Raw genomic sequence first — 110,343 nt, 5'->3', positions numbered from 1 at the left:
GCATGGCGTCCGCCGACCGTACCGGCAGCTCCTCGCGCAGAGGCGTGTACGGGATGTAGTCGCCGGCGGGCGCCGACATGCGCAGCGGAACCCCGTCGAGCTGCTCGCCGACCAGCCGGGCCGTCTCCTCGGCGCGGGCCAGCGGCCCGTGGTGGATCGCCGTGAGCGGCGCCTTCCGGAGCCGCTCGCCGAGCAGGGCCGCCTGGCGGCGGCCGCCGTCCGTCAACGCGCTCTCGTCCTCGGTCGCTTCACCGTGCCGCGCCAGGTACAGGTAGCGGGCGGCTGTCTCCGTCATGCTCGATCACTCCGACCAGGTTCATGATCTTGTGGACGGGGGGAGGGACGTGGTTCGGCGCCCCGTGGTTCCGCTGATCGTGACGGGTCAGAGGCGGAGGAGGATCAGGGCCGTGTCATCGGTGATGCCGGTGGGCGGGGTGAGCTCGTCGAGGAGGGTGTCGGCCAGGGCCTCGGGAGGGGCGGCCCGATGGCGGGCCAGGGCGTCGGCGAGCCGGTGCAGACCGGTGTCGATGTCCTCGCGGCGGCGTTCCACGAGGCCGTCGGTGAAGAGGGCGAGGACGGCCCCGTCGGTGAAGGCGAGCCGGGCCTGCGGCCGGGACGCCGGTTCGGGGCTGGCGCCGAGCGGGGGATCGGTGGCCTGGTCGAGGAACTCCACGGTCCCGTCGGCGTGGCAGAGCACGGGCGGGGGATGGCCGGCGCTGCTGTAGGTGAGGACGTGACCGTCCCAGTCGACCACGACGGACACGGCGGTGGTGGACTCGGCGCCGGCGACGTCGCGCGAGTACAGGTCGAGGACTTCGAGGGCCCGGGCGGGACCGTCGGCGACGCGCGAGGCGGCCGACAGGGCGCTGCGGAGCAGCCCCATGACACCGGCGGCGCGCAGGCCGTGGCCGACGACGTCGCCGACGGCGACCGCGGTACGGCCGGGCAGGTCGACGAGGTCGTACCAGTCTCCGCATACGTTGAGCGCCCCGGTGGCGGGCCGGTAGCGCACGGCGGCGTGATGGTGTCCGAGGGGACGCGGCGCGGGCAGCATCGCCTCCTGGAGGTGAAGGGCCACCTCGCGCTCGCGGGCGTGGGCCAGACGGAGCCGTTCGTTGACCTCCTGCAGCTCCCTGGCGCGGGTGTAGAGCTCGGACTCCAGGGCCCGGGCGCGGTCCGTGTTGCTGTGGGCGCCACGGGCGTGGATCAGTTCGGTGACCTCCTCGACGCGGTGCAGCAGGAGGGCCACGGTGCCGTCGGGGGCCGGGACGGGGGCGTTGACCGGGCTCCAGTACCGCTCCTGCCACTGTCCGGGACGGTCGGCGTACTCGACGTCGTACCGCTGAATGGCCATGGTGTCGGGCTCGCCGGTGGCCACGACCCGTTCCAGGGAGAGGCGCAGGTTGCGCGTGCCGGTGGCGGACGGGTCGTGGGGGTTGTCGGGGAAGACGTCGAAGAGATACCGGCCGATGAGCTGCTCGCGCGTCCGGCCGGACAACGACAGGTAGGCCTCGTTGACGTCGGCGTAGACCAGACTCGGGGTGAGCAGGGCGACGGCACCCGGCAGGGCCTGGAACACCGCGCGGTAGTCGATCCCGGGTCCGTTCACGCCTCACCTGCCCGTGCGCCGCGGTTCCAGCCGTGACACTGCCCTCACGATACGCGGGCCCTGCCGCGACGGCCTGCGGGCGGCGCCCGGCAACCACGGTCACGGGGATCTTGTCGGCACCGGCCGTCGCAGCAGGTACAGGGCGGCCGAGGTGACCAGGACCAGCATGCAGCCGGTGAACACCAGGCCGGCCTGCTCGAGCCCGAGCGGCCCGGACAGCAGGCCGACTCCGATGACCGGGATCGAGATGCCCGTGTACGCGACCACGAACAGGGTCGAGATCACCGCCGCTCGCCGGTCCACCGGCGCGGCCTCGGCGACGGCGGACAGCGCCGCACGGAAGGAGAGGCCCTGGCCGACGCCGCCCACGACGGCCGCGAGGACCACGAGCGCGAGCAGCTCCACGGAGAGCGCCCCCGCGAGGAAGGCCAGCCCGGCGAAGAGGACGGCACAGCCGAGCGGCAGGGACCGGGACACGCCGAAACGGCCGACGGCGAGCTGTCCGGCGGTGGAGGCGAAGAAGGCCAGCGAGACGATCAGTCCGCTCACGGCGTGATTGTCCACGTGCAGGTACCGGGCGAGGAACGCGGGACTGACCGAGGTGAACACGCCGAACAGGGCGAACCCCGCGAAGGACGCGATCGCCGCCGGAACGAACACCGGACGCACCTGCGTGGGCAGGGCGGGCCGTTGCGGCCGTACGGAGCTCAGCGGCCGCGGATCCCGCACGGTCTCGGGCAGCCGCAGGAGAACGAGGGCCGACACGGCGACCAGGGCGAGGTGTACGGCGAACGGCAGCAGCAGCGGCTCGGGCGCGTACTCCGCGAGCAGGCCGGCGAGCAGGGGCCCGCAGCCGAGTCCGCCCATGTTGGCGGCCGTCGCCACCAGCGTCGCCCGGGACTGGCCACCGGGCGGGGCGAGGTCCATGACGTACGCCGTGGCGGCCCCGGTGAACAGGCCCGCCGACAGTCCGGAGAGCAGCCGGCCCGCGTAGAGCCAGTCCAGTCCGTCGGCGGACAGGAAGCAGACGGCGCTCGCCGCCGCGAACCCGAGCCCCCAGAACAGCGTCGGCCGTCTGCCGATCCTGTCCGAGGCGTTGCCCGCGAGGAGCAGCGCGCCGATGACGCCGAAGGCGTACACCGCGTACACGACGGTCACCGTCAGCTCGGAGAACCCGAACTTCTCCTGGTAGAGCGGGTAGAGCGGGGTCGGCAGCGTGGTGCCGGTCATCCCCACGACGAACACGGCCCCGGCGAGCAGACACCGGAGCCACCCCTGACGATCACCGACCATGCCGCCGACCGTAACCCCGGGGACCGTCCCCGCCCGGCAACGCGACGCCCGCGACCTGATCGACGACCGTGGTGGCCCAAGGGGGCGACGGGGAGACCAGTGCAGACTGTGCGCATGGACGGATGGACCCGATCGGGCAGTGAACCCGGCCCCGCACTCTACGGACGCCTGCGCGTCGAGACCCAGGACCTCGCGCCGGCGCGCCGGCTCACCGAGCGGCACCCCGGTCACGGCGATTTCGGCACCGTCGCCGGCGTCGCCGCGCCCGGCTTCCCGGCGTACGCACGGGTGCTGCACCCCGCCGGTCTCGACGAGCGCCCCGTCCGCTGGGAGACCGTCGCCGCCGCCTACGACCGGAAGACCGGGCCGCTCACGAACTGGCACGAGGTGATCGGCGCGGAGCCGTTCTACCAGAACATCGCCGAGTACGGCCTGCCCGGCGTGTGGGACGAGCACCCCGCCGAAGGCCCCACGCCCGGCGGAGTGGCGCGTGCCCTGATCCCCGTCCTCGCGCGCCACACGAGCACGCCGGAACGCTGCTGGTACGGCCTGTGGGACGGGTACGGACGATGGGACTGGGACGGGATCCCCACCTTCCCGACCCCGGAACGGGACGAGGTCCTGCTCTCCGGAACGCTGGCCGACGCCGTCTCTCCCGAACTCCTGGACCCGTTCGCCGAACTCCCCGACCTGTGGTGGCCGCAGGACCGCGCCTGGTGCGTGGGCGGTGACGTCGACCTGGTCAGCACGTACGTGGGCGGATCAGAGGAACTGATCGCCGAGCTGCTCGCCGCGCCCGGCCTGGAGGCCCACCCGGTCCGGGCGTCGGACCGAGTCGGCTGACCCCGCGGCCCGCCTCCGGGCGCCGGGGTGGGGCTGTCCACACCCCGAGGACTCCTGCCTGCCCCGCTGACCGTGCGGCGCCGGTGCGAGAGCGTGGTCGGCATGACAGCAGCATCACATCGGACGGGCCACGCGGGCCCGTCGCGATCGGCAACCGTCCGGGGGCGGGCCCTCGCTCTGCTCGCCACCGCCGCTCTGGCCCTGGTCGCGGCCTTCGTCGTCGTGCCGCGCACACTGGCGGCGAGTGCGTCGGGAGCCGACGTCGGAGGGGAGGGCGGCCTCGCCCGCGCGTTCCGCGAGGCGTTCGTCGCGTACTGGAGCTCCGGCGAACGCGGTTTCCCACCGGACGTGGACAGGCTCGTCGCGTACTGGTCCCGCTACCACGTCGCCAAGGGCGTGATCGCCGCGCTGCTGCTGATCGTGCTGGTCGCACTCGGCGCCCGGCTCTGGAGGGCCTTCGTGCGGGCCGGCGGCCTCGGGGCGGGACGGCGGTTCGCGCTCGCGGCGACCTGTGTCCTCACCACGACGCTCGCGCTGCTGTCGCTGGCGGCGGTGATGGCCAACATCCAGGGTGCGACGGCACCTTTCGCCTCCCTCCTGCCGATGCTGCCGACCGGCGGGACCGACGGCGAGGTCGGCGCCGCGATCGCCCAGGTGAGAGAGCGCCTGGCCGCCGGTGACCACGTCTCGCCCGCCCTCGACGTGATGCTCGGCGACTTCGCCCGCTACCACGAGGCGATGGCCTGGATCGCCGCCGCCGTGGCGGTCGTCCTCGTCGTGCTGGGCGTGGCGGCGTGGAAGTGCTTCAGGCGGACCCTGTCGGCCGACCGGCGGGCGAGGCGCACGCTCGGGTCGTTCGCCGCCCTCTCCGTGCTCTCGTCGCTGTTCCTGATCGTCGTCGCCGTGGCGAACACGACCACGGCCGCCGACCCCCGGCCGGCGCTCCTGGCCTTCTTCCACGGCGGATGGTGACGGGCGCCCGGGTGCCTCAGCCCAGGTCGTCGGCGCGCAGGGTGAGGTCGAGCAGGCCGGGGAAACGGGCGTCGAACTCCTCGCGACGGAGCCGGTTGAGGCGCTTCGGCCCCTGATCGCGCTGCTCGACGAGACCCGCGCCGCGCAGGACGGTGAAGTGGTGGCTCTTGGCGGCCCTGCCGACGGGCACGTCGAAGTTGCTACAGCTGAGCGTCCAGTCGGGCTGGGAGGCCAGTTCGCGGATCAGCTGGATGCGGACGGGGTCGGCGAGCGCGGAGAGCGCGGTGAGGAGGGCGACGTCGTCGGGGTGCGTGTGCACGGGTGCGGGGCGGTGACCCGTGGCCTCAGGTTGCTCCGGCATCCCGCTCACTCCTTCGTGTCGGCCGATTCGCTTGCCCAATGTTCGATGGCCATCATACAGTCCGAGTGTTCGCTTCTCGTTGAACACTCCGTCTGCGCTCCCTCTCCGAGCGCTTCCTGAAGGGTGGTTCGTCCATGCGCGCGATCGAGTTCCACGAGTACGGCGGTCCCGAGGTCCTGCGACCCGTCCAGGCCGCGACTCCCGAGCCGGGACCGGGACAGGTGGCCATCGACGTCGCCTGGGCGGGAGTCAACTTCGCCGACGTCAAGGCCCGCGCGGAGGGATACCGCGTCGACGAACTGCCCTACCGCCCGGGCCTGGAGGTCTCCGGGCACGTCCGGGCGGTCGGCGAGGGAGTCGACGGCATCGAGGCCGGCCAGGAGGTCGCGGCCCTCGTCGGAGGGGGCGGATACGCCGATGTGGTCCTCGCCCGGGCCGACTCCGTGTTCGCGCTCCCCGAGGGGCTGGACCTGAGGACCGCAGCGACGCTCCCCACGGTCCTGCCGACCGCGCACGCCCTCATCCACGAGGTGGGCAGGCTGCGTACGGGCGAGAGCGTGCTCGTGCACGGCGCGGCGGGCGGCATCGGCACGGCCGTCGGCCAACTGGCCCGGGCGGCGGGCGCGGGCGCGGTGTACGGCGTGGCCTCCACCGAGGCGAAGGCCGCGTACGCCCTGAAGTACGGCTACGACGAGGTCTTCCGCCCGGACACCTTCGCCGAGGACGTCCGGAAGGCCACCGGCGGCAGGGGAGTCGACCTCGTCCTCGACCCGGTCGGCGGCGAGACCCTGCGCCGCGGCCTGGACGCCCTGGCCCCCTTCGGGCGCCTGGTGTCCTTCGGCAACGCCGGCGGCGGCGCGCCGTGGCAGGTCGGCCAGCCCGAACTGTACGGCCAGGGCCACGCCGTCGCGGGCTTCTCCGTACTGACACTCGCCCAGACGGCCCCCGCCGCCGCGCGCGCCCTGACCGAGCGCGCCCTGCGCGCGGTCTCCGAGGGGGAGGTGACGCTTCCCGTCACCGCAGAGTTCCCCCTGGCCGACGCGGCCGAGGCCCACCGCCTGCTGGGCGGCCGCGGCTCCACGGGCAAGCTGCTGCTGCGCGTGAAGGACTGACCGCGCTGGACCGGACCCGGGTTCACAGCTGGTGGACCCAGGCGATGACGAACACGACGCCCGCGGCCGACGAGACCAGCAGGGCGAGCACGGGGCCCACGCCCACCTTGCGGCCCCACATCCAGCCCGCGATCCGGGAGTGGAGTCGGCCGAGCAGCGCGAGGGCTCCCAGGCCGGCTGCCGCGAACGGCACGCCGACGAGGAAGTGCACGACCCACGCCCCGAGCATGCTCGGGCCGCCCCAGGAGTGGTCGTACGGGCCGTGGTCGACGAGGGGGTAGAGCACACCGCGCAGGACGAACAGGAGCTCGATGCCCACGGGGATCAGGGCCAGAAGCCCGAGCGGCACGCACAGCAGCGTGTGAGCCGTCAGCCGCCACGCGCCCGGCCTCCGGGGCGACGACCGCTCCGCCGCTTCCTGCTCGGCGGCCCGGGCCCACCACGCCCGCGCCTTGTCCGTACGCCCGGCCGCCACAGCGCCGAGCGTCACCAACGCGGCGGGCAGCAGGACCGCGGCGTACTCGACCCGGCTCGCGAAGCGCGCGGAGACGAACCGTGAACCGGCCGCCGGCGGCTCGTTGCGGGTGCGTCGCGAAGCAAGGAATGACATGACCTGTCCCCGATCTCGTGGTCGTCGACCGCTGCCGACGACCGGAACCGTAGGGAGGCGTCACCGTCCACCACGTCACACCACGGTGCCAAGCGGGGCTCGTACCCCGGTAGGGGGTGAGGCGGTGCGATCGGGCTCGATCATCGGGCCTCTCGCCCCGCGCTACTCCCAGTCCACCAGGTAGCCCTCGTGCCGTACGCAGCCTCCGTCGGCGGTGAGGGTCGGTTCGCCGTCGTACCAGCCGGGGCGCAGCGACAGTTCGATGCCTCGGTCGTCCGTCGTCCGGACCCCCGGCATTCCGGCTCCCGGCCTGCCCGGTGCCGGGGCGGGGATGTCCTCCACCGTCAGGCCCTGTGCGGACCACTCCTTCCGGAGGGTGCCGACCGCCGCCGTGTACGCGGCGTCGCTCGCGAAATCGGGTGTCCAGGCGACGGACGGCTGGTCACGGCTGACTCCGTCGCCGTCCATGCCCAGGTCGTCCTTGCAGGACGCGTCGGACATCTCCTTGTGGTCGGCCACGGAGTCCGGGTCGATGCCCAGCAGCCGCACCGCGTTCTCGCCCGCCTCCTGGGTGTGCCGCAGATGCTCCCGGAACTCCGTCTCCGACAGCACGGGACCGCCCGCCAGCGACTGACAGCCCTGCGCGAGTGCCGCGAGCAGGAGGACCAGCACCGCACCGCCCGCGATCAGGGCCACGATCCGGCCCCGACGGCGCGGAGCGGGGTCGGAGGGGTACGGGGCGGGAGCGGGCGTCGTCGTCATGCGGCATATTCCATCAGCCGGCCCCGAAGGGACGACACCGCTCCGATACTCAGAAACGGGGTGAGTACGTCGCCGCCCCGCCTCGTACGGCCGTGACCTCGGCCCCGTCAGCCCTTTCGGCGGAAGTCCAGCATGCAGAAGACCTTGTCGTAGCGGTGTTCGCCGACGGCGACGAAGTCGGGCAGGCGGCCGTACTCGGTGAAGCCCAGCGACCGGTAGAGGTGCAGGGCGTTGGCGTTGTCGCCGCGGGCGTCGAGGGTGAGGACCTCGATCCCGGCCTGGCGGGCGTCTTCGACGAGGGCGGCGGTCAGCGCCCGGCCGACGCCGAGGCCCTGGGCCCCGGCGTCCACCGCGATCTTCTCCAGGTCGGCGTGCGGCCGATGGGTCGGCCGGGCGTAGCGGACCCAGTACCCCAGACCGACGATCCGGCCGTCGAGACAGGCGACCCGGAGGGCCGCGTCGCCCGCCCGCACGGCGGAGAGGACGTGGCCCACGAGCTCCGTCACCTCGTCCGGCGTCGGAGGGTCGACCCAGCCCAGGGCCGCCCCGCCACGGACCAGGTCCGACAGGATCCCGTGGGCCGATTCCGCGAACCGCTCCCGCAGAGCCGGGTCGGCCGTCAGCTCCAGGGCGTCGAGGACGACGGGCTGTGTGGTCACACCACGGGGTGCGGCAGGCGTCATGATCGCCGGCCTAACCACCCCGGAGACCGGAGCGCGCCCGGGCGCCGTCCGCCCCGACGACGGCGGGGCCGTCCCTTGCCCCTGGATCAACTCTTCCGTCGACGCCTGCGGTGGGGGCGGCGCGGCCGGACGAGGGTGTCGAGCCCGCCCACGGCCGCACGGACATGAGCCGGTTCGCCCGGTCCCCTCCCACCCGCGCACCACCAGGACAACCGCCCGTCCGCCTCACGCGGATGCATGCCGAGGTCGTGCTCTCCACACAGCGGCCAGGCCTGCCACAGAAGCTCGGTGACCGTCTCCTGCGCGGCGTCGGTGACGGCCCACAGGGCGTGAGCCGGGTCGCCCGCCGAGTCCGGATCCAGGCTGCTTCCCTGCGATTCGCCGTTGGCCAGGGCGACGTGGACGTACTCGGCCTCGTCCTCGGTGCAGCCGGGATGTCCCGCCAGGCACAGGGGCTCCTGGTCCGGCAGGGTCGCCGCGAGATCCCGGTTGACGAGGACGAGAGCCTCGTCCCAGAGCGGGTACGCGCCGAGCGGGATCCGATGGGCCCCGGGCAGATGGAAGAAAGCACTCATGGAGACATCCTGCACGGCGGACAGGCCCGGCCCGGAACGCTTTTCGTCCGGGTGTCAGTGCCCTCCCGTACGGTCGGCACCATGGGAATGATCGGGATGTACGCGCGTCTGAGTCCGGCTCAACTGCAGCGGACCCTCGACGATCCGGCCTTCGGCCTCCGCCTCGTCGAGGGCATGGGCGACGCCGAGGAGGACGGCCGTCGGCTGGACGTCGACAAGACGTGGCACGCGATGTCGTTCCTCCTCGACCGGCTCGACTTCGCGGTCGACGTGGTGTTCGGCGAGCAGGAGGTGGCGGGCTCCCCGGACTGGGGATACGCCCCGCCGCGTTATCTCTCGCCGGCACGGGTACGGACCGCGGCCGAAGGACTGGCGGGGATAGCCGCCACGGCCCTGACCGGTGCGGCGACCCGCCAGGAGCTGTTCGAGGCGGGGGTCTACCCGGACGTGATCTGGACACGGGACGAGGACGCCCTCGCGTACGTGGAGGCGCACTACGACGGCCTGGTGACGTTCGTGACCTCGGCGGCCCTGGCCGGAGACGCCGTCGTCATGTGGATCTCCTGACGAGGCGGACCGGACGGGCGTCAACTCGGACGGGCTCCCAGGGAGATGCCCTCGGCCGTCTCGATCCACTGGACCTCGTGGCGGTTGTGGGTGATCTCCCTGAACGTGTGGGCGGCCACCACGGCCGTCGGCCGGCGCCTGGACCTCGGCGCGGTGCCCAGCAGGACGGACACGGCCGAGGCGAGGGACTTGAACGCCACGTACGGCTGGATCTCCGAGGACCACCAGTCGAGCGGCTCGCCCCGCTGGATCGCCCGCCGCACGGCCTTGAACGCCTGGCGGACGCCTCCGAGCACGTCGACCTCCTCCCCGGTCAGCACGCGCTCGGCGGCCAGTTTCGCCAGGAGGGCCTCGATCGCTCCTTCCGCCGCGGTGGCCCGCTCCAGGCAGGCCCATCCGGGGTGTTCGGGCGAGGTGACCGGTGTGTGACCGCTCGTCAGGGCGTTCCAGGTCTTCCAGACCGCGACGAACTCCCCGTAGAGCCGCTGGAATTCCCCCGCCGCGGTCAGATCCATGTCGCGGTTCTTCTTGATCCGGTCCCAGTGGTCCGTGACGCGGGTGGTCACGAGCCATCCGCCGCCCAGGGTGACCGCGACCGTGAGCAGCGGGACGCCTAACGACTCGAAGATCGACACGGGGCTCCTGACGACGGGCCATCGGGGCCGTCCCATTGTGCGCCGCAGCGACACGGCACCGGGCCTGTTCATGACACTGGGCCGGTTCCTGACACGACGGCGGCCCCGGGCCGGCCGACCCTCACCGGGGTCGGGGCACGGGGCCGCGGTCGTCAGGCCGCAGTCCGGGATCGGACCGTCGGATCACTCACCCGAGTCGATGGTGGGCCGGCGCAGCTGCACCTCGGCGCCCGTCTGCTTGAAGGACTCCGCCGACACCGGGACGAGCACCGCGTCGCGGTGGAAGTCCCGCAGGTTCGTCGACCCGCAGCTGATCATCGTCGACGTGAGCTTCGCGCGGGTCCGCTCCACGTTGTCGTACAGGCTGCCCGCGTACGGCACGTAGCCGTCGACGCCCTCCTCGAAGGCCATCTGGCCGCGCTGGCCGTAGCGGGCCTCGTTCTGCGCGCGCCGCGAGCCCTCGCCCCAGTACTCCTTGTACCACTGGCCGCCGATCTGCAGCTTCCGCGACGGGCTCTCGTCGAGGCGGGCGAAGTAGCGGCCGAGCATGATGAAGTCCGCGCCCATGGCCAGCGCCATCGCCATGTGCGAGTCGTTGAGGAGACCGCCGTCGCAGCACAGCGGCACGTACACCCCGGTCTCCTCGGCGTACGCGTCACGCGCCTCGACCACGTCGAGCAGCGCGGAGGCCTGCCCGCGGCCGATGCCCTTCTGCGCCCGGGTGGTGCAGATCGCGCCGCCGCCGATCCCGACCTTCACGAACGCCGCGCCCGCGTCGGCCAGGTAGCGGAAGGCCCGCCCGTCGACCACGTTCCCCGCGCCGACGTGGACGTCGTCGCCGTACGTCTCCCGCGCGAACTCGACGGTCTTCGCCTGGTAGACGGAGTAGCCGTCCGAGGAGTCCAGACACAGCACGTCCGCACCGGCCTCCACCAGGGCGGGAATGCGGTCCTTGAAGTCCCGGGAGTTGATGCCGGCGCCCACGCGCAGACGCTTCTCCCCGTCCACCGTCGCCCGGTGGTACGTCTTGTGGGCCTGGTAGTCCCGCTTGAGGACCAGCGAGACGGCCCGGTCGTCCTCGAGGACCGGAAGAACGTCCAGGTGGTGCTGCCAGATCAGCTCGTTCGCCTCGGAAAGCGAGACCGAGGCCGGCGCGGTGACCAGACCGGCACGGCCCCGCATCCGGTTGCCGGCGGTCTCCGAGGCCCCGTGACGCTCCAGGTGGAAGTCGTCGAGGCTGATGATCCCGAGAAACGTTCCGTCCGGTTCCCCGTTCTCCGTGACCACGGCGACGCCCTGCTCGGTGTCGGCAAGCAGCCGGGAGACCTCACCCAGCGGCGTCGTCGGCGCCACGGTGACCTCGCTGGTCCGGAAGCCGGCCTTGTGCCGCTTCACCGCGAGGACGTCCGCGGCCTGCTCCTCGATCCGCTGGTTCTGGTGGATGAACGACAGCCCGCCGACCTGCGCGAGGGCCACCGCGAGCGTCGGCGACGACACGGCCTGCATGATGGCGCTCACCATCGGGGTCGCGACGCGGATTCCCGGCTCCTCGCCGACCCGATGCCGCACCAGCGGCGCCCCGAGATCCACATTGTCCGGTGTGCAGTCTTCTGTGGTCAGGCCGGGGATGAGGAGGTACTCGCTCAGCGTACGAGAGATCTCGGGAAGGATTTTCACAACGTCTCCAGCAAGGAGCCTGTGTGCCGGTCGATGAGGGAACGGCGAGGCTCGTTCGGGCAGTGCGGATCGTTGCCGGCCGGGAGCGCGCTGTCGGAAGTGGGCGCTCTGGAATCCTGAGAGCGGGCGCGCCCGGCGGGGCAGTGCGCACGCGCGTGAACCCCGCTGTGCCGCACAGGCGTTGACTTCCGTGACGCCATGCGTGATCTTATCGCACTCCCCGTGTGCGTCCGTCGGCGTACGGTCAGGGGACGTCCTCCCGGCCTGCGGGCCGGTCGACCGCGACACGCTGGGCGAGGACGCGCAGGGCGTCGGCGGTCGGGGCTGTCGGGCTGGAGCCAGACCTGGTACGTCACGCTCAGGGCGCCGAGTGCGGGGTGCCGCAGGCGGAGGTCGCCGACCGCGCAGCCGGAGACCTCGCCGCCCGCCCACAGCGTGGTGAACCGGTCGCTTCGCATGGTCAGATCACCGATGAGGTTCGCCAGGCGCGCGTCGGTCGGGAAGCGTCCGGTCGTGAGCCGCAGGGAGGCGACGTGGACGCGGGGGTGCGGGTGCTCCCGCGGTGGTTCGGCCAGGCCCTGTTCGAGCCGGGCGTAGTAGCCGGCGCTGCCCCTGCCGGGTGGGCGAGCTCCTCCCGGCGCACCTACGGGACCCGCAGGGTGGTCCCGTAGGTGCGCAGCCCGATGCGGTCGGCCGGGGCAGTACCTGTCGGGTGTACCCACAGCAGGTGCCTGGCTGCCGGAGGCGCCCGCCCCGACGGCGGAACCGCTCATCGCCGCACGCGCCGTCGTGGGGATCGCGGGAGCCACTCTGCTTCCGTCCGCCCTGGCCGTGCTCGGCGAACTGGTCGACGACCCGAAACGGCGGGCACGGGCCATCGGCATCTTCGCGGCGGGTTTCGCGATCGGACCGGTCCTCGGCGGTGTGCTCATCGAGCGCTTCTGGTGGGGATCGGTGTTCCTCGTCGACCTTCCCGTCATCGCCCTGTTCCTGGTCGTACCCCGGCTGCTCCTGCTCCTGCCCACGGCCGCCACCGGAGGCATCGACTGGTACGTCGCCTCCACCGCGATCGCCGGTGCCGGCTACGCATCTCCTTCGCCGTCGTCGCGGACACGGCCGTCGGCGCGGTCCCGCTTGAGCGGGCGGGTGTGGCGGACGCGACGGCCGGCCACACCAGGTCCGCCTTCCTCACCGGCCTGCACGCGGCCGTGGCCACAGCGGCCCTGCTGCATCTCGCCCTCGGCCTGATCGCCCTCCGCGTCCTGCCCCACGTGGGGGCGACCGTCAGCGTCGGACGAGAACCGCCGCGTCGTAGCGTTGGCTGCGAACGACGTACGGACGCAACTCGGTGCTCTCCGGCGCGGAGATACAGGAAGGCTCGGACGAATGGTTTCGGTACTGCAGAACGTGGCGGTCGACTGCGCGGACGCCTATGAGCTGGCCCGCTTCTGGAGCGGGGTGACAGGCCGTCCGCTGCATCCGGACGACAGACCGGGTTCGCGGGAGACGCAAGTGCTCCTCGCGGACGGTCCGGTGCTGTACTTCAACCAGGTGCCCGAGCCGAAGACGGTCAAGAACCGGCTCCATCTGTGTCTGCGCCCCGAGACCTCGCGCGACCAGGAGGTGGAGCGGCTGCTCGGCCTCGGCGCCGCCTTCGTCGCCGACCACCGGAACCCGGACGGTACGGGCTGGGCGGTCCTCGCCGATCCCGAGGGCAACGAGTTCTGCGTGCTGCGCAGCGAGTCCGACCGGGCGGCCGGGAGTCCCTGACGTTCACGCGCCGTGTCCGGCCCGGGGCGCGGGCCGGACGGGTGGGGACGGGGTGCGGGTCACTTGGCGCGTCCCTTGCCGGGTTCCTCGGGCAGGACGACGGTGTCGTCGGCCTCGACCTCGATGCGTTCCTTGCCCACCTGGCCGGTGACCGTCTTCTCCTCGGTGACCTCCTCCGTGCGGAGACCGACCCGCTCCACGGGGGACGGCCCGGGTCTCGACGACGGGACGTTCCTCGTGGAGGGTCACCTCGCGTCCGGTCTCGAACCGCTCGGTGCCCACGTGCATCTGTTCCTCGGACCGCGTCATCGCGACGTCGTCGGCCGAAGCGTCCGTACGGGATGTCCCCGAGACCCTGCCCTTGAGGCCGGCTCGCCGGGTTCGTTGGCCCGCTGCCACGCTTCGTCCCACGCGATGCCGTAGTACGAGTAGAGGCGCTGCTCCTCGCGCGCGTCGAGATGGCCTCCGCGGTCGACGTCGACGTGCGGAGCGTCCTTCACCCGGTCCTTCGGGTAGGGGGCCTTCAAGTGGTCGTCGACCATGGCGGCGTCCTTGATCGGCAGGAAGGACTCCCTGGTGCCGAACAGCCCGGTCTTGACGGTGACCCATTCGGGGCGGCCCGTGACGTCGTCGACGAACACGTGCTTGGCATCGCCGATCTTCTTGCCCTCCGTGTCGTACACGGGGTGATCTATGACGGTGGCGATCTGCTCCTGGGCGATCACGTTCACCCTCCTGATGTCGTCGTTCGTATGGCGACCAGCCAGGGGAATCGGGTGTAACCGCCCCGAACATCATTGATTTTGTCGAGAATTGTCCAGTTGGTCGTTTAATTGAAAGGTTCTGGAACCCGGTTCGTCGGCCCGCCCTCCTCAGCCGGTGTGGAGGACGCGCAGGCGGTCCGGGTCCGCCGGGTCACGGTCGACGACTTGAACGGGTGCCCACGTCCACTGCCACACGCCGATGCCCGGCGTACGGGAGAACCGGATCGGCCCGCGCGTGCCCTCCGCCTCGACGCGCGGCCACGCCCCGGCGACGGCCGCCCGCTCCGTACCGTGTGCACGGAGCGCCGCGGCGAGGACGGTGACGGTGTCCCAGCCCTCGAAGGCGACGAAGGAGGGCGCTTCGCCCAGCCGCTCGCCGAGTTCCTTCCCGACGCGCTCGCCGAGCGGGCCGAAATGCTCGGGCAGGTAGCGCAGGAACGGGATCCCGGCGCCGTCCTCACCCAGCGCCTCGGCCCATCCGGCGAACTCCGGCTGTCCGGCCGGAGCGCCGATCAGCAGCTCCGCGAGCCGCCGGTCGCCCCGCACGGCCCGGACGATCGGAACCGCCGGTTCCGGACTGCCGACCAGCAGGAGGAGCGCCGTGGCCCCGTGGTCGACGAGCGCGTCGCACAGCGCCTCCGGAGTGAGCGCGGTCGTGTCCAGTTCGACGACGGTGCCGCCCCGGGAGGCGAGGCGCTCCCGCAGGATGCGGGTGCCCGTCGCCCAGTAGACGCTCGGCTGGGTCGCCACCGCGATCCGGCTCCGGCCCGCGGCGAGGAGGCGGTCCGCGTAGATCCGCCAGCCGCGGGACTGGGCCGGGGCCAGCCGTGCGACCCACTCCGTCGGCTCCTCGGTGAGGGCGTCGAGCACGGCGGACGAGCAGAGGAACGGCACGCCGACGGCGTCGGCCCGGGCGGCGGCGGCGCGGGCGACGACGCTGTGGTACTCGCCCACCACGGCGGCCACGCCCAGGCCGGCCAGTTCCTCCACGGCAGCCGCGGCCCGCTCAGGATCGGCCGCGGTGTCGCGGACCAGCAGCTCCAGCGGTCTGCCGCCGATCCCGCCCGCGTCGTTGACCTCACGCACGGCCAGGTCGAGTCCCGCGAGGAGATGCCGGCCCGCCTCGACCCAACCGGGCCGCGTCAGCGGGACGAGGGCACCCAGGCGGACAGGTGACCCGTCCACGGGCTCGGCGGCGGACGGAGAAGGCGGCGTGTTCATCGGGCGGTGTCTCCTGGGGCGATGCGGTCGCGGTCCGCCCGGGCGCGCCGACCGGGGACGGCAGGTTCGGGCATGCCCGGGTGATCATGCCGAGGGTTCAGCCGAAGAGAAAGGGTCGGGGAGGGGAACTTCCCGGACCCTTCGCACGTTCCGGAGGGCGACCTGATCGTTTTCTGTATGTGACGCGGCGGCGGCGAGCCGCCGTCGGGGGAAGTGAGCAACCCGTGACCATGGTGGGCCTGTTCTGGATCGCCGAGGGCGATGTGTACGTGGGCGCGAAGCCGTCCGGTGCGGCGCCCGGGGTGCGTCTGACCAGCGACGGCGTGCTCGCGCTCGGCGACGGGCAGGCCGGCCTCCATCTGTGGGAGGACGTACGCGCCCTGACGGTGGACGACGTCCCGGTGAAGTCCCTGAAGCGGCAGGTCGGAGTGGTCACGGACGTGGCCCTCGACATGGTCATGAACCTGGCCCTGACCCTGGGCCCCGGCCGGCTCGGCGAGGCCCCGCCGTTGATGACGATCGACCTGGAGACGGACGACGGCGAGTACGAGCTGAAGGCCTACGTGGCCGCGGCCGTCGGCTACACCCCGGCCGAGGCAGAGCTCTCCCGCGCCCTCCTGTCCCGCCTCACGGAGGGCGCGGCGACCATGGCCACGACCCTGGCCGCGATGTCGGAGTGGGGCCGCACGTGGGAGGGCGGCACGCCCCGTACGGCCCAGCGGGAGGAGCTGCTGCGGGAGTGGGCGGGCTAGAAGGCCGTCACGGCGGGGGTCTCTTGTCGCGCCGGACACATCGGGTTGCGCTTGCCCCGGAGGCGGGGACGATGGAATGGAGAACAGGGATTCGACGCCTGTCGAAGGCCCCGCACCAGGAATGTGCGACCCGGACTGACGTGAGGTGCCGCCGGGCGGGGGCTGCGCTCGCCTCGTGCCGCCGGTGCGCGGTACCAGGACGGTACGGGGCCGCCGGTCCCCGCCTTGATCGGCCACACACCCGAAACGGCCGGCATCGACCGCACTCCCCTCAGGAGGCGTCATGACCGAACCCGACGATCCACTCGGAGTCTGGACAAGTCGGCTGCTCCGGCTCGGCGTCGGCATCTCGCCCGACGAAGCCCGGAGGTTCGTGCACGACCTGTACGCGCAGGCCCAGTCCGACCTCGACGAGGAGCGGGCGGAGGCCGACTTCAAGCGAGAGGAGTGACCCCAGGCGCGAGCCGTCGTCCCGCTGGAGGAACGGAGTTCCACATGACCGAGCCGGAAGCGTGGGGTGATGACGTCTACCAGCCCGACGGCAGCGAGGTCCAGGAGGACACCGGTGTCCTGGACTACGAGGACACCCTCGAAGGGCCGCCGATGGGCGACCCGCTCGACGAGGGGTACTCACCACCGGAACGGCCCCGAGGGGTCCAGCACACGGGGGTGACCGCGGCCGAACGGCAGCGCGGCGAATCCCTCGACGAGCGCCTGGCCGAGGAGGAGCCCGAGCCGCCCCTGCCCGACGGCGACGGCCTCGGCGACACGACGGACACCGACGGGGAGCTCCTGGACGACCAGGTCGGCGGTCGGCGCGCGGGCCGCCTCATGTCCGAGGACGAGGGCACGCACTCCATCAGGTCGGAGCTGAACGCCCGGGACCTCGGCCTCGCCGGCGGCGCGGCCTCCGCGGAGGAAGCCGCGATGCACATCATCGACGAGGAATGACTCCGCGGGGACTGACACCGCGAGGAACGACTCCGGACAGGTAGGGCCAAGCGCGAGCAACGGCTCAGCGCGCCCCCGGATTCCGTACCGCGAGGAGCGCCGCGCCGAAGTCCGCCGCCGCTCGCGGATCCGAGAGGGAGCGGCCCGTCAGCTCCTCCACGCGGCGCAGGCGGTAGCGGACGGTGTTGGGGTGGACGAACAGGCTCCCCGCGGCGCCACTCGCCGAGCCCGCTGCGGCGAACCAGTGCTCCAGGGTGCGCAGGAGCCGGGACCGCTCCGCGGCCGGAAGGTCGAGCACCGGCCGGAGGACCACCTCCATCAGGTGTGCTGCCTCGGCCGGGGCAGCGGCGACGACCATGGCCAGCGGATCGTCGTCGAAGCGGGCCACGCCGGGGCCCGTGCCCTCGAGCCCGGCCAGCGCGAGACGCGCGAAGCGCAGTGCCTGAGGCGTGTCCTTCAAGGAGTCGAAGCGCGGGCTGAAGCCCACACGGGCGCGCGTCCGGCGCAGGATGCGCAGACACGTGGTCTCCGCCGTCTCCGTGGGCAGGGCGATCAGGGCGAGCTGCTCGTCCGGCAGGAGCCTCCACGCCGAGGGCAGGTTCGCCTGCCGCAGCGCCGTCTCCGCTCCGGTGAGCGGTTCCTCGCCGGGAGCGCCGGCCTTCGCCGCGGCGACCGCGTAGGGCCCGTGCTCGGGCAGCTCCAGTTCGCGGGCGGCCTCCCAGAGCGTGCGGTCCGTGACGACGCCGGTGAACACCGCCGCCACCAGGGCCGAACGCCGCGCCTGCCCCTGTGACGTGAGCTCCGCTGCCGCCTCCCGGTAGGCCACGGCCACCGCCTCCGCGTACAGGCCGGACAGCTCCCAGAACTCCGTCGACTCCGAGAGCAGCAGGTCGCCGGAGACCTCGGGGCGCGTGCGGGCCTCGGCGAGGATCTCCGTCCACAGGAGTTGCGAGCCGATCCGGTACGCGTGGAGCGTGTCCGCGAGCGGAACCCCCTGCTCGGCGCGGAGCCGGCCCGTCTCGCGGGCCGAACTCGCGTCGGGAGGGCCGCCGAGGCGGAGGTGGCTGAGGATGAGGTCCGCGTTGGCCGTGCAGGAGCGGCGCAGGGATTCCAGGGGGATCAGCGATTCGTCCCTGTACGCCTCGACGTCCGCGCGGATCCGGAGCGCCATGCGCTCTCCCAGCTCCGGAAGCCCTGCCAGAAGCGTCGCCGCCACACCTGAAAGGATCATCTCCGCAGCTTAACGCCCTTGTATTGTGCTCTGGAACAATCCGGGAGGGCGTGCGTTGTCGCGTCGGCCATAGGTCGCGACCGTGGGCGCCTGCAAGATGTCGACGATGTAAACAGTCGGTGGTTGCGGGTAACGGAGGCGGGTCATGGCCAATCTGGCAGGGTTCCTCGTGGAGACGGCCGGGCGGCAGCCCGAGCGCCCGGCGCTGCGCCTGGGGGAGCAGGTCATCACCTACGGGGAGCTGGACGAGCGCAGTGCCCGCGCCGCCGCCCTGCTCCGGTCCGAGGGCGTACGGCCCGGGGACCGGGTCGCCCTGATGCTGCCGAACGTCCCCGAGTTCGTCGTGCTGTACTACGGCATCCTGCGCGCCGGGGCGGTCGTCGTTCCGATGAACCCGCTGTTGAAGACCCGGGAGACGGAGTTCCACCTCGCGGACTCCGGCGCGGTGCGGCTCTTCGAGTGGCACCAGGCGCCGGGCGAGGGCGCCCAGGGAGCGGCCGCCGCCGGAGTGGCGCACACCGCCGTCGAACCCGCCGCGTTCGCCGCGACGCTGGACCTGCACGAGCCGCTCGCCGAGGTCGCCGACACGGGCGACGAGGACATGGCCGTCCTGCTCTACACCTCCGGCACCACCGGCCGTCCCAAGGGCGCCGTCCTCTCCCACGCCGGGCTGCGGCACAACACCGAGGTCAACACAGTCCACATCCAGCAGATGACGCCGGAGGACGTGGTGGTGGGCTGCCTGCCGCTGTTCCACATCTTCGGGCAGATCTGCACGATGAGCGCGGCCGTGCGCAGCGGCGCCTCGCTCGTCCTGATCCCGCGCTTCGACCCCGCGGCCGTCCTGGCGGCCATCGCCCGCGAGCGCGCCACCGTCTTCGAGGGCGTGCCGACGATGTACGCGGCGCTGCTCCAGCACCCCTCGGACGCGGACGTCTCGACGCTGCGGATGTGCATCTCCGGCGGCGCGTCGCTGCCGGTCGAGATCCTGCACGGCTTCGAGCGGCGCTTCGGCTGTCCGGTCCTCGAAGGCTTCGGCATGTCCGAGACCAGCCCCGTCGTCACCTTCAACCACCCCGACCGGCCCCGCAAGGCCGGCTCCATCGGCACCCCCATCCGGGACGTCGAGGTACGGCTCCTCGACGAGAAGGGCCAGGACGTGGCCCCCGGCGAGATCGGTGAACTCGCCGTCCGGGGGCCGAACGTGATGAAGGGGTACTGGAACCGTCCGGAGGAGACCGAGGCGGCCCTCCCGGACGGCTGGCTGCGCACCGGCGACCTCGCCCGCTCGGACGAGGACGGCTACCTCTACATCGTCGACCGCAAGAAGGACATGATCATCCGCGGCGGCTACAACGTCTACCCGCGCGAGATCGAGGAGGTCCTCCACGAGCACCCGGCCGTCGCCCTCGCCGCCGTGATCGGCGTCCCGCACGCGGAGCTCGGCGAGGAGGTCGCGGCCGCGATCGTGCTGCGCCCCGGCGTCCAGGCGCTCCCCGACGAGCTGCGGGAGTACGTCAAGGACCGCGTGGCGGCCTACAAGTACCCGCGCAGGGTGTGGCTCGTGGACGCGCTGCCGCTCGGGCCCAGCGGAAAGATCCTCAAGCGGGAGATCACCGTACCCGTGGGGTGAGGACCTTCGGCCGTGCCGCGCGGGCCTCTCGCCGACGCGGCACGCGCCTCACTCCCGGGCCGGTTCCTGTTTGTTGCTCAGGGTCCAGTTCGCGAAGCGCTCGACGGCCTCGACGACGTAGTGGGTGCGCAGGGACTGGAACATGTCGAAGTTGTGCTGCGTTCCCGGGAGTTCGGCGTAGGCCACGGGCTGGGCGGAGTGCCGTCCGAGCTCGTTCGCGAAGTGCCGGGCGTCCTCGGCGAGGACGAGGGTGTCCAGTGCCCCGTGGACGATGAGGAACGGCGGGGCGTCGGCGTGGAGATGGGCGAGCGGTGAGGCGGTGACACGGCCGTCGTCGTCGGCGGTGCCGTAGTAGCCGTAGAAGGCGACGACCGCGTCCACGGAGGTGTCCGCGTCCGGGAGGCCCGGCTGGAGGTGCGGGTCGTTGGCCGTCAGCGCCGCCGTCGCCGCGAGGTGGGCGCCCGAGGAACTGCCGGCCAGGAGCAGGGTGGAGGCGTCCGCCCCGTACGCGGCACCGTGCGTGCGGACCCAGTGGATGACCCGCTTGACGTCGAGGAGCTGATCGGCGTACCGGGCGTGGCGGCGCAAGCGATAGTCGGCGCTGACGCACACCCAGCCCTCGGCGGCCATCCGGTGGAGCAGGGCACGGGCTCCGAGCATCTTGCCGCCCGTCCGGAAGGCGCCTCCGTGCAGGTAGATCAGCACGGGGGCGCCCTCCGGCGCGGACCGCCCGACGTAGACGTCCAGGAGCTGGCCGCGCCCGGCGTCGCCGTAGCGGATGTTGCGGACGCGGCGCACGTCGGGGCGGAAGGAGAGGAACGGCAGGAGCAGGATCCGTACGAGCGGCGGGCGGAAGCGCCGGTGCCGAGGCTGCCCGGGCCCGATGGCGTCCCGCAGCGCCGCGTCCAGTACGGGGCGTGCCGTGCGGGCCCTCACCGCGAGGGCGGTCAGTACGGCGGCGGGGACGGCGACGACCCCCGTCGCGATCCACCAGCCGGGCGTCCACGCCGTGGTGCCGACGAGGGTCGGCAGGGTCCCGGCGGCCAGCCAGTAGAAGGCCAGGAACGGCTGCTCGTTGATCAGGTGGCCCAGCGCGAAGCTCAGATTCCACGGGCTCGAGTGCCGCGGCCGGGGCGGGCGCAGCGCGAGGAGGCCGAAGAGCGTGACCATGGCGCTGGTGGTGACGAACGTGGCGGACATGGGCGGGGCCGTCCCTTCCGGTGATCCGGTGCGGTCAGTAGGGCGTTGCCGCGTTCTGCCGTGCCCACTGCCGTTCGGTGTCCGAGCCGCCCGGCGGAGGCACGAGACCGTTGATCATCCAGAGTTCCTCGCTGGTCTCGTCGACGTGGAACTCCCAGTGGAGACCGGCGTGCCGTTCCAGGTGGGGGTGGAGCATCTCCCTGATCCAGCGGGCGGTCCTGCGCCTGCTGTCCTGGTCGGGATTGTGCCGGGCGATGTGGTCGATGGTGACGCGGACCCCGACGGGGGCGGGTTCCCCGCCGACGTAGAAGTCCTCGGGCCGCGTCTCGTGGAACAGCGTGACCACGTAGAAGCGGGGCAGGCCCGCCTTCTCGTAGTGGTCCGCGATCGTCGACGCGAGCCGGTGCTTCTCCTCGACGGTGAAGATCCCGGGGGTGTGGTGAACGGTCCACAGGGGCATGGCGGTTCTTCGCTCCTTCGTGAGGGGGTCAGCCGGCGGCCGGGATGACCAGGTGGTCCACGGGCCCGGAGAGCGCGGACTTGACGGCGACGCTGACCTCGTCGGCGAGCACCTCCGTGTCCCCGGCCTCCAGGCCGTCGACGATCCGCGCGGCCACGTCGGCCGGCTTGGCCTTGCTCCGCTCGATGGCGGAGACCATGTCCGTGTCGATGAATCCGGCGTGCACGCCGACGACGTGCGTGTGCTGCGGGGCGAGTTCGAGCCGGAGCGAGTTCGTCAGGGACCACGCCGCAGCCTTGGAGGCGCCGTACGCTCCGCTGCCCGCCAGCCAGGACAGTACGGAGTGCATGTTGACCAGCGCCCCGCCGCCGTTCGCCGCGAGGACCGGCGCGAACGCCCGGGCCACCCGCAGCGGCCCGAAGACGTTGACGTCGAACGTCTCGGTCACCTGCGCGAAGTCGCCCGTGAGCAGGGGCGCGGGGTGCAGGACCCCCGCGTTGTTGAACACGATCTCGGCGTCGGCTGCGAGCTCCGCGAGGGCCGCCACCGACTCGGCCGAGCGGACCTCGAGCGCGACGGGCACCACCCGGGGGCGCTCGTCCACGTACGCCGAGCGCGCGGTGGAGTACACCTTGGCCGCCCCGCGCGCCAGCACCTCGTCCACCAGCGCGGCGCCGAGCCCACGCCGCCCGCCGGTCACCACGACCACCTTGCCCGCCACCGTCACCACGGCACACTTCCCATCTGAATAACGACCTCGTTAGTCAGATGCAAGCACGCCATGGCTGGGTAACGCAAGCATTAGTTACAATGCATGGGTGGCGATGAGGTTCGAGAAGCGATTGAGCGACCGGGACGCGTGGGCGATCGGCGACGGGTGCTCGGCCGGCCGGGTGCTCGACCTGCTGAGCACCCGGACGGTCTTCATGGTCGTACGGGAGTGCTTCTACGGCACGACCCGCTTCGAGGACTTCGTGACCAGGATCGGCACCTCCGCGCCCTCGGTCTCCCGCGCGCTCAAGCAGCTGGAGGCGGCCGGGGTCGTGGCGCGCACGCCCTACCAGGAGCCGGGGCAGCGGGCGCGCGACGAGTACCGGCTGACCCGGGCCGGTGAGGACCTGCTGCCGGTCTTCCTCTCGCTGATCCGTTGGGGTGACACGTACCTCCAGGACGGCCACCCCCCGCTGGCCTTCGTCGACGCCGACAGCGGCCGTCCGCTGAGCGTGCGCGTGACCGCGGACCCGGCACCCGATCCGTCCTCCGACGACATCGAGATCCGCGTCCACCCCGACTGGCGTCGCGACTGACACCCACCCTTTGCCACGGGGAGGCGTACGCGGATCAGTCCGGCTGCTTCCTGCCGTGCAGGTAGAGCGAGCGCAGGGCCGCTTCGAGGGCGAACCGGTGATCGGGATCGAGGAGCCGGTCGCCGAAGTGGTTGTCCAGGTTCCGCAGCCGGTAGCGCACCGTCTGGGCGTGTACGCCGAGCAGCTCGCCGACCTGTTCGGCGGGGGCCCGCGTGGAGACGTGGACGCGCAGGGTCTCGATCAGCCGCTCGCGCCGGGTGCCGGACAGTCCGTCGAGCGGGGCCAGTTCGCGCGCGGCGAGATGGGCCGTGAGCGCCGGGTCGGACAGCAGCCACAACGTTGTCAGATGCTCCTCGCAGTGCACGAGGGGGGCGTCCGCGACGACGCCGTCGTCGATGAGGGCCAGGACGCGCCGGGCCCAGCGGATGGAGTGCGCCGCCTGCACCGGCGGCACGGTCAGGCCGACGACGGCGGCGGTGCCGGCCAGGGCGGAGTCGAGCATCGCGAGGCGCTGCGCGGTGAGCGGGCCGGGGATGAGCAGGTGCGGCTCGGGGAGGGTGAGGTCGGCCAGGACGTCCCGGTCGAGGCCCGCCTGGACGAGCTCCGCGACCGGGGGCCGTAACGCCACCATCGTGCACTCGGAGGGGAGCTCCCAGGAGGCCTCCTGGCACAGCTCGGCGATGGTCGCCCGGGGCAGCGGCGGGCCCGCGACGACGAGGTGGAGCAGCTGTCTTCGCAGCGCCGCGACATCGGACACGGCCCGGGCCTGGACCATGAGGTACCCCTCGCGGGAGAGGGCCTCCAGCTCGTCGACGTAGGCGAAGAGGGCGTCCGCGAAGGCCAGGATCAGCGTGGGGGAGAGGTTGTACGTGCGCCCGATGCTCTTGGCCCTGCGTAACGCGATGCGCGCGCCGAGGCGGTAGGCGCCCTGCAGGGTGTCGAGGTCCCGGCCCTCGTAGGCCTCCACCCGGCCGAACTTCCGCAGCAGTTCGTCCCGCAGGGCCGAGTTCCGCCCGGGGTCCGCGACCCGCTCGACGAAGGCCGCCAGGGCCTGCTCGACACCCTGGCGGATCGCGTCCGAGTGGGGCCCCTTGAAGAGGTGGGCGTACACGGGGTACGCCCGCTGGACCTCCACGCCGATCTCCTTGATGAGGCCCGGGATCTCCGGTCTCATCAGGGCGGCGAACTCCCTGGGAAGCGGATCGAGCGGCTCGCCGACGTTCGGTGACTGTGCGATTGCGGGCATGGACCGATCCCTTGCTCTCCTGCGCGACCGGTGGGGAGCGGCGGGGCGGCGCCCCCCTCGTGGGGTGGGCGCCGCCATGGCCGTCAGGTGCGTACCAACGGGGACTGCTGAAGCTAAATCAACTGCTGTGTGCTGTACACAACTTGCGCAAGAGTTGGTGGCCCGGGAGCCCGCAGCGCACCGGAGTAGGCCGGGAATCGCCCCTGGGTGGCCGTTACTTGACGGCCGAGTGCCAGTTCCGCGAGAAGATCGTGCCGGCGTCGGGGGCGACGACCCCGGGGGCGAAGAGGCCGGTCAGGTAGGTCTGGGTGTTGTCGAGGGTGATGCTGTTCCTGCCGGCGGCGGAGGGCAGTCCGGTCTTGAGGTTGACCGCGCCGTTGACCAGGCCGAGGCCGAGGCCGCAGCCGCTGGCTCCCGGGACGGCGAAGGTCTTGTCGACCTGGGTGGAGCCGAGGATGTTCAGGCGGCTCATGTCGCCCTCCTCGTTCGCGGTGCCGTCGCCGTCGAAGCGCTCGACGGAGAACTCCGGGGCGGTGAGGTTGCTCGGGCGCAGCACGATCGGGTTCGACTTCGTGCCGATGTAGCAGTTGCTGCCGAGGAACGGGTTCTGGAGGTGGAGGCGGACCGGGATCCGCACGATCGGCATGTCGGTGAGGACGCCGGCGATCTGGTCGAACTCCGAGGGCGTGCCGACCGATTCCACGGTGGCGGTGATCTTGTTGAGGTTGGCGTCCGACAGCTGGCGGCAGATGTCGGTGATGAACGGGATGTCGCTCGGACACATCAGGCCGAGCAGGCCGCCGGGGACGGTGGCGGAGTCCGCGATGAGCGAGCCGGCGGGCGGGGGGACGACCGTGTTGGTGCCGTCGGCGTTCTGGATCACGCCGATCTGGAGGTTCGTCCGCCCGGTGAGGACGGTCGTGTTGCCGAGCTTGATGGAGCCGCTCGCGGACGAGGAAGACACGCACTGCGGCGACTTGTCGAGACCGTCGGTGGCGAGCATCGCGGGGGCGTCGACGGCGCAGCGGTCGAACGGCGCCCAACCGCCGTTCAGCTGAGGAGCGGCCGCGGTCGCCGTGCCGATGGAGACGAAGGCACCGAGCGCGGTCAGCGCGGAGAGGGTGGCGAGTCTCGTGCGGGAGGAGACGAGGGACATGGCGGATGCCTTCCGTCGGGGGGTGGGGGACAGGGTGGGTCGGTTCAGCGTTCGGGCTTGGGGACCACGTACGGCTGATGGTCTTCGGTGCATTGGCCCTCGGTGGGCACCTCGACGCCCACGGCGCAGGTCTGGCCCTGGATCTGCTTGATGTAGTTGCCGGGGCCCGAGATGGACGCGGTGAGGAGCCGGTCGAGGTTCTCGCCGCCGGCGCCGCAGCCCTTGAAGGCGGGGATGGTCACCTCGCCGGTGAGCGGGCCGCCGCCGGTGAGGACGTAGCCGGTGGCGTCGGTGCCGTTGATGAGCTGCCCCTTGCCCAGGAGAACGAGGTGGTCCCCGGGGTGCTTCGCGGGGTCGGGCTCCGGGGAGGTGAGGGACTTCTCGGTGCGGCAGGAAGGACCGACGTCGAGCCGGGTGCCGTTGACCCGGACGTCGAGCACGCGCAGGACGAGGCGGGCGCGGACGTAGGTTTCCGAGATGTTGTCGGGGAAGGCCAGGAGGACGTCCGAGTCGACGGTCAGGGGCCCCGTCTGCTCCAGGACCATGGTGGCCGTGGCGGGCGCGAAGCCGAACGTCAGGAAGGTGGCCTTGAACGGCGGGGTCTGCTTGCGCCCCTGGTAGGAGAGGTTCCCCGTCGACGGAGTGAGGAGGTGGAAGCTTCCGTCCGGCCGGGGATCGAACTGCGGCTCGCCCTGCTCGATCAGGACGCAGGACACCGGGATGACGTTGGCGCCGTTCAGCTTCCGCACGTTGGAGTAGCCGGTGATGTACGCCGACAGGGACAGGGGGGTCGGCTTCTCGGTCACGCAGGGCGGTGCGGTCGGCCGGGCCGCCGGCGTGCCGGGCGTGTTCTCGTCGGTCACCGTCAGGCCCTTGTCCCCCCGCTGCCCGGTCCGCGGGCCCTTCGGGGCGAGGCCCCTCCCGTCCGCCGTTCCCGGCCTCATCGGGACCGTCCGTCCCGCCGGGGAGGACGGCACGGAGGACGGGGCGGAGGAGGACGGCGCCGAAGGGGCGGACGGTGACGCGGGTGGTGTGCCGGGTTCCCCGCTGCCGGTGTCGGCGCCGACCGGGACGGTGGCGAACGGCGTCCGGTCCTCAGGAGGCCGGCCGGGGACGCAGTTGACCGAGAGGGACGCGGGGACGGTGGGCGTGGCCTCGGCCGTGCCCGGGGCGAGATCGAGGGCGAGGCCCTCGGCGGAGAGGGTCAGATCCCCTGTGGTGCCCGTCGTCAGGGTCGGCACGTCGCCGGTCGTGGTGAGCACGAGAGGCCCGTCGGCGGGGACGTCGAGCGACTGCGCCGTTCCGCTCCATGTGGCCTGCGCGCGCTGCTCGTTCTGGGCCACGCCGACGGTGAGCCGGGTCTCCGCCCGTACGGTGGGGCCCAGGGACGCAGTGAGGTCGGCCGGGGCGGGGAGTTCCACCGTCGTGGTGACGTCTGTGGGCCTGATCTCCTCGCCCGGGGCCGCCCGGTCGGGGAAGGCCGCCGTGATCCGCACCGTCGCGGGCTGCGGTCCCGAGGGCAGGGTGCAGACGTAGGGCAGCGCGGCGTCGACCTTCAGCGTCCCGACGGCGACGGCCGCCGCCGGAAGCAGGGGGGCGAGCGCCACGAACGCGGCGATCGTCGCGCCGCGTGCACGGACACGGGAAGGGCGGGGGGTGGGCCCGGGGCCTCTCATCTGCTGCTCCGCTCGGGTCGTTCGTGCGCCGGCGGGGGAAGGGGGCCGGCGGAGGGTACGCACAGGCCCGCGTCCGCCCGGCCGGGGTTGCCGACCGGACGGACGCGGGTTCCTGCGTCCTTACGGGTTGGAGCCGACGATCGTCGGGATCGCGGTGCCCGCCTTGAAGAGGTACGTGCCCTTGAAGGTGGGCTTGGCGCCGACCGGGACGGCCGAACCGCAGCCGGTCGACGAGACGACGGTGAGCTCGCCCGCCAGGCTGTTGACGGCGAGCGCGCCCGTCGAGTTGGTGTACGTGCCGGACGCCTTGCCCGTCACGCGGAAGACACAGGCGCCGACGGTCACCTTGGCGTCGACGTTGCCGACGTAGCCCTTGGTGACGCCGGTCGCGGCCGTGTAGTCCTGCGCCACGATCGTCCAGGGAGTGGTCGCGACGGTGGTCACGGGGCCCAGCACGCTGGTGCAGGGCGCCCCGCTGGCGCCGAAGGCGATGGAGTTGATGGTGCCGACGGTCGCCGGGTTGCCGGTGGTGCTCTGACCCGTGCCCGCACCGTTCGACTTCGTACACGTCATGGCGATGCCGTTGACGCTGAGGACGATGTTCCCGCTGTTGACGGCGGTGATGCTGGCAGGGGACGGGCTGACGGTCCAGACCGTGGAGGCCACCGCGGACGCGGGGCTCATGGTCAGGGCGAACGCTGCCGAGGCGGCGCCGGCGACGACGGCGAGGTTTCTGATCGGCTTCTTCATGGCTCTGGGACTCTCCTTGGGGATTGACCGGCAGAGGGTGGCCGCGGTGGGGGTCGAGCGGCCGGCGGCCCGGCATTTCTCGGCCGCGAAACCAGACGTTACTTGCGGGAAACTTAGCTGAACAATGGCGCAGCCCAAGATTCTTTGAAGATCTCGAATTGCCTGTCAAGTGGGTGAGCGGTGGCGTGAATCCCCTTGGTTCCGGGGTGCGTAATGTCGACATTTATGATCGATCAGACAAGGCCGGGCGGCGGATTCGCGCCTGCTGGCGGCTCGGGAGTCAGGTGGATCGCGCTCTTACTCTCGCCGGTGACAGGTCGACGCGTGGAATTGTCTCTCGGCTGACAAAAGACCCGCTGTTTGATTTCGGCCCGCTAAATCTCCGGATCCGGTATTGCTGCGAGAGGTTACTCAGCCGTAACGTTCCCCAGGTCGACGCTCGGTCGCAGGTCGGCGCGGCACTCTGTCTCCGCGGAGACAAGAACCGACCCCGACTTTGTCTGCGCGGTGACAAATACCGGATCGGATCAAGGATTTTGCGCCACACCTATTGTCCGGGTGATCGACACCGGCTTAACGTGCGCCCGCAGCGCACGCCCGACGCACGCTTGCTGGAGGTGGGATGGGAATCGAAGTAGTCGTTGAGGGTCTGACCATGTCCTTCGGCAAGCAGAACATCTGGCAGGACGTGTCGCTGACCCTGCCGGCCGGAGAGGTCAGCGTCATGCTCGGCCCTTCCGGCACCGGGAAGACCGTCTTCCTGAAATCGCTCATCGGGCTCCTCAAGCCCCAGCAGGGCCGTGTCCTCATCAACGGGGTCGACATGGTCAGCAGCCCCGAACGGGACATCTACGAGACCCGGAAACTCTTCGGCCTCATGTTCCAGGACGGCGCCCTCTTCGGCTCCATGAGCCTCTTCGACAACATCGCCTTCCCGCTGCGCGAGCACACCCGCAAGCGGGAGTCCGAGATCCGCCGCATCGTCATGGAGCGCATCGAACTCGTCGGTCTCCTCGGAGCGGAGGACAAGCTGCCCGGCGAGATCAGCGGCGGCATGCGCAAGCGCGCCGGACTGGCCAGGGCGCTCGTCCTCGATCCCCAGATCGTGCTGTGCGACGAACCGGACTCCGGTCTCGACCCCGTCCGCACCGCCTATCTGTCCCAGCTCCTCATCGACCTCAACGCGCGGATCGACGCGACGATGCTGATCGTCACCCACAACCTCGACATCGCCGCCACCGTCCCCGACAACATGGGGATGTTCTTCCGCCGCAGGCTCGTCACCTTCGGCCCCCGCGAGGTCCTCCTCACCAGCGACGAACCGGTGGTGACCCAGTTCCTCGCCGGCCGCCGCGAAGGCCCCATCGGCATGTCCGAGGAGAAGGACGCCGCCCTGCTCGCCGCCGAGGCGGCCGGCCCCGCCGCCCACCCGTCGGCGCCCCGCGTCATCGTCCCGCAGCTGGAGCCCTCACCCGGCCTCCCGCCCCGCGCGGCCGTCACCCGGCGGCGCGAGCGCGTCCTCGGCATGCTCGACCAGCTCCCGCCCGCCGCCCGCGCCGCCATCCGCGACACCTACGCGCACCACGCGGCAGCGCCCACCCTCACCCTGCCGGCCCCGGGGAGCGGCTCGTGATCACCGGCGCGCTGCGGCAGACCGGCCGTCTCTTCGCCCTCGCCGTCGAGGTGAGCCGGGCCGTCTTCCGGCGGCCCTTCCAACTCCGGGAGTTCGTCGAACAGTTCTGGTTCGTCGCCAGCGTCACCATCCTGCCCGCCGCGCTCGTCTCCATCCCGTTCGGCGCCGTCATCGCCCTCCAGGTCGGCTCGCTCACCCAGCAGCTGGGAGCCCAGTCGTTCACCGGCGGCGCCAGCGTCCTCGCCGTCATCCAGCAGGCCAGCCCCCTCATCGTGGCCCTCCTGATCGCCGGCGCCGGCGGCTCCGCCATCTGCGCCGACCTCGGCTCCCGCAAGATCAGGGAGGAGCTCGACGCGATGGAGGTCATGGGCGTCTCGCCCGTCCAGCGACTCGTCGTGCCCCGCGTCCTCGCCACCATGGCCGTCGCCGTGCTCCTCAACGGCATGGTCTCCGTCGTCGGCACACTGGGCGGCTACTTCTTCAACATCGTCCTCCAGGGCGGCACCCCCGGCGCGTACCTCTCCAGCTTCTCCGCCCTCGCCCAGCTCCCCGACCTCTACATCAGCGAACTCAAGGCCCTGGTCTTCGGGTTCATCGCCGGCATCGTCGCCGCCTACCGCGGGCTCAACCCGCGCGGCGGACCGAAGGGCGTCGGCGACGCCGTCAACCAGTCCGTCGTCATCACCTTCATGCTGCTGTTCTTCGTGAACATGGTGCTCACGGGCATCTACCTGCAGATCGTCCCGCCGAAGGGAGGCTGAGACCGATGGCCTCCCCGTTCGTCTGGCTCGACCGGTCCGGCGACCAGCTCCTGTTCTACCTCAGGGCCCTGCTCTGGATCCCGCGCACGCTGCGCCGCTACCTCAGGGAGGTGCAACGGCTGCTCGCCGAGGTCGCGTTCGGCTCAGGCGGCCTCGGCGTCATCGGCGGCACCATCGGCGTCATGATCGCGATGACGCTGTTCACCGGAACCGTCGTCGGCCTCCAGGGCTACGCGGCCCTCGAACAGATCGGCACCGCAGCCTTCACCGGCTTCGTGTCCGCCTACTTCAACACCCGCGAGATCGCCCCGCTCGTCGCCGGACTCGCCCTCTCCGCGACCGTCGGCGCCGGCTTCACCGCCCAGCTCGGCGCCATGCGCATCAACGAAGAGGTCGACGCCCTCGAAGGCATGGGCATCCGCTCCATGCCGTACCTGGTCACCACCCGCATCATCGCCGGCGTCGTCGCCATCGTCCCGCTCTACGCGGTCGGCCTGCTCTCCTCCTACCTGGCCTCCCGCTACGTCACGGTCCTCTTCAACGGCCAGTCCCAGGGCACGTACGACCACTACTTCAACCTCTTCCTGTCACCGACGGACGTCCTCCTCTCGGTGCTCAAAGTGCTGATCTTCAGCGTGATGGTGATCATCGCCCACTGCTACTACGGCTTCCGCGCCTCCGGCGGCCCCGCCGGCGTCGGCATCGCCGTCGGCCGCTCCGTACGCAACGCGATCGTCCTGATCAGCGTCACCGACTTCTTCCTGTCGCTGGCCCTCTGGGGCGCGACCACGACCGTGAAGGTGGCGGGGTGAGATGAGCGACTCACGTGCCGAGACCCTGCGCCGCCGGTTCGCCGGCGTCGTCTTCCTGCTCGTACCCGTCCTGCTCGCCTCGCTGGCGGTCGCCGTCTACGACAAGAGCTTCACCGACTCCGACCCGATCACCGTCGAGACCGGCAGCGTCGGCAACGAGATGCACCTCGGCGCCGAGGTGAAACTGCGCGGCGTCGTCGTCGGAGAGGTCCGCGCCATCGACGCCGTCGACGGAGGAGCCCGCCTCACCCTCGCCATGCGGCCCGGCACCCTCCGCCACGTCCCCTCCGACGTCCGCGCGCAGATGCTGCCCACGACCCTCTTCGGCGAGCGGTTCGTCGCCCTCGTACCGCCCGCGGACCCCTCCTCGCGGCCGCTCGGTCCCGGAGACGTCATCCCGGAGGACAGGTCGAGCAACGCCGTGGAACTCCAGCAGGTCCTCGACAACGTCCTGCCCCTGCTCACCGCCGTCCAGCCGCAGAAGCTGTCGGCGACCCTGTCCGCCGTCTCCCGCGCCCTGGAGGGACGCGGCGACAAGCTCGGCGAGACCCTCGCCCGACTCGACGCCCACCTGCGCGAGTTCAACCCCCACCTGCCCGCCCTCACCCGCGACCTGAAAGAACTCGTGAAGGTCAGCCACCTCTACGCGGACGCGGCCCCGGACATCGTCACGGCGCTCACCGACTTCACCACCACCAGCGGCACCCTCGCCGAGAAGGAGGGCGAGTTGGCCGGCACCTTCGGCGCCACCACCCGCACGGCCCAGGACGTGACCTCCTTCCTGCGGCAGAACAGGAACAACATCATCCGGCTCAGCGCCACCAGCTGGCCCACCCTGGACCTGCTCGCCGAGTACTCCCCGTCCTTCCCCTGCACCCTGCGCACCCTCGCCCAGTTCGTACCCGCGATGGACAAGGCCCTCGGCAAGGGCACGAACCGGCCCGGACTGCACGTCGAGGTGACCACCGTCCCCTCGCGCGGCGCCTACGTCCCCGGCCGTGACACGCCCTCGTACGGCTCCGGCGGCGGCCCGCACTGCTACCCCGTGCCCTACCTCGGCATCCCGGCCGCCCCCGCCGCACAGGCGTCCGCCGCCGCCGACCAGCAGCTCGGGCCCGCCAACTCCCCGCAGGAGAACGACCTCGTCAACGAACTGCTCGCGCCCGCGGCCGGGAAGCGGCCCGGCGACCTGCCGGACTGGAGCAGCCTGCTCGCCGGCCCGGCGTTCCGCGGCGCGGAGGTGACCCTCCGATGACGACACGGCCCGCACACACGCGACGACGCGGCCTGACCGGGACCGTCCTGAAGTCCCTCGCGTTCGTCCTGGTCACCGCCCTCGCCACCACCGTCCTCGGCTTCAGCATCGCCAACACCGGCGTCGGCTCCGAAACGCGCTCGTACAAGGCGCTGTTCACCGACGTCACCGGGCTCGTCACGGGCGACTCCGTGCGCATCGCCGGAGTGAAGGTGGGCGAGGTGACCGACGTACGCGTCGTCGAGCGGCGCACCGCCCAGGTCACCTTCACCGTCCGCGAGGACCGCTCCCTGCCCCGGTCGGCCACCGCCGCCGTGAAGTACCTCAACATGGTCGGGCAGCGGTACGTCTCCCTCGGCCAGGGCACCGGCGACCTCAGCGGCACCCTGGGCGCCGGGGACACCATCCCGCTCGACCGCACCACCCCCGCACTCGACCTGACCCTGCTGTTCAACGGATTCAAGCCGCTGTTCGAAGGACTCTCGCCCGCCGACGTCAACGACCTCGCCGGCTCCCTCGTGCAGGTCCTCCAGGGCGAGAGCGGCACCGTCGACAGCCTCCTGCGGCACATCGGCTCCCTGACCAGGACCGTCGCCGCCAAGGACAAGGTCATCGGCGAGGTCGTCACCCACCTCGACACCGTCCTGAGCACCCTCAACAACCGCGAGGCCGCCTTCGGGGACCTCGTCGTCACCCTCCAGAAGCTCGTCACCGGCTTCAACACCGACCGCAAACCCCTCGGCGAGGCGGTCAAGGCCATCGGCGACCTCACGACGACGACCGCCGGACTCCTCCAGGAGGGGCGCGCACCCCTCAAGAAGGACATCCGCGAACTCGGCCGGCTCTCGGGCACCCTCGGCGACCACACCCCCGCCATCGAGGCCTTCCTCGCGAACACCCCCGGCAAGATGTCTGCCCTCGCCCGGCTCTCCTCGTACGGATCGTGGTTCAACCTCTACCTCTGCGAGGCGCGCGTGAGCGGCGTGGGAACGTCCGACGGCTCCAAGCCGCCCACCGGCATCGCCGTGACCGAGACGAGGTGCCGCGGATGAGCCCGCGCGGCCGGATCAAGCCGGTCAAGGAACGCAACCCCGTCTCCGTCGCCGTCGTCGGCCTGATCGTCCTCGCCCTCCTGGCCGCCCTCGCGTACAACGTGGAACGGCTCCCGCTCGTCGGCGGCGACACCGCCTACAGCGCCGACTTCACCGAGGCCGCCGGGCTCGACGCCGGCGACGAGGTCCGCATCGCCGGGGTCAAGGTCGGCAAGGTCACCGAGGTCGCCCTCGACGGGCCCAGGGTCAAGGTGACCTTCGAGGTCGGCGACGCCTGGATCGGCGACCGCTCCACCGCGGCCATCGCCATCAAGACCCTCCTCGGCGAGAAGTACCTGGCGGTCGACCCGCTGGGCTCCGCGCCCCAGGACCCCGGCACCCGCATCCCGCAGTCCCGGACCACGTCCCCGTACGACGTCACACAGGCCTTCCAGGACCTCAGCGGCACCGTCGACGCCATCGACACCGAGAAGCTCGCGGAGAGCTTCGAGACGATCTCCGCCACCTTCAAGAACTCGCCGCCGCACGTACGCAACGCCGCCACCGGCCTGTCCGAGCTGTCGAAGTCCGTCTCCAAGCGCGACACCGAGCTCGCCCGGCTCCTGGAGAACAGCAGGAAGTTCACCAAGACCCTCCAGGACAAGAAGTCCAGCTTCGAGATCCTCCTGGAGGACGGCGGCTCGCTCCTCGGCGAACTCAGGAAGCGCCGCGAGGCCATCCGCGCCCTGCTCAAGGGAAGCAGGGAGCTGGGCACCGAGCTCAGCGGCGTCGTCGGCGACAACGACCGGCAGCTCGGCCCCACCCTGAAGGCCCTCAGCCGCGTCACCGGCGTCCTGGAGAAGAACAGCGGCCAGCTCGACAAGACGCTCGCGCTCCTCGGCCCGTACTACCGGCTCGTCGGCAACACCCTCGGCAGCGGCCGCTGGTTCGACGCCTACCTGTGCGGCGTGGTGCCCCGCACCTATCTGCCCGAGGCCTCGCAGCCCAAGACCGGATGCCTCCCGCCGAAACAGACGGCGACGGCCCAGGGGAGCGGTGAACGATGACCAAGCCCAGAAAGCCCCTCGTCGCCGGGCTCGCCCTGACGGTGCTCGCGGCCTGCGGTCTCGTCGCCGTCCGCGTCCTCGACGACGACGGCATCCGCGTCACCGCCTGGTTCGACCGGGCCGTCGGCATCTACGCCGGATCCGATCTGCGCGTCCTCGGCGTCCGGGTGGGGGAGGTGGCGTCCGTGGAACCGCAGGGCACCCGCGTACGTGTCGAACTCCGCCTCGACGAAGGCGTACGCGTCCCCGCCGACGCGCGGGCCCTCGTCGTCGCCCCGAGCATCGTGGCCGACCGGTACGTCCAGCTCACCCCGGCCTACAGCAGCGGCCCCACGCTCGCCGACGGCGCCCAGCTGCCCGCCTCCCGCAACCGCACCCCCGTCGAGATCGACCAGCTCTACGACTCGATCACCGAGCTGAGCAAGGCGCTCGGCCCCGACGGCGCCAACTCCGCCGGAGCCCTCTCCGCACTCCTGGACACCGGAGCGAAGAACCTCAAGGGCAACGGCACGGCCATCGGCACCTCCATCGAACAGTTCGGCAAGGCCGCCAAGACCCTCGACGGCAGCAGCGAGAACCTCTTCACCACCCTCGGGCAGCTCCAGACCTTCACCACGATGCTCAAGAACAAGGACGGCGACGTCCGCACCGCGCAGGAACGCCTGGACGAGGTCGTCGGCTACTTCGCCGAGAACAAGGACGACCTCGCCGGCGCCCTCAAGGAACTCGGCAAGGCCCTCGCCCAGGTCAAGACCTTCATCAAGGACAACCGCGGCGAGCTGAAGAAGAACGTCGACCGGCTCGTGCCCCTCACCCAGACCCTCGTGGACCAGCGTGCCTCCCTCGCGGAGGCGCTCGACGTCGCCCCGCTCGCCGCCGGCAACGTCGTCAACGCGTACAACAAGGACACCCGCACCCTCGACGGCCGCGCGAACCTCAACGAGATCAGCATGGGCGGACCGCTGCTCCCGCTGCCGGTGACCGGCGGCTCCTCCTCCTCGGCGCGCACCGGAGAGGGGGAGCGGTGACCACCCTGCCCTCCCGCAAGGCCCTCGGCGCCGGAGCCGTCGGAGCGGTCGCCCTCGGCCTCGGGATCGCCGTCGTCCTCGGCGCGGTCCCCGCGAACCCCGTCCGCTTCGACGGCATCGAGGACCTCCCGCTGCCCGGCGGCGCCGACCTCGGCTCCCACCCCTACACGGTCACCGCCGAACTCGACGACGTCCTCAGCCTCGTGCCGCAGTCCGCGGTCAAGGTCAACGACGTCGCCGTCGGTCGTGTCACCGCCATCGAGCTGGGCACCGGCACCGGCACCTGGACCGCCCGCGTCACCCTGAAGATCAACGGCGACGTCCGGCTGCCCGCCGACGCCGGTGCCCGCCTCGAACAGTCCAGCCTCCTGGGCGAGAAGTACATCCAGCTCGTCGCACCGCAGAAGGACGGCGGCGGACGCCTCACCGACGGCAGCGTCATCCCCCTCGCGCGCACCAACCGCAACACGGAGGTCGAGGAGGTGTTCGGCGCGCTGTCCCTGCTGCTCAACGGCGGCGGCGTCAACCAGCTCAAGACCATCACCCGGGAACTCAACGCGGCGCTCGGCGGCCGCGAACCCGAGGTCCGCTCGATGCTGAACCGCGTGAACACCCTGGTCACCAACCTGGACGCGCACCGCGGCGACATCACCCGTGCCCTCGACGGACTCAACCGCCTCTCCGCCACCCTCGCCGGCCGCAAGAAGGACGTCGACACGGTCCTCACCGGCCTCTCGCCCGGCCTGAAGACCCTGGAGAACCAGCGAGGCTCCCTGCTGACCATGCTCCGCGCCCTCGACACCCTGTCCGGAGTCGCCGTCAGCACCATCGACGCGAGCAAGAAGGACATGGTCGCCGACCTCAAGGCCCTCGCCCCGACCCTCACGGCCCTCGCCGACGCCGGTGCCGACCTGCCCGAATCACTGCAGGTACTCCTCACGTATCCGTTCACCGACGAGGTGATGCGCGGCATCAAGGGCGACTACCTCAACACCTATCTGCACCTCGCGGCCGCCCCGGGGACCGAGGTCATCCCGCCCCTCATCCCCAGGACCGACCCCACCCCGACCCCGACCCCGTCGAACCCCGACCCGGAACCGCAACCGGACCCGGCCTCGCGCGGCGGAGCCGGAACGCACCGCGACACCCAGAGCCCGCGGTCGGCGCTGCCGCTGCCCCCGGTCACCACGAGCACCCCCCAGGACGGAGGCGAGAAGCGGTGATCACCCGCACCGTACGGCTGAAGAACCTCGCGTTCCTCGTCATCGCCGTACTCGTCCTCGGCTTCGTCGGCGTCCGCTACGCCGACCTCGGCCGCTACGCCGGAGTCGCCGACCACTACACCGTTCGCGTCCACCTCGCCCGTACGGGAGGGCTGTTCACCCACTCCGACGTCACCTACCGCGGCGTCTCCGTCGGCCGCGTCGGAGCCATCGACCTCACCGCCGACGGAGTCGTCGCCGAACTCCGCATCAAGAACTCGGCACCCCGCATCCCCGCCGACGCGCGCGCCGTCGTCGCCGGACTCTCCGCCGTCGGCGAGCAGTACATCGACCTGCGCCCCGAGAGCGACGGCGGCCCCTTCCTCGCCGACGGCGCCCGCATCGAGCAGGCCGACACCGAGGTGCCCGCACCCGTCACCGACGTCCTGGCGAGCATCGACGACCTCAGCCGCTCCGTACCCCTAGACTCCCTGCGCGCGGTCGTCGACGAACTCGGCAAGACCTTCGAGGGACACGGCGACGACCTCCAGGTCCTCCTCGACAACAGCAGCCGATTCGTCCAGGCCGCCGACCGCTCCCTGCCGGCCACGACCCGGCTCATCGACGACGGCGAGGTCGTCCTGCGCACCCAGGCCGACGAGAGCCGCGCCATCCGGGACTTCGCCACCGGCGCCCGCGACCTCGCCGCCACCCTCAAGGGCTCCGACGCCGACCTGCGCCGCCTCCTGGCCGTCACACCCGACGCGACCGGCCAGGTCAGCGGCCTCCTGCGCGACCTCGACCCGAGCCTCGGCGTCGTCCTCGCCAACCTCCTCACCACCTCCGAGATCGCCGTCACCCGGCAGCGCGGCACCGAGGAACTCCTCGTGAAGTTCCCGGCAGCCGTCTCGGCGGGAGCCACCACCGTCGACGGAGGACACGTGAACTTCGGCATGGCCGTCACCTTCTTCAAGCCGCTGCCCTGCACCTCCGGGTACGGTGCCACGCGCTACCGCAACGGCCTCGACCTGGGGACCGCGCCCGCCCTCAACACCGGCGCCTCCTGCACCGCCGCGGCCTCCACCGGCGTCAACGTGCGCGGCTCGGCCCACGCCCCCGAGAGCGGCGCCGTGCCCACCCCGGCCCGGCCCGGCTCCCTGCCCTCCGGCAGCACCCGCACCACGGGCACGCGGACCGCCCTGCCCGGCGCGCTCGCCCTGCCCGGCCAGAGCGGCGGCCCGACGGACATGGCAGGCCTCCTCGGCCTCGGCACGGGGAGTGCGCGATGAGGCGGGCCAGAGTCCTGAGCATCGGCGCCCTCGTCGTCGCCCTCGGCTTCTGCGGCACCGGCGCCTGGACCTACGCCCAGGCCCGCACGGACGAGGAGCTCGCCTTCGGCCGGGAACGCGACACCGCGCTCGCCGAGGGCCGCAGCCGCGTCACCGTCCTCACCACGCTCGACGCCTCGACCCGCGAGCGTGCCGAAGCCGGCATCCGGGCCTGGCGCGACGCCTCCACCGGACCCCTCCGCACCGAACTGGGCCGCACCGAGCCCACGGTGGGCGCCTCGGCCCGCGCCACGGTCACGGAGGCGGCGCTCACGGCGCTCGACGCGAGGGCCGGTACGGCGAAACTCATCGCGACCGTACGCGTCGACGTCACCCCCCGCGGAGCCGCCACCGCGACCACCGACCGCAAGCGCCTGGAGGCCGTCCTGACCCGCACGGACGAGAACACGTGGAGAGTGGCGGCACTGAGCGCGGTCCCGGTCGCGGGGGCGGAGCAGGGCGAGACGGGCAAGGAGGGCGGGGACGAGTGACGCGACTGCTGCGCAGGACGAGGGGCGGAGACGCCGGGCCGGACGGGGGAGAGACGAGGGAGGTCGTCGGGGACGACCGGCAGGAAGCGGAGGCGAAGGCCACCGGGACCGCGGACGCGACGCAGCCCACGGAGCCGGACGTGGCGGAGGCTGCGGAGGCGCGCACAGCGGAGACCACGGAGCCGGGCGCAGCGGGGCCCACCGCCGTGGAGACCCCCGATCCGGGCCCGGAGTCGGCGACGGACCAGGACGACCCGGGCCCGGGCAAGGCCACCGGCCGTCGTTCCGCCGTCCCCTGGCGCAAGGCCGCCCTCGCCGTCGCCCTCACCGGCCTCCTCCTCGGCGGGAGCTGGTTCTTCTACGCCGCCCACCAGCTCCGCTCGACTCCGGCGGCGCGCAACCACGCGCTCACCGACACCGCGACGACCGACCGCGTCAGTGGCGAGGTGGCCGAAGGGCTCGCCCGGGTCTTCTCCTACACGCCCGCCGACACCGACGCCGCGGAGCGGTCCTCCCGCACCGTGCTCGCGGGGCGCGCCGCACGCCAGTACGGCGACCTGCTCGCCCAGGTCCGCACGAAGCTGGTCGGCCAGCGCATCACCCTCTCCACCCAGGCCGTCCGCACCGGGGTCGTCGAACTCGACGGGGACAGCGCGCGCCTCCTCGTGTTCCTCGACCAGACCTCGCGCCGCGACAAGGGCGCCCCCACCTCCGCCGCCGCGCAGCTCACCGTCACCGCGAAGCACGAGGGAGACCGGTGGCTGATCGTCGACATCAAGGCCCGCTGACGATGCGCGGGAGACGGGAGAACCCCATGACACACCGGCCGGCCCTGGCCGTGGCCCTCGTGCTCACCCTGGTCGCGGGCGGCTTCGCGGCCTGGGAGGGCCGGAGCTGGTACGCGGCGGCGCACGACGACTCCGCGGCGTACGCCGCTCAGCGCGACCGGGTGCTCGCGGCGGGGGAGCAGGCCGTGCAGAACCTCAACACGCTCGACCACCGCCGCGTGGACCAGGGCCTCGACCTCTGGGAGACCTCGACGACCGGCGAACTGCACCAGCAACTCGTCGACGGCCGCAAGGAGTTCACCAGTCAGGTGAAGACGGCGAAGACGGTGACCACGGCCCGGGTGCTGTCCGGCGCCGTCACCGAACTCGACGACCGGGCGGGGCGGGCCCGGCTGCTCGTCGCGCTGCGCGTCACCGTCACGACGCCCGACAGCAAGAGCACGGAGAAGGACAGCCGCATGCTGGGCGAACTCACCCGCGCCGACGGCCAGTGGAAGCTCAGTGGTCTGGGGCAGGCCCCCGTGGGCGGCACGGCGACGGGTTGACCGGACCGTCCCGTACGCGAGAGCCGCCAGCACCCGAAAGGACACGCACGATGCCGACGCCCCGTCACCACCTCAACCGCCAGCGCCGCCGCCAGGCCCTCGCCGACCAGCCGACCGCCGCGTCCAGGGCCCATGCGTCGGTCGGCCTCCTGACCGGGCCCGACTCGGGTCCCCGGCGGCGACCGGCGGCGAAGCCCGTACGACAAACGACGGAAGCGCCGAGGGAAGAAGCTGTCACCGCGAAGGACGAGGCCCCGGCCTCGAAGGGCGGGGCGCGTCGCCGCACCCCGCTGGTCGTCCTCTGTCTCCTGACCCTCCTCCTCGGAGGTTTCGCGGGGTGGGCGCACAGCAGGGCCGGAGCCCTGCGGGACGACCCCGCGCGCGGCAACACGGCTCTCACCGACCTCGCCCGAACCAGCGAGATCAAGGGACAGGCCGCCGCGGCCGTCGCCGCGCTCTTCTCGTACGACCACGCCGACACGGCTCCCTTCGAACGCGCCGCGAAGACCCTCCTCACCGGCAAGGCCGTGGCCCAGCACCGGACGCTGTTCGCCGGGGTGCTCGCCCGGGCGGCACAGCAGAAGACGGTGATCACCACGACGGTCACCGACAGCGCCGTCGAACGGATCGACGGCGACCGGGCCCGGATCCTGGTCTACGCCGACCAGAGCAGCGTGAGCACGGCCGGTGCCGGCAGGACGGGCGCGGGGAAGCAGAAGCCGAAGGCGCAGGACCAGGGCGTCTACGCGGGCGCGATGTTCGCCCTGGACGTCGTGCGCCGCGACGACCACTGGCTCGTGGAGAACATCGACACCTTCGGCCGCTGAGACCGCCGTGGGCCCTTCCCGCAGGGGGAAGCGCCCACGCTGCTCACTTCCCCGCCGCGCGCAGCCGTGCCTCCGCCCTGCCCAGCAGCGTGTCCAGGACGACGGGATAGGCGCTGTGGTTCATCCGGTCCGCGAGCAGGTGCGCGGTGGCGGCGATGTGGGGATGGGTCTCGGCGGGCAGCCGGGCGTAGGTGGAGGTCCACATCTCCTCGTCCGCCTCCCTGACCTCGTCCTTGATGGCCAGTGCCCCCGCGTCCAGAGCGGCGAAGGCCAGCGCCAGGTCGATGAAGGCGTGGTACACGCCCACCGCGTCCCTGTCGGCGAAGCCCGCGCCGCGCAGAATGCCGAGGATCGTCTCGTCCACCTGGATCTCCCGGGGGCGGCCGGTGACGCGGCTCGCGGTCAGCAGGGCGGCCTGCGGGTGGGCGAGGTACGAGGCGTGGATCGCAAGGCCCAGGGCGCGCAGGTCGGCACGCCAGCTCCCGGTGGCCGTCCAGCTGTCCAGTGCCCGCCCCATCAGCTCCTCGCCGATGGCCCGGGTCAGCCCGTCCAGGCCGGCGAAGTACCGGTACACGGTGCTCGGGTCGGCGCCGAGCGCGGCACCGAGGCGGCGCGCGGTCAGTCCGGCGATCCCGTGCTCGTGCAGCATCCGCAGCGCCGTCCCCACGATCAGCCGCTCCGACAGGACGGTGCCCTGCCGGGTCGGCCGCCGCCTGCGCCGCTCCGCCTCCGGAACCACCTTCTTCGGCATCGCGCCACCGCCTCGTCGCCCTCGTGGCCCTTATGCCAACGCCGTAGACCTTAACCGTCGCGGGCGTGTTCCATCGAGGTGTCCCCGGGCGTTCGCCGGGACGGACTCGACGAAATGGTGTGTGACATGCGTGTACTTCTCGTGGGTGCGGGCGGCGTCGGAACCGCCGTCACCCGTATCGCGGCCCGCCGTGACTTTCTGACCCACATGGTCGTCGCCGACTACGATCCCGCTCGTGCGGAGGCCGCCGTCGCCGCCCTCGACGACCGGGAGGACCGGTTCAGTGCGCGCAGCCTGGACGCCTCCGACGAGGCCGCGGTCCGTGCCCTCCTCGTAGAGGAGGACTGCGACGTGCTTCTCAACGCGACCGACCCCAGGTTCGTGATGCCGCTCTTCGACGCCGCGCTCGCCGCGGGCGCGCACTACGTCGACATGGCGATGTCGCTGTCCGTGCCGCATCCGACCGCCCCCTACGAACAGTGTGGGGTCAAGCTCGGCGACGAGCAGTTCGCCCGGGCCGGGGCCTGGGAGAAGGCCGGCCGCCTCGCCCTGGTCGGCATGGGCGTGGAGCCGGGCCTCTCGGACGTCTTCGCCCGCTACGCGGCCGACGAACTCTTCGACGAGATCGAGGAGATCGGCGTCCGCGACGGCGCGAACCTCACCGTCGAGGGCTACGACTTCGCCCCCTCCTTCAGCATCTGGACCACCATCGAGGAGTGCCTCAACCCGCCCGTCGTCTACGAGAAGGACCGCGGCTGGTTCACCACGGCACCCTTCAGCGAGCCGGAGGTCTTCGACTTCCCCGAGGGCATCGGCCCGGTGGAGTGCGTGAACGTCGAGCACGAGGAGGTGCTCCTGATGCCCCGCTGGGTGGACGCGCGCCGGGTCACGTTCAAGTACGGCCTCGGCGACGACTTCATCGCCAAGCTGAAGACCCTCCGCGACCTGGGGCTCGACTCGACGGCGAGGGTCACCGTCCCCGGCGCGGACGGGCCGGTCCAGGTCTCCCCGCGCGACGTGGTCGCCGCCTGCCTGCCCGACCCGGCCGGCCTGGGCGACCGCATGAAGGGCAAGACCTGCGCGGGCACCTGGGTCAAGGGGACCAAGGACGGAAAGGCGCGCGAGGTGTACCTGTACCACGTCGTCGACAACGAGTGGACGATGCGCGAGTACGCGTCCCAGGCCGTGGTCTGGCAGACCGCCCTCAACCCGGTGATCGCCCTGGAGCTCATCGCCCGGGGAGACTGGAAGGCGAGCGGCGTCCTCGGCCCCGAGGCACTGCCGCCCCGCCCGTTCCTCGACCTGCTCGGCGCGTACGGATCTCCGTGGGGGCTCCGCGAGCACCGCTGATCGCCCCGCCCGACGCTCAGGGCCGGTGCCGGACGAAGGTGAGGTAGGCGTAGCCCTCGTCGGCGCCCGGTGCGCGCGTCCAGGACCGGGTGGTGAAGGTGTGGAGCCTGCCCCGGGTCAGGGCCAAGCGGGGGAGGGAGAGCCCGAGGGTGGTGTGGAGGGCCTGGAGGGCCCGCCGTTCGCCGTCCGTCCCGCGGTCCTCCGGGCGGAACAGCCGGTCCGGGTCCAGGGCCCCGGGCAGGGCGCCGGAGCGCTGGATCTCCGTACCCCGGACGGTGAAGGAGTACAGCTCCTCGCCGTGTTCGGCCACCGACAGGTGGAACGCGACCGGGTGTTCGTCCGGGGCCGGGCGGCGGGGATCGCACCACACCACCACGGCGCGCCCGGACGCGGAAGCGTCCACGGCCGGAGACCGGAACAGCGTGCTCAGCGAATGGTGGGAGTAGCCGTCGAAGGCGAAGGCCCATCCCTCCTCGGTGCGGCCGACTGCGACGACCGCCCGGTCCTCCCAGAGTTCGACGCCTTCCCGCTCGTGGGGCTTGGGCGCCCGCCAGGAAGCCCTGAGCGGATCCGTGGGCTCGCTCGGTTCGGCGCCGACCTCGCCGATCAGCGAGGGAAGGCGGGCCGGGTCGGTCCCTTCGACCCAGACGCAGCGGTACCCGTCGAACGGCTCCCGGTTCCCGGGCCGGTCCGTCAGCCAGGCCAGGCCCGGCGGATCGAGGTCCGGGACCGGTTCGGGAGCGGATCCCGACTCCCCGGCCCGTGGAGTCGCGAGGATCTCCCGCCCCCGCTCCGGGGTGATCATGGGCCCCAGGAGAGGATCGGCGAGCAGACCGACCGGGGCGATCAGCCAGGGTCCGGGCGCCTCCCACCGCGGCAGGGCGTCCCGCAGCACCCGCCACGCGGCGTCGTTCGGCCCCCACCGAGCGGCTTCCCGGGCCTCGGCGACGGCCCGGTCCCAGTGCTCTCCCCCGCTCTGCGCCCCAGCTCCGCCGGCCGGCGCCAAGGCCTGCGCGGCGAGACCCTCGCTGCCCGGAGCCAGCAGGTGCCGCACCTGGTCGAGGAGGACGCCGCTCCACGGCCGTCCGAAGGACCGTGCCTCGTCGAGCAGGGGCAGGGCCTCCTCGTACCGTCCGCGCAGGGAGAGCCGGCGGGCCTCTTCGACCCGGGCGTCCTGGGCGCGTGTGGTCGCGTTCACGAAGTCGGGTCGCTCCGCCCGGTCGGCGTGGAAGGCGCGGTACACGGCCTCCATGTACGCGCGGAACGACGGGTGGCGGTCCGGCGTCTCACCGCTCCAGCCCTTGTACACATACAGCGCCCACTCGCCGTCCGCATCGCTGTCGCCCGGGTCGAGGAGGGCGTACGACGCGTCGGACTCCGTGTCGAGCCGCAGGGCGCGCCGCCACATCCCGGCCAGCAGGACGTCCTCCTCGCGCGGATCGTCGTCCAGACCCTCCTCGTACAGCGACGCCATGTCGTGCGGGTCCCCGAACCAGTCGACGTCCGCCACCCCACCGAGCCGGTAGATCGCGGCCAACTGGTCCACCTGCCATCCGTCGCTCGCGGCCAGGAACTCCCGGTACGAGGGCGGCAGCCGCCGTCCGAGCCGCTCCTCGGCCGCGACGATCGCGATCTCGTCGGCCCCGGGCGCGCCCAGGGGGACGGCGGCCTCCCCGCCGTCCTCGTCGGCGCGCGGGACCCACTCGTCCTGCCAACGCCCCAGGAATTCCCGCCAGTCGAAGGATGCGTCACTCATACAACGCAGGGTGTCATCCGACACTGACAACGCGGCCGGCGGACCGCCCGCACAGGCCCCGATCCGGCCAAACTCCCTTGACGGCAGGGCCCGTTCGGGCGCGCTCTGCGACGATGGCACGCGACAGGGCCTGTCGAGGAGCGGAGCGCAGCGTGACCGATCGACACGTGAGTTCGGCCGTCATGACCCACCCCGTCCGCCTCGGTCAGGCACAGGACCTCGTCGACCGGCTCCGGCTGGACCGCCTGGCCATGGACCCCGATCCGGACGGCCCGCCCTCCGCTCTCCGCACCGCCCTCGTCGCCTGGTCGGCCGCGGCTCCGGGGGCCGGCCACCACCTCGTCGTCCAGGACGACGTCGACGCCCCCGCCGAGCTCCTGGAGATCGTCGCCCGGGCGGCCGACCGCTTCCCCGACGAGGCACTGGTCTTCTACACCAACTGGCACGCCCGCAACGGCGCCGCCGCCCGCCTCGCCGCCCTCGCCGGCGCCTCCTGGGTGCGGGCCGTCCCCGACGAGTTCACGCCCTCCCTGGCCGTCTGCCTGCCGACCGCGACCGCCGCCGCCTTCCGCGCCTTCGCCCGCGACAGCGAGGAACGCCACGACGACGAGCTGTTCACCGTCTTCTTCCGTGGCCGCGGGCGGATGAGCCTCCTCGCCGTACCGAACATCGTCGAGCACATCGGCACCAGCAGCATCAACGGTCACGCCGCCCAGGGCATCCGCCTCGCCGCGTGCCCCACCCCGGCCGCCGACGCCGCGCCCCTGCTCGCCAGGGGCCGCGTCCTGGAGGAGCCGGGCTGGGTCCCGTACATGCGGTACGGCGAGGGCTACATCCGGCTCGTCGGCCAGGAGAACGGCCCCGACGGAGGGCGAGGCCACCACCGGTGGACCGAGGCCCTGCCGGCGACCGGACTCACCGAGGAGACGGTCCGCGCCGCCCGGGACGCGCACCTGCCGGAACGGCTCACAGGGGAGGTGGCCCGCACCTTCGGCAGGCCCTTCGCCGAGGAGCTGTGGACCCACTGCCTGCTCCTCGGCCGGCAGGCCGCCCACGCGGCCCGCCGCCTCGGCCCCGCCGCCGACGTGCCCGCCGACGCCCTCGACCGGATGCGGCACTCCGCCGTCGCCACCGCGGGCCCCGCCGGACTCCCGCCCGAGCGCCGCCCGGAGGCGGGACCGGACGAGGTCCGCGCGATGACGGCCCTGGCCTGGAGCGCCGTCCGGACGGGAGAAGGACTCGGATGACTAGGCCCGGTGGGTGATCCACACCCCCGGCTCCCAGTACGCGCCACGGTCCAGCTCCCGGTCCACCACGAGCGGGGCGAGGCCGCCGGGGAACACGTACTCCCCGTCCTCCGGGAACGCGAGGCCCGTCCAGGCCTCCCACTCGGCGACCGTCCCGGTGATCCGTGAGGAGTACGCGGAAGCCGCCGCGATCGTGCCGCCCGCGCCCACCTGCGTCCGGATCCACGGGTCGAACGGGGTCCCGTCGTCCCGCGTCCAGGTCGCGTACCGCTCGATCGGCACCAGCGGATACCGCTCCTTCCAGGTGGGCCGCACCGGCACCAGGACCGTCCCGAGCCCGGCGCGCCGGGCGGTGTCCGCCATCGCGTCGAGCAGCACCTTCGACAGGCCCCGGCCCTGGTGGTCCTCGGCCACCTCGATCCCCAGCGCGCACAGCGCGCCCGGGGGCCGGCCGGCGTCGCGGTCCGCGAAGGCCCGGGCGATCGTGTCGTCCAGGCCCGGGCCCAGGTCCTCCGCCGTGCCGTCCCACGTGCGGGGCAGCGAGCGGCCCGCGCCCGCGATCACGTCGAGCTCGTCGTCGTACAGGACGAACTGGAACTCGGGGAAGTCCGTGAACAGCCGGTCCCAGTAGTCGCCGTTGATGTCGCCGTGCAGGTTGTACTCGGGCACCACGCCGGCGAACCGCTCCGGGATGCGGTCCCACAGCTCGGGCCGTTCGCTGTGCCGGACCAGGATCAGCGCCATCAGTTCTCCCCGGCCCGCGCGGGCACCTCGACGTCCCAGACGACGACGATCGGCAGACCGTCCCAGGCGGCGCGGGCCGCGTCGCCGACGGCCTCCTCGTAACCGCCGGGCGCGAGACGCCCGTTGAACAGCGGCTCGTGGCAGGCGCGCACCCGAAGGCCCGCCGCCCCGAACGCCTCCAGGTAGTGGCTCAAGAGGTGGACGTGGTTGCGGACGAAGGCCAGCTCCTCGGAGCCGCGCACGAAGAGACACTGCCCCTGGAGGGCGATCACGAACGGATGCATGTCCGTGACGACGATCCGTCCGCCCGGCCGCACCACGCGCGCCAGCTCCGCGACACCCGGGGCGAGGTCCCGCAGGTGGGTCATCGCGAGCGAGCAGACCGCGAGGTCGACGGAGTCGTCGTCGAGCGGCAGCTTCTCCAGGTGCCCGACGCGGAGATCGGCCTCCGGGGAGTGCGCCCGGGCCTTGTCCAGCATGTGCGGCGACTGGTCCACGCCGATGACCCGGTGGCCGCGCGCGAGGAGCGTCCGGGTCTGCCGGCCGGTGCCGCAGGCCGCGTCGAGCGCGAAGCCCGGCGCGAGGTCGTCGAGGATCTTCCCGACGACCGGTTCCTCCACCTCGATGTACGAGCTGGGCAGCGAGTCGTACACCGCCGACCAGGCCGCGTACCCCTCCGCCGCGTCGAGTTCGCTGACGGTGGCGCCACCGTCGGGCAGCTTCTCCCCGACGGGCTCGGCGGACGCGAAGCGGCGGATGTCCTCCACCCGCTCGCGGAGGAAGGTCTCGTCGCCGTCCACGGCGTTGCGCAGCAGCGCGAGCCCCTGGATTCCCAGCACCAGTTCCCGTACGCGGAATTCACCGCTCATGCGAGCCCCTCACCGATCGGTGGACGATCACGTCGTCACTGTCGGATTCCGCCCTACCCCGCCCGGCGTGCCGGAATACGACATCACGTCCGCGTGGCCGAAAAGCGGGTCCGAATGGCCGATTGGAGGCACCGTTGTCGCACGTGTGCACGGCTGCCTAGCATGACCGGCGTGATCGAAGGATATGTGGGACGAGAAAGTGTCACCCTCGGCGGGGAGATGACCTTGCACATCTCCACCGACGCCCCCCGATTCCGCCTCCGCTTCTACCGGCTCGGCGACACCCTGGCCTTCGTCGGAGAATCCGGAGAATTCCCGGGAGGGGTTCATCCGGCCCCCGACCATCCCGACGGATTACCCGGGCGCGCCTCGCCCGCCGACGACTGGGAATGGCCGCCGCTCACCCTTCCCGTACCCGAGGACTGGAACCAGGGAATCCATCTCGTGGAATTCGTGGAGTGCGGGGCACCGGGCGGGAGGGGAAACCCGCCGCTCCTCGACCCGGGGCACCTCGAAGGGTACGCGCGGGAGTTCTTCGTCGTCCGTCCCCGCGTCCCCGGCAGCCGGTCCCGCATCCTCTACAAGAAGTCCACCTTCACCCGGCACGCCTACAACCGCTCCGACCGACCCGGACTCGATCGGGCCGTCAGCCTCTACGACCACCCCGTCCACCGGCCGGGCGGGGCCGGTGAACCCCGAGGTCACAAGGTCAGCCTCCACCGCCCCGGCGGAGTGATCGACCTCGCCTACTGGGACGCCCCCTTCATCGGCTGGCTGGAGCGCCACGGCTACCACGTCGAGTACGCCACCGATCTCGACCTGCACGAGGACCCCGGTCTCCTCGCCTCCTACGACCTCCTCCTCAGCGTCGGCCACGACGAATACTGGAGCGGGCGGATGCGCGCGCACGCGGAGGCCTTCGTCCGCGACGGCGGGAACATCGCGTTCCTCAGCGCGAACACCTGCTGGTGGCGGGTCCACCCGACAGACGGGAACACCGCGTTCGTCTCCGACACCGACCACCACGTCGGCGAGGAATACCCGCACCTGCCCGCCACCGACCAATGGTGGACCCCTTCCCCCGACGGCGTCGGGGATCCCGAGAACTCCCTCACCGGCGTGAGTTTCCGCAACGGGGGAATGTGGGCCGCCGCGGATTGGCCGGGCGACCGCCCCCGTTCCGGATACACCGTGCAGCACGCCGGCCACTGGATCTACGAAGGAACAGGATTACGCGACGGAAGCGACGGAGGAACCCCCGACCGGCTCGGCGCCGGCACGTCCCTGATCGGATACGAGGTCGACGGCGCCGCCTACGCCTACGACGACTCCGGAATCGCCCGAGCCACCGGTGAGGACGGAACCCCGGAATCCTTCCTCATCCTCGGAATTCACGTCCTCGAACCGGTGCACGACGACTTCCACCACTTCAAGTGGGGCCACTGGAACACCGTCGTCCGCGAGGAGACCATCACCAGCCCCCACGCCGCCACCATGGGCCTGTACACGGCACCGGGCCCCACCGGCGGCACCGTCTTCACCGCCGGCACCACCGACTGGCCCGTGGTCTGCGGTCACGAACAGGACCCGGCCGTCGTCCGCGTCACCCGGAACCTCCTCGACCGGCTGCGCCATCGCCTTCGATGAGCTCCCGCAGCCCGGCGATCCGCGCCGCCCCCTCGGGAAGGGGCGGCGCGATCCCGTCGACCGCCCTGTCCGGCCGCCACAGATGGACCGCCCGCATCCCCGCCGCCAGCGGACCGAGCACGTCGGGCACCCACATGTCCCCGACGAACAGCACCCGGTCCGCCGGCAGACCGCACCGGTCGAGCACCGCACGGTAGATCAGCGGATGCGGCTTGCGGGCCCCCGCACGCGCGGAACCCACCACCACGTCGACCGCGTCGCCGAGCCCCACCTCGGCGACGCGGTCCTCCAGGTCCCAGAACCAGTTGGAGCACACCCCGACGAGCAGCCCGCGCCCGCGCAGCGCCGCCAGTGACTCCCGTACGTCCGCGAACAGCGCGAGCCGGAGCGACTTCATCGCCCGGTCGAGCTCCTCGACGAGGCCGTCGAGCGCCTCCTCCGGCACGCCGCAGGACCGCGCCCGGCACCGCAGCCGGTCGCGCTCCCACGTCACGTACGCCGTCTCGTCGGCCGAGTGCGCCGCGTGCTCCTCGCCCTCGGCGGGTCCCACCGACCACTGGTCGCCCCACAGCTCGCCCTCGGCCGCCAGACCCCGGCGCGCGAAGACGCCCCGGTGGTCCGGCGGCAGCGGCTCCACCATGCGGACCAGCGTCCCGTAGAAGTCGAGGACGACCGCGCCGATCCCGGCCGGCACCACCACAGGACCCTCCTAGAACCGGCCGTACCTGCGCGGGAAGTAGTCCTCCAGGCCGCCGTCCCGCTCGATGTCGACGGTCGCGCAGTGCAGCCCGCCGCCGAACGGCCCCACCGCACGGAACGGCACCGGCACGATCTCGAAGCCGTACGAGGAGAGCTGCTCCGCGAGCCGCACCTCGTTCTCCTCGACGCACAGCGTGTTCGCGTCGAGGTTCAGCATGTTCCCGGCGAGCCACGGGCTGCAGAACGACAGCTTCGGCGGATGGTCCCAGCTCGCCGGCTGCACCGCCTCGACGATCTCCCAGTCGTTCAGCTTGAAGAACTCCATCAGCTCCGCGTCCGCGAGCCGCTCCCCGCAGTGCAGCACCAGGCCCGGACGCAGCGGCACCCACGTGGCGTCGATGTGCAGCGGATGGGTGTTCGTCGAGGTCACCGCGTGCACCCGGTGGTCGGGGAAGTGGCGCCGCAGCCAGTCGTATCCGCTCCGGTTCGTCACGAACGACAGCTGCACGAACAGGTCCTTGCCGAACCGCGCCACGTCCGCCGCGTCGAACAGCGGCTCCGCCTCGGTGAGCACCAGGTCGTAGTCACGGACCCTGGCCAGCTGCACGTCGGTCGGCAGCTCGTTGTACGTGTCCCAGAACCCCGTCTTGTACGAGGCGTCCGTGAGCCTCGGCTTCGGCGCGGCCTCCCAGCGCATCCGCGGGTCGGCGTCGAAGAGGTCCTGGAGCACCGGCCGGTAGCAGAGGTACTCGAACCAGCGGCTGCGGTACGACATGGTCGCTTCGAGGACCTCGTTGCCGACGGTGAGCAGCAGGTCCCGGGGCGGCATGCAGCCGAACATCGACTCGTGCGTCCACTCCGGCGTGGACACCTCCTTCGTGAAGTCGACCGGCGTCGGCCGGTCCACCCGGATGCCGCGCCGCCGCAGCATGTCCGCGAAGTCGTCGAGCTGCTGGTCGGCCTCGGCCACCATGTCCGCCGGCATAGGGCCGTACGTCCCCAGCGGGAAGCCGTCGTCGGGATAGTCCCGGCGCACCGCGTGCTCGGGCGCCTGCACCACCGTGCCCTCGGCCCGGCCGACGATCACATGCCGCAGCGGGTCCCAGCCGTTCCACGCGTTGACCCGCACGGGACGCTCGGAGGCGCCGGGGGAGTCGGGAGCGGAGCCGTCCTGAGCGGGGGTCGTCCTCTGCTCGGTCACGTACAAACCCTTCGATGGGGGACGTGGAGTGCCGCAGGGGACAAACTGCGGGCAGTGGGCCGTCACCGTCAAGAGCCACTCGGCTACCCGCCGTGCCGTTCGCGCCAGCGTGGCCTGAGGACGGCTCCGCCGCTGCCGCCCGCTCCGACAACGGCGCAGCGCAGCAGGGGAGGACTCGGCCCTTCGGGGGACGCGCACCGCCGTCTTCCGGCCGAAACTCCGTGCCGCGGCGAAGACCCGTGATCGGCGGGGTAGGGAGAGACCGTCGCCGAAGCCCCGTACATCCCGACGCGTTCCCCACGGAGGAATCCATGACACCGCGCCTGACCCGCCGTTCCATGGTCCTGGGAGCCGTCCTGCTCACGGTGGCGGGCTGCGGCTCGGGCGGGAGCGACGCGCCGGGCGAACAGGCGGAGGGCGGCGGCACGCTGACGGTGTGGCTGATGGTGGACGCCCGCGAGAGCTGGCCGGAGCTGGTCGCCTCCGCGAACAGCCGGTTCACGAAGGCGCACCCCGGGGTGAAGGTCGACGTCCAGTACCAGCAGTGGACGACGAAGAACCAGAAGCTCGACGCCGTCCTCGCCGGGCGGAACGTGCCCGACGTCGTCGAGATGGGCAACAGCGAGACCACCAACTACATCGTCAACGGCGCCTTCGCGCCGCTCGACCCGAAGACCTTCGACCGGTCCGGGCAGTGGCTGCCCGCCCTCGCCGACGCCTGCCGCTCCGAGGGCCGGACGTACTGCGTGCCGTACTACGCGGGAGCCCGCGTCGGCGTCTACCGCACCGACTACTTCAAGAGCACCGGCATCACGGGAGCCCCGCGCACCTACCCCGAGCTGATCTCCGCGCTCGACCGGCTCAAGGCCCGGTACGGGGCCAAGGACCCCTCCTTCTCCGCCCTCTACCTGCCCGGCCGCTACTGGTCCGCCGCCATGGGCTTCGTCAAGGACGCCGGCGGCGAGATGGCGGTCGAGAAGAACGGCCGCTGGCAGGGCGCCCTCTCCTCGCCGAAGTCCGTCGCCGGGCTCACCACCTGGAAGAAGCTCATGGACGACTACTACGTCGGCGACCGTGCGAAGGACAACGGCGACCAGCCGGCCGTCATCGGACAGGGCAAGGTCGGCGTCTTCTACGGCAACACCTGGGAGGCGCAGGCCGCCGCCGACGCCAAGTCCGGCGGCGATCCCCGCCTCAAGGACAAGTTCGCCACCTTCGCCTTCCCCGGGCCTTCCGGCGAGCTGCTCCCGCCGTTCCTCGGCGGATCCACCCTGGCCGTCCCCGCCAAGTCGACCCGCCAGGAGCTCGCGGCCGACTGGATCCGGATCTTCACCGACCGGGAGTCCCAGCGGCAGCTCGTCGCCGCCAACACCCTGCCCAACAACACCGTCCAGCTCGCCGACGTCGCCGCCGGCGGCATCAACGGACCGGCCGCGCAGGCCGCCGCCCGCGGCTGGGTCACCCCCCTCGCCCCCGGCTGGACCTCGGTGGAGAAGTCCAACGTCCTGCCCGAGATGCTGGAGCGCATCGCCACCGGCAAGGCGTCCGTCGAGGACGCGACCCGAGAAGCGGACCGCAGGATCGACGCCGTGATCAATGAGCGCTGAACCGGCCGGCCGCCGCCCGCGGCCCCTCCTGCCCTACCTCCTGATCGCCCCGTCCCTGCTCGCCCTCCTCGTCGTCCTCGGCTATCCGCTCGTCGACATGGTGACCCTGGCCTTCCAGGACATGACCCGCAAGGAGCTGTTCAGCGGCACGGCACCCCCCTGGGCCGGGCTCGGGCAGTTCCGGACGATCCTCGGCGACGGGTTCTTCTGGACGGTCGTCGCCCGCACGGCCCTGTTCACCGGCGTCTGCGTGACCCTCACCATGGGCTGCGGCCTGCTCGTCGCCCTGCTGATGCGACGCACCTCGCCCTGGGTGAGGGCGGCCATCGCGGGAGTGCTCGTCGCCGTCTGGGCCATGCCGGTGATGGTCGCGGCAGCCGTCTTCCGCTGGCTCTTCGACGCCGACTACGGGCTCGTGAACTGGCTGCTCTCGACCCTGCCCGGCATCGACCTCGCCCGGCACAACTGGTTCACCGACCCCTGGGAGGGCTTCGCCGTCATCACCGCCGTCGTCGTCTGGGGCGCCCTCCCGTTCGCCGCCGTCAGCCTGCACGCGGCGCTCACCCAGATCCCGCCCGAGCTGGAGGAGGCCGCCCTCATCGACGGCGCCCGGCCCTCGCAGGTCTTCCGGTACGTCACCTTCCCCGCCGTGAAACCCGTCTTCGTGATGGTCACCACCCTCATGGCGATCTGGGACTTCGGCGTCTTCAACCAGATCTGGCTGATGCGTGGCGGACAGCCCGAGCGCGAGTACTACCTGCTCGGCGTCTACTCGTTCATCGAGTCGTTCGCCGTCAACCGCTACAGCACCGGAGCCGCGATCGCCCTGGTCACCGTCGTCCTGCTGCTCGCCGGTGCCGTGCTCTACCTGCGGCAGATGCTGAGGCTGGGGGAGACCGAATGAACACCCCTGGCAGGCGTACGAGCGGGGCCCGCCGACCGAGCCCCCCTGCCGGGCGTACGAGCGGGGGCCGGCGCCGAGGGCAGCGCCGCCGCTACGACGTCCTCGGGATCCTCGTCGCCGCCGCCATCGGCTTCCCCGTCTACTGGATGGTCCTCACCGCGTTCCGGCCGGCGACCGAGATCCTCAGCCTGCCCCCCGAGTTCTGGCCGAGCCACCCCACCCTGGCCAACTTCGACCGCGCCCTGAGCACCGAGACCTTCTGGGCCAACGTCCGCTCCAGCGCCGTCATCGGCCTGGGCACCGTCCTGGTCTCCCTCCTCGTCGGCACGCTCGCCGCGTTCGCCCTCGCCCGCTTCCGCTTCGCCGGGCGCAAGGCCTTCGTCGTCGTCATCCTCACCGTGCAGATGATCCCGCTCGCCGCCCTCGTCATCCCCGTCTACCTGCTCCTCAACGACGCGGGCATGACCGACAGCCTCGGCGGCGTGATCGTCGTCTACCTCGTCTTCACGCTGCCGTTCACCGTGTGGATGCTGCACGGCTTCATCGCGGCGATCCCCGTCGAGCTCGAAGAGGCGGCGATGGTCGACGGCTGCGGCCGGCTCGGCGCCTTCGTCCGCATCGTCCTGCCCCTGCTCGCCCCCGGGCTCGTCGCCACCTCCGTCTTCGCGATGGTGCAGGCGTGGAACGAGTACGTCCTCGTCTACGTCCTGCTCTTCACCCCCGAGAAGCAGACCCTCAGCATCTGGCTGGTCTCCTTCCAGACCAGCTTCGGAACCGACTACGGCGGCCTGATGGCAGGTGCCACGCTCACCGCCCTGCCCGTCGTCGTGTTCTTCCTGGCCGTCCACCGCAAGATCGCCGCGGGGCTCGCCACCGGCGCCGTCAAGGGCTGAAGGACGCCCGGCCGGCACCGGCACGACCCGCCACGGCAACCGTTCACCACTTTTGAGGAGAGCCCTGTGACGCACGACCGTCTCGACCTCGTCTCCAAGCTCTACCAGCCCTCGGGCTGGCCCCGGATCCTGGAGGCCGCCTCCGGCTCGCCCTCCGGCGCCCCGCTCGTGGTGGACCTCGACCCCACCACCTTCTGCGACCTCGCCTGCCCCGAATGCATCAGCGGAAAGCTCCTCAACCAGGGCCGGTTCACCCCCGAACGGCTCGCCGCCCTCGCCGAGGAGCTCGTCGCCCTCTCCGTACGGGCCGTCGTCCTCATCGGCGGCGGGGAACCCCTCGCCCATCGCGGCACACGCCGGGTCTTACGCATCCTCGGCGAGGCGGGCCTGGCCGTCGGAGTCGTCACCAACGGCACGATGATCAGGCAGAACCTCACCGAGCTCGCGCAGTACGCCTCCTGGGTCCGCGTCTCCGTCGACGCCGGCACCGCCGAGACGTACGGCAGGTTCCGCCCCGACCGCAAGGGCCGCAGCGTCTTCGACAAGGTCATCGGGAACATGCGGCTGCTCGCCGCCGAGAAGAAGGGAGCCCTCGGCTACTCCTTCCTCGTGATGTCGAGGCAGGAACCCGACGGCACCACCGTCACCAACCACCACGAGGTGCTGCGGGCCGCCGAGCTCGCCCACGACATCGGCTGCGACTACTTCGAGACCAAGGCGATGTTCGACGACGACCACCACATCGTGCAGGTCCCCCGCACGATGCTGGACTCCGTCGACCGGCAGCTCGCCGAGGCCGCCCGCCTGGAGAGCGACCGCTTCCAGCTGGTCAACTCCTCCACCCTCACCTCCCTGCGCGGCCACGTCGGGCCCGTCCAGCCCAAGGCGTACGACCGCTGCCGCGTCGCCGAACTCCGCACCCTCATCACCCCCTCCGGGGTGTACGTGTGCGCCTACCACCGGGGCAACCCGCTCGCCCGCATCGGCGACGCCGTCACCGACGACCTCGCCACCATCTGGCAGAAGTCCGACCGGGGGATCGTCGACCCCAGCCGGGACTGCCGGTTCCACTGCGCGCGCCATCGCTCCAACCTGGAACTGGAGCGCATCGCCGAAGGAAACGGCGAGCCCCCGCTCACCGAGGACTACGACCCCTTCCTCTGACCTCCCGCCACCGGCACCGGCTCCCCTCGCCCGCCCGGCGCCGCCGCCGTGGGAATGACCCTGGCCGCCGGATGGGAGACGCCCAGGTCCCGAGAGAGCCGCGCCACCGTCGCCGTCACCTCCGCCGTCGGGCAGACGCCGACCAGCGCACCGCCTCCGCCGGCCCCGCTGAGCTTCAGCGGCAGACCGGCGGAGCGCAGCGCGGCCTCCCGCAGCTCCTCCAGGAGCGGCGTCGACATCCGCTGGTGGTCCCGCATCGCCGCGTGCGCGTCGGACATCGCCGCCCCGAGCGCCGCCAGGTCCCGGCCCCGCAGCGCCTCCCACACCCGCCCCGAGGCCTCGTCGGCCGCGGCCCGGTAGGCGGCGAGCGCCGGGTCCCCGGCCGCGAGCTGCGCCCGCACGTCCCGGATGTGGTGTCCGGTGTCCTTGCGCGTACCGGAATCCACCACGATCACCCGCCACTCCTCGGGGAACTCGAGCCGGTCGCGCACCACGGGCAGCCCCTGTTCCCGGCCGTCGAGGAGCAGCGCCCCTCCCTCCACCACCGCCAGATGGTCCATGCCGCCGCCGTGGAACACGGCGAACTCGAACTCGTACGCCCACCGTGTCAGCGTGGCGTCGGAGACGCGCCGCCCACGGACCGAGGCGTCCGCGAACGCCCGGAACAGCGCCACGATCCGCGCCGTCGACGACGACAGACCGCTCGCCGCCGGGGCCTCGCTGTGCACCGTGACGGCCGGCGGGCGGGCGGCCAGGCCGGGCAGCCGCCCGCGCAGGAACGCCCACACCTCCTGGCCCCAGCCGCCTTCCTCGGGAGCGGTTCCCGTGCCGACCTCCACGGTCGTCATCAGGCCGAGCGCCAGGCTCACCGAGCGGCCCCCGCCGAGCCAGTCCAGGTCCTCGCCGGACAGACAGGCCCGGCAGGGCACCACCGCGCGTATCGGATCCATGGAATTCACCTTGCCTGGAACCTTCCCTCCGTCAGGAACCTCTCGAACAGGGACAGCACCACCGCCGTCGGCGGGTGCAGCGGCTCGGGCGGCGCGTCGAGCGGCAGGAACCGCGCCTGCCGCACCTCGTCCGCACCCGGGGCGAGCGTGCCGGACCAGCGGCGGGCGACGAAGCACAGCGCGAAGCAGTGCGTCACGTCCCCGTTCGGGTACGTCACGGTGTGCAGCCCCGGATCGGACAGCGACGCGAACGCCTCCAGGTCCTCCCGCGACACCCGCAGCCCGGTCTCCTCCAGGAGCTCCCGCACGGCGGCGTCGGCGAAGTCGCCGTCCTCCTCGCAGGACCCGGCCGGAAGCTCCCACACGCCCGTGTCCACACGCTGCTGGAAGAGCCCGCGGCCCTCCCCGTCGAGCAGCAGCACCTGCGCCCCGGGCACGAGGAGCTTGCGGGAGCCGACCCGCTGCCGCAACGACCAGATGTAGGAACCCGCGTAACCCATCGCGTACGTCTCGCTCTCGCCGCCGTGACCCGGCCCCGCGGGGCCCTGGAGCCGCAGCGTGTCACGCGCCCGGCGTCTCCTCGGTGAGCCAGCGCGGCATGGCGTCCGGCGTGGCGAGCAGCCACCGCACGTACCGCTCGACGCCCTCCTCGACCGGGATGCGGGCCTGCCAGCGCAACAGGTCGCGGGAGCGCTCGGTGGAGGCGTACCCCCCGAGCGGGTCGCCCTCGGGGCGGGGGGTGACGATCCGCCGCGCGCCCGGGAAGTACGGGGCGATCAGATCGGCCACCTCGCGCACCGACGTCGGCCGGCCGGTGCCGATGTTGACCGTCTGCTCGGCCATCTGCTCCTCCGTCAGCGCGAGCGCGGTCGCCTCGGCGATGTCGTCGACGTGGACCAGGTCGCGGACCTGGACCCCGCCGCCGTTGAGCCGCATCGGTCGGCCGATGCGGGCCTGGAGCGAGAGCCAGGGCACCATCCACGAGTGGCTGCCCGGCTTGGGGATCTGCGGCTCGCCGTACACGGAGAAGTAGCGCACCACCGCGTACTCCGTCCCGCTGGACGCGCCGAGCATCAGCCGGGTCTGGTGCTCCGCCCACAGCTTGCAGTTGGCGTACACGGACATCGGGAAGAGCGGCTGGTCCTCGTGGAAGACCTGCGGTCCCTCGACGTCGGGCAGCCCGTCCCCGTACACGGAGGCGGAGGAGACGAGCACGAGCCGCCGGACCGGGAACCGGGCCGTCTGTTCCAGGACGACCTGGGTGCCCTCGACGTTGGCGCGGAACGCGATGTCGGGGCGCCGGGTGCAGGCGGCGACGTCCGCGTACGCGGCGGCGTGGACCACGAAGTCCGCGTCGCGGACCAGCGCCCCGACGGTGTCCCGGTCGCGGACGTCGCCGACGACGAGCCGGGCGCCGCTGCGGGCCACCCCGAAGGTCTCGTGACCGGACTCGGGATAGGCGTCCATCCGGTCGAGGACGGTGACGACCGCACCCGCGTCCTGCAGCAGTGCGACCAGCCTGCTGCCGACGAGGCCGCCGCCACCGGTCACGACGACGCGCGCGTCGCGGAGCTTGTCGAGGCGCGAGCGGACGGTCTCCTCGGCCGTCTTGCCGGCGGCGGCGCGGGCGGTCGAGTGGGGTAACACGGGCATGGAAGCCTCTTTCCGCTGTCGGGGGAGAGACACGCGCTTCGTGACGGGCCCCGGCGTGCCGGTCTCAGCATTCCCGGGCCCCTCGCCCGCCTGCCAGAGGGCCATTTCGGCACCCTTGCGGGCCCCCGGTACCGCCCGTACTGTCCGGAACCGGCTGGCGGACACGGGTTTCACGGAGGCCCGGCGCGGTCCGGGCCGAACCGGAGCGAGGAGGACGTATGGCGCGTCAACGGCTCAGCGCGGTGGTCATGACCCATCCCAGACGCCGTGAGGCGGCCGAGAAGCTGGCCCTGAGCGCCCCGTCCGGCCGTCTGCGGGTCGTCATGGATCCCGATCCCACCGGCACCCCGTCGGTGCTGCGCACCGCGCTCGCCGCGTGGTCGGCCGTCGAGGACGGGGCCACGCATCAACTGGTGATCCAGGACGACATGGTGTTGTCCGAATCCTTCTTCGACCGGGTCCGCTCCGCCGTCGAGGCGCGGCCCGACGCCGCACTGGCCCTGTTCGCCCTCTGGGACTCCAGGAACGGCGCCGCCGTCCGCATGGGCGCCATGGCCGGCGCCCGCTGGGTCGGTGCCGTCAACGAGTACTTCCCGTGCGTGGCGATCGTGCTGCCCAGGCGGCACGCGGAGGGCTTCGCGGCCTACGGCAGGCAGCGGCTCGGCGGCTGGCCCGACGACATCCTGATGCACCGCTACCTGCGCGACCAGGACGTGCCCCGCTTCGTCGCCGTACCCAATCTCACCGAGCACGAGGACCGCGGATCGATCTCCGGGAACGCCTTCCGCGGGCCGCGCCGCTCGGTCTGCTTCCTGCCCAAGGACGAATCGGGCCAGGAGGACCGGATCCTCACCGGCCTGACCGTGCTGCCGTTCTTCAAGTACGGCGTCGCGCAGTGCGCCGTCCGGATCCCCGGCCCCGGCCCGGAGCGGTGGCTGCACCTGGACACCGAGCAGTACCTCGAAGGCGCCGGACTGCCGGCCTCGTCACTCCGCCCGCCCGGTGCGGGAACGGCCGAGGCGGACGTGAAGGGGACCTGGCTGACGGCCCTTGCCATGGGCTTCGAGGCGGCCCGCAGCGGGATTGCCGCACCGGCCACGGAGGCGTACGAGGAGGCCCTGGCGACGATCGGCCCCGGCGGCATCAGCAACAACGCCACCGAGGAACACATCGCCCGACGCCGCGAGCCACTCGCCGAGGTGGCGGGACGGGCACTCGAAGCCGGCCGGGAGGCCGCCGCCGAGCTTCGCCCCCGTCCGCGCAGGAGGAGCGGCCTCGTGTGGCAGGGCGCCGCGAACCCGCTCGGCGAGCATCTCGCGCGCAGACTGGCCGACCGACGGGTGCGAGCGGACGCCGTGATCGACCTCACCCGTCTCCGGTCGGTGCGACCGCACCTGACGGTCCATCCGCACGGCGACCCGCACCCGTACACGCTGAGCCTCGGCGAGGTCTACGGTCCCGGCTGCTCGCCCCGCACCCCGATCGGCCGCATGGTGTGGGACGCGCTGCGCAGCCGGCCCGTCACCGTCGAGGGCGACCCGGACGCCGAGGTGCACGTCGTGTACGTCCACGACCTCGCCGACGCGATCGCCGCGGTGCTGCGCACCCGCCCGGAGGGCCGCGCGCTCACGGTCGCGCCGCGGGAACCGTGCACGGCGGGCGAACTCGCCCAGTCCGTGCACGAGTCCGTGCGCCCCGTCCCCATCCGGACGGCACCCCAGGCCGAACCGGGCTGGCACACCCCGCCCGACCACGCGCGGCCCGCCGCCTGGACACCCGCGACGAGCCGGGCACGCGGACTGCACGCCTTCGCCCAGTGGCTCGCGTACGAGGGAATCCTGCTCGAACCGAACTGATCACACGCCGCGACGGGCGGCGGCGTACCGGGCGGGGCTCAGTAGCGCAGGAGCCCCGCGTCGATCCGCTCCCACGCGGCCCGCAGTTCGGCGAGCCGCGCCTGCTCGAACGGCGCCCGGTCCGCCTGCTCGCGGGAGTCCGCGGACAGGTGGAAGAGCTGGTCGCGACCGGACTTGCCCCGGTAGTACTTCCAGTCGCCGCGGCGCAGCGCCCGCTCGCCCCGCACCCGCCAGAACAGGTCCCGCTCCGGCACCTCGGCGCCGCGCAGCAGATGCCCGGCGAGGCTGGTGCCGTCGAGGGGGTACGCGGGGTGGGGGCGGGCGCCGGCCAGCTCGAGCAGGGTCGCCGTCCAGTCGGGCGTGAACACCGGCAGGTCGCTGACCTGGCCGCCGTCGATCCGGGCGGGCCAGCGCAGGATCGAGGGGACGCGGATGCCGCCCTCCTGGAGCGAGCCCTTGTTCCCGGCGAGCGGCCAGTTGTACGAGAAGCGCTCGCCGCCGTTGTCGCTGGCGAAGAAGACGAGGGTGTCCTGCTCCTGGCCGGAGCGCTTCAGCGCCGCGAGGACCTGCCCGATCGAGCGGTCGAGATCCTCGACCATCTCCTTGTACTTCTCGACCGAGCCGCCGTCCTGGTGCCAGAGGGCGGAGCGGTCGCCGGCCTTGATGCGGCGGACGATCTCGGCGCTCTCCTCAGTGTCGCCGTCGGCGATCCAGGGCCAGTGCGGGGTGGTGAAGTTGAGGTTGAGCAGCCAGGGCCTGTCGTGGTCGCGGCCGACGTACTCGCTCGCCCGCTCGGTGATGATCCGGGTGTAGTAGCGGAGGTCCTTGTACTCGGCGTCGCCCTCGTAGAGGTCGTACTCGCCGCCCAGACCGAGCTTGGAGTAGTACTCCAGGGCGCCGCCGAAGTTGCCGAAGAACTCGTCCCAGCCGGAGCGGGTGGGGGAGTAGTCGGGCAGGTAGCCGCAGTGCCACTTGCCGATGAGGGCGGTGGCGTAGCCGGAGTCCCGGAGCAGCGAGGCGAGCGTGGGATGGGTGGGCTCCAGGCCGGCGGACCTGTCGGCGATAGGCTCGGCGAGCCCGCCCTTCGTACGGCCCGGGTAGCGGCCCGTGTAGAGGCTGAAGCGGGTGGGGGAGCAGGTCGCGGAGCCGGAGTAGGCGTCGGTGAAGCGGATGCCCTGCCGGGCGAGGCGGTCCAGGTGCGGGGTGCGGATGTGCGGGGAGCCGTAGGAGGAGAGGTCGGCCCAGCCGAGGTCGTCGCCCAGGATGAAGAGGATGTTGGGCCGGCGGGAGTGGCGGCGCGGCTGCGCGGCGCGGAACGGACGCTCCTGCGGGTCGGTCACGGGGGCCGCCTGAGCGGTGGCCGCTTGCGCGGCGGTCGCGGTGGCGCCGAGCGCGGCCGCGGCGGCGGCACCGGCGGCGACCCCTCCGAGGGCGCGGCGGGACAGGGGCGTGGACATACGGGTCTCCAGAAAGGGCGTGCGGACGTGCGGGCATGCCTCCGGGGCCCGGTGGGCGGGGGACGGCGCCGCGGGCGGGGTGTGCGGAGGAAGTGGGGGTGCGGCCGGGTGAGCGGAAGAGGGCCGTCAGGAGCAGCGACAGACAGCGCTCGCGACACGGACGAGGTCCACGTGCCGGCGCTGGACGAGGGTGACCGAGCGGTCACGCGGGGGCTGCATGGGGCAGGAGTCTGGTGGAGCCGGGCAGGGGCGTCAACGGCGTTCTGGCAGGTCGACGCGCGTAGTTCGCATGATCGAAACGGTGCGTACGTGTTCGGGCCGGGCGTCGGGGTCAGGCGTCCAGCGCCGCGTCCAGGGTCAGCGCGGCCGTGATGAGCGCGAGGTGGGTGAAGGCCTGCGGGAAGTTGCCGAGCTGTTCGCCGGTCGGGCCGATCTCCTCGGAGAAAAGCCCGACGTGGTTGGCGTAGGTGAGCATCTTGTCGAAGGCGTACCGCGCCTGTTCGAGGCGGCCGGCCCGCGCGAGCGCGTCCACGTACAGGAAACTGCACAGCGAGAACGTGCCTTCGGAGCCGCGCAGGCCGTCGGGGGACGCGGCCGGGTCGTAGCGGTAGACCAGGCTGTCGGAGACGAGTTCGGCGTCCATCGCGTCGAGGGTGGACAGCCAGCGCGGATCGCGCGGCGCGATGAAGCGGGTGATCGGCATCATCAGGAGGGAGGCGTCCAGTACGTCGCTGCCGTAGTGCTGGACGAAGGCCTGCCGCTCGGCGGACCAGCCGTGTTCCATCACCTGGTGCAGCACGGCGTCGCGGGCCGCGGTCCAGCGGGGCAGGTCGGCGGGGCGGCCGAACTCGCGGGCCATCCGCACCGCGCGGTCGAAGGCGACCCAGCACATCAGACGGCTGTAGGTGAAGTCCTTGCGGCCGCCGCGGGTCTCCCAGATCCCCTCGTCGGGGCGGTCCCAGTGCTCGCACAGCCAGTCCACCGTGGCGGCGAAGCGCATCCAGCCGTCGTAGCCGGCCTGCTGCGTCAGCTCGCCGGCATGCGCGAAGGCGTAGACGGCCTCGCCGTAGATGTCCAGCTGGAGCTGGTCGGCGGCGCCGTTTCCGGCCCGGACCGGGGCCGAGCCGCGCCAGCCCTCCAGATGGTCCAGCATCTCCTCCCGCAGGTGCGGGTCGCCGTCCACCCGGTACATGATCTGCAGCGGTTCGCCGCTGACCGTGCCCCCCGCCTGCCACCGGGCGCCGAGCCAGCGGCGGAAGGCGTCCGCCTCCTCGGCGAAGCCCAGGTCGACCATCGCGCGCACGGACAGGGAGGCGTCCCGGACCCAGGTGTAGCGGTAGTCCCAGTTGCGTTCCCCGCCGACCTGCTCGGGCAGACCCATGGTGGCGGCGGCCACCGGCGCGCCGGACGGGGCGTACGTGAGCAGCTTGAGCGTGATCGCCGAGCGGTTGACCTGCTGCTGCCAGCGGCCGCGGTAGCGGCAGCGGCCGATCCAGTCGTGCCAGAAGAAGCGGACCGCGTCGAAAGCGGCCTGCAGGCTCGTCGCGTCGGCCGGCTCGGGAGGCTCGGCGCCCGGCGCGTCCAGGGTGAGTACGGCCGCGGCGCGCTGACCGGAGGTCAGTTCCACTTCGGCGCGGGCGTCCTGGCCGTCGCGCTCCAGCGGGACGCCGCCGAGCACCTGGAGGTGCGCGGTGGCCGACGCGCCGGCGAAACGCGCGCTCGCGCCGTCGAGGAGCAGCTCGTGCGGCTCCCGGCCGTAGTCGAAGCGCGGCCGGCACTCGACCTTGAAGCGGACGGTGCCGCGGACCACGCGCATCACCCGGACCAGGGTGTGCCGGTCGGTGGGGACGGTCGGGTCGGCGGGCAGGGGCATGAAGTCGCCCACCTCGCCGACCCCGTCGGGAGTGTGGAAGCGGGTCAGGAGTACCGCGCTGTCGGCCAGGTACAGCTGACGCACCGTCGTGCCCGGCGTGTCCACGGTGATCGAGAAGTGCCCGCCGCGCTCGTGGTCGAGGAGCCGGCCGAAGACGCTCGGCGAGTCGAAGCGGGGCGAGCAGAACCAGTCCACGACACCCTCGGCGGACACCAGCGCACACGTCTGCAGATCTCCGACGAGACCGTGGTCGGCGATCGGCGGGTAGTGATGCATGGGCGGCGTCCTCGTGGGCTGGGGCCTGTCTGACGGTCCTCCGCTCCACCCTCGGGCCGTAGGGCGTCCGGGGCCACCGGGGCTGGGCCGAACGCCGGAGGCCCGCCGGGCCGGGGACACCGCGATGTCTACGCGGTCTTGACCGCTCCGCCGTCGATCAGGTGGTCGGTTCCGGTGGTCGCGGAGGCGAGCGGCGAGGCGAGGTAGGTGACCAGGGACGCGACCTCGTCGGCCTCGATCAGCCGGTCGATGAGCATGCCCGTCGCCGTGGGCAGCCCGGCCAGGAGGTCGGCGTGCGGGACGCCCAGGGCCTTGGCGAGCTCGGCGCCGTAGCCGGTCGGGCTCTCCCACAGGTCGGTGCGGACCGGGCCCGGCGAGACCGTGTTCACCCGCACGCCCCGCGGGCCGACCTCCTCCGCCAGCGCCTTGCCGAACGCCGTGAGCGCGGCCTTGGCGGTGGTGTAGGCGATGGGGCCGCCGTGCGGGACGCGGGCGCCGATCGACGACACGTTGACGATCGCGCCGCGCGCGGTCAGCAGGGCGGGCAGGGCGGCGCGGGTGACGCGGACGGTGGCGAGGAGGTTCAGGTCCATGACCTGCGCCCACTGCTCGTCGGTGACGTCGGCGAATCCGCCGTTCAGGCCGCCGTCGCCGCCGCCGACGTTGTTGACCAGGATGTCGATGCCGCCCAGCTCGGCCGCGGCCTCCGTGACCAGCCGCCCGGCCGCGGCGGGGGAGGAGAGGTCCACGGTCACCGGTATCGCGCCGGCCGCCTCAAGCTCCGGGGCGGAGGTACGGGAGGCGGCGACGACGAGCACGCCTTCGGCGATAAGGGAGCGGGCGACGGCCAGTCCGATACCCCGGCTGGCACCTGTGACGAGAGCGGTCTTGCCGTTCAACTGCAGGTCCATGTGTTCCTCCGCGAAACGAGGCGCGTCATTTCCGATGCGAGGAATCTAGAACATGCATCACAAGTGTTGCAAGTTATGGGGGAGTTGCCGCGCCGTCGTAACCTCATGAGGTGATCGCCCCACCGGAAGGACCCGCCCCCATGGCGCTGCCCCCCTCCACGAAGCCGCTGCGCGCCGACACCGAGCGGACCGTGCGCGCGATCCTCGAAGCCGCCGAGCGGGTGCTGTCCGCGAACCCGGCGGCCACGATGGAGCAGATCGCCGAGGCCGCCGGGGTCGCGCGGACCACCGTGCACCGGCGGTTCGCCTCACGGGAGGCGCTCATCGGCGCACTGTCCGCGTGGGCGGCGCAGCGGTTCCACGAAGCCGTCGAAGCCGCCCGGCCCGAGACCACCCCGCCCGACGTCGCGCTCTACCAGGTCACCGCGAACGTGCTCCGGGTGAAGATCGGCTGGGGCTTCGCCATGGGCGCCCTGCCCACCGACGCCCCCGAGGTCGCGAGCGTGCACGCCGACGTCCTGGCCCGGTGCGAGCGGCTCTTCGCCCGCCTCCGCGACACCGGCGTGCTCCCGCCCGACGCCGATCTGGACTGGGCGCGCCGCGTCTACTACGCCCTCATCCACGAAGCCGCCACCCACGCCCCGGACACCGACGCCGCCATGGACGCCCTCGCCACCCGCGTCGTCGACACCCTGCTGCACGGCATCGGCACGCGGACCACGACCTGACCGCTTCTTCAGCCGTTGCTCACGGCGTCGGGAAGTGGGGCAGGACGTCCTCGGCGAGCTCCCGCAGCACCTCCTCCACAGGACGGTCGTTCGGCCGGAGGTTGAAGGAGACATGGGCGACGCCCAGCGCGGCCGTCTGCTCCAGGTGGTCGCGCAGCGCCTTGCTGCCCGTGCTCAGGCCCAGCCGGATGGGACGCGGCGCGGCGTCCGGATCCTCCCGGAGGTCGAGGACCATCGGCGTGAGGTACGGCTTGCCGCCGTCCCCCGTGAGCTCCCGCCACGCGCGCGTCCGCAGTCGCAGCGCGCCCAGGTCGCGCGGGTAGTTGAGGGAGGCGTCGGCGTGCTCGGCGATCCACGCGGGCCTCTGCTGCGCACCGCCCGCGACGGCGACGGGAATCCCGGCCGCGTGGACGGGCTTGGGCAGGACCTCCAGCTGACGGTCGGCACCGAGCCCGGCCCCGGGCAGTTCCAGCGGGCCGGTGCGCCAGGCCGCGCGCAGCGTCTCGACACCCTCGCGGAACGCCGTACCTCGCGCCTCGAAGTCCCGCCCGAACAGCGGGTACTCGACGGGCCGGTCGCCGCTCGCGAGGCCGAGCAGCATGCGGCCGCCCGACAGGACGTCGACGGTGGCCGCGGCCTTGGCGACGAGCAGGGGGTCGCGCAGGGGCAGCACGATCGCGGCGGTGCCGAGGACGGCGTTCTCCGTGACGGCCGCCAGGTGGCCGAGGTGCGTGAAGGTCTCGAAGACCGACCCGGCGTCGCCGAACCGGACGGGGTCGTACAGAGGCACGTCCCGCAGCCACAGGGCGGCGAAGCCGAGCCGGTCGGCGAGTCGCGCGAGCCGCGTGTGCTCGGTGAGGTCGGGGACGCCGAACGGTCGGCCGGCCTCGCGGTCGGCGCGTACCCGGGACTGGCCCCAGTCGTTGTCGAGGGGCAGTTCGAGGCCGAGGGTGAGCCGCCCGTCGCCGGGGGCCAGGCGGGCGAGGGTGGGGTGGAGGGATGCCACGACGTCTTGTCCTTCCGGGCGGACGACGGGAGCCCCGTCCCGGCGGCCGGATGGCCTGCCGGGGACGGAGCTCACACGGGAATGGGGTCAGTTCAGTTCGTCGGGGTGCGGGCCGGTCCGCAGGTCGCGGTCGAGCGAGGCCACGGCCCGCATCTCCTCGTCCGTGAGGGCGAAGTCGAAGACCTCGAAGTTCTCGCGGATCCGGGCGGGGGTGACGGACTTGGGGATGACGACGTTGCCCAGCTGCAGGTGCCAGCGGATGACGACCTGCGCGGGGGACTTGCCGTACCGGGCGGCGATGGCCGCGATGGCGGGGTCGCCGAGGACGGCGCCCTGGGCGAGCGGGCTCCACGCCTCGGTGGCGATGCCGTGCTCGGCGTGGAAGGCGCGCAGCTCGCCCTGCTGCAGGCCGGGGTGCAGCTCGACCTGGTTGACCGCCGGGATCAGCTCCGTACCGTCCATGAGCCGGCGGAGGTGTCCGGGCTGGAAGTTCGAGACGCCGGCGGCGCGGATGCGCCCTTCCTCGGCGAGACGCTCCAGGGCGCGCCAGGAGTCCCGGTACAGGTCGCGGGCGGGCGCCGGCCAGTGGATCAGATAGAGGTCGACGTGGTCGAGGCCGAGCTTGGCGAGGCCGGCGTCGAAGGCGCGCAGGGTGGCGTCGTACCCCTGGTCGGCGTTCCACAGCTTGGTGGTGACGAACAGCTCCTCGCGGGGCAGCCCCGAGGCGGCCAGCGCACGGCCGACGCCCGTCTCGTTGCCGTAGATGGCGGCGGTGTCGATGCTGCGGTAGCCGGTCTCCAGGGCGGCGGTGACGGCGGCGGTGGTCTCGTCGTCGGGGACCTGGAAGACGCCGAAGCCGAGCTGGGGGATCTCGACGCCGTTGTTCAGCTTGACGGTGGGGATGGCGGAGGGGGCCATGGTGTGCGGTTGCTCCTTCACTTGGTGCGTGCGGTGAGGGTGTAGCGGACGGTCTGGGCGCTGATGAGCCCGTCGCGGAAGACGAAGGTGTCGACGCCGTCGGTCACCTGGTGGGTGGCGCCGGTGGCCGTCCACTCCAGGAAGAGGACGTCGCCCGCGAACTGCGGAGTGAGCTGCCAGTCGGCGTCGGGCAGGTCGGTCAGGAGCCGGCCGATGCCCTCCTTCACGCCCTCGCGTCCGGTCAGGACGCCGTCGGGGGTGATGAAGACCGCGTCCTCCGTGTAGTTCCGGCTGATCAGGTCGAGGTCGCCGGAGCCGAGGCGGTTGCCGTGGTCGGCGAAGACCTCCTGGGGCGCACGGGCGCTGATGTCGGTCATCGGGAGAGCTCCTCGAGCGCGGTGGCGGCGAAGCCGTGGTCCTGCTCGGGCGCGCCGCCGCCCACGCCGATGGCGCCGATCAGCCGGCCGTCGCGGTGGACCGGGATGCCGCCGGCGATGAACAGCAGCGGCCGGTCGAGCGCGGTGGGCAGAGAGTGGAACGGGCCGTCGGGCTTGACGAGGTCGACCAGGTCGGCGGTCGGGGCGTCGAGCTGGAGCGCGGTGTACGCCTTGCGGGTGCTGGTCTCGCCCGAGATCAGGACCGCGCGGTCGTCCCGGCGGAAGGCCAGCAGGTGCCCGCCCGCGTCCAGGACGGTGACGCTGACGGTGGCCCCGGCGGCCTCGGCGGCGCGGCGGGCGGCGGAGATCAGGGTCTCGGCGTCGGTGGTGCTCAGCGGGGTGACGGCGGCGGTGCTCATGGCGCTTCTCCTTGAAGTGATGGGGAGGGGGAGTGGGGGTTCAGTGGTGTACGGGGGCCGGGACCGGAGCGCCGGCGGTGGACGCCTCGACCGCGGGGATACGGCGCTCCAGGGTCGCGGACCAGAAGGCGAGGCCCAGGGCGGCGGCGGCGAGGACGGCGCCGACCCAGTTCGGGGCGGTGTAGCCGAGGCCGGCGGCGATGACGAGGCCGCCGAGCCAGGCGGCGAGCGCGTTGCCGAGGTTGAAGGCGCCGATGTTGACGGCGGACGCCAGGGTCGGTGCGCCGTGGGCCTGGTCGAGGACGCGCTTCTGCAGCGGGGGCACCGTGGCGAAGCCGAGCGCTCCGACGAGGAGGATGGCGATCGCGGCGAGGATCTTGTTGTGGGCGGCCACGGTGAACAGGGCGAGGACGACCGCGAGACCGCCGAGGGCCGCGTACAGCATGGGCATCAGTGCGCGGTCGGCGAACCGGCCGCCGAGCAGGTTGCCCAGGAACATGCCGACGCCGAAGAGAACCAGGAGCCAGGTGACGGCGCCCTCGGAGTAGCCCGCGACCTCGGTCATCATCGGCGCGATGTAGGTGATCGCGGCGAAGACGCCGCCGAAGCCGAGCACGGTCATGGCCATGGCGAGCAGGACCTGCGGGTTCCGGAAGGCGGACAGCTCGCCACGCAGGCGGGTGCCTTCGGGGCGGGGCATGGCGGGCACGAGCTTGGCGATGCCGAGGAGCCCGACCACACCGAGCGCGGAGACGATGGCGAAGGTGATGCGCCATCCGACCGTCTGCCCGATGAAGGTGCCGAGCGGAACGCCGACGATGTTGGCGACGGTCAGACCGGTGAACATGGTGGCGATGGCGCCGGCCTTCTTGTCCGGCGCGACCAGCTCGGCGGCCACGACCGACCCGATGCCGAAGAACGAGCCGTGGGCGAGCGAGGCGACGATGCGGCCGGTCAGCATCAGCCCGAAGTTCGGGGCGACGGCGGAGAGCAGGTTGCCGAGCACGAACAGGCCCATCAGCAGCATGAGCATGCGCTTGCGGCTCACCTTGTTGCCGAGGACGGTCAGCAGGGGCGCGCCGATGACGACGCCGAGGGCGTAGCCGGTGACCAGCAGGCCGGCGGTGGGGATGGTGACGCCGTACTCGGCGGCGATGTCGGGCAGCAGGCCCATGATGACGAATTCCGTCGTGCCGATGCCGAAGGCGCCGACAGCCAGGGCGAGGAGTGCGAGCGGCATGGCTCAACCCTTCCGTAATTGCTTGAGCGAGCTCTTTGCGTGCCTTCACAATAGTTGCGTACGCGCCATATCTGCAAACGCGGATAGTCCGTGCGCTCGGGATGGAGGTGGCCGCAGGTGAAGTCGGTCAGGGGTGACGCGGGCTGCTCGGCACTACCGAGGGCGGAGGGTGTGGTCGTCTGTGCCCTCGCTGTGTGCCGGCCAGTGCTGGGGTATCAGCGCGCTGCGCCGCACTGCTTCCTGCGTGCGCACGTGCTGACCCCGGTCGATCTCGACTTCCATGCCACGAGGGCGGCTTGTTGCGGTCGTCGCTCTCGACGTGCTCGCACGCAGCAGTGGAAGGGCCTCGCCGACCTGCGGTTCTGTCACTTCCCAGGGCTTCGTGATGGCGCCGTTCTGCGCGATCGACTCTTCCCGGTCATCGCTGGTTTTTGAGGATGCTCCGTTGATGGCAGTCCCCTGGAGCGTGTCAGCGGCTACGCACCGCGCCGGAAAGGGGTGAGATCAAGACCCGTTCGGGCGATGCCCTTGCTCGTCGAGCATCACATCAGCAGTTTTTTCGTCGGTTGGTGGTACACGCGCTACACCCAGCTGAGCTGCAAGAAGGTCAACCGTTGTGCCGAACGGTGAGGTGCTGGTCCGTGAATGGACCGGATCTTGGTGCGGCGGGCCGCTCAGCGATCGAGCCCCAGAGGTTCGTGGCACCTCCTCGACACCGCCCCTCGAACGCGATGTGTCGGAGCACGTGGCTATTGAACGCTTCAGCCGTCCGGCCCGGACCTGGGCGAGCGGGCGCAGTGGTGGTCACGCCCGGAGGCAGTGGGCGGCGGCGTGGTGGGACCTCCGGTTCTCGCGGCCGTGACAGAGTCCGTGAGATCTTGAAGCGGCGGGAGAGAGGAGCCTCATGTCGCAGCACCCCCGACCCAGCGATCCGGGGTGGCGCCGTTTGGTACCGGGAGCGCCTGGAATCGCTGCCCTCGCCCGCTACAGGCGCTCCTGGCTGCGCGGCGACCTGCTGGCGGGTGTGACCGTCGTGGCGTATCTCGTGCCGCAGGTCATGGCATACGCGACCGTGGCGGGGCTGCAGCCCATCGCCGGGCTGTGGGCGATTCTGCCCGCACTGGGGCTGTACGCGCTGCTCGGCTCGTCGCGGCTGCTGTCGGTCGGGCCGGAGTCGACGACCGCGTTGATGACCGCGACCGTCGTCGCGCCACTCGCAGCCGGGGACCCTGGGCGGTATGCCGTATTGGCGGCCGCGCTGGCGGTCGCGGTCGGGCTGCTGTGCCTGGTGGCGTGGGCAGCCAGGCTCGGCTTCGTCGCCGATCTCCTCTCGCGGCCGGTCCTGGTCGGCTATCTCGCGGGTGTGGCGCTGATCATGATCGTGGATCAGCTGCCGAAGATGACGGGCGTGAGCACCACCGGGTCAGGCTTCTTTCCGCAACTGGTGTCCTTCGCACAGAGCCTGTCCGAGGCCCAGCCCGCCACCGTCGCCGTCGCTGTCACCGCCCTCGTTCTCCTCTTCGCCCTTCCGCTCGTCCTGCGTGCGGTGCCTGGGCCGCTGGTGGTGGTCGGGCTCGGAACCGTGGCAGTGGCGGCGTTCGGCCTGGACGATCACGGCATCGCCGTGATCGGAGCGGTGCCGGCGGGGCTGCCCCATCCGGCTCTGCCGGACGTCGACGAGCTGTCCCGGCTGATGGTTCCGGCGCTCGGCATCCTCCTCGTGGGCTACACCGATGTGATCCTCACCGCGCGTGCCTTCGCCGCCGGCGACGAGGTCGGGCGCCTGGACGCCAACCAGGAGTTGCTGGCCCTCGGCGCCGCGAACCTCGGCGCGGGCGTCCTGAGCGGGTTCCCGGTGAGCAGTAGTGCCAGCCGCACTGCGCTGGCGGACTCCACCGGCGCGCGAAGCCAGGTGTACTCGCTGACCGCAGGCGTGGCCGTTCTCGCTGTCCTGCTGTTCGTCAGCCCGTTGCTGAGTCTCACCCCGGTCGCCGTGTTGGGCGCCCTCGTCATCTACGCCGCCGTCAAGATGATCGACCTGGCAGGCTTCCGGCGGCTGGCCTCTTTCCGCCGCAGGGAACTCCTGCTGGCCGTCGGCTGCCTGTGCGGCGTGCTGTCCCTGGACATTCTGTACGGGGTGCTGGTGGCGGTCGGTCTGTCGGTGGCCGAACTTCTGACGCGGGTGGCGCGCCCACACGATGCCGTCCAGGGGCTGGTGCCCGGCGTGGCCGGCATGCACGACGTCGACGACTATCCGGAGGCCCGTACGATTCCTGGGCTGGTTGTCTATCGATACGACTCGCCGCTGTTCTTCGCCAACGCGGAGAACTTCCGGCGCCGTGCACTCGCCGCCGTCGCGGAGCAGTCCGGGCCCGTCCACTGGTTCGTGCTCAATGCCGAGGCCAATGTGGAGGTGGACATCACCGCGCTGGACTCCGTCGATGAGCTGCGTCGCGAACTGTCCGGGCGCGGCATCGTGTTCGCGTTGGCGCGTGTGAAGCAGGACCTGCTCGACGATCTCGATGCCTACGGACTGGCCGAGTCGGTCGGTGCCGATCTGATCTTCCCCACACTGCCCACGGCGGTGGCTGCGTACCGGGACTGGTGCCGCGCCCGCGAGGACGGTTCTCCTGAGTAGGAGTAACCGCCGTTCAGCCAGCCACTGCGCAGCGCAGTGGGGCTCGCGGGGCCTTCCTCTGCCAGCCATAGCCGGCAGAACCCGCCTCACTCGGGCCGCAGCTGGCGAACCCGGGCGCTCCATGCGCGCCGACGCCGCTCGTTCTCGTGTACGAGCCTTGCCGGTTTCTGCGAGGAGGTCCGCCGCCCGGTCGAGCAGCCCGGACGCCGAGGAGAGATGGGAAGACGCGTTCCGCTCGGACCCGAAGCCGGCACCGCAGCGCCGTCGGAGAGCAGGTGACTCGGCCCAGCGAATCAAGGGCACGATGCAGCAGCCCTGCGGCCGTGGCCGGCGATTTCTACGACTGCCAGTCATCAACCGCTCGCCGGCCTGGTCCGCGAGGGGCCCCTTATTCGGTGACGCGGACCGCGAGCGCGGGGCGGATGGCGGCCGCGCGGCGTGCCGGGCCGATCGTGGCCAGGAGTGAGGCGGCGAAGGTGGCCGCGGCCAAGCCGCAGATACTGGCCCATTCGACCGGGAAACCTCCTTCGAGGCCCTCGAACGCGGCGCTGTTGCGGTACATCAGCCAGGTGGTGAGCACACCGAGGAGGGATCCGAGGACGATGCCCTCCAGAGTGATGAAGGTGCTCTCCCAGAGGAAGGAGCGTTGGACTGTCCGTGCCCGGAAGCCGAGGGCCCGCAGGATGCCGATGGTGCGCCTGCGTTCGCGTACGGCGCGGACCATGACGACGCCGAGGCCGGTGATGCCGACGCCGAGGCCCAGGGCGAGGAAACCTTGCATGAGGCGGAAGAAGGCGGTGCTGGAGTCGAACTGGCGGCGGATGTCCGACTCGATGGGCGTGGCCACCAGGCTGGCCTTGAGCTGCTCGCCCTGCAGCCGGGTCGCCAGGGCGTCGGGGGAGGTTCCGGGGCTGGTCCGCACCAGTGCGGAGGCGTTCTGCGCCTGGGGGCCGAAGAGCTCGCGCGTGGCCTGTTCTCCCATCACCACGGGGTAGGTGGTCGAACTGGCGCCGGTGCCCGGGTAGAAGACCATCCCGTTGCTGAGCACGCCGGCGAGGATCTTCTGTTCGCTGCGGCCCGTGCGGGGATTCGTCAGGGTGAGGGTGTCGCCGGGGTCGTAGTAGTCGCCGGCGGGGCCGCCGGTGCTGCCGAAGAAGCCGTCGATCACGACGTAGCGGGGGTCGGAGGCGAGGGCGTGCCAGACCGCGGCGTCGTTCGTCAGGCCGGGCAGCCGCTCCCGGAACGTGATGCCGCTGATCGCCCCGTCGGGCACGCCGACGACGGCGGTGTCCAGCGGCCGGGGGCCGCGGTGTCCCGGATCGGTGGCCCGCGCCGAGGCGTTGAGCAGCGGGGTGACGGCGGCGACGCCGGCTGCCGAAGGGCCGCGCGTGAGATCGGCGACGAGTCGGTCGCCGGCGACCTGCGGGTTGTAGTCCAGTCGCAGGGAGTATCCGGCCGTGGCGTCGGCGACGACTCCGTCGACGCCGGCGCGGAGGATGCCCGAGATCTCCGTCAGGAGGACGAGGACGAACACGATCAGGGTGTACATCACCAGTGTCGCGCCGGTCCGGAACCTCTTGGCCAAGGGGTACGCGACGGCGAGCCGCGCCGCCAGGCCGCCCTCCGTCGGGCGCTGGAGGAATCGCCGCACGGGCCGCAGCAGTGCTTTCTGGTTGTCGCTGACGAGCACCACGGCGGAGAAGGCGGCCAGGGCGCCCTGGATGACGTACACGGACATGGAAGGAGTGTCGAAGATCCGGGGGCGGATGACGGGTGCCAGGAGCGTCCACGCGAGTACGGCTCCCGCGACCAGGGTGGTGACCGTGTGGCGGGGGAGGACGCGCAGTAGTGCCGGAGTCGCGAAGGCGAGGGCGAGCGCCGGCATGAGGTACGTGGCGTCGGGCTGGCTGCGTGCGACGGCCGGGACGGCCACGAACGCGCACAGGACGGCGAGGGTGGTGGAGACCAGGAGCAGACGGCGGCGCGGTCGCTGTCCGGGTGTCGCCGGGAGGTCGCGGATCGCGGCGATGATGTTGAACCTGCTGATGCGCACGCTGGTCGCCAGGATCGCGGCGAAGGCGATGAGCAGGCCCATGGCCAGTCCGTTGAGGATGCTGGTGGGGGTGACGGCGAACACGATGCGGATGCTGCTTCCGCCGACCGACCAGCCCTGGAAGATCTGCGCGGCCACCACGGCGACGCCCCAGCCGACGGCGACCCCGATGGCCACGCCCGGCAGCGCGGACAGCAACGCGTAGGTGGCCCCTTCGAGGGTGAAGGACCCGACGAGGCGGGAGCGCTTCATCCCCACCGCCCGCACCATGCCCATCTGGGACTTCCGCTCCTCGCCGAGCATCACGAAGATGTTCACCAGCAGCAGGGCGCCGGCGATGATGCTGAAGCTGCCGATCATGAGGAACAGGGCTCCGAGCGCGTCACCGGCCTGCTTCGCGTCCCGCAGGACCGTGTGCTTCGGCGTGTCGATCGACGTCTGGCCGGCGAGCGGGCCCAGGGTCGTGCGGATGTCCGCGGTCACCCGGTCGGTGAGGGCGTCGCCGCTCTCGACGCCGCCTCGATTGGACACGAAGGTGACCGAGCGAGGCTCCGCGCCGGCGGCCCGGGCGGCGGAGTCCAGAGCCCCGGGCGCCAGGAACACGTCGCGGTTCAACCTGCCGCCCAGGCCCACACCGGCAAGTCCCTGCTCCGGCACCACACGCTCGACCCGGTAGCTCCGGGGTGCTCCGAACAGATACAGCGTGACGGGATCCCCGGCTCCGACGTTCAGGGACCGGGCCAGTGGTTCGTTGACCACGACCTGGCCGGGCTTCGGGTTCGCGCCGCCGAGACCGGAGTCGCCGCCCGGTGCGCCGAAGCGCGCTGCCTCGGCGAAGTCCATCTGCCAGGCGAGGACGCGCGGTTCGGCGGCCTTGTGGCCGTCGGCGGTACTGACGGCCGATGCCTGGGTGGCCGTGGCGTCGAGTACTCCGTCGACGTCGGGATCGCCCGCCAGGGCGGCCAGCCGCTCGGTGACGGCTCGCCCGGTCGGTCCGGGGGGCGCGACGACGCGCTCGTCCACCGGTCCCAGGGTCCGGTAGGCCTCCTGCCGTACCGAGAAGTTCAGCGTGTCGCCGACGACCAGGGCCCCGATGACGATGGCCGTGCCGAGCATCGACCCGCCGATCACCAGCGCGGCCTCGGTCCGCCGGCGGGCGACCTGCCGGAAGGCCAGCCGTCGTGACACCGGCTGTCGTACGGCGACCAGTACCAGGGCCGCGAGCGAGAGCGCCAGGAGGGCGAGCAGCGGGACGAGGAGGTTCGGGTACATGGTCAGCCCAGAGGGACGTCGCGGATCGCGGACGGGGCGGGGACGGCCTGGCGGACGTCGTCGACCAGCTGCCCGTCGCGCATTCGGATCAGGCGGGGGACGCGCGCGCCGATGGCGCTGTCATGGGTGACCAGGACGATCGTCTGGCCCTCGTCCAGGTTGAGCTCGCACAGCAGGTCCATGACCTGGTCGGCCATCGCGCTGTCGAGGTTACCGGTGGGTTCGTCCGCCCACACGATGGCCGGGCGGCCGGCCAGGGCGCGGGCGATGGTCACCCGCTGCTGTTCACCGCCGGACAGCTCGCTCGGCCTGTGCTCGACGCGGTGGCCGAGACCCACCCGATCGAGCATGCCCAGTGCCCTGCGACGCGCTTCGCGCGGCCGGGTGCCCACGAGCAGCAGGGGCAGTTCGACGTTCTCGACCGCCGAGAAGACCGGGATGAGGTTGAACGCCTGGAAGACGAAGCCCATGGTGTGGGCCCGGTGTTCCGTGCGCGCCGCGTCCGACATCGCGAACAGATCGTGGCCGTCGATCTCCACCCGGCCGCCGTCGATGTCGTCGAGCCCGGACAGACAGTTGAGCAGCGTGGTCTTTCCAGAACCGGACGGTCCCATGACCCCCACCATCTCCCCGTGGCGTACGACCAGGTCCAGGTCGAGCAGTGCGGTGACCTCCACGGAGCCCGTTCGGTAGACCTTCCGTACCCCGGTGGCGACTAGGAGAGCCCGGTCGGTGTTCATGCTTTCCATACCAACCTCCGGAAGGAACCGGAGGCTACGGCCACCCGGGTCTGGAGGAGGGCCGAACGGCCCAATCGTCGGGGCACTGCGGGGCCCCTTCAGCGGCTTCGCTGCTGCAGTAGAGCGTCCTCGGTCGCCCGGGCGCGTCGCCGGACAGCGGTGGCGGCCAGGGTTCCGGCGCCCGTCGCGGTGACCGAGAGGAGGACGAACCCCCACGTGTAGTCGTGCGCGACGCTGTCCACCGCCCCCATCACGAGCGGTGGGAAGAAGCCTCCGAGACCGCCCGCTGCCCCGACCACTCCTGTCACCGAGCCGACCCGCTCGGCCGGAACCAGACGTGCGACCAGCGCGAACACAGCCCCGGACCCGGCGCCCAGGCCGGCGGCCATGCCGAAGAAGGCGGCCGTTCCCACGGGGACCAGTTCCGCCTCGAATGCTGCGACCAGGGCACACGCCGCAACGAGTCCGTACGAAACCGTCAGGACGGGTACGGGGTGGGTACGGTCTGACAGCCAGCCGCCCACCGGCCGCATCGCCACGGCGAGGACGACGAATCCCGCGGTCCGCAGTGCAGCATCGGAGCGGCCGAGCTCGTAGGCCCTGGTGAGGTAGGTCGGAAGGTAGACGCTGAACGCGACGAATCCGCCGAAGGAAACGGCGTAGAGGAAGGCCAGATGCCAGGTGGCAGGCGTGCGCACGGCCAGCGCCGTACGTGAGAACAGCGTTCCCGCCGCCGTCGCGCGCCCCGGGCGGTCGCGGAGCAGGAACCAGGCCACTCCGGCGTACCCGGCGAGGCAGCCGGCCACGAGATCGAAGGGAAAGGCGCGTCCGACGGCGTCGGCGAGCTGGACGGTGGTGAAGGCCGACAGAGCAGTGCCGCCGGTGCCGATGCCGAAGATCCCGAGGGCGACGCCCCGCCTGGCGGGCGGGTACCAGGCGTTGACGAACGGGACGCCGACCGCGAAGGCGGTACCACCGAGTCCGAGCAGGAAGCCGCCTGCGAGCACTTCGGCCAACGAGTCGGCCAGGTGACCCAGGTACAGCACGGGGAGGATCGTCACGGCCGCGACGAGGGGGAACACTCTGCGCGCTCCCCAGCGGTCTGTCAGAGCGCCCGCCGGGATTCGGCCGAGCGCGCCGACCACGACGGGGACCGCGACCACCAGCGACTGCTCGAAGGAGCTGAGTCCGAGGTCGTCCCGCAGCCGAGGGCCGAGCGGGGCCAGCAGCGCCCACGCCCAGAAGCAGAGCGTGAACCCAGTGGTGGCGAGGAGCAGCATCCGCCACCGTCGCGACACATCCGTGACGGGCGGGCTCTCCGAGTTCCGGACCATGGTGGCCTCCCGGACGCGACGCGCATGGGCGGCGTGAGCCGTGCTGTTCCCCACCCTCCGGCGAGCCGGGATCCCGGCTCCAGGGGCCACCCGTTCCCTTCCACGACCGACCGGCCCACTGCCAGGGGCCGGTCGGCCCTGGGCCGGGCACGGTGGAAGTGTCGGACGGACCGGAGGCAGGGGTGTCCGGCTCCTGCGCGGTCCGGCCGTCGGGAGTGCGAGTGGCGATGGTGTTCTGGTACGGCGACGGCATGAACGGATGGGGCTGGTTCGCCATCTCAGCCGGGACGGTGTTGTTCTGGGGCCTTCTCATCATTGTCGCGGTGATGCTCTTCCGTACCGGGGGCCGCGACGCGGAACGGTCGTCCGGGTCTCGGCCCGTCACGCTGGCCGAGCGGATCCTGGGCGAGCGACTGGCGCGTGGTGAGATCGACGAGGAGGAGTACCGTCGGCGCCTGACCGCTCTGCGCAGCGGGGAACCGTGAACCCCGCGACCGGCCGGGATGCGGGCGAGGGCATGGCCGGTCACGCTGGGAGCATGGCCGGTCGGATGCCTGGAGAGCCGGGTGGACGCATAGACGCGCTCCGTGAGCTGACCGCTCGGTGCGGAGGGCGAGGGGGGCTGTTGCCCGCCGCGTTGGAGCGCGCCAGGTCGGGCACCGCCGAGGGTCCAGGGGCGTGGGCTCCCGAGGTCGCGGCGGCAGCCGGACTGCCGGCCGCCGCGGGTCTCGGCCCCGCCACCTTCTTCGCCGATCTCGCAGCCCCGTGCGGCGAGCGTCATGTGCGGGTGTGCACCGCGACGGCGTGCTTCGCCGCGCGGGGCGGGGAGCATCTGGCGGAGGTCGAGCGCGCTCTCGGCGTGGTGGCGGGCACGGTCGACGAGGCGGGTTCCACCTCGCTGCAGACCGTGCACTGCCTCGGCTACTGCTACGCGGGCCCCGCCGCCCTCGACGGCACCCTTCCCCGTACGGGTCCGGACCTGGCCGACCAACTCCGCGGGCGGACCGAACCGCGCACGCCGGGCATCCCCGCGGCCGACACCACCGGGGCACCCGTCTTGCTCGCCGGCATTGTGGGAGGGCAGGACGCCTGGGACGTGTGGCGCGCAGCGGTGACCGGGCTGCGGCCCGATGACGTACGGCAGGAGACCGCCGCCTCGGGACTCCGCGGGCGAGGCGGTGCCGGGTTTCCGGTAGCCGACAAGTGGGCCGCGGTGGCAGGGAAGCCGGGCGCGGTCGTCGTCGCCAACGGGGACGAGGGCGACCCGGGCTCGTACGCCGACCGGCTGCTCATGGAGGAGGACCCCGAGCGCGTCCTCACGGGACTCGCCCTGGCCTGCTTCGCCTGTGGTGCCCGGCGTGGGACGGTCCTGGTCCGCTCCGAGTATCCGAGAGCCGTGGCCCGGCTGCGCCGGGCGGTGGAGCGTGCGACGGAGGTGGGGGACCTGGCCCCGTCGGTCGAGGCGGCCGGTCCGCGGCCGTTCGTCGAGATCGTCGAAGGAGCCGGTTCCTATGTCGCCGGCGAGGAGACCGCCCTCATCGCCCGGCTTGAAGGCGCTCGCGGTTGTGCGCGCCCTCGGCCCCCCTATCCCACGGACCACGGCCTGTGGGACGCGCCGACGGTGGTCAACAACGTGGAGACCCTGGCGGCCGTGCCCTTGATCGTCGCCCAGGGAGGAGCGTCCTACGCCCGCCGCGGCGTACCGGACGAGACCGGCACCAAACTGGTCTGCCTGTCCGAGCGATTCGCCCGGCCCGGGGCCTACGAGGTCGAACTCGGCACTCCTGTGGGCGAGATCGTCAGCCGGTTCGGCAGCGGCCTCAAGGACGGCCGCGAGCTCGTCGCCCTCCAGATCGGCGGGCCCCTCGGCGGCTTCCTCGCCGGGCGCGCCCTCGACGTCCCGCTCACCACGGCAGCGCTCGCCGAGCACGGCGCCGCCCTTGGTCACGCCGGTATGGTCGCCTTCGACGCCGACACCGATCCATACGAACTCCTCCAGCATGTCTGGGAGTTCGCCGCCGACGAGAGCTGCGGGGCCTGCTCGCCCTGCCGGCTCGGCACCCGGCGAGGGCTCGAACTCGCGCAGGGCCAGGGCGGGCCGGGGGAGACCTACGAACGACTGGCACGGCTGATGGGCGAGGCGAGTCTCTGCGGGTTCGGCCGCCGTGTCCCCGCGGCCGTCCGCAGCCTGGCCCGCGCCTACGGGCCGGCCCTGGAAGGATGGGACCGATGACCCGGCTCCAGGTCGACGGCGTATCCGTCGAACTGCCCGCCGGAGCAACCCTGCTCGACGCGGTACGTGCCGCCGGCGCCGAGCTGCCCACCCTCTGCCACGACGACCGTCTCCGGTCGGCCGGCTCCTGCCGGACCTGCCTGGTCCGCGCAGACGGTCGGACCGTCGCCGCCTGCGTCACGCCCGCGACGTGGGGCCTCACCGTCGACACCGCCGACGAGGGCGTGCGGAACCTGCGCCGGGACGCGGTCGCCCTGGTCGCCTCGGCGCTTCCACCGCACGCGCTCGCCGACAGCGCGCACAGTGAACTGGCCGAGGCGTGCCGGGCCTTGGGGATTCCTGCGGACACGGCGGCCGGTGACCCGAGGCGCGGGCGGGACGAGAGCCACCCGTACGTCCATCTCGATCGCGACCTGTGCATCGCGTGCGGGCGCTGCGTACGGATGTGCTCCGACGTCCAGGGCACGTTCGCGCTCACCCTCACCGGACGCGGTGCCGACACGGTCGTCGCGCCGGGAACCGGCGGTCCCTGGGCCGACTCCGACTGCGTGTCCTGCGGCGGCTGCGTCGACACCTGCCCCACCGGGGCGATCACCCAGCCCGGGCCCGGCCGGGGACTCACCTCGCGGCATGCCCCCGCCGACCGCGTGCGCACCACCTGCGGCTACTGCGGCGTCGGCTGCACCCTCGACGTCGTCGTCCGTGACGAACGGGTCGCCGCCGTGCTGCCCGCCCGGGACGGACCGGTCAACCGCGGGCACGCGTGCGTCAAGGGCCGTTTCGCATACGGATACCTCGGATCCGCCGAACGGCTCACCGAGCCCTTGGTCCGTGAGAACGGCGAACTACGACCGGCGACCTGGGACGAGGCGGTGACCCGGATCGCCGACGGCCTGCGCGCGGCCGTCCGTGACGGCGGCCCCGACGCGGTCGCCGCGATCTCCTCGGCCCGCGCCACCAACGAGGAGAACTACCTCGTCCAGAAGTTCCTGCGGACCGTCATCGGCACCAACAACGTCGACAACTGCTCCCGCCTCTGCCACGCCCCCTCCGCCGCGGGACTCACCGCCTCCTTCGGACACGCCGGCGGCACCGACACCTTCGACGATGTCGAGACCGCCGACTGCCTCCTGGTCGCCGGGGCCAATCCCGTCGAAGCCCACCCCGTCGTCGGTGCCCGTCTCCTGCAGCGGGCACTCGCAGGGGCCTCCCTGATCGTGGCCGACCCCCGCGCGGTGGGCCTCGCCCGTCATGCCGACGTGCACCTGCGTCCGCGACCCGGTACGAACGTCGCCCTCTTCCACGGCCTCGCCCACGTCCTCGTCGACGAAGGCCTGACCGATCCGGGCTTCCTGCGTGACCGCGCCACCGGACTGGACGGACTCACCGAGCTCCTGGCCGACTACCCGCCCGAGCGGGTCGCCGGGATCACCGGAGTCCCGGCCGACGACATCAGGACGGCCGCCCGGCTCTACGGCCGGGCCAAGCGTCCGGCCGTCCTCTACGGTCTCGGGGTCACCGAGCACCTGCACGGCACCGACGGCGTCCGCACCCTGGCGAACCTCCCCATCCTCCGGGGCGCCGTCGGCGGCACCGGCCACGGGTTCGGCATCAGCCCGCTGCGCGGCCAGAACAACGTCCAGGGCGCCTCCGACATGGGCGCCCTGCCCGACCTGCTGCCCGGCTACGGCCACGTCACCGACCCCGAGGCCCGCTCTCGCGCCGAGGCGGTCTGGGGCCGACCGGTGCCGCCGACGCCGGGCATGCGTATCCCCGAGATGTTCGCGGCGGCCCGGGAGGGCCGGCTGCGGGCGCTGTGGGTCATCGGCGAGGACGTCTGCGCGACCGACCCCGACAGCCGGCGCGTCGCGGAGGCCCTCGACGCCTGCCCGCTGGTCGTCGTCGACGAGCTCTTCCTCAGCGGGACCGCCCGGCACGCGGACGTCGTCCTGCCCGTCGCCTCCTGGCTGGAGAAGGACGGGACCTTCGTCAACTTCGACCGCCGCTTCCAGCGCGTGCGGCAAGCGGTGACTCCGCCCGGTACAGCGCGCTCCGACTTCGAGGTCGTGCATGCCGTCGCCGAAGCACTTGCCGCCGACCTGGGCTGCCCCACGCCAGCGGCGGCTCTCGTCGAGTGCGGACGTGTGACACCCCTCTTCGCAGGGCTTTCACACGAGCGGATCGACCAGGAGGGGGCTGTTCCCTGGCCCTGCCCCTCACCGGACCGGCCGGGCGAACGCACCCTGTACGCCGACAAGTTCGCCACGCCGGACGGTCGTGCCCATCTGTCGGCTGCCCCCTATCTGCCGCCCGGCGAGGAGCCGGATCAGAACTATCCGCTGGTGCTCGTCACGGGGCGCCGCTGGGCCCACTACAACTCCGGAAGCATGACCCGGCGCGGCGGCAACCTGTTGCTCGACAGCCGGGACAGCCTCGATCTCCACCCCGAGGACGCCGCCCGGTTCGGTGTCCGGGACGGCACCCCGGTCACCGTCGAGAGCCGCCACGGACAGGCCCGACTCGTCGCCCGCGTCGGGACGGACCTCGCTCCCGGGCAGGTCTTCTGCGCGTTCCACTTCCCGGCCAGCGGCGTCAACTCCCTCACCTCGGAGCACGCCGACACCGTGACCTCGTGTCCGGAGTACAAGGTCACGGCGGTACGGCTGCGGCCGACGACGTCCGACAGCTGATCGGTACCGGGCTCAGGCGTGGGGAACGAGTGCCACGGGCACGGGGCTGTGGTGCAGCACCGCGTGGGCCACGCTGCCGATGCGCGCGCCCAGCGCCGAATGACGCATGCGCCGGCCCACCACCACGAGCGCGGCGTCCCCGGAAGCCTCGACCAGTTCGAGGCCGGCCGATCCGACCGTCACACGGGCGGTGGCCTCGACGTCGGGGTACTTCGCTCGCCAGGGCTCCAGCAGCTCTCGGAGCGAACGCTCGATCTCCGGAGCCACGGCGAGTCGGATGTCCGGGACCATGGCGGGTCCCAGTCCGGCGAACAGCGGAAGCTGCTCGGCGTACACGACATGGACCGGGGAGTCCCGCCGGGCGGCTTCCTCGAAGGCGAAAGCCAGAACCGCGTCCACAGGCTGCCGCACATCGGCCCCCGCCACGACGGGGCCTCTCGAACTGGTCGCGCTGCTGCCGGCCCGTACCAGGACGACAGGCCGTTCGACCGCACCGGCGACCGTCAGGCCGACCGATCCGAGCAGATAGCCGGTCACACTGCCCAGGGCCCGTGAGCCGAGGACCAGCAGCTCGCCCTCCTCGGCCGCGGCGACGAGGCCCGGCACGGGACCCGCGGGCAGCAGGCGGGTGGTCACCGACAGGCCGGGATGGCGCTCGCGCAGTCCGGCGGCGGTGCGCGCCACCATCTCCTCGGCCCACGCGTCCTCGAACCCCCGTGGCATGAATGACAGCACGGCCTCCGGTACCGGTTCCTTCGCGTACACCAGGTGCACGCCGGTGCCGCGCAGCACCGCCTCCTCGGCCGCCCACTCCGCGGCGGCGTTCGCCTGTTCCGTGCCGTCCAGGCCGACCACGATGCTCCGGGTCATGACCGTGCACCTCCTTGTCAGGTGTCGTCGACGTCGTAGGTGAGGCGGGTGGAGGAGACCGAGACCACGCCGTCCGCCGTCGCGCACATGCGCTCGACCGCCGGGATCATGCGCCGGAAGGGCAGCCTGCCGCTGAGGTCCACCCTCCCGTCTCGCACCTCGACGGTGAGGACGGCCGGTCCGAGACGGAGCGTTTCGCCGAGCACGTCCTCGACGATCTCCCGGCGGATGTCGTCGTCCTCGCGGAGGAAGACGCCCAGCAGGTCGCGGCGGCTGACGATGCCCACCAAGCGGTCCTCGCCGTCGACGACGACGAGCCGCTTGACCCCCTGGACCTCCATCAGCCGTGCCGCCTCCGCCACGGTCCAATCCGGACGGGCGCACACGGCGGGTGCGGACATCAGCTCCTCGGCCCGTGTCCCCTCGGCCTTCGCCCGCTCCCACGCTTCCAGGGCCGGAACGGCCGGCGGGTCACCTGGTGTGGCGGGTTGGTCGGCGGTCTTCCGCAGCAGGTCCCCTTCCGACACCACCCCGACCACCCGGCCCTCGCCGTCCACCACGGGAACAGCGGTCACCTGGTGGTGCGAGAGCGTGCGGACGATCTCCTTGAACGGGGTGTCGCCGCGGACGCTCACCACCTCACGGGTCATCAGCCGGTCGATCCTGCGGTGACGCATCACCCTCTCCTTCCCTGTGTGGAGCCACGTGCCCCGCCCACCAGGCGAGCGGCGCAGCCGTCCCAGGTGTCGAGAGCCGGATAGTCGTCCTCGGTGAGCTCCGTCCCGCTGAGTTCGGCGAGCGCCTCGACGAACTCGAGGAAGTCCAGCGAATCCATCTCGAACGTGGCGCGCAGGGACACGTCGGGATCGAGACCGGTGAACTCGGCACCGGGGACGACACGCTGCACGGCTTGCCGAACGAACGCCTTTGCCTGGTCGTGGTTCACAGTTCCTCCGGTCGTTGCAGGAGCCGGTCCATGGCGGTCAGGAGACGCGCGCCGGTGGCGCCGTCGGCAGCTCGGTGATCGGCGGACAGTGTGGCCGTCAGCACGGGACGTACTCCCAGCAGGCCGTTCACGGCCACCGGTCGTTCGACGATCCTGCCGAGGCCGACGAGCGCGACCTGCGGCGGGTAGATGACGCCGAACACCGTCTCGACGCCCTGGTCGCCGAGGTTCGTGACGGTGAGACTGGGATCGGCGGTCTGCGACGCTCGGAGCCGACCGCCCCGTGCCCGTGCCACCAGGTCCTTGAGCGCGGCCATCACCTCGGCCACGGAGAGCGTGTCGGCGTGGGCGAGGGCCGGGGCGACAAGGCCACCGCCCCGCAAGGAAACGGCAACACCCAGCCGTACCTCCTCCGCCGGGACGAAGCCGTCGTCGCCCCAGTGCCCGTTGAGCTCGGGCACTTTGCGCGCTGCCATCGCGACGGCCTTGAAGGTGAGTGCGGCGGGCACCAGGCGGGCGGACAGCGGCAGTTCGCGGTTGCGGGCGTGCATCCACTCCAGGGCCGCTGCCATGTCCACGGTAGTGGACAGGTAGAAGTGGGGGATCTCCCGCTTGGATCGACTCATGAGCCGGGCTGTGGCCGATCGTGCCGCTTCCGGGACGGCCGGCCGCGGTGCTCCCTTGTCGGCTGCGGCGGAACGGACATCCTCTGCACGGACGGTGCCGCCCCGGCCCGTTCCGGTCACTTCGGCGAGGTCGACGCCGAGTTCCGTGGCCAGACTCCGCGCGAGCGGTGAGGACTTCACGCGCATCGGAGCGGGGCGTTCCGCGGTCGAGTTGTCGCTGTACAGTGGCTTCGCCTGCCGTGTCGTCGGCTCGGTCATGTCGCGCTCTGGTGCTGGTGCAGGTTCCGGCTCCAGTTCCGCGTGCTCCACGTCGGCGCGTGTGATCCTGCCTCCCGGGCCCGAACCATGGACGGCGGCGAGGTCGACGTGCCGGTCCTTGGCGAGTCGGCGGACGAGGGGTGTCGACGTCGGCAGGCTTTCGACGAGCTGTCTTTCCGTGGACGGGCTTTCGGTCGGCCGGATTTCGGCGGTCGTGCCGATACGTGCCAGCGGGGTGCCCACCGGCACGGTGGTGCCTTCGTCGACGAGGAGGGCCTCGACCGTACCGCTGTCGAAACACTCCACCTCGATCGCGGACTTGGCGGTCTCGACCACGGCGACGACGTCGCCCCGCATCACCTGGTCACCCGGGTGCACCAGCCACTGGGAGAGCATGCCCTCGTCCATGTCGGCGCCGAGCGACGGCATGGTGAACTCGGCCATCTCAGCTCACCACCCGGCGCGCCGCCGCCACGATTCCGGCCGACTGGGGGAGCGCCGCCTCCTCCAGCCGGCGGGCGTACGGGATGGGGACCTCCGCGCTGCAGACCCGTTCGACGGGCGCGTCGAGGTCGAAGAACGCCTGTTCGTAGATACGCGACTCGACCTCGGCCGACAGGCTGCCGCTGCGCCAGCCCTCATCGACCACGACGGCCCGGTGGGTCCGCCGGACCGAGCCGACGATCGTGGTGTCGTCCAGGGGCCGCAGCGTTCGCAGGTCGACGACCTCCGCGCTGATCCCCTCCCCAGCCATTGCCTCTGCGGCTTCGAGAGCCTTGGACACGCAACCGCCGTACGCGACGACCGTGACGTCGGTACCCTCGCGGCGGACGGCCGCGCGGTCCAGGTCGACATCATGGACCGCCGGATCGAGCATGCCGGCCGTGTTGTAGAGGCTGCCGTGCTCGAAGATCAGGACCGGGTCGGGGTCGGCAAGCGCGGCCGCCAGCATGTGACGGGCGTCGTCGACCGTGACCGGCGCCAGGACCCGGAGCCCGGGGATGTGCGCGTACCAGCCTTCGAGGCTGTGGGAGTGCTGGGCGGCCAGCTGCCGTCCCGCGCCCGTCGTCATGCGGATCACCAGCGGCACACCGAGCTGGCCGCCGGACATGTGTCGCAGGGTGGCGGCGTTGTTGAGGATCTGGTCGAGGGCCAGCAGGCTGAAGTTGACCGTCATGATCTCGACGACCGGCCTCATCCCGGCCAGGGCGGTGCCGATACCGGCTCCGACGAACGCGGACTCCGACAGGGGCGTGTCCCGGACACGCTCGGGCCCGAACTCCTCCAGGAGACCGAGGCTCACTCCGAAGCATCCGCCGTAGCGGCCCACGTCCTCGCCCATGAGGAAGACCCGATCGTCCGCGGTCAGAGCCTCGCGCAGACCCTCCCGCAGGGCCTCCCTGTATGTGATGGTGCCGTCGTCGGGATGCGCCCGCGGTCGCGTACGCGTGCTCATGACGGAGCCTCCTCGTGTCGGCCGGTGACATGGAGCAGCAGGTCTTCGGCCGGCTCCTGGGGAGCCTGTTCGGCCATCCGGACGGCTCGGTCGATCTCCTCCATGACCTCGTGGTCCAGAGCCTCCAACGCGGCGGTGTCGAGGAGACCGGCCGCGGTCATGCCATCGGCGAGGCCCGTGACAGGGTCGTGCCGCTTCCATTCCTCGATCTCGTCCTTCGGCCGGTACCGGTCCGGGTCGTACATCGAGTGCGCTCGGAAGCGATATGTCCGCATCTCCAGGAAGTGTGGTCCGTTGCCGGCTCGGATGGACTCGACAGCCCCGCGCGCCGCCTTCTCCACGGCGTGTACGTCCATGCCGTCGACGGCCCAGGCCGCCATGCCGTACGACGCTGCCCGCATGGCGAGGTCCGTCTGGGCGTGTTCGCGAGCGAGGGCCGTACCCATCGCGTACAGGTTGTTCTCACAGACGAAGAGCACGGGCAGTCCCCAGAGCGCCGCCAGGTTGGCGGTCTCGTGGAACTCGCCCTCCGCGAAGGCCCCGTCACCGAAGAAGCAGCAGGTCACCCGGGGCTCGCCGCGCATCCGGTCGGCGAGCGCCAGTCCGGCCGCGAGCGGCAGTCCGCCTCCCACGATGGCGTTGCCGCCGTAGAAGCGGCGGATGGCGTCGAAGAGGTGCATGGAGCCGCCGCGGCCGCGGCTGCACCCCGTGCTCTTCCCGTACATCTCCGCCATCACGGCCTCGGGCGGTATTCCACGGGCCAGGGCGTGGCCGTGTTCGCGGTACGTGGAGACGACCGCGTCCCGCTCGTCGAGCGCCTGGTGGACACCGACCGCCACCGCCTCCTCGCCGATGTACAGGTGGACGAAGCCCCGGATCGCCGCCGCACTGTACAGCTCGACGCAGCGCTCCTCGAACCGCCGGATGAGCAGCATCTGCCGCAGGAGGTCCAGGTCATGAGCCGTCGCTGGAGTGCGGGAGGGCGACGCGGGTGCACGAGTGCGACGGGGACGCTTCGTCGGCGATGCTTTGGCGGACGTGCCGCCGTGTGCGGTGGCCATCACGGCTCCTTCCCGGAGAGCCCGGTCGGCCCGGCCGGTTCGGGTGTCTCCAGCGTCGAGACATCGCCCTCGGGCAGGCCCAGTTCGCGGGCCCGCAACAGACGGCGCATCACCTTTCCGCTGCGGGTGTGCGGCAGATCCTCGACGAACTCGATCTCCCGGGGGGCGACGGCCGGGCCGAGGCGCCGACGCGCGAACGCCAGGACGTCGCGCCGAAGTTCGGCGTCGGGCGGATACTCGGGGCGCGGCAGCACGAACGCCTTGACGATCGCGCCGGCCAGCTGGTCAGGACGTCCGATGACCCCGGCCTCGGCGACCGCCGGATGCTCCATGAGCGCGCTCTCCACCTCGAACGGCCCGATGAGGTGCCCCGCGGACTTGATGACGTCGTCGGCGCGGCCCACGAACCAGTACCAGCCGTCGGCGTCGCGGCTGACCAGGTCGCCGGTCAGGTACCACCCGTCCGTGAAGCACGCCTCGTAACGGCTCGGTTCGTGGAGGTAGCCGCGGAACATCGACGGCCAGCCCGCCCGCAGGGCGAGTTCGCCCTGGGCGCCCGGCTCCTGGAGGATGTGGACGTGCCCGTCGGTGACCGCGGCCCGGCCGTCCTCGCCGCATGCCAGTACAGTGGCCTCGACACCGGGAAGCGGTCGGCCCATCGAACCGGGGCGTACCGGATCGGCCGCGAAGTTGGCGATCATGATGGCACCGGTTTCGGTCTGCCACCAGGTGTCGTGGACCGGGAGCCCGAGTGCCTCCCGGCCCCAGTGCACGGCCTCGGGATTGAGTGGCTCGCCGACGCTCGCGACGAACCGGAGCGACGAGAGGTCGTGCCGCGCGGCGGGCGTCGGGGCGCCGCTGCGCGGTGCGGCCCGCATGAGCATGCGGAGTGCCGTGGGTGCCGTGTACCAGACGGTGACGTGCTGGTCGGCGAGGATCCCGTACCAGTGAGCGGGGGCGAAGTCCCCTTCGTCGACGACGGTCGTCACTCCGTGGGTGAGCGGGGCGATGATGCCGTACGACATGCCGGTGACCCAGCCGGGGTCGGCGGTGCACCAGAAGACGTCGCCCTCGTGCAGATCCAGGGCGTAGGCGGCGGTGACGTGATGGGCGAGGACCGCCTCGTGCACGTGTATCGCGCCCTTGGGGGTGCCTGTCGTGCCGCTGGTGAAGTGCAGCAGCGCCGGCTCTGCGGGATCGGTCGGTCCGACCGTGTACGTGTCCGGCGCGGCGGCCGTGAGAGCAGGGAAGGAGAGGGTGTCCGGGGGCGGGTCGGCCCCGGGGTCGAGGAGCAGGACGTACCGCAGGTGCGGAAGGCGGGACCGTACCGGGGCCACCTTCCGCTCGTACAGCTCTCGGGTCGTGACGAGCGCACGGGCGTTGCCCAGCTCCATGCGCAGGGCGACGGGTTCGGGACCGAAGGCGGTGAACAGCGGGCACAGGACGCGGCCGGCGCGCAGCGTTCCGAGGACGGTGCTGAACAGCTCGGACCTGCGGCCGAGCAGGCTGAACACCCGCTCGCCGCGTCCCACGCCGAGCGTCTCCAGCACGTGCGCGAAGCGGGAGCTCTCGGCCGCGAGCCGGGCGAAGGTCACCGTCTGCATGGATCCGTCGTGGGCGACGCAGCGCAGCGCGACGCGTTCGCCGTGCCCCTCGTGCAGGTGCCGGTCGACCGCTTCGTACCCGATGTTGATGCCGCCGTCCGGCAGCCCGGCGAGCCGGGGCCGTTCGCGTCGCCAGGAGAACGTGGCCCGCGCGCTGTCGTAGTCGGGCATGACCGGCGCCACCCACAGGGCTTTCATCGCGGTGGCTCCACGTCGAGCGCGAGGTTGTCGTAGGCGTACTCGATCGACTCGTGCAGGGCGACGACTCCATCGACCGAACGGCAGAGCCGCAGGATCACGGTGATGTCCGCGCGCTCCTCGACCCGGCCCGCCAGTGTCACGACTCCGTCGTCGACGCTCACGCGGATCGTGTCGGGCGCGAGGCGCAGGGTGTCGGCGAGGACGTCGTGCTCGATCTCGTCGCGGATCGCGCTGTCACCGCGCAGGAAGGGCCGCAGCAGGTCGCTGCGGCTGACGATCCCGACGAGTCGACCGGTCTCGTCGGTGACGGGAAGCCGCTTGACCCCCTTGCGGTGCATCGTCCGGGCCGTCTCGACGAGATTCCAGTTCGCCTGTGCGGTGATGGCGGGCGAGGTCATGAGCTGGGCGGCCGTCTCCGCATCGGGCAGCCCTCGCTCCTGGGACAGCAGTCGGACGCCCGTCCAACGGCCCTCCAGGTCGGGGAGCTCGGCGGTGGATCGCAGAAGGTCGGCCTCGGAGACCACGCCGAGCAGGCGTCGGCCGTCGTCGACGACCGGGACCGCCGAGATGTCGTGGTCGGCGAAGAGCCGGGCGATCTCCTTGAACGGTGTCGTGGGGACGGCGGTGACCACCTCGTGCGTCATCACCTCGAAAACCGTGCGGTGCTGCATGACGGTCCTCCTTCACGGGGCGCGACGGCCCCGGTAGGTCCCACCCTGGTGCGCGAAGCCCACTGCCGGGCAGTGCCGAATGGTCCCCTTCCGGGACTGTTGGCCCCTATGACGGTCGGCAGGCCGGGACGGACGGTGGAGGGCGAGAGCACCAGCCTCGGGAGCGCCGCGGCCGGTGCCCCGGCCGGGAGGCGAGAACCATGACCGCGAGCGGAACACGACAAGGTCAGGAGAAGCACCGCGCCGGACTGTGGGCCCACGTCGGCGACCGGCTGATCGTGGGCGGCGCCACGGTCGGGGACGAGGGGCGTGACGGCGAGATCGTCGGGCTGCACCATGCGGACGGCACTCCGCCCTTCGACGTCCGGTGGTCGGACACGGGTCGGGTCACTCTGGTGTTCCCGGGCCCGGACGCGAGGGTCCAGCACTTCCCGCCGCATGGCACGCAGGCCCCTAAGCGGTGGCCGTGAAGTCCGCCACGGCCTCCACCACGCCGGGCACGGCCCGGGTCAGGCGCAGGGCCAGGTCCGCCGGAACGGACTGCGGCAGGCGTCCTGCGAGTGTCACCGAGCCGTCCGCGACCCGTACGGTGAGTGCGGCGTCGCCTTCGGGGATCAGATGCGTGAGGAGCTCGTGGCGCACGTCCTCGGCGAGCTCGGCGTCGGAGCGAAGGTAGACCTTGAGCAGGTCGCCCCGGCTGACGACACCGACCGGGCGGCCGTCCTCGTCCACCACGGGAAGTCGCTTGAGACGGCCCCGCCCCATCAGCCGTGCGGCCCCCGCGATAGTGGCCCCGCGTGGAACGGTGACGGCCGGAGCCGACATCAAGCTGCCCGCCGTCACCGCTCCGGCGCCGTCCGGGTGGTTCTCTCCCGGGACCTTGCCGAGTACGTCCGCCTCGGACACCACGCCGACCACCCGCCCCTCGGTGGATAGCACGGGCACCGCGCTCACGCCCCAGCGCCGCATGGACCGGACGATCTCCTGGACCGGTGCGTCGAGCCTGGCGGAGACCACCGCGTGGGTCATCACGTCGTCGACGGTACGTGGATGCTTCATGGCGGGCCTCCGGTACTTCTGCGCCCCCAGGTCCTGTCGATGCGAGCGTGCCGCTGCCAGACCCGGGACGACAAGGGCCGAACGGGGCACGTCGGGCCCTGGACAGCCCTGGCACGCACCGTGTGCCGGTGCTTTCCTGAAGATGAGGAGGGGCCCGCCCGAGGGGCGCGGGGAAGCGGCTTCGAGCCGCGCACCGCGCGATCAGGATCCGCGAGAAGCGGATGGGCCCTTCCTTCCGTCGTGCGGCCTCCCTGCGTGGTCCGGGAGGGCCGTGCCCGGGGCCGACCGGCCCTACCCTGCCCGCTCCGCCCGGTGCGAGCGTGGACAGCAGGTCACCTCACGACTCGGAAGGCGGTGGGCACGATGGAATCGCCCCTGGTGGTAGGAGTGGACGGGTCCGACGCGAGTCTCGCGGCCCTGGACTGGGCTGTTGACGAAGCAGTACGGCACGGGCTTCCGCTGCGCATCGTCCATGCTTCACTGTGGGAACGGTACGAGGGAGTCGTGCCGACTTGGAGCACGGGCAGGCCTTCGGGCCAGGTCCTCGCCGAGAACATCGTCGGCACTGCGGCCGAACGCGCCCGGCGCCGCGCACCCGACCTCCCGCTCACCACGGACGTCCTCGCCGAAGACGCGTCCACCGCGTTGCTCACGGAGGGCCGGGAGGGCACGATCCTCGTCGTCGGGTCCCGAGGCCGCGGTGAGTTCGCCGACCTGCTGCTCGGATCCGTCAGCCTTCTCGTGGCCGCCCGGGCCCACTGCCCGGTCGTCGTCGTCAGAGGGGACCGACAGGCACTGGAGGCACGCCACGAGCGAGTCCTGCTCGGCGTCGGAGAGCAGGACGTGGACTCGCCGGCCGTGTGGTTCGCCTTCCGCGAGGCAGCGGTCCGGGACGCGGAACTCGACGTCGTTCACGCCTGGCGACGGCCGGCGCATGGACCGGCCGACCACCTGCTGATGAAGCGCGCTGGGGGCGCGTACTTTGCGGAAGAGTCCTCCGAGCTGCTCGACAAGGCCCTTGAGGCCGCGGCGTCCGAACATCCCCAGGTCCGCCTGCGCAGGAGCTCGGTCGAGGGCCCCGCTCACAAGATGCTGACCGAGCGCTCGGCCGCCGCCGACCTCCTGGTCGTCGGGGCGCGGCGCCGGGGAGGGCTCGTCGGTCTGGAGCTCGGCAGGGTCGCCCACCGTGCCCTGCACCACGCCTCATGCCCGGTCGCCGTCGTACCCCAGCGGCGCCCCGTGACCACGGAAGGAGAGCTGTGATGAACACGGCCGATGACCGGCACAACCCGCACACCAGCGACCTGGGCCGTCGCGTGGCGGCAAGGCGCACGCAGCTCGGCCTCTCGTGGGAGGACGTGGCCGCACGGGCCGGCTCCACGCCCGGCTACATCGCCTATGTGGAGGAGCGACTGCCCACGCCGGGAATCGAGTTCCTGGTCCGCCTCGCGAACGCCCTGGAGACCACCGTCCAGGATCTCACCGGGAACACGGCGGACCTCACGCCCGGAGGAGCCCGTGCCGGGTACGGGGCGCGGATGGAGGAGATCGGCGAGGCCGAGTGCTGGGAGCTGCTCGACGGCCACGGCGTCGGCCGGGTCGCCGTCGAAGGACCGGACGGGCCGGCGGTGTTTCCCGTGAACTACCAGGTCGTCGACAGGGAGATCGTCTTCATGACCGCCGCGGACTCGTCCCTCGCGCGCGCCTCGGCGTCCGGCGCGGAGGTCGCCTTCGAGGAGGACCACCTGGACGAAGCCTTCAGCCAGGGCTGGAGCGTGCTCTTCGTCGGTCCGGCACGCACGGTGTCGGACGAGGCGGCGGTACGGAGAATCAAGAGCGGTGCTTATTCGGCGCCGTGGGCGGGGGACGGGCGGGACACCGTCGTGACGCTCGCACCGCGTCGGGTGACGGGACGACGCATCCTGGTGCCGGGCGCGCCCGGCACGCCGCCCGGGGCCGGTGGCGGGATCACCGGCAGGTGATTCGCTGCGCAGAGCGCGTCGGGAACGGCAGCCCGCCAGGTGCGGACAAGGAGTGCCGGCGCTGGCCCCGCTCTTCTGAATACGCGTCAACCGCTACGGCCGGTTCGGTGTTGTACATGAACCGCGGCCTCGACCTGGATCCGGCGACGTGAGCGGCGGCGGTACCAGGCCCGCACGGACCAGATGACGGCCCCGCCGAGCGGTACTACTCGGATCGTGCGGCTTTGGCGTCAGTGCTCGCTGGTGGCGATGTAGGTGCCGTGCCAGGTGTGGTCCCACACAGCGCCGGTGGAGGCGTTGACCGACAGCATGCCGCTGATCTCGCCCGAGCGCAGGGTATGGAGGGTGTAGTAGCCGGGGAACGCCTCGGCCTCGCCGACGATCAGGTCGCTGTTCCGGTCAATCAGCCACTTCCGGGCGCGGTCCTGCGCCTGGTCGGGGGAGATCCGGGTCTGGGTCCGGCCGCGGTGGTGCATGCCGTAATCGGTGTTCCACATCATCGCCGGCCCGTACTCGATCCCGGTGTCACCGTCGGACGGATCGACGAGGATCTCCGTTGCCGGCTCCCCGTCAGGGGTTTCCAGTTCGGCGTAGAAGTTCTTCGAGAACTGCATGACCTCGCCGACGCGCAGGTCGAGCCGGTCGGCGAAGGCGTCGGCCCGCTGTCGGGCCTGGTCCAAGGTCGTCACCGGGGTGCCGTCGCCACGCTGCCAGTAGTGCCCGCCCATCATGCCAGGCCCCCACGCGCAGCCATCGCGGCCCATCATTCCCGGCCCCATGCCAGGCCCCCACGAGTCCCAGTTGTCCCAGTCGTCGCCTGACACGTTCGGCGCCCAGCAATCGCTGCCGGAGGGACGGGGATGGGCGGCGGACGGGATGAGGGCCGCGCCGCCGGCCGTGCTGTTGCCGGCCGCGCATCCCGAGGCCAGCGCGCCGGCCATCGCGAGGGCCGCCAGCACGGAGGCGGTCCGCCTGCTCGTCTTGGGCATGACCATCATCCTTCAGGACCGTTCCAGCCGTGGCCGCCTCCGACCGGCGGACACGGGGATGTCGCCTCCAGCCTCTCTCCGGGCGCAAGGAACGCCCAGGGCTGCCCGGACCCGGTCGATGGGCCGATCGGCCCAGGTGCGTGGGACGACCCGGGACGCTCTCGGGGTCAGTGGCCACCGTCCAGGGTGAGCTGAGCGTGGTGGTGGTCGAAGTGCTGCGTCGGGTAGCGGTAGATGTCCGCGAGCGTCATGAAGTCCTTGAAGAAGGGGTCCCATCGCATGGGGTAGTGCATGCCACGGGTGAGGGCGGCCTCGGGCTCCGCCGCGAGCCTGCGGTGCAGTGAGTCGATGACGCGGTCGAACGCATCGCCCATCCTGCGCCGCCCGTAGACCTTCACGGCCCCGCGCGGCCCGAGGTAGTTGATGAGGTCGAACGGTGCCGTCGACGCATCCAGCGCCCGTGCGAACCCCTTGCCCACGACTGCGGGGAGCCGCCCGAAGACGCGTACCAGGAACAGCAGTCGCAGGGTGACCACGTAGCCGAAGAGCATGTGCCACAGCAGTTGCTCGTTGTTCCACCGCGTTCCGCTGGTAGCTCGGGCGAGGGCGGCCTCGGAGGCGGTGTCGAGGAGACGATGGAAGGTTCGCCGGACGCGCTCGTAGTCGTCGTGCACCGCTTGCCGATCCATGGGATGCGCGTTCGTCATGGCAACCGCCCTCGGTCGACACTCGAGATCCGCCGGGATGGCCATGATGCCCCTGCCCGAGCCCCGAAACCAGCAGCAGCGCGCGGACGCGGAAAGACTCGTGACCGCTGCCCTACGGTCTTGGGCGATGGCCAGGCGCGCACGGATCGGCTGTGGCCGTCGTAGTGCCTGCGGACGGGGCGGGGCCCTGCCCGGCCGAGCTGGCCGATGTGGCCCTGTCCGTCGCCGCCGTCCGCTCACGGCAAGGGGACGACGGTGACGGGCGCGGGGCTGTGGTGGATGACCGCATGGGCGACATGGCCCAGATGCGGGCCGACGGGGACCTTCCGACTCCGGCGTCCCACGATGACGAGTTGCGCCGTCCGTGCCGCCTCGACCAGCTGGTACGCGGCCGACCCCACCACTGCTTTGGCCGTCACGTCCACGCCCGCGTACGTCTTCCGCCACGGTTCCAGCAGGTCGTCGAGACCCCCGATGAGACGGCTTCCCAGCTCCTCGCCGATCCCCGGGTCCACGATGGCTGCGTAGCCGTACGAGGCGGGAAGCGTCCAGCTGTGCAGGAACCGCAGCGGCAGGTTCCTGCGGGCGGCTTCGTTGAACGAGAACGCGAGCAGGGCTTCGCACGGGTGGTAGATGTCGACACCCACCAAGATCCCGCCTTCGTGAGCCACTTGGCCGTCCTTCGCGCGTACGAGGACGACCGGCTGTTGCGCCGAGCCGACGACGGCGAGCGAGACCGAGCCGACGACGAAGCCGAGGACGCCACCGAACCCACGCGAACCGAGTACGGTCAGATCGGCTTCGTTCGCGGCGGCAGTCAGCTCCTCGGCCGCCCGGCCGCGCGCGTGTTCGACGAGCACCTCCAGATCGGGATGGTCCTTTCGCGCGCGGTCCGCCTCGTCCCGCAGCAGCCTCTCGGCTCGCTCGGCCAGGGTGCGGGCGTACGCGAGCGGCAGCTCCGGGGTGTTCGGCCACTCCTCCACGTGCACCAGCCGGAGGGGTACTTCGCGCAGTAGCGCTTCACTTGCCGCCCACCCGGTGGCGGCGAGGCTTTCCTCCGAGCCGTCCAGACCGACGGTGACCTGCGCTGTCATGACTCTCCTCCTCACACGAGTCCGCTTCGTCCGGAGTCCGGATCGACGAGGGTGTCCAGAGCCTCAGGTTGCTGCCCCTTCGCTCCAGGCAGCAGGGGCCGGGCAGGTCGCGATGGGGACCGAACGGCCCATCACGAGGGGACCCCGCGGTGTCAGCGTGGGAGGTGTCGCCCCTCGGGACGTTCTCCCGAGCCTCGGGCGTACTCCGGAGGTGGAACCATGAACAGCGAGACCCACGTCCGACCGGAGCTCGGCAACGTCGTCGTGGGAATCGACGGCTCCCCCTCCGGGCGCTCGGCCGTGCTGTGGGCAGCCTCCGAGGCGGACCGTCGGGGGCGGCCCCTGCATCTCGTGCATGCCGCCGACACCGACCGCCGGGCCCTCTACGCCAACGCAGAGACGCTTCAGGCAGCGCGTGAAGCGGGCCGCGACCTGCTGACCGAGGCTGCGAGCGCGGTCCGGGACCGCTTTCCGGACCTTGCCGTCACGAAGGAACTGAGCCGCCAGGAGCCGGTGGCCGGCCTCCGGGCGGCGGCCGGCCACCGGGGAACGATCGTGGTGGGCAACCGGGGGCTCGGCGGTTTCTCCGCTCTTATGCTCGGCTCCGTCGGTCTTGGCGTGGCGGCCCGGGCCGAGGTGCCGGTGATCGTCGTACGCGGGGAGGGCGATCGTCCCGAGACGGGCTCGGTGACCGCGGCCGTGCACGACGCGGAGGACCTGGGGTGGCTGCTCCTCGCGGCGGCCGAGGCGGAGGCCCGCAAGGCGGCGCTGCGGCTCGTGAGCGTCTGGAACGTGTTCACCCACGTCGGCAGCGTCGCCACCATGCTCGACGACCTCGACGGGATCGCCCGGCAGCGCGTCCACGAGGTGAAGGTGCTCGCCGACCGCGTCCGCGACGTCCATCCGGATCTCATCGTGGGGCACCACGTGGAGACGGGCACGAGTACCCCCGGCATCCTGATCGAGGCCAGCGGTCACACCGACCTGATCGTGATGGGCCGCGATCATCGTCCGCTGGGCGTCGGACCGTCCCTCGGACGTGTCGCGCACGCTTTGATCCACCATGCGCACTGCCCTGTGGAGATCATTCCGCCCTCCTTCGTGAAGCCGGACGCGGAACCATGAACGACGTACTGGTCGGCGTCGACCCCCAAGACCTCTCGATCCCGGCGCTGATCTGGGCTGCCGACGAGGCGGCGCGCCGCGGACTGCGGCTGCGCCTTGTCGCGGCTGTGCCATCCGTGCACGACAGGCTCTGGTACGACGCGCTCGCGCATCAGGGTGCCATGCGGATCCGTGCGGAGTCGGCGCTGGCCAACGCGGAGGACCTCGTGCGGGAACTGCACGACGGAGTGCGGACCGCGACCGAGCTCGTCGACGGGGCACCGGCCACGGTGCTGCGCGACAGTGCGTCGCACGCCACACTCGCCGTCGTGGGATCGCGCCGCCTCGGCCGGGTCGGCGAGGTCCTGAGCGAGGGATCGGTGGTCGTGCCGCTGACGGCACACGCCGACTGTCCGGTCGTCGTGGTCCGTGCCCCGGAACACACCGCGGTTCACCCCCCGACCCTCGTCGTCGGCGTGGACGGGAGCGAAGAGTGCCGGGAGGCCGTCGCGTTCGCGGTCGAGGAGGCGAGCCTGCGTGAGGCGCGGCTGCGCGCGGTGTGGGTCTGGCCCCGCTCCCTCCTCTCGCACGGCGATGTGGAGGAAGGGCTCGCCGAGCGCCGGCGCCGGCTGTCCGAGTCCGTCGCGGGCTGTGTGGAGCGGTATCCGGACGTCCGCATCACCGCGGAGGTCCTGCGAGGACACCCGGTCGAACAGCTCGCCCTGACCTCCCAGGAGTCCCTCGCCCTGGTCGTCGGACGCCGAGGACGGGGCGGTTACACGGGCATGCGGCTCGGCTCGACGGTCCACGGCCTGCTGCACCACGCCGAGTGCCCGGTGATCACCGTTCCCCGCCCGGAACGAGAGGGGCTGGACGGCGACCGGTCGTGGGCCGACCGGACCCGCTCCCACTCGGACCGACCGGCCCCGGGCTCCGTGACCCGCTCGGCACTGGGCGCACCCGGTCCGGGGCGGGACGGTGGAGCGAAGGGACGCCCTGCCGTCCGTCCCCCCGAGCACACGGAGAGGTGAGCACCATGCAGCGCATCCGGATCAGCCTCCGGCCTCGCCGTCCCCGCGGGCCCGCTCCCCCCGGCCTGCGCACCCCGTCCGGTCGGCCCCTGCCGTACTGAGGAGGCCCGAGAGCCGTGGAGGAGACCATCATGGGACCGATACGACACGTCGTGCCGTTCAGGGAACTGGGGCGGCACGACGTGAGCCGAGTGGGTGGCAAGAACGCCTCGTTGGGCGAGATGACCAACCGGCTCGGCGCCGCGGGCATCCGCGTTCCGCCGGGATTCGCCACCACCGCGGGGGCGTACCAGGAACTGCTCGACTCCCGCGACCTCCGCCGCCGCGTGGAGGCGCAGATCGACAGACTGCACGAGGGGGCCCGGCTCGACGAGGTCGGGGCGGCCATCCGTTCCCTCTTCCTCGCGGAGCCGTTGCCCGCACCCGTGCGGGACGCTGTCCTCGCGGCGTACGAGCGGCTGGCCGAGGAGGCGGGTCGGGAATCGCCCGAGGTGGCGGTGCGCAGCAGCGCGACCGCGGAAGACCTGCCCGAAGCGAGCTTTGCCGGACAGCAGGAGACGTACCTGAACGTCCGTGGCGCCGACGCGCTCCTGGAGGCGTGCACCCGCTGCTACGCCTCCCTGTTCACCGACCGGGCGATCGACTACCGCGAGCGGATGGGCTTCGACCACGGAGCCGTCGCCCTGTCCATCGGCGTCCAGATCATGGTCCGCTCCGACCTCGCCGGTGCCGGGGTCGTCTTCACGCTCGACCCGGAGAGCGGTTTCCCCGACGTGATCGTGGTGAGCGCCGCCTGGGGGCTGGGCGAGACCGTCGTCAGCGGCCGGGTCGACCCCGACGAGTACACCGTCTTCAAACCGAGCATGAAGGACCCGGGGCTCGACCCCGTGATCGACGTCCGCATCGGCAGCAAGAGGCTCAAGACCGTGTACGCGGACACCGGGCTGACGCGCACCGTGGGCACCCCCGAAGGCGAGCGGAACCAGCGGGTGCTCGACGACCGGGAGGTCCGCACGCTGGCAGGCTGGGCCGCGGCCGTCGAGAAGCACTATGGCTGCCCCATGGACCTCGAATGGGCCAAGGACGGCCTCACCGGCGAGCTCTGGATCGTCCAGGCCCGCCCTGAGACCGTCCAGTCACGACGACGCACCACCACGCTGACCCGTCGGCGGCTCACCACCACGCCCGGTGAACCGCTAGTCGAGGGCATCGCCGTAGGCGAGGCGATCGGCCAGGGTCGTGTGGTCGCGCTCGACGCCCCCGTCGACCTCGACTGCTTCCCACAGGGAGGCGTCCTCGTCACCGGCGTCACCGACCCGGACTGGGAACCGGTCATGAAAAGGGCCGCCGCCATCGTCACCGACCACGGCGGCCGCACCTCGCACGCCGCCATCGTCAGCCGCGAGCTCGGAGTCCCCGCCGTCGTCGGCACCGGCAACGGCACCCGGATCTTGCGCGACGGCCATGCCGTGACGGTCTCCTGCGCCGAGGGCCAGACCGGACGCGTCTACGACGGTCTGCTCCCGTACGAGGAGACCCTGACCGACCTCGCGGAGCTGTCGGCCACCCGTACCCGGGTGATGCTGAACCTGGCCGATCCCTCGGCCGCCTTCCGCTGGTGGCGGCTGCCCGCGGATGGCGTGGGACTCGCCCGCCTGGAGTTCATCGTCGCCCACCAGGTGAAGGTCCACCCGATGGCCCTGCTGCACCCGGAGCGGCTCGACGCCCACGACCGGCACGTCATCGAGCGGCTCACCGAGGGCTATCTGGACCGGGGTGACTACTTCGTCGACCGACTGGCCCACGGCATCGCCCGGATCGCGGCCTCCCGCTGGCCGGCGCCCGTCGTCGTACGCACCAGTGACTTCAAGACCAACGAGTACGCCAAGCTCCTCGGCGGCCGGCCCTTCGAACCGGACGAGGCCAACCCCATGATCGGCTGGCGCGGTGCGAGCCGGTACTACAGCGACGGATACCGCGAGGGCTTCGCCCTCGAGTGCCGCGCGCTGCGCCAGGTCCGCGACGGTATGGGCCTCACCAATGTGATCGTCATGATCCCCTTCTGCCGCACACTCGGCGAGGCCGACCACGTGCTCGCGGTGATGGCCGACGAGGGACTGGTACGCGGAGAGAACGGGCTTCAGGTCTACGTCATGGCGGAGATACCGGCCAACATCATCTTGGCCGAGGAGTTCGCACAACGCTTCGACGGTTTCTCGATCGGCAGCAACGACCTCACCCAGCTCACCCTCGGCGTCGACCGCGACTCCGAGGCCCTCGCCCACGTCTTCGACGAACGCGACCCCGCCGTCATCCGCAGCATCCGGACCCTCGCCGCCCGCGCCCATGCGGCCGGCCGGCCGGTCGGACTGTGCGGGCAGCGGCCCAGCGACGATCCGGCGTTCACTGCGATCCTGGTCGAAGCGGGCCTCGACTCGATCTCGGTGGCGCCGGACAGTTTCGCTGTCGTCAAACGGCACGTGGCCCGCGCGGAATCGACGCGCGAGAGCGGCACCGGACGGAGGGAGCAGTGACCATGCCCAGGAAGACACGGCACCGAGTCGCCCGGAACATCGAGCCGTCGGCCCGACGCGGGCCACGGGCGGCCACAGGGGACACACTGCCCGGTCGGCCCAGGCCCCACCAGCTGCCGGCGGAGCGGACGAACGGGCGTCCATGGCGCCCCGTGCACACCGTCAGGGTGTCGGCGCTCTTCCTCTGAAAAACGACGAATCGGCCGATCGTCAACAGGGGGAACGGAAAGGAGGACACGGCCATGACGACCGCGAGGGACATCATGCACCCCGGTGCAAGCTGTGTGCAGGAGAACGAGAACCTGATGGAGGCCGCCCGCCGTATGAGTGAACTGGATGTCGGCGCGCTGCCCATCTGCGGGCCGGACAACCGGCTCCACGGCATCATCACCGACCGGGACATCGTGGTGAAGTGCCTTGCCAAGGGCAAGGACCCCCACCAGATGACGGCCGGGTACCTCGCCCAGGGCAAGCCGGTCACTGTGGACGCGGACGCCGACAGCGAGCAGGTGCTCCGCACGATGCAGGACCACCGCATCCGCCGCGTGCCCGTGATCGACGACCACCGCCTGGTCGGCATGATCAGCGAGGCGGACCTGGCACGGCACCTGCCGGAGGAACAGGTAGGGCACTTCGTCGAGGAGATCTGCTGCTGACAGCACCGGCGCCGTGGCGCCCTGGGCCGGTCGGCCCCGCTGGAAGCGGCCCATTCGGCCCCGTCGGACAGCCCCCTCGGACACTGCGCCACGCGGCCTCTCAGGCGGAAGAGTGGGTTACGGAGCCGGACCGGGCTCCGTAACCCGATCCGCCGCCTGTCCGCACCGACTCGGGCCCATGGCGGCCTGCCCGGGCCCCGTACACGAGGAGCAGCACCATGACCGGAGGCAAGGTGGAACGCAGGCATGGCCTCTTCCCCGACTTCGACAGCTGGTTCGGCAGGGAGTTTCCAGGGCTGCCCGGATGGCGACCCGCGACGGCGGCTCACTCCATTCCCGTGGAGGTGACCAGCGGTGACGGCGTGTACGTGCTGCGGGCCGAGCTCCCGGGAATGGACCCGGACCATGACATCGCCATCACCGTCGACGACAACCTCATCACGGTGAGCGCTGAGCACAGCGAGAGCACGGAGGACAAGGAGCACTCGGAGTTCCGTTACGGATCGTTCCGCCGAACCGTGCGCCTCCCGGCCACGATCCCCGCCGACGACGTCGAGGCGTCGTACGCGGACGGAATTCTCACCATCCGCATCCCGATGCCGGATGAGACGACCAAGACCGGACGGACCATTCCGGTGAAGCGAGCCGACACCGAGAGCGGAGGGGAACGGACATGAACCGCAAGCGCGTCCTGGTCGCCTACGGCAGCAAGCACGGCGCGACCAAGGGAATCGCAGACGAGATCGGCCGGACGCTCCAGGCCGACGGCATCGACACCGTCGTCCTGCCGGCCGACACCGTCACCGACGTCAGCGGCTACGACGGAGTCGTCCTCGGCGGAGCCCTCTACGCCGGGCGGTGGAACGGCAAGGCGCGACGGTGCGCCCGGCGCAACGCCGGGCAACTTCGCCACCGGCCCGTCTGGCTCTTCAGCAGTGGCCCCGTAGACAGCTCCGCCGAGCGGCACGACATCCCGCCCGTACGCGGTGTCGCCCGACGGATGAAGAAGCTCGGTGCACGGGAGCACATCACCTTCGGCGGTGCCGTGACCGCCGACAACCCGGATCTCATCGCCCGGTCCCTGGTCCGCCACGGCAAGGGCGGAGACTTCCGCAACCCGGCACGGATCCAGGAGTGGGCCCATCACATCGGAACCGAACTCGGCACCACGAGCTGAACGGTGTCACGGTCCGCCCGGCCACTTCATTCGGAGATGCGACATGGACCACCACAAGCGGTCGGATCCGGGACCTACGCCGTCCAGGCGGGGACCTGGCCGACGCGCCGCCTTGGTCTTCGTGCTCATGCTCGCCCTGATCTGCGGGGCCGTCGCCGCCGGGAGCATGTGGAAGGCCGGAGCCAAGGCCGATCGTGAACTAGCCGCCCATCGCCACCAGGTGACGGCGACCACCACCGGGCCGGCCAACGAGCCGTCCGTCGCCGCCCGGTACGGTACGAAGCCGCAGGCCGTCGCACCTGCGGTCTGGGAACAGCCCGACCACATACGTCGGTCCGGCACCATCCACGTTCCTCCCCGGACGCCCCAGGGCCACACCGTGACGATCTGGGTGGACGACGCCGGTACCCCCGCCCGCCCCCCGGGCAGTGCCGTCGACCGCGCGCTGACCTCACTCGCGGGCGGAAGCCTTGCCGCGGCCGCCGTCGGAGCGGTCGGGGCCGGTGCGCTCGTCCTCGTACGGCGGCGGACCGAAGCCCGCCGGCTCGCGGTCTGGGAACAGGAGTGGGAACTGGTCGAACCCGAGTGGTCCGGTCGGCTCCGACGACGGGGGAGCGCTCCGGAGGCCGACGATGACTGACCGCGCCGCCACGGAGCGGGCTGCCACGTCAACCGAAGTGCTGCCGTTCGACCCCAGCGAGCCGCTGCCCAGGCTCCGCCGGGAACTGGCCACCGGGCCGGACGGGCTGTCCGCCCGCGAGGCCGCCCGTCGCCTCGCCGTCCACGGCCCCAACGAGGTACGGCGAAAGGCCCGCAACTCCTTCGTGCGGGAGCTGGTCGGGCAGCTTGTCCACCCTCTCGCCCTGCTGCTCTGGGCCGCCGCCGCGCTGGCTTTCGTCGCGGACCTCGGGGTGCTCGGCTGGGCGATCCTGGCCGTCATCGCCGTCAACGCGGGCTTCGCGCTGCTTCAGGAACGCCAGGCCGAGCGTGCGGTGGAGACCCTCGCGCGCTACCTGCCCGAGCACGCGCTGGCCGTACGCGACGGCCGGCCCCTCACCGTGCAGGCCCGCGACCTGGTGCCGGGCGACGTGATTGTGTTGGACGAGGGTGACAAGGTTCCTGCCGACGCGCGCGTCACCGAAGGCGGAGTGGAAGTCGATCTGTCGATGCTCACGGGGGAGTCCGTACCCGCTGAACGCATGGCCGCGGCCGGGCTCCTCGGCGCCCCGTTGCTGGAGGAGCCGAACCTCGTGTTCAGCGGGACGACCTGTGTCGAGGGACAGGCCCGGGCCGTCGTGTTCGCCACCGGCAACCACACCGAGCTCGGCCGGATCGCCGCCCTCAGCCAGCGGACGCGGCGCGAGGCGAGCCCGTTGGAACGACAGGTCAAGAAGGTCGCCTGGCTCATTGCCGGCGTCGCCACCGGCATGGGAGCCGTGTTCCTCGTCGTCGGAGTCGCAGTCGGACTGCCGGTGACCGACTCCCTCATGTTCGCCATCGGGCTCCTCGTCGCCAATGTCCCCGAGGGACTACTCCCGACCATCACGCTGGCCCTCGCCGTCGGCGTCCGCGCGCTGGCCCGCGAGGGTGCCCTGGTGAAACGGCTCAGCGCCGTGGAGACGCTCGGTTCCACCAGCGTCATCTGCACGGACAAGACCGGCACGCTGACCCGTAACCGGATGCGGCTGAGAGAACTCTGGACCGCCGGTCGTGGAGCGGAATCCGGACCCTGGGCAGAGGAGCTGGTGCGGGCGAGCGCCCTGTGCACCACCGTCACCCGTGAGGAGGATGGTGAGCTTCACGGCGATCCGACCGAGGCCGCCCTCGTCACTGGGGCCGCAGACCACGGGGCCCCGGTGGATCTCGCCCGGCGCGACGAGGGACGGCGCAGACTGTTCCGCTTCGACCCCCGGTTGCGGCTGATGTCCGTCGTACAGGACGACGAGGCGACCGGTCGCCTGCGGATCGTCGTCAAGGGGGCGCCCGAGGCGGTGCTGACGCGTGTCCTTCCTGGCGCCGCTGTGGACGCTGCCCGCTCGGCAGCGCAGGAGCTGGCCCAGGGCGGCATGCGGGTCCTCGCCGTCGCCGCACGCGACCTGCCGCCGGGCGCGGAACCGCCGTCACGCCGCCAGGACGCCGAGTCGGGACTGACACTGCTCGGTCTGGTCGGTCTCTACGACCCGCCGCGCCCCGAGGTGGCGGAGGCCGTCCGCCGCTGCCACGAGGCGGGGATCCGGGTGCACGTCGTGACGGGCGACCACGGGGCCACCGCCGCGGCCGTCGCCCAGGAGGTCGGCATCGGAGTGCCCCGACTGCATGTGGTCGCGGCCTCGGAGTCGCTGCGCGACGACGAGCTGGACCGGCTCCTCGTGGAAGGCGACGACGAGATCGTCTTCGCCCGTTCCTCGCCCGAGACGAAACTCAAGGTGGCCGACACTCTGCGGGCCCACGGACGGATCGTCGCCATGACCGGCGACGGTGTGAACGACGCTCCCGCACTGCACCGCGCTCACATCGGGGTGGCCATGGGACGCTCCGGCACCGACGTCGCACGCGAGGCGGCCACCATGGTGCTCACCGACGACGACTTCGCCACCATCGTGACCGCGGTCGAATCCGGGCGCCGCGTCTACGACAACGTCCGCAAGTTCATCGTCTACATCTTCGCCCACGCGACCCCGGAGATCGTTCCCTTCCTCGTCTTCGCGCTCTCCGCCGGCGCGGTCCCGCTCCCGCTCACCGTCCTCCAGATTCTCGCCATCGACCTGGGCACCGAGACCCTGCCCGCCCTCGCTCTCGGCCGGGAGCGCTCCGAGCCCGGCATCATGGAACGGCCACCCCGGCCACAACACCAGGGTGTGATCTCCCGAGACATGCTCGTGAGGAGCTGGGGATACCTGGGGCTGGTCTCCGCGGCACTGGTCATGGTGGGCTACTTCTACGTGCTCTGGCGGGCGGGCTGGCATCCGGGCGACCCTACGGGCACGGGCAGTGCCCTCCACCTCGCCTATGTGACGGCCACCACGGCCACTTTCGCAGGCATCGTCACCTGCCAGGTCGGCACGGCGTTCGCGGCCCGCACCGATCACGCGGCGCTGCGCGACATCGGGGTGTTCTCGAATCCGCTTCTCCTTGCCGGTATCGCCTTCGAGCTCGCCTTCACCGCCGCCCTCGTCTATGCGCCCCCGCTCCAGGACCTCTTCGGCACGGCCGCCCTTCCTCTGGACGTCGTCCTGCTCGTCGCGACGTTCCCCGTCCTTGTGTGGGGCACGGACGAGCTGAGACGCGCCAGGCGGCGCCGTCAGCGGATCGCGCCCGCCGCAGGTTCCTCGTCACCGCCCTGGTCGAGGCGGAAGGGCGGGTAGGCGTCCGTCATCAGGCTCGCGTACGCGGCGACGCGCAGTACCCAGCGGTTCAGTCCCACGATCAGGACGAACAGGTCGCGCGGATAGCGTTCGGTGAAGGTGAGGGCGAAGCCCGCGATGATGGCGAGCAGGGTGATCAGGCCGCCGCTCCACCAGCCGGCGCGCATGCCGCCGGTGAGGAAGGCGATGATCAGGTAGTGGGGGATGGCGAGCAGCCACCATTTGACCAGGACGAGCGAGCGCGAGAGCCGTTCCGGGTAGGCGATGTCGAGCCGGGCCGGGTAGTCGGGTTCCGGGCCGAGGCTGAAGGGCGGGTAGCGGTCGGTGCCGAGGGCGCCGTACGCGTAGTACGACACGCGCCACGACCACCGGAGGACGCCGAGGTTGAAGTCGAACAGGGCTCGCGGGTAGCGCTCGGTGAACAGGATGGCGAAGAACGCGATCACCGTCACGACGAAGAAGGCGATCCAGAGGAAGATCAGCACGATCCAGTGCGGGATGACCAGGATCCATTTGACCAGCCACAGCCAGCGTGACAGCGGGGCGTCGAGGTCGGCCGTCACCGACACCGGGGCGTACGAGGTGCCCGGGGTGTCCATGATCATCACTTCCTCGACAGGTCGTCGTCTTCGTACGTGAGGCGGTCGACGACCCCCACGACACCGTCGACGCTGTTGCAGAGCCTGAAGAGCACCGGCACGAGGCTGCGACGGGCGACCGTGCCGCTGAGGGTGACCCTGCCGTCCGCGACCTCCACCGAGAGGGCCGATGGGCTCAGCCCCAGGGTGTGGGTGACGATGTCCTCGACGATCTCCTCCTGGATCGCCCGGTCCCTGCGCAGAAAGAGCTGGACGAGGTCGCTGCGGCTGAGGACGCCCACGAGCCGACCGCCGTCGTCGACCACGGGCAGACGCTTCACCCTGGCCCGGTCCATCACCCGGGCGGCCAGCACCACGCTCCACTCGGGCCGGGCGACGACGGCGGGGCTCGACATGAGTGCGCCCGCGGTGTCGAGCCCGGCCCCGGCGGCTCGGCGGCGTGCCAGGTCCGCCTCCGAGACCACGCCCAGTGGCCGGTTCGACTCGTCCACCACGCACACCGCGGTGATGTCGAACTCGTCCAGGAGCCGTGCGATCTCTTTGAACGTCGTGTCCGGAACGACGCTGACCGCCGTGGGTGTCATCAGATCCGCGACGCTGCGGTGCCTCATCGCTCGTCACCTTCTCGTGCGTTCGACGGCGGCCCCCACCCCTCAGGATCGCCCGCTTCCGCCACCTCGGGGAGGGCCGTCCGGCCCCTGGGGCTGCCCGTGGTCGCCGGCGTAGGCCGCGAAGCCCCTCTCGGATCCTCCTCCCGTGCGCAGAAAGCGCTCGTCGAGTACGACGGACAGGTCTTCCAGCGCCCTGCGCAGTACTGACGCGGAGAGCCGGACGTCCGGGTGGTGCGCCGCGGTGGCCTGGTCGTCGAGGCCAGCGGCGTAGCGGAGCTGCCTGGCCAGGGACGTGTTCTCCACCCCGTCGTGGAAGTAGTACGAATTGGCGTACTGCAGGAAGTCGACCGTGATCGTGGAGAGGGCCGAGGCGAGGCCGTCGAGGAGCGCGGCACCCCCGTCGGAGTCGAGCGCCTGGGCGGTGGCCCGGCTGCGGCGCACGTGCGACAGCCGCAGGGCCAGCGCTCTGCGGCGGGCCAGCGCGGGGTAGATGCCGAGGATCCAGGCGACGGTCGCCGACAGCAGGACGAAGCCCACCAGGGCCTCCATGGGGGCGAGTGCGCGCAGCCATCCGGAGGTCGGCGCGATGTCGCCGAGCCCGAGCGTGGCCAGGGGGGACCAGCGAGATGTAGAGGGCGTCGAGCGGGCCCGCGTGTTCGGACGGGACGAGCCCGGCCGCATACGAGAAGTCCTCCGGCATGTGGGGCCAGTAGATGAGCCCCTATCCCACGGCCATGGTCAGCGCCCACACCGCGACGGCCGTCACCATGCCGAGCGGGCCCGCGAGACCGGCTGGCCGCAGGCGCTTGCCGAGGTGCTGGGACACCACCACGAGCCTGCTCAGACCGCCGTGACGGGTCGGGTGCCAGAGCCGTGTGGAACACGTCCCGGAGGATGAACAGCACCAGGACAGCGCTCGCAGGCGGCGCAAGCCACGTCATCCCGGCACCTTTGCCATGGGCGGCGACGGAGTCCCGCCCCCCGGCTTCGATCTCAGCCCACTGGCGGTGCCCGCTCGCCCCTTCGGGCGCGCTGCCTCGGGCTGCATGCCGCAGGTGCTACAGCACCTGCGCCCGCGTCTCGAGCCGATGCCGTACGGCTGCCGTCAGGGCCGACAGCCGGGTCGACGCCACCGGCAGCGGCGGCACCGGGTCCTCGATGCGCCGGGCCTCTTCTGGCAGTGCTTCGATATCGGCCTCGAAGCGGGCGCGGGCGGCGTCCAGGGTGTCGGGCGCCTCGGTGCGGAGCCCGCCGCGCATCACGGTCCGCAGCAGCGACTGCCCGTCAGGCGGCTCCTCGTTCGCCAGGGCGATGACGTCGTGGAAGCCGACGCCGCGAAAGACCTGCTTCGGGCCTGGAGCCGTCGCCTTCGCCGACGAGAGCTTCATGACGGGTCGCCCGTCGTACTCGACCAACTTGTACGCCGCGTCGAGATACGGAGCGTCGGCGGCCGTGCCGACCTTCGTTCCTACGGCGTACGCGTCGATGGGAGCCCCGTCCCGTACGAGCCGGTCGACGCCGTACTCGTCCAGACCGCCGCTCGCGATGATCTGTACGTCCCCGAGTCCCGCCTCGTCGAGAGCGGTGCGGGCCCGGTGGGCGAGCGCGCCCAGGTCGCCGCTGTCGAGCCGGACCGCGCAGCCCGGGCCAAGATCGAGATCTGTGAAGACGCGTGCGGCGGTCGCGACGCCGCGGTCGGTGTCATAGGTGTCGACGAGGAAGGTCACTGGGCCCGGATGGGTGCGGGCGAAGGCTCGGAACGCCTCCTCCTCGGAGGTGAAGGTCTCGATGTAGGAGTGGGCCATGGTTCCGGCGGCGGGGATGCCGTACCGGGTCGCGGCGGCGACGTTGCTGGTGCCGGCGAAGCCGACCAGGGCACAGAGGCGCGCCGCCTGCATGCCGGCCTCGGGCCCGTGGGTGCGGCGCAGCGAGAAGTCCACCAGGGGGCGTCCGGCGGCGGCGAGCACGCAGCGGGCCGCCTTGGAGGCGACCGCCGTCTGGTGACAGACGAGGGACAGCAGGTATGTCTCCACGAGCTGGGCCTGTGGCAGCGGCGCGGTGACCTCCAGGAGCGGCTCGCCGGCGAAGACGAGCCGTCCTTCGGGGACGGCGCGGACCTGCCCGTCGAAGGACAGGCCGTGCAGCGGTTCGAGGTCCTTGACGGGTCGCCGCAGGGCCTCGGCGAATTCCTGGAGGTCGGCTCGCCCCACCCGGAGCCGGGATAGGTAGTCGAGGGCCGGCTCGAGCCCGGCGGCGACCAGGAATCCGCGGCCCGGTGGAAGGTCGCGCACGAAGAGGCTGAAGGTGGCTGGGGCGCACATGTCTTCCCGTAGGTACGAGAGCGCCATCGTGACCTCGTACAGGTCGGTGGTGGTCACCTCGGACATGGCTACGTCCGGCCCTGGGCGGTGAGGTCGCACCGTACGTCCACCACGCCTTCGACGGCCCGGGCCAAGCGTGCCGCGAGAGGAATGAGCGCGCTGTCACGGACCTCGCCGGACAGGGTCACGACACCTGCGTCGACACGGACCTCGACCTCCCGCCGGGAGAGCGGGAACAGGTGCTCGATGACGCCGTGGCGCACCTCGGCGGCGAGATCGTCGTCCGGGCGGAGGAAGACCTTGAGGAGGTCGGCCCGGCTGACGATCCCCTGGATGGTGCCGCTCGTGTCCACCACTGGCAGCCGCTTGATGCGGTGGGTGGCCATGAGGCGGGCGGCCTGGGGCAGGGATGCCTCGGGGGCGACGGTGACGGCGGGCGAGGTCATCAGGTCCTCGGCTCGGCGAGCGCCGGCCTTGGCGGTGGCGTCACCTCTGCGCAGCTGTTCGACGAGGCCGAGACGGTGGTCGTGGAACTCCTCCTTGAGGAGCAGGTCGGCCTCGGAGACAACCCCGACTACTCGGTCCTCTCCCTCGATGACCGGTACGGCGGTCACCTTCCACCGCTCCATGGCGGTGACGATCTCCTTGAACTCCGTGCTGGGCCGGACGGCGACGACCTTCTTGGTCATCACGTCGGAGACGGTGAACGGCTGGGCGGTCATTGCTCTCTCCTCAGCGGGCGTAGGCCAGGGGTTCGACGCCGACGCGCGGCACGAGGTCGTCAAGAAGGCGACTGCGGGCGGAGAACAGCCGGCGCGCCATCGTCGCGGCGACACACGCGAACAAGGCCTCGCCGACGGACAGGTCCTCCGCGCAAAGCTCCCTGACGGCTCGCGCGTCGAACTCGAGGGCGTGAACCTCGGTGGTCGCCGTGGCACCGAGGCGCCAGTGGTAGGGCGGGATCAGCCAGGAACAGCCGAGGAGCGAGCCGGACGCGAGGGTGTCCACGACGGCGTTGCGGCGTCCCGGGACGTGCGTGTCGAGATCGACCCGCCCGGATTCGATGATCCAGAAGCGGTCGGCATGCTGCCGCGCGCGGAAGATGCGTGTGCCGGCGGGGAAACGGACCGGGCGGGAGCGCTCCAGGAGCCGGTCGCGTGCCTCCGGAGCGAGTTCGTTCAGCAGCGTCCTCGTGGTGCTCGTGGTGCTCATGGTGTCCTCCAGCCCTTCTCCCACAGGTTCCCGCGCGGCGGGCAGGCACCGGGAGGGCCGCGTAGGGCATCCCCGGAGGGCCGAAGGGCCCGGGTCAGCGGACCAGGACGGCCTCGCCGGAGCGGGGGACGACGGCCGTCCAGCCGAGCTCGTGGTCGATGCGGTCGCG

General features: G+C 71.9%; 107 protein-coding genes and 2 pseudogenes (1 of these 109 only partly in view). 48 read left to right on the top strand and 61 right to left on the bottom strand.

Annotated features, from left to right (window positions below; translation table 11 throughout):
- The 3 genes from ACFYX3_RS35895 to ACFYX3_RS35885 all read right to left on the bottom strand — a co-directional run.
- A protein-coding gene (locus ACFYX3_RS35895) for a histidine phosphatase family protein (protein ID WP_389022942.1) crosses the window boundary here: on the bottom strand, positions 1–295 show its 5' portion. Its footprint begins 329 nt before the window's first position; only the first 295 of its 624 coding nucleotides appear in the window; it begins with the start codon at positions 293–295; its stop codon lies off the left edge, out of view.
- An 87-nt stretch (positions 296–382) separates the two neighbouring features.
- A complete protein-coding gene (locus ACFYX3_RS35890) occupies positions 383–1,609 on the bottom strand; it encodes a PP2C family protein-serine/threonine phosphatase (protein WP_389022939.1) in 1,227 nt (408 codons plus the stop codon).
- 99 nt (positions 1,610–1,708) lie between these two features.
- Complete coding sequence (locus tag ACFYX3_RS35885; RefSeq protein WP_389022935.1) at positions 1,709–2,902, bottom strand: MFS transporter; 1,194 nt, start codon at positions 2,900–2,902, stop codon at positions 1,709–1,711.
- Positions 2,903–3,016: 114 nt separating this feature from the next.
- On the opposite strand from ACFYX3_RS35885, the gene ACFYX3_RS35880 reads away from it, so the two are divergent.
- Together ACFYX3_RS35880 and ACFYX3_RS35875 are read left to right on the top strand one after the other, a co-directional pair.
- Positions 3,017–3,745: a hypothetical protein gene (locus ACFYX3_RS35880; protein WP_389022932.1), complete on the top strand. Its 729-nt coding sequence runs from the start codon at positions 3,017–3,019 to the stop codon at positions 3,743–3,745.
- Positions 3,746–3,847: 102 nt separating this feature from the next.
- Positions 3,848–4,717 carry a hypothetical protein gene (locus tag ACFYX3_RS35875; RefSeq protein ID WP_389022929.1) on the top strand — a complete coding sequence of 290 codons (870 nt, stop codon included), beginning with the start codon at positions 3,848–3,850 and terminating at the stop codon, positions 4,715–4,717.
- A 16-nt stretch (positions 4,718–4,733) separates the two neighbouring features.
- Here ACFYX3_RS35875 and ACFYX3_RS35870 read toward each other — a convergent pair whose 3' ends face one another.
- A complete protein-coding gene (locus ACFYX3_RS35870) occupies positions 4,734–5,078 on the bottom strand; it encodes a helix-turn-helix transcriptional regulator (RefSeq protein WP_116164447.1) in 345 nt (114 codons plus the stop codon).
- Between the two features lie 134 nt (positions 5,079–5,212).
- On the opposite strand from ACFYX3_RS35870, the gene ACFYX3_RS35865 reads away from it, so the two are divergent.
- A complete protein-coding gene (locus ACFYX3_RS35865) occupies positions 5,213–6,190 on the top strand; it encodes a zinc-binding alcohol dehydrogenase family protein (protein ID WP_389022925.1) in 978 nt (325 codons plus the stop codon).
- Between the two features lie 22 nt (positions 6,191–6,212).
- Here ACFYX3_RS35865 and ACFYX3_RS35860 read toward each other — a convergent pair whose 3' ends face one another.
- From ACFYX3_RS35860 to ACFYX3_RS35845, 4 genes are all read right to left on the bottom strand, one after another.
- Positions 6,213–6,800: a hypothetical protein gene (locus tag ACFYX3_RS35860; protein ID WP_389022922.1), complete on the bottom strand. Its 588-nt coding sequence runs from the start codon at positions 6,798–6,800 to the stop codon at positions 6,213–6,215.
- A gap of 162 nt (positions 6,801–6,962) precedes the next feature.
- Positions 6,963–7,562: a hypothetical protein gene (locus tag ACFYX3_RS35855; RefSeq protein WP_389022919.1), complete on the bottom strand. Its 600-nt coding sequence runs from the start codon at positions 7,560–7,562 to the stop codon at positions 6,963–6,965.
- A gap of 107 nt (positions 7,563–7,669) precedes the next feature.
- The gene (locus ACFYX3_RS35850; protein ID WP_389022915.1) at positions 7,670–8,245 is read right to left on the bottom strand and encodes a GNAT family N-acetyltransferase; all 576 of its coding nucleotides are present in this window, start codon (positions 8,243–8,245) and stop codon (positions 7,670–7,672) included.
- Between the two features lie 86 nt (positions 8,246–8,331).
- Positions 8,332–8,820, bottom strand: coding sequence for a hypothetical protein (locus ACFYX3_RS35845; RefSeq protein ID WP_389022912.1), 489 nt, complete (start codon positions 8,818–8,820; stop codon positions 8,332–8,334).
- An 81-nt stretch (positions 8,821–8,901) separates the two neighbouring features.
- Here ACFYX3_RS35845 and ACFYX3_RS35840 point away from each other — a divergent pair, with 81 nt between their 5' ends.
- Positions 8,902–9,387 (top strand): YfbM family protein, encoded by a 486-nt coding sequence (locus ACFYX3_RS35840; protein WP_389022909.1) that lies wholly within the window; start codon positions 8,902–8,904, stop codon positions 9,385–9,387.
- A 20-nt stretch (positions 9,388–9,407) separates the two neighbouring features.
- On the opposite strand, the gene ACFYX3_RS35835 is transcribed toward ACFYX3_RS35840, so the two are convergent.
- From ACFYX3_RS35835 to ACFYX3_RS35825, 3 genes are all read right to left on the bottom strand, one after another.
- Positions 9,408–10,022 carry a hypothetical protein gene (locus ACFYX3_RS35835; RefSeq protein WP_389022906.1) on the bottom strand — a complete coding sequence of 205 codons (615 nt, stop codon included), beginning with the start codon at positions 10,020–10,022 and terminating at the stop codon, positions 9,408–9,410.
- A gap of 183 nt (positions 10,023–10,205) precedes the next feature.
- Entirely contained in the window at positions 10,206–11,699 is a 1,494-nt protein-coding gene (locus tag ACFYX3_RS35830) for an IMP dehydrogenase (RefSeq protein WP_116164461.1), read from the bottom strand.
- Positions 11,696–12,472 carry a hypothetical protein gene (locus ACFYX3_RS35825; protein ID WP_389022901.1) on the bottom strand — a complete coding sequence of 259 codons (777 nt, stop codon included), beginning with the start codon at positions 12,470–12,472 and terminating at the stop codon, positions 11,696–11,698. The genes ACFYX3_RS35830 and ACFYX3_RS35825 overlap by 4 nt, the downstream gene beginning before the upstream one ends.
- Here ACFYX3_RS35825 and ACFYX3_RS35820 point away from each other — a divergent pair.
- Both ACFYX3_RS35820 and ACFYX3_RS35815 read left to right on the top strand, forming a co-directional pair.
- Positions 12,396–12,967, top strand: a pseudogene (locus ACFYX3_RS35820) (MFS transporter); the annotation flags it as partial. The gene ACFYX3_RS35825 and the pseudogene ACFYX3_RS35820 overlap by 77 nt on opposite strands.
- Before the next feature lie 118 nt (positions 12,968–13,085).
- Positions 13,086–13,469 carry a VOC family protein gene (locus tag ACFYX3_RS35815; RefSeq protein WP_389022899.1) on the top strand — a complete coding sequence of 128 codons (384 nt, stop codon included), beginning with the start codon at positions 13,086–13,088 and terminating at the stop codon, positions 13,467–13,469.
- A 59-nt stretch (positions 13,470–13,528) separates the two neighbouring features.
- On the opposite strand, the gene ACFYX3_RS35810 is transcribed toward ACFYX3_RS35815, so the two are convergent.
- From ACFYX3_RS35810 to ACFYX3_RS35800, 3 genes are all read right to left on the bottom strand, one after another.
- Positions 13,529–13,669, bottom strand: a complete 141-nt coding sequence (locus ACFYX3_RS35810; RefSeq protein ID WP_389022897.1) for a hypothetical protein — start codon at positions 13,667–13,669, stop codon at positions 13,529–13,531.
- Positions 13,670–13,774: 105 nt separating this feature from the next.
- Positions 13,775–14,194: a PRC-barrel domain-containing protein gene (locus tag ACFYX3_RS35805; RefSeq protein ID WP_389022894.1), complete on the bottom strand. Its 420-nt coding sequence runs from the start codon at positions 14,192–14,194 to the stop codon at positions 13,775–13,777.
- A 147-nt stretch (positions 14,195–14,341) separates the two neighbouring features.
- Positions 14,342–15,454 (bottom strand): ABC transporter substrate-binding protein, encoded by a 1,113-nt coding sequence (locus tag ACFYX3_RS35800; protein ID WP_389022892.1) that lies wholly within the window; start codon positions 15,452–15,454, stop codon positions 14,342–14,344.
- Positions 15,455–15,678: 224 nt separating this feature from the next.
- Here ACFYX3_RS35800 and ACFYX3_RS35795 point away from each other — a divergent pair, with 224 nt between their 5' ends.
- The 3 genes from ACFYX3_RS35795 to ACFYX3_RS35785 all read left to right on the top strand — a co-directional run bounded on the left by ACFYX3_RS35795 (position 15,679) and on the right by ACFYX3_RS35785 (position 17,157).
- Positions 15,679–16,206, top strand: coding sequence for a hypothetical protein (locus tag ACFYX3_RS35795; RefSeq protein ID WP_382654111.1), 528 nt, complete (start codon positions 15,679–15,681; stop codon positions 16,204–16,206).
- Positions 16,207–16,489: 283 nt separating this feature from the next.
- Complete coding sequence (locus ACFYX3_RS35790; protein ID WP_376589319.1) at positions 16,490–16,657, top strand: hypothetical protein; 168 nt, start codon at positions 16,490–16,492, stop codon at positions 16,655–16,657.
- 44 nt (positions 16,658–16,701) lie between these two features.
- Entirely contained in the window at positions 16,702–17,157 is a 456-nt protein-coding gene (locus ACFYX3_RS35785) for a DUF5709 domain-containing protein (RefSeq protein ID WP_389022888.1), read from the top strand.
- A 64-nt stretch (positions 17,158–17,221) separates the two neighbouring features.
- On the opposite strand, the gene ACFYX3_RS35780 is transcribed toward ACFYX3_RS35785, so the two are convergent.
- On the bottom strand, positions 17,222–18,388 hold the full coding sequence (locus ACFYX3_RS35780) for a PucR family transcriptional regulator (RefSeq protein WP_382654117.1): 1,167 nt from the start codon (positions 18,386–18,388) through the stop codon (positions 17,222–17,224).
- Between the two features lie 145 nt (positions 18,389–18,533).
- Here ACFYX3_RS35780 and ACFYX3_RS35775 point away from each other — a divergent pair, with 145 nt between their 5' ends.
- Positions 18,534–20,021: a long-chain fatty acid--CoA ligase gene (locus tag ACFYX3_RS35775; protein ID WP_389022885.1), complete on the top strand. Its 1,488-nt coding sequence runs from the start codon at positions 18,534–18,536 to the stop codon at positions 20,019–20,021.
- Positions 20,022–20,069: 48 nt separating this feature from the next.
- On the opposite strand, the gene ACFYX3_RS35770 is transcribed toward ACFYX3_RS35775, so the two are convergent.
- The 3 genes from ACFYX3_RS35770 to ACFYX3_RS35760 are packed head-to-tail and all read right to left on the bottom strand — an operon-like array spanning position 20,070 to position 22,411.
- Positions 20,070–21,221, bottom strand: coding sequence for an alpha/beta hydrolase (locus ACFYX3_RS35770; RefSeq protein ID WP_389022882.1), 1,152 nt, complete (start codon positions 21,219–21,221; stop codon positions 20,070–20,072).
- Positions 21,222–21,255: 34 nt separating this feature from the next.
- Positions 21,256–21,681, bottom strand: a complete 426-nt coding sequence (locus ACFYX3_RS35765) for a tautomerase family protein (RefSeq protein ID WP_389022879.1) — start codon at positions 21,679–21,681, stop codon at positions 21,256–21,258.
- Between the two features lie 28 nt (positions 21,682–21,709).
- Positions 21,710–22,411, bottom strand: coding sequence for an SDR family oxidoreductase (locus tag ACFYX3_RS35760; protein WP_389022876.1), 702 nt, complete (start codon positions 22,409–22,411; stop codon positions 21,710–21,712).
- A gap of 94 nt (positions 22,412–22,505) precedes the next feature.
- Between ACFYX3_RS35760 and ACFYX3_RS35755 the strand changes: the two genes are divergently transcribed.
- A complete protein-coding gene (locus tag ACFYX3_RS35755) occupies positions 22,506–22,988 on the top strand; it encodes a winged helix-turn-helix transcriptional regulator (protein WP_389022970.1) in 483 nt (160 codons plus the stop codon).
- Between the two features lie 34 nt (positions 22,989–23,022).
- Here ACFYX3_RS35755 and ACFYX3_RS35750 read toward each other — a convergent pair whose 3' ends face one another.
- From ACFYX3_RS35750 to ACFYX3_RS35735, 4 genes are all read right to left on the bottom strand, one after another.
- The gene (locus tag ACFYX3_RS35750; RefSeq protein WP_389022873.1) at positions 23,023–24,234 is read right to left on the bottom strand and encodes a helix-turn-helix domain-containing protein; all 1,212 of its coding nucleotides are present in this window, start codon (positions 24,232–24,234) and stop codon (positions 23,023–23,025) included.
- A 214-nt stretch (positions 24,235–24,448) separates the two neighbouring features.
- Positions 24,449–25,390, bottom strand: coding sequence for a hypothetical protein (locus ACFYX3_RS35745; protein ID WP_389022870.1), 942 nt, complete (start codon positions 25,388–25,390; stop codon positions 24,449–24,451).
- A gap of 44 nt (positions 25,391–25,434) precedes the next feature.
- Positions 25,435–26,997: a DUF6801 domain-containing protein gene (locus ACFYX3_RS35740; protein WP_389022867.1), complete on the bottom strand. Its 1,563-nt coding sequence runs from the start codon at positions 26,995–26,997 to the stop codon at positions 25,435–25,437.
- A gap of 189 nt (positions 26,998–27,186) precedes the next feature.
- Positions 27,187–27,816 (bottom strand): hypothetical protein, encoded by a 630-nt coding sequence (locus ACFYX3_RS35735; protein ID WP_389022864.1) that lies wholly within the window; start codon positions 27,814–27,816, stop codon positions 27,187–27,189.
- 622 nt (positions 27,817–28,438) lie between these two features.
- On the opposite strand from ACFYX3_RS35735, the gene ACFYX3_RS35730 reads away from it, so the two are divergent.
- From ACFYX3_RS35730 to ACFYX3_RS35670, 13 genes are read left to right on the top strand one after another with little or no spacing between them, the layout of a single operon-like run.
- Positions 28,439–29,449: an ATP-binding cassette domain-containing protein gene (locus ACFYX3_RS35730; RefSeq protein WP_116164490.1), complete on the top strand. Its 1,011-nt coding sequence runs from the start codon at positions 28,439–28,441 to the stop codon at positions 29,447–29,449.
- Positions 29,446–30,210, top strand: a complete 765-nt coding sequence (locus tag ACFYX3_RS35725) for an MlaE family ABC transporter permease (protein WP_389022859.1) — start codon at positions 29,446–29,448, stop codon at positions 30,208–30,210. The genes ACFYX3_RS35730 and ACFYX3_RS35725 overlap by 4 nt, the downstream gene beginning before the upstream one ends.
- 5 nt (positions 30,211–30,215) lie before the next feature.
- Positions 30,216–31,022, top strand: a complete 807-nt coding sequence (locus tag ACFYX3_RS35720; RefSeq protein WP_116164494.1) for an ABC transporter permease — start codon at positions 30,216–30,218, stop codon at positions 31,020–31,022.
- A gap of 1 nt (position 31,023) precedes the next feature.
- Positions 31,024–32,277 (top strand): MCE family protein, encoded by a 1,254-nt coding sequence (locus ACFYX3_RS35715; RefSeq protein WP_389022855.1) that lies wholly within the window; start codon positions 31,024–31,026, stop codon positions 32,275–32,277.
- Positions 32,274–33,329 (top strand): MCE family protein, encoded by a 1,056-nt coding sequence (locus ACFYX3_RS35710; RefSeq protein ID WP_389022852.1) that lies wholly within the window; start codon positions 32,274–32,276, stop codon positions 33,327–33,329. The genes ACFYX3_RS35715 and ACFYX3_RS35710 overlap by 4 nt, the downstream gene beginning before the upstream one ends.
- Positions 33,326–34,375 carry an MCE family protein gene (locus tag ACFYX3_RS35705; protein WP_389022848.1) on the top strand — a complete coding sequence of 350 codons (1,050 nt, stop codon included), beginning with the start codon at positions 33,326–33,328 and terminating at the stop codon, positions 34,373–34,375. The genes ACFYX3_RS35710 and ACFYX3_RS35705 overlap by 4 nt, the downstream gene beginning before the upstream one ends.
- A complete protein-coding gene (locus ACFYX3_RS35700) occupies positions 34,372–35,403 on the top strand; it encodes an MCE family protein (RefSeq protein ID WP_382654150.1) in 1,032 nt (343 codons plus the stop codon). Before ACFYX3_RS35705 ends, ACFYX3_RS35700 begins: the two co-directional genes overlap by 4 nt.
- Positions 35,400–36,626 (top strand): MCE family protein, encoded by a 1,227-nt coding sequence (locus tag ACFYX3_RS35695; protein WP_389022844.1) that lies wholly within the window; start codon positions 35,400–35,402, stop codon positions 36,624–36,626. Before ACFYX3_RS35700 ends, ACFYX3_RS35695 begins: the two co-directional genes overlap by 4 nt.
- Positions 36,623–37,894 (top strand): MCE family protein, encoded by a 1,272-nt coding sequence (locus tag ACFYX3_RS35690; RefSeq protein ID WP_389022841.1) that lies wholly within the window; start codon positions 36,623–36,625, stop codon positions 37,892–37,894. The genes ACFYX3_RS35695 and ACFYX3_RS35690 overlap by 4 nt, the downstream gene beginning before the upstream one ends.
- Positions 37,891–38,424: a hypothetical protein gene (locus ACFYX3_RS35685; RefSeq protein WP_389022837.1), complete on the top strand. Its 534-nt coding sequence runs from the start codon at positions 37,891–37,893 to the stop codon at positions 38,422–38,424. The genes ACFYX3_RS35690 and ACFYX3_RS35685 overlap by 4 nt, the downstream gene beginning before the upstream one ends.
- Positions 38,421–39,212 (top strand): hypothetical protein, encoded by a 792-nt coding sequence (locus tag ACFYX3_RS35680; RefSeq protein WP_389022834.1) that lies wholly within the window; start codon positions 38,421–38,423, stop codon positions 39,210–39,212. Before ACFYX3_RS35685 ends, ACFYX3_RS35680 begins: the two co-directional genes overlap by 4 nt.
- A 2-nt stretch (positions 39,213–39,214) precedes the next feature.
- Positions 39,215–39,757: a hypothetical protein gene (locus ACFYX3_RS35675; protein WP_382654161.1), complete on the top strand. Its 543-nt coding sequence runs from the start codon at positions 39,215–39,217 to the stop codon at positions 39,755–39,757.
- 50 nt (positions 39,758–39,807) lie between these two features.
- Entirely contained in the window at positions 39,808–40,584 is a 777-nt protein-coding gene (locus ACFYX3_RS35670; protein ID WP_389022829.1) for a hypothetical protein, read from the top strand.
- A 43-nt stretch (positions 40,585–40,627) separates the two neighbouring features.
- On the opposite strand, the gene ACFYX3_RS35665 is transcribed toward ACFYX3_RS35670, so the two are convergent.
- Positions 40,628–41,335 carry a TetR/AcrR family transcriptional regulator gene (locus ACFYX3_RS35665; protein WP_389022826.1) on the bottom strand — a complete coding sequence of 236 codons (708 nt, stop codon included), beginning with the start codon at positions 41,333–41,335 and terminating at the stop codon, positions 40,628–40,630.
- A gap of 126 nt (positions 41,336–41,461) precedes the next feature.
- Here ACFYX3_RS35665 and ACFYX3_RS35660 point away from each other — a divergent pair, with 126 nt between their 5' ends.
- Positions 41,462–42,685, top strand: coding sequence for a saccharopine dehydrogenase family protein (locus ACFYX3_RS35660; protein ID WP_389022823.1), 1,224 nt, complete (start codon positions 41,462–41,464; stop codon positions 42,683–42,685).
- Positions 42,686–42,701: 16 nt separating this feature from the next.
- On the opposite strand, the gene ACFYX3_RS35655 is transcribed toward ACFYX3_RS35660, so the two are convergent.
- Complete coding sequence (locus tag ACFYX3_RS35655) at positions 42,702–44,441, bottom strand: SMI1/KNR4 family protein (protein WP_389022820.1); 1,740 nt, start codon at positions 44,439–44,441, stop codon at positions 42,702–42,704.
- A 152-nt stretch (positions 44,442–44,593) separates the two neighbouring features.
- On the opposite strand from ACFYX3_RS35655, the gene ACFYX3_RS35650 reads away from it, so the two are divergent.
- Positions 44,594–45,688 (top strand): hypothetical protein, encoded by a 1,095-nt coding sequence (locus tag ACFYX3_RS35650; RefSeq protein WP_389022817.1) that lies wholly within the window; start codon positions 44,594–44,596, stop codon positions 45,686–45,688.
- On the opposite strand, the gene ACFYX3_RS35645 is transcribed toward ACFYX3_RS35650, so the two are convergent.
- Complete coding sequence (locus ACFYX3_RS35645; RefSeq protein WP_389022814.1) at positions 45,689–46,432, bottom strand: GNAT family N-acetyltransferase; 744 nt, start codon at positions 46,430–46,432, stop codon at positions 45,689–45,691. It lies immediately after the preceding gene.
- Positions 46,432–47,301, bottom strand: coding sequence for a class I SAM-dependent methyltransferase (locus tag ACFYX3_RS35640; protein ID WP_389022811.1), 870 nt, complete (start codon positions 47,299–47,301; stop codon positions 46,432–46,434). The genes ACFYX3_RS35645 and ACFYX3_RS35640 overlap by 1 nt, the downstream gene beginning before the upstream one ends.
- 186 nt (positions 47,302–47,487) lie before the next feature.
- On the opposite strand from ACFYX3_RS35640, the gene ACFYX3_RS35635 reads away from it, so the two are divergent.
- A complete protein-coding gene (locus tag ACFYX3_RS35635) occupies positions 47,488–48,948 on the top strand; it encodes a N,N-dimethylformamidase beta subunit family domain-containing protein (protein WP_389022807.1) in 1,461 nt (486 codons plus the stop codon).
- Here the strand turns inward: ACFYX3_RS35635 and ACFYX3_RS35630 are convergent.
- Positions 48,905–49,648 carry an HAD family hydrolase gene (locus ACFYX3_RS35630; RefSeq protein ID WP_389022804.1) on the bottom strand — a complete coding sequence of 248 codons (744 nt, stop codon included), beginning with the start codon at positions 49,646–49,648 and terminating at the stop codon, positions 48,905–48,907. The genes ACFYX3_RS35635 and ACFYX3_RS35630 overlap by 44 nt on opposite strands.
- Before the next feature lie 9 nt (positions 49,649–49,657).
- A complete protein-coding gene (locus tag ACFYX3_RS35625; protein ID WP_388774901.1) occupies positions 49,658–50,848 on the bottom strand; it encodes a serine/threonine protein kinase in 1,191 nt (396 codons plus the stop codon).
- Positions 50,849–51,159: 311 nt separating this feature from the next.
- Between ACFYX3_RS35625 and ACFYX3_RS35620 the strand changes: the two genes are divergently transcribed.
- The 4 genes from ACFYX3_RS35620 (at position 51,160) to ACFYX3_RS35605 (ending at position 55,416) form a co-directional block, all read left to right on the top strand.
- Entirely contained in the window at positions 51,160–52,455 is a 1,296-nt protein-coding gene (locus ACFYX3_RS35620) for an extracellular solute-binding protein (RefSeq protein WP_389022799.1), read from the top strand.
- Positions 52,445–53,359 carry a carbohydrate ABC transporter permease gene (locus tag ACFYX3_RS35615; protein ID WP_389022795.1) on the top strand — a complete coding sequence of 305 codons (915 nt, stop codon included), beginning with the start codon at positions 52,445–52,447 and terminating at the stop codon, positions 53,357–53,359. The genes ACFYX3_RS35620 and ACFYX3_RS35615 overlap by 11 nt, the downstream gene beginning before the upstream one ends.
- On the top strand, positions 53,356–54,252 hold the full coding sequence (locus tag ACFYX3_RS35610; protein ID WP_389022792.1) for a carbohydrate ABC transporter permease: 897 nt from the start codon (positions 53,356–53,358) through the stop codon (positions 54,250–54,252). The genes ACFYX3_RS35615 and ACFYX3_RS35610 overlap by 4 nt, the downstream gene beginning before the upstream one ends.
- 66 nt (positions 54,253–54,318) lie before the next feature.
- Positions 54,319–55,416 carry a radical SAM protein gene (locus ACFYX3_RS35605; RefSeq protein ID WP_389022789.1) on the top strand — a complete coding sequence of 366 codons (1,098 nt, stop codon included), beginning with the start codon at positions 54,319–54,321 and terminating at the stop codon, positions 55,414–55,416.
- Here ACFYX3_RS35605 and ACFYX3_RS35600 read toward each other — a convergent pair.
- From ACFYX3_RS35600 to ACFYX3_RS35590, 3 genes are all read right to left on the bottom strand, one after another.
- Positions 55,398–56,366: a mevalonate kinase gene (locus ACFYX3_RS35600; RefSeq protein ID WP_389022786.1), complete on the bottom strand. Its 969-nt coding sequence runs from the start codon at positions 56,364–56,366 to the stop codon at positions 55,398–55,400. The two genes, ACFYX3_RS35605 and ACFYX3_RS35600, sit on opposite strands and share 19 nt — an antisense overlap.
- Positions 56,367–56,371: 5 nt before the next feature.
- On the bottom strand, positions 56,372–56,866 hold the full coding sequence (locus tag ACFYX3_RS35595) for an NUDIX domain-containing protein (protein ID WP_389022783.1): 495 nt from the start codon (positions 56,864–56,866) through the stop codon (positions 56,372–56,374).
- Positions 56,867–56,927: 61 nt separating this feature from the next.
- Positions 56,928–58,019, bottom strand: a complete 1,092-nt coding sequence (locus ACFYX3_RS35590; RefSeq protein WP_389022780.1) for an NAD-dependent epimerase/dehydratase family protein — start codon at positions 58,017–58,019, stop codon at positions 56,928–56,930.
- Between the two features lie 218 nt (positions 58,020–58,237).
- On the opposite strand from ACFYX3_RS35590, the gene ACFYX3_RS35585 reads away from it, so the two are divergent.
- Positions 58,238–59,875 carry a hypothetical protein gene (locus ACFYX3_RS35585; protein WP_389022777.1) on the top strand — a complete coding sequence of 546 codons (1,638 nt, stop codon included), beginning with the start codon at positions 58,238–58,240 and terminating at the stop codon, positions 59,873–59,875.
- A gap of 38 nt (positions 59,876–59,913) precedes the next feature.
- On the opposite strand, the gene ACFYX3_RS35580 is transcribed toward ACFYX3_RS35585, so the two are convergent.
- From ACFYX3_RS35580 to ACFYX3_RS35565, 4 genes are all read right to left on the bottom strand, one after another.
- On the bottom strand, positions 59,914–61,332 hold the full coding sequence (locus tag ACFYX3_RS35580; protein ID WP_389022773.1) for a sulfatase: 1,419 nt from the start codon (positions 61,330–61,332) through the stop codon (positions 59,914–59,916).
- Positions 61,333–61,458: 126 nt separating this feature from the next.
- Positions 61,459–61,551: a putative leader peptide gene (locus ACFYX3_RS35575; RefSeq protein ID WP_376589391.1), complete on the bottom strand. Its 93-nt coding sequence runs from the start codon at positions 61,549–61,551 to the stop codon at positions 61,459–61,461.
- Positions 61,552–61,663: 112 nt separating this feature from the next.
- Positions 61,664–63,481, bottom strand: a complete 1,818-nt coding sequence (locus ACFYX3_RS35570) for a glycoside hydrolase family 15 protein (protein WP_389022769.1) — start codon at positions 63,479–63,481, stop codon at positions 61,664–61,666.
- A gap of 128 nt (positions 63,482–63,609) precedes the next feature.
- Complete coding sequence (locus tag ACFYX3_RS35565) at positions 63,610–64,392, bottom strand: SDR family NAD(P)-dependent oxidoreductase (RefSeq protein ID WP_389022764.1); 783 nt, start codon at positions 64,390–64,392, stop codon at positions 63,610–63,612.
- A gap of 140 nt (positions 64,393–64,532) precedes the next feature.
- Between ACFYX3_RS35565 and ACFYX3_RS35560 the strand changes: the two genes are divergently transcribed.
- Entirely contained in the window at positions 64,533–65,120 is a 588-nt protein-coding gene (locus ACFYX3_RS35560; RefSeq protein ID WP_389022761.1) for a TetR/AcrR family transcriptional regulator, read from the top strand.
- Between the two features lie 19 nt (positions 65,121–65,139).
- On the opposite strand, the gene ACFYX3_RS35555 is transcribed toward ACFYX3_RS35560, so the two are convergent.
- The 5 genes from ACFYX3_RS35555 to ACFYX3_RS35535 form a co-directional block, all read right to left on the bottom strand.
- Positions 65,140–66,126 (bottom strand): TIGR03571 family LLM class oxidoreductase, encoded by a 987-nt coding sequence (locus ACFYX3_RS35555; protein WP_389022758.1) that lies wholly within the window; start codon positions 66,124–66,126, stop codon positions 65,140–65,142.
- An 87-nt stretch (positions 66,127–66,213) separates the two neighbouring features.
- Positions 66,214–67,044, bottom strand: a complete 831-nt coding sequence (locus tag ACFYX3_RS35550; protein WP_389022755.1) for an aldo/keto reductase — start codon at positions 67,042–67,044, stop codon at positions 66,214–66,216.
- Positions 67,045–67,061: 17 nt separating this feature from the next.
- Complete coding sequence (locus tag ACFYX3_RS35545) at positions 67,062–67,421, bottom strand: nuclear transport factor 2 family protein (RefSeq protein ID WP_389022752.1); 360 nt, start codon at positions 67,419–67,421, stop codon at positions 67,062–67,064.
- Positions 67,418–67,840 (bottom strand): heme-binding protein, encoded by a 423-nt coding sequence (locus ACFYX3_RS35540; RefSeq protein WP_389022749.1) that lies wholly within the window; start codon positions 67,838–67,840, stop codon positions 67,418–67,420. Before ACFYX3_RS35540 ends, ACFYX3_RS35545 begins: the two co-directional genes overlap by 4 nt.
- A gap of 40 nt (positions 67,841–67,880) precedes the next feature.
- Positions 67,881–69,080 (bottom strand): MFS transporter, encoded by a 1,200-nt coding sequence (locus ACFYX3_RS35535; RefSeq protein WP_389022744.1) that lies wholly within the window; start codon positions 69,078–69,080, stop codon positions 67,881–67,883.
- A 904-nt stretch (positions 69,081–69,984) separates the two neighbouring features.
- On the opposite strand from ACFYX3_RS35535, the gene ACFYX3_RS35530 reads away from it, so the two are divergent.
- Positions 69,985–71,718 carry a SulP family inorganic anion transporter gene (locus ACFYX3_RS35530; protein ID WP_389022741.1) on the top strand — a complete coding sequence of 578 codons (1,734 nt, stop codon included), beginning with the start codon at positions 69,985–69,987 and terminating at the stop codon, positions 71,716–71,718.
- 388 nt (positions 71,719–72,106) lie between these two features.
- Here the strand turns inward: ACFYX3_RS35530 and ACFYX3_RS35525 are convergent, their stop codons facing one another.
- The 3 genes from ACFYX3_RS35525 to ACFYX3_RS35515 form a co-directional block, all read right to left on the bottom strand.
- Entirely contained in the window at positions 72,107–75,043 is a 2,937-nt protein-coding gene (locus ACFYX3_RS35525; protein ID WP_389022738.1) for an ABC transporter permease, read from the bottom strand.
- A 2-nt stretch (positions 75,044–75,045) separates the two neighbouring features.
- Positions 75,046–75,792 carry an ABC transporter ATP-binding protein gene (locus tag ACFYX3_RS35520; protein WP_389022735.1) on the bottom strand — a complete coding sequence of 249 codons (747 nt, stop codon included), beginning with the start codon at positions 75,790–75,792 and terminating at the stop codon, positions 75,046–75,048.
- An 89-nt stretch (positions 75,793–75,881) separates the two neighbouring features.
- Positions 75,882–77,117, bottom strand: a complete 1,236-nt coding sequence (locus tag ACFYX3_RS35515; RefSeq protein ID WP_389022732.1) for a nitrate/nitrite transporter — start codon at positions 77,115–77,117, stop codon at positions 75,882–75,884.
- A 227-nt stretch (positions 77,118–77,344) separates the two neighbouring features.
- On the opposite strand from ACFYX3_RS35515, the gene ACFYX3_RS35510 reads away from it, so the two are divergent.
- The 3 genes from ACFYX3_RS35510 to fdhF all read left to right on the top strand — a co-directional run bounded on the left by ACFYX3_RS35510 (position 77,345) and on the right by fdhF (position 82,040).
- Entirely contained in the window at positions 77,345–77,602 is a 258-nt protein-coding gene (locus ACFYX3_RS35510) for an SHOCT domain-containing protein (protein WP_389022967.1), read from the top strand.
- 140 nt (positions 77,603–77,742) lie between these two features.
- On the top strand, positions 77,743–79,350 hold the full coding sequence (locus tag ACFYX3_RS35505) for an NADH-ubiquinone oxidoreductase-F iron-sulfur binding region domain-containing protein (RefSeq protein ID WP_389022729.1): 1,608 nt from the start codon (positions 77,743–77,745) through the stop codon (positions 79,348–79,350).
- Positions 79,347–82,040, top strand: a complete 2,694-nt coding sequence (gene fdhF, locus ACFYX3_RS35500; RefSeq protein ID WP_389022724.1) for a formate dehydrogenase subunit alpha — start codon at positions 79,347–79,349, stop codon at positions 82,038–82,040. Before ACFYX3_RS35505 ends, fdhF begins: the two co-directional genes overlap by 4 nt.
- Before the next feature lie 12 nt (positions 82,041–82,052).
- On the opposite strand, the gene ACFYX3_RS35495 is transcribed toward fdhF, so the two are convergent.
- The 8 genes from ACFYX3_RS35495 to ACFYX3_RS35460 all read right to left on the bottom strand — a co-directional run bounded on the left by ACFYX3_RS35495 (position 82,053) and on the right by ACFYX3_RS35460 (position 89,733).
- Positions 82,053–82,910 (bottom strand): universal stress protein, encoded by an 858-nt coding sequence (locus tag ACFYX3_RS35495; protein ID WP_389022721.1) that lies wholly within the window; start codon positions 82,908–82,910, stop codon positions 82,053–82,055.
- A 17-nt stretch (positions 82,911–82,927) separates the two neighbouring features.
- Complete coding sequence (locus tag ACFYX3_RS35490) at positions 82,928–83,587, bottom strand: CBS domain-containing protein (protein ID WP_389022717.1); 660 nt, start codon at positions 83,585–83,587, stop codon at positions 82,928–82,930.
- Complete coding sequence (locus ACFYX3_RS35485; protein ID WP_389022714.1) at positions 83,587–83,856, bottom strand: acyl carrier protein; 270 nt, start codon at positions 83,854–83,856, stop codon at positions 83,587–83,589. The genes ACFYX3_RS35490 and ACFYX3_RS35485 overlap by 1 nt, the downstream gene beginning before the upstream one ends.
- The gene (locus ACFYX3_RS35480; protein WP_389022711.1) at positions 83,853–85,184 is read right to left on the bottom strand and encodes a 2-oxo acid dehydrogenase subunit E2; all 1,332 of its coding nucleotides are present in this window, start codon (positions 85,182–85,184) and stop codon (positions 83,853–83,855) included. The genes ACFYX3_RS35485 and ACFYX3_RS35480 overlap by 4 nt, the downstream gene beginning before the upstream one ends.
- A gap of 1 nt (position 85,185) precedes the next feature.
- Positions 85,186–86,196 (bottom strand): alpha-ketoacid dehydrogenase subunit beta, encoded by a 1,011-nt coding sequence (locus tag ACFYX3_RS35475; protein WP_389022708.1) that lies wholly within the window; start codon positions 86,194–86,196, stop codon positions 85,186–85,188.
- The gene (gene pdhA, locus ACFYX3_RS35470) at positions 86,193–87,131 is read right to left on the bottom strand and encodes a pyruvate dehydrogenase (acetyl-transferring) E1 component subunit alpha (RefSeq protein WP_389022704.1); all 939 of its coding nucleotides are present in this window, start codon (positions 87,129–87,131) and stop codon (positions 86,193–86,195) included. The genes ACFYX3_RS35475 and pdhA overlap by 4 nt, the downstream gene beginning before the upstream one ends.
- 125 nt (positions 87,132–87,256) lie before the next feature.
- Positions 87,257–89,059 (bottom strand): acetate--CoA ligase, encoded by a 1,803-nt coding sequence (acsA, locus tag ACFYX3_RS35465; protein WP_389022699.1) that lies wholly within the window; start codon positions 89,057–89,059, stop codon positions 87,257–87,259.
- Positions 89,056–89,733, bottom strand: coding sequence for a CBS domain-containing protein (locus tag ACFYX3_RS35460; RefSeq protein ID WP_389022694.1), 678 nt, complete (start codon positions 89,731–89,733; stop codon positions 89,056–89,058). Before ACFYX3_RS35460 ends, acsA begins: the two co-directional genes overlap by 4 nt.
- A gap of 248 nt (positions 89,734–89,981) precedes the next feature.
- Here ACFYX3_RS35460 and ACFYX3_RS35455 point away from each other — a divergent pair.
- Positions 89,982–90,161 (top strand): annotated as a pseudogene (locus ACFYX3_RS35455) (DUF1918 domain-containing protein); the annotation flags it as partial.
- Between the two features lie 25 nt (positions 90,162–90,186).
- Here ACFYX3_RS35455 and ACFYX3_RS35450 read toward each other — a convergent pair.
- On the bottom strand, positions 90,187–90,792 hold the full coding sequence (locus tag ACFYX3_RS35450) for a CBS domain-containing protein (RefSeq protein WP_389022690.1): 606 nt from the start codon (positions 90,790–90,792) through the stop codon (positions 90,187–90,189).
- Between the two features lie 363 nt (positions 90,793–91,155).
- Here ACFYX3_RS35450 and ACFYX3_RS35445 point away from each other — a divergent pair, with 363 nt between their 5' ends.
- Positions 91,156–92,055, top strand: a complete 900-nt coding sequence (locus ACFYX3_RS35445; protein ID WP_389022686.1) for a universal stress protein — start codon at positions 91,156–91,158, stop codon at positions 92,053–92,055.
- On the top strand, positions 92,055–92,774 hold the full coding sequence (locus ACFYX3_RS35440) for a helix-turn-helix domain-containing protein (RefSeq protein ID WP_389022683.1): 720 nt from the start codon (positions 92,055–92,057) through the stop codon (positions 92,772–92,774). Before ACFYX3_RS35445 ends, ACFYX3_RS35440 begins: the two co-directional genes overlap by 1 nt.
- Before the next feature lie 230 nt (positions 92,775–93,004).
- Here ACFYX3_RS35440 and ACFYX3_RS35435 read toward each other — a convergent pair whose 3' ends face one another.
- The 3 genes from ACFYX3_RS35435 to ACFYX3_RS35425 form a co-directional block, all read right to left on the bottom strand.
- Positions 93,005–93,763: a hypothetical protein gene (locus ACFYX3_RS35435; protein WP_389022680.1), complete on the bottom strand. Its 759-nt coding sequence runs from the start codon at positions 93,761–93,763 to the stop codon at positions 93,005–93,007.
- Positions 93,764–93,930: 167 nt separating this feature from the next.
- Positions 93,931–94,452 (bottom strand): DinB family protein, encoded by a 522-nt coding sequence (locus tag ACFYX3_RS35430; RefSeq protein ID WP_389022677.1) that lies wholly within the window; start codon positions 94,450–94,452, stop codon positions 93,931–93,933.
- 254 nt (positions 94,453–94,706) lie between these two features.
- The gene (locus tag ACFYX3_RS35425) at positions 94,707–95,564 is read right to left on the bottom strand and encodes a universal stress protein (protein ID WP_389022674.1); all 858 of its coding nucleotides are present in this window, start codon (positions 95,562–95,564) and stop codon (positions 94,707–94,709) included.
- A gap of 219 nt (positions 95,565–95,783) precedes the next feature.
- Between ACFYX3_RS35425 and ACFYX3_RS35420 the strand changes: the two genes are divergently transcribed.
- The 8 genes from ACFYX3_RS35420 to ACFYX3_RS35385 all read left to right on the top strand — a co-directional run bounded on the left by ACFYX3_RS35420 (position 95,784) and on the right by ACFYX3_RS35385 (position 105,431).
- Complete coding sequence (locus tag ACFYX3_RS35420) at positions 95,784–96,689, top strand: universal stress protein (protein ID WP_389022671.1); 906 nt, start codon at positions 95,784–95,786, stop codon at positions 96,687–96,689.
- Positions 96,686–97,699, top strand: coding sequence for a universal stress protein (locus tag ACFYX3_RS35415; protein ID WP_389022668.1), 1,014 nt, complete (start codon positions 96,686–96,688; stop codon positions 97,697–97,699). Before ACFYX3_RS35420 ends, ACFYX3_RS35415 begins: the two co-directional genes overlap by 4 nt.
- 131 nt (positions 97,700–97,830) lie before the next feature.
- Positions 97,831–100,233, top strand: coding sequence for a phosphoenolpyruvate synthase (gene ppsA / locus ACFYX3_RS35410; protein WP_389022665.1), 2,403 nt, complete (start codon positions 97,831–97,833; stop codon positions 100,231–100,233).
- A 242-nt stretch (positions 100,234–100,475) separates the two neighbouring features.
- Positions 100,476–100,889 carry a CBS domain-containing protein gene (locus ACFYX3_RS35405; RefSeq protein WP_389022662.1) on the top strand — a complete coding sequence of 138 codons (414 nt, stop codon included), beginning with the start codon at positions 100,476–100,478 and terminating at the stop codon, positions 100,887–100,889.
- A 218-nt stretch (positions 100,890–101,107) separates the two neighbouring features.
- On the top strand, positions 101,108–101,566 hold the full coding sequence (locus ACFYX3_RS35400; protein WP_389022659.1) for an Hsp20/alpha crystallin family protein: 459 nt from the start codon (positions 101,108–101,110) through the stop codon (positions 101,564–101,566).
- Positions 101,563–102,066, top strand: coding sequence for a flavodoxin domain-containing protein (locus ACFYX3_RS35395; protein WP_389022656.1), 504 nt, complete (start codon positions 101,563–101,565; stop codon positions 102,064–102,066). Before ACFYX3_RS35400 ends, ACFYX3_RS35395 begins: the two co-directional genes overlap by 4 nt.
- Positions 102,067–102,178: 112 nt before the next feature.
- Positions 102,179–102,706, top strand: coding sequence for a hypothetical protein (locus ACFYX3_RS35390; RefSeq protein WP_389022652.1), 528 nt, complete (start codon positions 102,179–102,181; stop codon positions 102,704–102,706).
- The gene (locus tag ACFYX3_RS35385) at positions 102,699–105,431 is read left to right on the top strand and encodes a cation-translocating P-type ATPase (RefSeq protein ID WP_389022649.1); all 2,733 of its coding nucleotides are present in this window, start codon (positions 102,699–102,701) and stop codon (positions 105,429–105,431) included. The genes ACFYX3_RS35390 and ACFYX3_RS35385 overlap by 8 nt, the downstream gene beginning before the upstream one ends.
- Here the strand turns inward: ACFYX3_RS35385 and ACFYX3_RS35380 are convergent.
- The 6 genes from ACFYX3_RS35380 to ACFYX3_RS35355 form a co-directional block, all read right to left on the bottom strand.
- On the bottom strand, positions 105,368–106,030 hold the full coding sequence (locus tag ACFYX3_RS35380; protein ID WP_389022646.1) for a DUF4389 domain-containing protein: 663 nt from the start codon (positions 106,028–106,030) through the stop codon (positions 105,368–105,370). The genes ACFYX3_RS35385 and ACFYX3_RS35380 overlap by 64 nt on opposite strands.
- Positions 106,031–106,035: 5 nt before the next feature.
- Positions 106,036–106,641 carry a CBS domain-containing protein gene (locus ACFYX3_RS35375; RefSeq protein ID WP_389022642.1) on the bottom strand — a complete coding sequence of 202 codons (606 nt, stop codon included), beginning with the start codon at positions 106,639–106,641 and terminating at the stop codon, positions 106,036–106,038.
- Between the two features lie 42 nt (positions 106,642–106,683).
- The gene (locus tag ACFYX3_RS35370) at positions 106,684–107,322 is read right to left on the bottom strand and encodes a hypothetical protein (protein ID WP_389022638.1); all 639 of its coding nucleotides are present in this window, start codon (positions 107,320–107,322) and stop codon (positions 106,684–106,686) included.
- Between the two features lie 377 nt (positions 107,323–107,699).
- Positions 107,700–109,028, bottom strand: a complete 1,329-nt coding sequence (locus ACFYX3_RS35365) for a nicotinate phosphoribosyltransferase (protein WP_389022635.1) — start codon at positions 109,026–109,028, stop codon at positions 107,700–107,702.
- A 2-nt stretch (positions 109,029–109,030) separates the two neighbouring features.
- The gene (locus ACFYX3_RS35360; RefSeq protein WP_389022632.1) at positions 109,031–109,684 is read right to left on the bottom strand and encodes a CBS domain-containing protein; all 654 of its coding nucleotides are present in this window, start codon (positions 109,682–109,684) and stop codon (positions 109,031–109,033) included.
- Between the two features lie 10 nt (positions 109,685–109,694).
- Positions 109,695–110,174 carry a cyclic nucleotide-binding domain-containing protein gene (locus tag ACFYX3_RS35355; protein WP_389022629.1) on the bottom strand — a complete coding sequence of 160 codons (480 nt, stop codon included), beginning with the start codon at positions 110,172–110,174 and terminating at the stop codon, positions 109,695–109,697.
- Between the last annotated feature and the right edge of the window lie 169 nt (positions 110,175–110,343).

It is taken from the genome of Streptomyces sp. NPDC002463, from assembly GCF_042889835.1.
GTDB lineage: Bacteria > Actinomycetota > Actinomycetes > Streptomycetales > Streptomycetaceae > Streptomyces > Streptomyces nymphaeiformis.
Note: the sequence above shows the minus strand (reverse complement) of the source record. Positions and strands in the feature narration are given on the sequence as shown.

Excerpts from the sequence above, each read along its gene's own strand:
- ACFYX3_RS35885 (WP_389022935.1), bottom strand. The coding sequence starts at position 2,902 with ATGGTCGGTGATCGTCAGGGGTGGCTCCGGTGTCTGCTCGCCGGGGCC.
- ACFYX3_RS35880 (WP_389022932.1), top strand. The coding sequence starts at position 3,017 with ATGGACGGATGGACCCGATCGGGCAGTGAACCCGGCCCCGCACTCTAC.
- ACFYX3_RS35875 (WP_389022929.1), top strand. The coding sequence starts at position 3,848 with ATGACAGCAGCATCACATCGGACGGGCCACGCGGGCCCGTCGCGATCG.
- ACFYX3_RS35870 (WP_116164447.1), bottom strand. The coding sequence starts at position 5,078 with ATGCCGGAGCAACCTGAGGCCACGGGTCACCGCCCCGCACCCGTGCAC.
- ACFYX3_RS35865 (WP_389022925.1), top strand. The coding sequence starts at position 5,213 with ATGCGCGCGATCGAGTTCCACGAGTACGGCGGTCCCGAGGTCCTGCGA.
- ACFYX3_RS35860 (WP_389022922.1), bottom strand. The coding sequence starts at position 6,800 with ATGTCATTCCTTGCTTCGCGACGCACCCGCAACGAGCCGCCGGCGGCC.
- ACFYX3_RS35855 (WP_389022919.1), bottom strand. The coding sequence starts at position 7,562 with ATGACGACGACGCCCGCTCCCGCCCCGTACCCCTCCGACCCCGCTCCG.
- ACFYX3_RS35850 (WP_389022915.1), bottom strand. The coding sequence starts at position 8,245 with ATGACGCCTGCCGCACCCCGTGGTGTGACCACACAGCCCGTCGTCCTC.
- ACFYX3_RS35845 (WP_389022912.1), bottom strand. The coding sequence starts at position 8,820 with ATGAGTGCTTTCTTCCATCTGCCCGGGGCCCATCGGATCCCGCTCGGC.
- ACFYX3_RS35840 (WP_389022909.1), top strand. The coding sequence starts at position 8,902 with ATGGGAATGATCGGGATGTACGCGCGTCTGAGTCCGGCTCAACTGCAG.
- ACFYX3_RS35825 (WP_389022901.1), bottom strand. The coding sequence starts at position 12,472 with ATGAGCGGTTCCGCCGTCGGGGCGGGCGCCTCCGGCAGCCAGGCACCT.
- ACFYX3_RS35815 (WP_389022899.1), top strand. The coding sequence starts at position 13,086 with ATGGTTTCGGTACTGCAGAACGTGGCGGTCGACTGCGCGGACGCCTAT.
- ACFYX3_RS35800 (WP_389022892.1), bottom strand. The coding sequence starts at position 15,454 with ATGAACACGCCGCCTTCTCCGTCCGCCGCCGAGCCCGTGGACGGGTCA.
- ACFYX3_RS35790 (WP_376589319.1), top strand. The coding sequence starts at position 16,490 with ATGACCGAACCCGACGATCCACTCGGAGTCTGGACAAGTCGGCTGCTC.
- ACFYX3_RS35785 (WP_389022888.1), top strand. The coding sequence starts at position 16,702 with ATGACCGAGCCGGAAGCGTGGGGTGATGACGTCTACCAGCCCGACGGC.
- ACFYX3_RS35780 (WP_382654117.1), bottom strand. The coding sequence starts at position 18,388 with ATGATCCTTTCAGGTGTGGCGGCGACGCTTCTGGCAGGGCTTCCGGAG.
- ACFYX3_RS35775 (WP_389022885.1), top strand. The coding sequence starts at position 18,534 with ATGGCCAATCTGGCAGGGTTCCTCGTGGAGACGGCCGGGCGGCAGCCC.
- ACFYX3_RS35770 (WP_389022882.1), bottom strand. The coding sequence starts at position 21,221 with ATGTCCGCCACGTTCGTCACCACCAGCGCCATGGTCACGCTCTTCGGC.
- ACFYX3_RS35765 (WP_389022879.1), bottom strand. The coding sequence starts at position 21,681 with ATGCCCCTGTGGACCGTTCACCACACCCCCGGGATCTTCACCGTCGAG.
- ACFYX3_RS35755 (WP_389022970.1), top strand. The coding sequence starts at position 22,506 with ATGAGGTTCGAGAAGCGATTGAGCGACCGGGACGCGTGGGCGATCGGC.
- ACFYX3_RS35750 (WP_389022873.1), bottom strand. The coding sequence starts at position 24,234 with ATGCCCGCAATCGCACAGTCACCGAACGTCGGCGAGCCGCTCGATCCG.
- ACFYX3_RS35745 (WP_389022870.1), bottom strand. The coding sequence starts at position 25,390 with ATGTCCCTCGTCTCCTCCCGCACGAGACTCGCCACCCTCTCCGCGCTG.
- ACFYX3_RS35735 (WP_389022864.1), bottom strand. The coding sequence starts at position 27,816 with ATGAAGAAGCCGATCAGAAACCTCGCCGTCGTCGCCGGCGCCGCCTCG.
- ACFYX3_RS35730 (WP_116164490.1), top strand. The coding sequence starts at position 28,439 with ATGGGAATCGAAGTAGTCGTTGAGGGTCTGACCATGTCCTTCGGCAAG.
- ACFYX3_RS35720 (WP_116164494.1), top strand. The coding sequence starts at position 30,216 with ATGGCCTCCCCGTTCGTCTGGCTCGACCGGTCCGGCGACCAGCTCCTG.
- ACFYX3_RS35715 (WP_389022855.1), top strand. The coding sequence starts at position 31,024 with ATGAGCGACTCACGTGCCGAGACCCTGCGCCGCCGGTTCGCCGGCGTC.
- ACFYX3_RS35710 (WP_389022852.1), top strand. The coding sequence starts at position 32,274 with ATGACGACACGGCCCGCACACACGCGACGACGCGGCCTGACCGGGACC.
- ACFYX3_RS35705 (WP_389022848.1), top strand. The coding sequence starts at position 33,326 with ATGAGCCCGCGCGGCCGGATCAAGCCGGTCAAGGAACGCAACCCCGTC.
- ACFYX3_RS35700 (WP_382654150.1), top strand. The coding sequence starts at position 34,372 with ATGACCAAGCCCAGAAAGCCCCTCGTCGCCGGGCTCGCCCTGACGGTG.
- ACFYX3_RS35685 (WP_389022837.1), top strand. The coding sequence starts at position 37,891 with ATGAGGCGGGCCAGAGTCCTGAGCATCGGCGCCCTCGTCGTCGCCCTC.
- ACFYX3_RS35675 (WP_382654161.1), top strand. The coding sequence starts at position 39,215 with ATGCGCGGGAGACGGGAGAACCCCATGACACACCGGCCGGCCCTGGCC.
- ACFYX3_RS35670 (WP_389022829.1), top strand. The coding sequence starts at position 39,808 with ATGCCGACGCCCCGTCACCACCTCAACCGCCAGCGCCGCCGCCAGGCC.
- ACFYX3_RS35665 (WP_389022826.1), bottom strand. The coding sequence starts at position 41,335 with ATGCCGAAGAAGGTGGTTCCGGAGGCGGAGCGGCGCAGGCGGCGGCCG.
- ACFYX3_RS35660 (WP_389022823.1), top strand. The coding sequence starts at position 41,462 with ATGCGTGTACTTCTCGTGGGTGCGGGCGGCGTCGGAACCGCCGTCACC.
- ACFYX3_RS35655 (WP_389022820.1), bottom strand. The coding sequence starts at position 44,441 with ATGAGTGACGCATCCTTCGACTGGCGGGAATTCCTGGGGCGTTGGCAG.
- ACFYX3_RS35645 (WP_389022814.1), bottom strand. The coding sequence starts at position 46,432 with ATGGCGCTGATCCTGGTCCGGCACAGCGAACGGCCCGAGCTGTGGGAC.
- ACFYX3_RS35640 (WP_389022811.1), bottom strand. The coding sequence starts at position 47,301 with ATGAGCGGTGAATTCCGCGTACGGGAACTGGTGCTGGGAATCCAGGGG.
- ACFYX3_RS35620 (WP_389022799.1), top strand. The coding sequence starts at position 51,160 with ATGACACCGCGCCTGACCCGCCGTTCCATGGTCCTGGGAGCCGTCCTG.
- ACFYX3_RS35615 (WP_389022795.1), top strand. The coding sequence starts at position 52,445 with ATGAGCGCTGAACCGGCCGGCCGCCGCCCGCGGCCCCTCCTGCCCTAC.
- ACFYX3_RS35610 (WP_389022792.1), top strand. The coding sequence starts at position 53,356 with ATGAACACCCCTGGCAGGCGTACGAGCGGGGCCCGCCGACCGAGCCCC.
- ACFYX3_RS35600 (WP_389022786.1), bottom strand. The coding sequence starts at position 56,366 with ATGGATCCGATACGCGCGGTGGTGCCCTGCCGGGCCTGTCTGTCCGGC.
- ACFYX3_RS35595 (WP_389022783.1), bottom strand. The coding sequence starts at position 56,866 with ATGGGTTACGCGGGTTCCTACATCTGGTCGTTGCGGCAGCGGGTCGGC.
- ACFYX3_RS35590 (WP_389022780.1), bottom strand. The coding sequence starts at position 58,019 with ATGCCCGTGTTACCCCACTCGACCGCCCGCGCCGCCGCCGGCAAGACG.
- ACFYX3_RS35585 (WP_389022777.1), top strand. The coding sequence starts at position 58,238 with ATGGCGCGTCAACGGCTCAGCGCGGTGGTCATGACCCATCCCAGACGC.
- ACFYX3_RS35580 (WP_389022773.1), bottom strand. The coding sequence starts at position 61,332 with ATGTCCACGCCCCTGTCCCGCCGCGCCCTCGGAGGGGTCGCCGCCGGT.
- ACFYX3_RS35575 (WP_376589391.1), bottom strand. The coding sequence starts at position 61,551 with ATGCAGCCCCCGCGTGACCGCTCGGTCACCCTCGTCCAGCGCCGGCAC.
- ACFYX3_RS35570 (WP_389022769.1), bottom strand. The coding sequence starts at position 63,481 with ATGCATCACTACCCGCCGATCGCCGACCACGGTCTCGTCGGAGATCTG.
- ACFYX3_RS35565 (WP_389022764.1), bottom strand. The coding sequence starts at position 64,392 with ATGGACCTGCAGTTGAACGGCAAGACCGCTCTCGTCACAGGTGCCAGC.
- ACFYX3_RS35560 (WP_389022761.1), top strand. The coding sequence starts at position 64,533 with ATGGCGCTGCCCCCCTCCACGAAGCCGCTGCGCGCCGACACCGAGCGG.
- ACFYX3_RS35550 (WP_389022755.1), bottom strand. The coding sequence starts at position 67,044 with ATGGCCCCCTCCGCCATCCCCACCGTCAAGCTGAACAACGGCGTCGAG.
- ACFYX3_RS35545 (WP_389022752.1), bottom strand. The coding sequence starts at position 67,421 with ATGACCGACATCAGCGCCCGTGCGCCCCAGGAGGTCTTCGCCGACCAC.
- ACFYX3_RS35540 (WP_389022749.1), bottom strand. The coding sequence starts at position 67,840 with ATGAGCACCGCCGCCGTCACCCCGCTGAGCACCACCGACGCCGAGACC.
- ACFYX3_RS35535 (WP_389022744.1), bottom strand. The coding sequence starts at position 69,080 with ATGCCGCTCGCACTCCTCGCCCTGGCTGTCGGCGCCTTCGGCATCGGC.
- ACFYX3_RS35530 (WP_389022741.1), top strand. The coding sequence starts at position 69,985 with ATGTCGCAGCACCCCCGACCCAGCGATCCGGGGTGGCGCCGTTTGGTA.
- ACFYX3_RS35525 (WP_389022738.1), bottom strand. The coding sequence starts at position 75,043 with ATGTACCCGAACCTCCTCGTCCCGCTGCTCGCCCTCCTGGCGCTCTCG.
- ACFYX3_RS35520 (WP_389022735.1), bottom strand. The coding sequence starts at position 75,792 with ATGGAAAGCATGAACACCGACCGGGCTCTCCTAGTCGCCACCGGGGTA.
- ACFYX3_RS35515 (WP_389022732.1), bottom strand. The coding sequence starts at position 77,117 with ATGGTCCGGAACTCGGAGAGCCCGCCCGTCACGGATGTGTCGCGACGG.
- ACFYX3_RS35510 (WP_389022967.1), top strand. The coding sequence starts at position 77,345 with ATGGTGTTCTGGTACGGCGACGGCATGAACGGATGGGGCTGGTTCGCC.
- fdhF (WP_389022724.1), top strand. The coding sequence starts at position 79,347 with ATGACCCGGCTCCAGGTCGACGGCGTATCCGTCGAACTGCCCGCCGGA.
- ACFYX3_RS35495 (WP_389022721.1), bottom strand. The coding sequence starts at position 82,910 with ATGACCCGGAGCATCGTGGTCGGCCTGGACGGCACGGAACAGGCGAAC.
- ACFYX3_RS35490 (WP_389022717.1), bottom strand. The coding sequence starts at position 83,587 with ATGCGTCACCGCAGGATCGACCGGCTGATGACCCGTGAGGTGGTGAGC.
- ACFYX3_RS35480 (WP_389022711.1), bottom strand. The coding sequence starts at position 85,184 with ATGGCCGAGTTCACCATGCCGTCGCTCGGCGCCGACATGGACGAGGGC.
- ACFYX3_RS35475 (WP_389022708.1), bottom strand. The coding sequence starts at position 86,196 with ATGAGCACGCGTACGCGACCGCGGGCGCATCCCGACGACGGCACCATC.
- pdhA (WP_389022704.1), bottom strand. The coding sequence starts at position 87,131 with ATGCTGCTCATCCGGCGGTTCGAGGAGCGCTGCGTCGAGCTGTACAGT.
- acsA (WP_389022699.1), bottom strand. The coding sequence starts at position 89,059 with ATGAAAGCCCTGTGGGTGGCGCCGGTCATGCCCGACTACGACAGCGCG.
- ACFYX3_RS35460 (WP_389022694.1), bottom strand. The coding sequence starts at position 89,733 with ATGCAGCACCGCACGGTTTTCGAGGTGATGACGCACGAGGTGGTCACC.
- ACFYX3_RS35450 (WP_389022690.1), bottom strand. The coding sequence starts at position 90,792 with ATGAAGCATCCACGTACCGTCGACGACGTGATGACCCACGCGGTGGTC.
- ACFYX3_RS35445 (WP_389022686.1), top strand. The coding sequence starts at position 91,156 with ATGGAATCGCCCCTGGTGGTAGGAGTGGACGGGTCCGACGCGAGTCTC.
- ACFYX3_RS35440 (WP_389022683.1), top strand. The coding sequence starts at position 92,055 with ATGAACACGGCCGATGACCGGCACAACCCGCACACCAGCGACCTGGGC.
- ACFYX3_RS35435 (WP_389022680.1), bottom strand. The coding sequence starts at position 93,763 with ATGCCCAAGACGAGCAGGCGGACCGCCTCCGTGCTGGCGGCCCTCGCG.
- ACFYX3_RS35430 (WP_389022677.1), bottom strand. The coding sequence starts at position 94,452 with ATGGATCGGCAAGCGGTGCACGACGACTACGAGCGCGTCCGGCGAACC.
- ACFYX3_RS35425 (WP_389022674.1), bottom strand. The coding sequence starts at position 95,564 with ATGACAGCGCAGGTCACCGTCGGTCTGGACGGCTCGGAGGAAAGCCTC.
- ACFYX3_RS35420 (WP_389022671.1), top strand. The coding sequence starts at position 95,784 with ATGAACAGCGAGACCCACGTCCGACCGGAGCTCGGCAACGTCGTCGTG.
- ACFYX3_RS35415 (WP_389022668.1), top strand. The coding sequence starts at position 96,686 with ATGAACGACGTACTGGTCGGCGTCGACCCCCAAGACCTCTCGATCCCG.
- ppsA (WP_389022665.1), top strand. The coding sequence starts at position 97,831 with ATGGGACCGATACGACACGTCGTGCCGTTCAGGGAACTGGGGCGGCAC.
- ACFYX3_RS35405 (WP_389022662.1), top strand. The coding sequence starts at position 100,476 with ATGACGACCGCGAGGGACATCATGCACCCCGGTGCAAGCTGTGTGCAG.
- ACFYX3_RS35400 (WP_389022659.1), top strand. The coding sequence starts at position 101,108 with ATGACCGGAGGCAAGGTGGAACGCAGGCATGGCCTCTTCCCCGACTTC.
- ACFYX3_RS35395 (WP_389022656.1), top strand. The coding sequence starts at position 101,563 with ATGAACCGCAAGCGCGTCCTGGTCGCCTACGGCAGCAAGCACGGCGCG.
- ACFYX3_RS35385 (WP_389022649.1), top strand. The coding sequence starts at position 102,699 with ATGACTGACCGCGCCGCCACGGAGCGGGCTGCCACGTCAACCGAAGTG.
- ACFYX3_RS35380 (WP_389022646.1), bottom strand. The coding sequence starts at position 106,030 with ATGGACACCCCGGGCACCTCGTACGCCCCGGTGTCGGTGACGGCCGAC.
- ACFYX3_RS35375 (WP_389022642.1), bottom strand. The coding sequence starts at position 106,641 with ATGAGGCACCGCAGCGTCGCGGATCTGATGACACCCACGGCGGTCAGC.
- ACFYX3_RS35370 (WP_389022638.1), bottom strand. The coding sequence starts at position 107,322 with ATGCGGCCGGGCTCGTCCCGTCCGAACACGCGGGCCCGCTCGACGCCC.
- ACFYX3_RS35365 (WP_389022635.1), bottom strand. The coding sequence starts at position 109,028 with ATGTCCGAGGTGACCACCACCGACCTGTACGAGGTCACGATGGCGCTC.
- ACFYX3_RS35360 (WP_389022632.1), bottom strand. The coding sequence starts at position 109,684 with ATGACCGCCCAGCCGTTCACCGTCTCCGACGTGATGACCAAGAAGGTC.
- ACFYX3_RS35355 (WP_389022629.1), bottom strand. The coding sequence starts at position 110,174 with ATGAGCACCACGAGCACCACGAGGACGCTGCTGAACGAACTCGCTCCG.